We start from the raw sequence: 111,711 nt of genomic DNA, 5'->3' as shown, positions 1-111,711 counted from the left end.
CGCTCTCGCGCCAGTCGTGGGTGTCGCGATGGGCAAGCCGGCCGATGCCGTATTCGAGCAGCATCAGGCCGATCGCCGTCGCCAGGACCATGTACCGGAGCGTTGGGTCGAGCAGGAGAGAAGCATAAGCCACGGTGTCCTCCTATTTCGGGGCGACGCCGGTGGCGACGGCGCTGTCCCTCAGCGCCTGCGCACGGGGCAGGGCTCGTGCGCAGGCCGAGGTGAGCTGGCCGGCGTGAGATTGCAGGCAGGCGAGGATGCGTCCACCACCCGGCGCGACGTCGCTGCAAAGGCGGTCATGGTCGGCGCGGCAGGCCTGCATGACGGTTTGCGCTTCGCTGCGCATCTGCGGCGTGATCTGCGTTTGCAGCTGGCTCTGGGCGAATGCGGACGTCGAAACGCCGAGCGCGACGATGGCCGCAGTTCGCGGCAGGACACGGAAAATCGATGACACGATGCCGTCCTTTCTGGTCTGAAGTGATGGACCGTCGCCGCCCGGGGCTGGGTGCGGCGACGGTCCGGCCCGCTCAGCGCGAGATCGTGCCGGAGCGGGTGTAGGTGTTGCCAGCCGGGCCGGTGCGGGTGACGTTGCGCGTGCAGCTTCCGTTGGCGCAGCCGCCGGTCGCGGTGACGCTGGAGGTGCCGCGCGGCCCGCTCGCCGTTGCCGACCGCGTCCAGGCGTTGGCGTCGGCCGCCGCGGCGACCGACAGGGTGCCGATGACGAGGGAGGTAAGGAAAAGCTTGGTCATGGTCGTCGTCTCCTTCTGGGGGCTGCCGTGAGCGGGAGCCATGAGGAGGAGACTGGTCGTGCCGCGTCTGCGGCGCATTGCCGGAACGAAACGATTGTTATGGCTTTGTCCGACCCGTGTAACACTATGTAACAACGGCGCCCGCGCCCTTGCTTGACGCGAGCCGTTGCCCACAATGCAGTCATGAACGCGCAAGCAGCCACGATTCTCATGGTGGAGGACGATCCCGAGATCAGCCGCCTCGTTGCCGACTTCATGCGGCGCGAGGGGTTCGAGGTCGCTTGCGTCGCCGACGGCAAGGCCATGGATTCGATGCTCCAGCGCCTGCGGCCCGACCTCGTCATCCTCGATTTGATGCTGCCGGGCGAGGACGGGCTTTCGATCTGCCGCCGCTTGCGCGCCGACGATGCCATACCGATCCTGATGCTGACCGCCAAGAGCGACGAGATCGATCGCGTGGTCGGCCTCGAGATGGGCGCAGACGATTACCTGACGAAGCCGTTCGGTCCGCGCGAGCTGCTGGCGCGGGTTCGCGCCATTCTGCGCCGTGCCAACGGGACTCCGGCAAAGCCGCTGGTCCGGCGTTTTGCCTTCGACCGCTTCGTGATCGATCTCGATGCGCGCAGTGTCGAGACGACCGGGGGCGAGGCGCCGGAGCTGCAATTGACCAGCGCCGAGTTCGACCTGCTCGGTTGCTTCGTGCAGCGGCCGCGAAGGGTGCTCACGCGCGACCAGATCCTCGACTGGACCCGCGGACGTTCGGCCGAGCCGTTCGACCGCACCGTCGACATGCTGATCTCGCGGCTGCGCCGCAAGCTCGACGGTGCAAGTCCCGGCTCCAACCTGATCACGACGGTGCGCAACGGCGGCTATCTGTTCACCGCGACCGTCAAGCAGGTGTCGTGATGCTGCGCGTGACGCTCGCCGCGCGGCTCGCCCTGATCGGACTGGTGGGGATTACCCTGGTGACCATCGTGGTCGTCGCGATCTTCTACCGGACGACCCTCCGCGAAAACGAGCTGACACGGCCTTCGCCCGCGCGTCTCGATGCGCTGGCCACGCTCCTGGAGCGAACGGCCGCCGGTTCACGGCAGGCCGTGCTCGATGCGGTGTCTTCGCCGCAGTTCACCGTGCGTATCGTGCCGTCGGGCGCGCCGGTCGGCGGCGAGACGCCGCCGGAGCAGCAGGAACTGCGCGAGACCTATGCGGCCGGCCTTGCGGGCCGCCCCGTTGAGATCGTGCCGCCGTCCGATCATCGGGGCAGCCGGGCGTTTCCCCGCCTCGCGCGGCTGATGGCCAATGCGATCGAATTCCGCATTGGCCTGCGCAGCGGCGAGTTGCTGGTCATCGATGCCTATACCCGCCTGCCGGTGACCCCGTTCGGCCTGCCCGTCGGCTTCGGCGCGGGCCTGTTCGGCTCGATCGTGGCGCTGCTGGCGCTGCTGGTCATGCAGCGCGAGACGCGGCCGCTGGCGCGGCTCGCCGCCGCCGTCGATCGTGTCGACCTGTCGGCCGATCCGCCGCCGCTGCCGGATGCGCGACGCAGCGCGCCGGAGATCCGCGCCGTCATCGCCGCGTTCAACCGCTTGCAGGGGCGGCTTGCCGAGATGCTGCGTGCGCGCATGACGCTGGTTGGCGGCATCGCCCACGACGTCAGGACTTTTGCAACGCGGTTGCGGCTGCGCGTCGAGCACATTCCCGATGATGCCGAGCGGCAGCGGGCGGTCGCCGATATCGACGACATGATCCGCCTGCTCGATGACGCGCTGCTGTCGACGCGGGCGGGTGCCGGCGGACTGTCACAGGAGATGGTCGAGCTCGCCGCGCTGGTGGCCGTCGAGGTGAACGACCGGCATGCTCAGGGCGCGGCGGTCGATCTGGTCACGGACGAGCGTGCGCGCGACGTCGTCGTCCTCGGCGACCGGCTCGCCCTGCGGCGTGTCTTCGCCAACATCATCGACAACGCGCTCGCCTATGGCCATGCCGCGCATGTGCGCACGGCCCTGAAGGACGGTGCCGTCGTCGTGTCGATCGGCGACGAGGGTCCCGGGATTCCCGCCGATCAGCGTCAGACCGTGCTCGAGCCGTTCCACCGGCTGGAGAAGTCGCGCAATCGCGCAACCGGCGGCGCCGGTCTTGGTCTCGCCGTTGTCCGCAGCCTGGTCGAGGCCCATGGCGGGACGATCGCGATCGGCGCGCCCCCGGACGGAGGCACGCGCGTCAGCGTCACCCTTCCGGTGTTTCAGCCGGTCTAAAGCATGATCCGGAAAAGTGTGAAGCGGTTTTCCGAGAAGATCATGCCCAAACAACAACCTAAAGCGCGATGATGAGGCCATCCCGATCTCATCGCGGTTTAGAGCGTTTTCGAGCGAAGTGGATACCGGTTCGCGTGAAGAACACGCGTCAAAGCAATATTCTGGAGCTCCGGTTCTGACGAGATCAGAACCGGAGGTCCAGGCGTCAGGCCGTCACCACCGCGGGAATCGGCAACGCGGTAACGGACTTGATCTTCTCCATCGCGAAGCGCGAGGTCACGTTCTTCAGCGGCACCGCGCTGATCAGCTTCTTGTAGAACACGTCATAGGCCTGCATGTCCGCGACCACGACGCGCAGCATGTAGTCGACGTCGCCGGCCATGCGATAGAACTCCATCACCTCCGGCATGGCGCTGACGGCTTCGGCGAACCGCTTGAGCCAGGCGTCCGAGTGATCGGCGCTCTCGACCGACACGAACACGGAAATGCCGAGTCCGATCTTGTTCTGGTCGACCAGCGCCACGCGCTTGATGATCACGCCGTCGGCCTCCAGGCGCTGGATGCGCTTCCAGCAGGGGGTCGAAGACAGGCCGACGCGGTCGCCGATCTCGGCCACCGAGAGGGAGGCATCCTCCTGAAGGACCATCAGGATCTTGCGGTCGATGGCATCGAGGCGGCGGCTGGTCTCGGGAACCTGAACGGCAACATCAGTCATTTGAAGAACTTTGTTTCATTTATGGGGCTGATTTCCCTGATATAGAGAAAATCTTTCCACGGCAAGCCTATAATCTTCGCGGAGCAGTGGAATTGCTCTAGGGTCGGTCCCGTAAAAAGTCTTCAACTTCAATGCGTTGCGGAGCAGCAAGGCCGGCGCCATGGCGGGTGCATTTCAGCGCTGCGGCGGCCGCAGCGAATCGCAACGGCTCGCGCGCGCCCTCGCGCTTGGCAAGCCGGAGCGTAGAGGCGCCATGGAAGAGAATGCGCGGCGCGATGCCGGCCATCGATGGTCCCGACTCAAGTGCTGCTCTTGTCGTGCACCCAGCGGCCGAGCAGATGATGAGCGATCGCGAAGGGATGCGGGCCGGCGAGCCCGTCGGGATGCGTCCGCGTCAACATCAGGGCCGCCTCCTCGCGCGTGAACCAACGCGCGTCTTCCAGCTCCATGCGATCGACGACGATGTCCTCGTTCAGCGCCCGTGCGCTGCAGCCGATCATCAGCGATGACGGATAGGGCCAAGGCTGGGTCATGTAATATTGCACGTCGGTGCAGCGAATGCCGGACTCTTCCAGGATTTCGCGGCGCACCGCGTCCTCGATGGTCTCGGCCGCCTCGACGAAGCCTGCGAGGCAGGAATACATGCCGGGCGGAAACTGCTTCTGGCGGCCGAGCAGGCACTTGTCGCCGGAGGCGACCAGCATGATCACGACTGGGTCGGTGCGCGGAAAGTGCTCGGCCTTGCAGGCCGGGCAGTCGCGCTTCCAGCCGCCTTCCTTCATCGCGGTACGCGTGCCGCAATTGGCGCAATAGCCGTGGCGCTGATGCCAGCTCACCATCGACTTCGCCATCGCGATCGCCGACAGCTCCTGCGGCGGAAGCGCCCCCTGCATCGCCATGCCGCGCAGCTCGGTTATGGTGTAGTCCTCCCGGCCGACCAGCTTCTCGGCGGCGGCCTGCGAGAGTCCCATCCCGAACACGGCCGCGCCATCGCGCAGCCCCAAGAAGATCGTGCCGGGATTGGCGCCGCACTTCAGCGCCTCGTCGATCGAGAGCAGCGCGCGCACCGTCTCGCCCTCGCGCTTCACCAGCAGCGAGTCGCGATAGATCACATAGGCGCGCGATGACGGCTTCTGCTCCAGCGCGAACAGCTTCTCGTCGTTGCGGCGCAGATGCGCGGCGCGGTCGAGGATGTTGGTGACGAAGGCCGGCTGCCCCAGCGGAAACGCGTCGAATGCTGACATTTCTCGTTCTTTCAACCCAACCAGATCTTGCGGCGGAGCGCGCTGATGAAATTCTGCACCTCGGTGGCGTCATGGGCCAAAGGCTGCATCACGCCCCACACGGGCCGTGGCCAGGCCGCGTCACTGGTCCGGCGTGCGATGATGTGGACGTGAAGCTGCGGCACGAGGTTGCCGAGCGCGGCGATGTTGAGCTTGTCGCATTTGGTGATCTCTTTCAGCGCGCGCGAGACACGGGAGATCTCGGTCATCAGCTGCGCCTGCTGCACCTCGTCGAGATCGATGATCTCGACCGCGTCGGGCCGTCGCGGCACCAGCAGCAGCCAGGGATAATGCGCGTCTTTGATGACCAGCACCTTCGACAGCGGCAGATCGCCGATGTCGATGGTGTCCTCTTTCAGGCGGGAGTGCAGCGACCAGGCGGGTTCGGGCATATGCGTTTCCGGATGGCCCGATGGGAGCGGGCTTGTTGGTCGCGAGCATACGATAGGGAGTCCAATAGGGGAAGGATGGGGCTCCGCAGGGGCCTCATGCTCTGCTGTCGTCCCGGCGAACGCCGGGACCCATAGCCACAGGAAGAAGTTTGGCGAAAGCTCGTCGTGACGGGTCTTTCTGCGGTACGGCCATCTGCGCCTATCGAGAGATCACGCGGTATGAGTCCCGGCGTTCGCCGGGACGACACCAGATCTGTGGCACCCTTCTCACGCCTCCGCCAGCACCTTTGCATTGGCGCGGATCGAGGCCTCGCTGACGCGGATGCCGAGGCCCGGGCCGTCGGGTACCACGACGTGGCCGGCTCGGTTCGCAACGCGCTCTTCCAGCACGTCCTCGGTCAGCACGTGATGTGGCATGTAGAATTCGCAGCCAAGCGAGATGCCGGGTGTGGCCGCGATCAGCTGCGTGCCGGCGGCAAGCCCGATGCCGCCCTCCCACAGCGTGCCGCCATAGCCGGGCAGGCCGGCGATGTCGGCGATCGCCATGATCGCCTGCGCCTCGAACAGGCCGCCAGCCTTCATCAGCTTGATCGAGACCGCGTCCGCCGCCTCGCGCCGTACCACCTCCATCATGTCGCGGCGGTCGAAGCAGCTTTCGTCGGCGAGCACGGGCGTTTCCAGCGCCGCGGTGAGCTGCGCCATCACGTCCAGATATTTGCGCGGCACCGGCTGCTCGATGAAGGTCGGCGCAAATTCCTCGACATCGCGCAGGATCTTGATGGCGCCGAACGGCGCCAGCGCCTGGTTGTAGTCGACCCGCAGGTCGACCTTGTCGCCGAACTCCTTGCGGATCGCATCGAGATGATCGAGGTCTTCACGATGCGGCTTCACGCCGGTCTTGACCTTGTAGATGACATTGCCGTCCGGAACCATTTTCCGCATGCGCTCGAGATCGGCGGCGAAATTCGGATCGGCAATCGAGAAGGAGAGCGGGATCGTGTCGCGCACCCGGCCGCCGAGCAGGTCGGCAACCGAAAGTCCCGACGACTTGCCGACGATGTCGAGCAACGCCATCTCGATTCCGACCTTGGCCTCGGCATGTCCGACCAGTGCGCGATCGAGCTCGGCCATCAGCGCGCGGATGCGGCGGACCGGCTTGCCGAGCAGCGTTGGCCGCAGATAGATGTCGAGCGCAGAGAACGCCGCCTCCGGTGTTCCCGTGAAGACCTCCCACGGCGCCGCTTCGCCCCAGCCGATCACGCCTTCGTTCGACGTCAGCTCGATCAGCACGCGCTTGACCGTGCCCTTGACGTTGCCGACGCCCTGCAGGCGCGTCATCTTGATTGGACTTTCGATCAGGAACAGCCTGAGGCGTTCGACGGTCGCTTCGGTCATGTCAGGCCTCCATTGACGTGCCAGATCTGGCCGGTGACATAGGATGCTTTGGGGGATGCGAGGAACGCGATGATTTCGGCGACTTCCTCCGGACGGCCGCGGCGGCGCATCGGAATCAACGCCTCGGTGGCAGCGATCTGCTCGGGCGAGAGCCTGCTCTCGCTGGGCTTGTCCTTGACGATCAGGCCCGGCGCGACCGCGTTGACGGTGATGCCGTCTTTCGCAAGCTCGATCGCGGTGAGGCGCACCAGCGCTTCCAGCGCGGCTCGGCTCGCGGCGGTCGCGGCGAACGGCGCGAATTCGGGGCGGATCGCATGTGCCACGAAGGAGGAGACTGCAACGATCCGCGCATCACGTCCCGCGCGCAGCAGCTGAAGCGCGGCCTCGACCATCCGCGTGAACGCCAGCGCCGATTCATCCATTGCTTGGCGAAACTGGTCCGCCGGCGTGCCGATCGCGCTGCCGCGGCGGGCATGGCCACCGACGAGGACCAATCCGTCGAGGCGGCCGAAGGCTGTTTGCGCGGCGGCGATGGCGTCGGTGACGGCCGCTTCCTCGGCGAGATCGCCGAGACATTTGGCGACCACAGCGCCGTTCGCTCCGGCTTCCGCCGCGGTGGCGTCCAGGCCTTCTGCGTTGGAGCGCGTGTGCAGCACAAGCCCGGTGCCGGGCGCTGCGAGCAGTCTTGCCGTGGCGCGGCCGATGCCACTGGCGGCACCGGTGACGAGATAGACGCGGTTGATATCAGGCATCACGATGTCGCGTTGGCCGGCGGCAGCGCGCCGGTGCGGTGGAAATGGCTGAGGAAAGCGCGCGTGGCGGCTTCCCTGGGATTGTCGATCACCTGCCGCGCCGGGCCCTCTTCGACCACGACGCCGTCGCGCATGAAGATCAGGCGGTCGGCGACCTCGCGTGCAAAGGCGATCTCGTGGGTCACGATCACCATGGTCATGCCTTCGGACGCCAGTTGCTGGATCACGTTGAGCACCTCGCCGACCAATTCAGGGTCGAGCGCCGAGGTCGCCTCGTCGAACAGCATGACATCAGGCTCCATGGCGAGCGCCCGCGCGATGGCGACGCGCTGCTTCTGGCCGCCGGACAGCGTCGCCGGATATTGATCTGCCTTTTCGGCAAGGCCGACCTTGGCCAGTTGCGCCCGCGCGAGCTTCTCGGCGTCGGCCTTGGCCATGCGCCGCACCGTGACCGGTCCCTCCATGACGTTCTGCAGCGTCGTCATGTGCGGGAACAGGTTGAAATGCTGGAACACCATTCCGGTGGTGGCGCGAAATTTTGCCAGCGTCTTCACGTCGGGCAGTTTCGAACCGTCACCGAACGCGAAGCGGGTGTCGCCGACGCGGACGCTGCCGCCGTCCGGCACGACCAGGAGATTGATGCAGCGGAGCAGCGTCGACTTGCCCGAGCCGGACGGCCCGATCAGCGCGACTACGCCACCCTTGGCGACGTCGAGATTGATGTTCTTCAAGACCTCGTTGCTGCCAAAGCGCTTGCGCAAGGCCCGGATCTCGATTTTCGACGTGCCGCTCATTCGCTCACCGCCAGTCGCTTTTCGCCGCGGCGGACGATGATGGTGAGCGGAATCAGGATCGCGGCATAGGCGACCGCGACCGCGGTGTAGGTCTCCAGCGGCCGATAGCTGTCATGCGCCGCGACCTGGCTCTGGTAGACGAGGTCGGGCACCGCCAGCACCGAGACCAGCGAGGTGTTCTTGAACTGGATGATGGACTGGTTCATCAGCGCCGGGATCATGCGCTTGATCGCCTGCGGCAGCACGATGCGCCGCATGGTCTGGACCGGCGTCATGCCGAGCGCGGCGCCGGCCTCCGACTGGCCCTTGTCGATCGAGATGATGCCGCCGCGGATGATCTCCGAATAGAACGAGCCGCCATAGAGCGAGAGCGCCAGCGCCGAAGCCGTGATCGGCGTCATCTCGACGCCGGCGAGGATCGGCAGCGCGTAATAGAACCAGATCAGCTGCACCAGGATCGGCGTGCAGCGGAACGCCTCGATGAAGGTGAGGGCGAGAAGACGCAACGCCTTGAAGCGCGACAGGCTGCCGAACGCTCCCAACAGGCCGAACAGCAATCCGCATACGACGATGACGATGGTGAAGCCGACGGTGACGCCGAGCCCGTTGAGAAAGAGCCAGCGATAGCTCCAGAGGATGCCGAAGTCCCACTGATACATGCGTGTGTCTTACTCGTCGTGGGTGCCGTTGGCACCGTCATTCCGGGGCGCCCGAAGGGCGAACCCGGAAGCTCGAGATTCCGGGTTCTCGCTGTGCGAGCCCCGGAATGACAGTGGAGAATTACAACGAAACGCCTGGCGGGATGTCCGCCTCGGTCACGCCCACCAGCTCCATGTTGGTGATGATCGCGTTGCGGATGAAGCCGAGGCCCTTGTTGAAGTCGATCCAGGTGTTGACGTAGTCGCGCCAGGTCTTGTCCGTCTCGCGGCGGAAGCCGGCATTCGACGTGGTGGCGAAGATCGGCGTCGGAAGCACGAGCTGGCCGAGCGAGGGATTCTTCTTCAGCACGGTCAGCGACAGCATGGTGATCAGGCACTGCGCGTCGACGCGGCCGGTCTGGAGCGCGGCGGTGGCGTCGTCGGCGGTCTTCAGCCGCGTGATCTGCGCCTTCGGCGTCAGGCGGCTGACCACCTGGTCGTGCGAGGAGCCCTGGTCGACCGCGATCTTGATGTCGGGCGAGTTCAATTCGGCCCAGCTCTTCGGCTTGAAGTCCTTCTTGCAGAGGATGGCGAACGCGTTGTTGAAGACCGGCACCGAGAAGTCCACCACCAGTGCGCGCTTCGGAGTCGGGTTGAGGCCGAAGAAGATGTCGATCTTGTTGGCCTGCAGGTCGAGCACCGAATTGCCCCAAGTGGTCTCGGTGATCTCGAGCTCGGCCTCCATGTCGTCGGCGAGGCCCTTCGCGATGTCGATGTAGAAGCCCTTCCACTGGCCGGAGGCGAGGTCCTTCATGTAATAGGGCGCGCCGCCGCCGACCGCGCCGATCCGCATCTTCTTGGTCCGGCGGATGCGGGCGAAGGTCGATTCGTTCGGATCGGCCGTCTGGGCCACGGCCGGCGAAGCCAGCGCGGCCGCTGTCACCGCGCCCAATCCGACAATCGATGCAACATCACGACGTGTAACCATTAGGATCAATCGCTTTTCTGGTTGGATGGAGTTCCGGGCAGGCGTTCTTAGCAAGGTGGTCCGCACGGTGAAAGCACAGCCTGTCGGCTGGGCAGGCCGGGAATTGCCCGGATACTGGGCAAGCTCGATCTGGTTCAATCCGATACCCGCTTGCTTTCCGCTCCCTTTGGCCCCAAATAGGGACCGGGAGATTGGCGGTGGACGAGCCACTCGCCAACCGGGTCAGGTCCGGAAGGAAGCAGCCCTAACGAGGTCCGGATCGGGTCGCTCGTCAGTCTCCTACCTGTTTTTTCGAGCGAATTGCGCCGGCGGTTGTCCCGCCAGCGCGCTCCTTTCCGCAAGAGCCGGCCGAGAGAGATTTCATTGCGGATCGACCGATGACCGACGCCGGCGCCCCTCCCAATCCCGATAGCGCCAGCCAGGCTGGCTTTGCCCTCGGTGCCCAGCCGGGCACACCCTATCGGGTGCTGGCGCGCAAATACCGCCCTTCCTCATTCGACGATCTGATCGGCCAGGAGGCGGTGGTCCGCACCGTCTCCAATGCGTTCGAGACCGGGCGCATTCCGCAGGCCTGGATCCTCACCGGCGTCCGCGGCGTCGGCAAGACCACCACCGCGCGCATCCTCGCCCGCGCGCTCAACTACGAGATGCCGGATGGTTCGGTGAAGGGTCCGACCATCCACATGCCGACCTTGGGCGTGCACTGCCAGGCGATCATGGAAAGCCGGCACATGGACGTGCTGGAGATGGACGCCGCCTCGCACACCGGCGTCGACGACGTCCGACAGATCAATGACAGCGTGCGCTATGCCCCCGCCAGCGCCCGCTACAAGGTCTACATCATCGACGAAGTCCACATGCTGTCGACAGCGGCGTTCAACGCCTTCCTGAAGACGCTGGAGGAGCCGCCGGAGCACGCCAAGTTCGTGTTCGCGACGACGGAGATCCGCAAGGTTCCGGTCACCGTGCTGTCGCGCTGCCAGCGCTTCGACCTGCGCCGGGTCGAGGCGGACGTGCTGATGAAGCACCTCGCCAACATCGCGGCCAGGGAAAACGTCGAGATCGAGCCGGAGGCACTCGGCATCATCGCGCGCGCCGCCGAAGGCTCCGTGCGCGATTCGCTGTCGCTGCTCGACCAGGCGATCGCCCACGCGGCCGGCACCGTCAAGGCCGATGCCGTCCGGCAGATGCTGGGCCTCGCCGACCGCACCCGCGTCATCGATCTCTTCGACTCGCTGGTGCGTGGCGACATCGCCGCGGCATTCAAGGAGTTCCGCGAGCAGTACGACGTCGGCGCCGATCCCATCGTCGTGCTCTCGGACCTCGCCGAATTCGTCAATTTCGTCACCCGCGTGAAGGTCATCCCGGCGACCGCCGACAACGTCGCCTACGGCGAGACCGAGCGGGTGCGCGCGCGCGACTTTGCGTCCAAGATTTCCATGCGCGTGCTGTCGCGGATGTGGCAGATGCTGCTCAAGGGCATCACCGAGGTGCAGGCCGCGACGCGCCCCGCAGCCGCGGCGGAAATGGTTCTGGTGCGCATTGCCTATGTCGCCGACCTGCCGACACCGGACGAAGCGATCAGGATGCTGGAGCAGAACGGCGGCGGTTCCCCGGTCGTGAGCGGCGGCAGTGCGGCGCGCAGCGCGCCTTCGGCGCCGGTCGCGTCCGCGGCGCCCGTTCGCATGCCGACCTCCTCGCCCTCTTCGTTCGGCGGTGGCGCGGCCCGGCCGCAGATGGCAGCCCCAGTGCCGGATCCGCAAGCCGCGGCACCGCAGCTGCGCATCACCAGCTTCACGCAGCTCGTCGCGCTCGCCGGGCAGAAGCGTGACATCATGACCAAGAGCGCGCTCGAAGGCGACATGCGCCTCGTCCGCTTCGAGGAGGGCCGGCTGGAAGTCGCGCTCGAGCCCAATGCCTCCAAGACCATGATCTCCGAGCTCGCGAGGAAGTTCGAGCTGTGGACCGGCCGCCGCTGGACGGTGATCGTCTCCAACGAGCAGGGCCAGCCGACGCTGCGCTCCGTGAACCAGGCGGCCAAGCAGCAGCATGCCCGTACCGCGGAAGCCGATCCGCGCGTGCAGGAGGTACTGTCGCGCTTCCCCGGAGCAAAGGTCGTCGAGGTTCGCAGGCTTGCCCCCGAGGCGCCGGAAACCGATATTAACGCCGACTATGGCAGTGACGATCCGCCCGACGGTTCCGACGGCGACGATTTCTAGCGCATGATCCGGAAAAGTGCGAAGCGGTTTTCCGATAAGATCATGCGCAAACAATATGCTAAGGCGCGATGATGATTCATAGCGCCTGAGCCTCTTTCAAGGACACCCGACCCATGGCTGATTTTCTCGGCATGATGAAGCAGGCGGCGCAGCTGCAATCCAAGATGCAGGAGATGCAGGAGCAACTCGCCAACGTCGAGGTCGAAGGCATCTCCGGCGGCGGGCTCGTCGCCGTGCGCATGACCGCGAAGATGGACGTGAAGGGCATCAAGATCGATCCCTCGCTGATGAAGGCGGAAGAGCGCGAGGTGCTGGAAGACCTGCTCGTCACCGCGCTCAGTGATGCCCGCCGCAAGGCCGAGACCGCCATGCAGGAGAAGATGCAGGCCCTCACGGGCGGGCTCGGCCTGCCACCGGGGTTGTTCGGCCAGTAAGATGGGCGCGGTTGCAGGTCCTGAGATCGAGCGGCTGGTCCAGCTGCTCGCACGGCTGCCGGGCCTCGGTCCGCGCTCGGCGCGGCGCGCTGCGCTGCATCTGATCAAGAAGCGCGAAGCGCTGATGATGCCGCTGTCTTCGGCCCTCCAGGTCGCGCTGGACAAGGTCCAGGTCTGCAAGACCTGCGGCAACATCGACACGCAAAATCCCTGCACGGTCTGCACCGATTCGAAACGCGATCCCTCCATCATCGTCGTCGTCGCCGACGTCGCCGACCTCTGGGCGCTGGAGCGGGCCAATGCCACCCAGGGGCGCTATCATGTGCTGGGCGCGACATTGTCGCCGCTCGACGGCGTCGGTCCGCAGGATCTCACCATCGATTCGCTGGTGGCGCGCGCGCATGATTCGCAGGTGCACGAGATCATCCTGGCGCTGAATGCGACGGTCGACGGCCAGACCACCGCGCATTACATCACCGACCTGCTTCAGGACGCCAATGTGAAGGTGACGCGGCTCGCCCACGGAGTTCCTGTCGGCGGCGAGCTTGATTATCTCGATGAAGGTACGCTATCGGCTGCGATGCGGCAGCGCACCCTGTTCTAGCCATCCAGACTTCACGGAACGGACGACATGACGAAACTTTTCGCCACACGATCGGCTTTGGTCGCGACGATGATGATGCTGGCGACCCCGGCCATCTCCGCGCAGCAGGGCGACGAGATGCCGCCGCCGTCCAAGCCCGGCAAGCCGATCAACACCGGCGACGTGCTCTCCGGCGAGCTGAACGCGATGAAGGTCCGCGACGTCAAGAACGGCAAGCGCGTCGCGACCTACCAGATCACCTCCGAGCCGCGCCGCCTGCCGCCGCCGAACGGGCTGTGCAATCTCGAGACCGGGCCGGAGACCTTCCAGCTCGTCACCTCCACCGATGCGCAGGCTGCGCAGCTGAAATCGTTCGTCGGCAAGGAGATCTCGGTCAAGGTCGACGAGATCGCCTGCGCCAGCGATGCCGGCCAGATGAGCGAGGCCGTGATCACGAAGTGGAGCCTGATCAAGAAGCAGTAGGGGGCGCGCGACGCTGTCTCCGCCGTCATTGCGAGGAGCCCTTGCGACGAAGCAATCCAGACTGCCGCTGCGGTGACAGTCTGGATTGCTTCGCGGAGCCTGTCATCGGGCCGCGCGTTCGCGCGGACCCGGTGGCTCGCAATGACGAACGAGAGAGGTGAGTTCTACACTCGCACCTGCTCCAACGTGTCGAAATGCCCGCGCTTCTGCAGCCACGCCAGTAGCATCAGGCTCGGAATGGCGACGAGCACGGAGATCGCGAAGAACATCGGCCAGCCCGTCGCCTTCGCCAGATAGCCCGCGCCCGATGACAGGTAGGTGCGTCCCACGGCGGCAAGCGCCGTCAGCAGCGCATATTGGGTCGCGGTGTGCAGCGGGTTCTGGCACAGCGCCGAGAGATAGGCGACGAAGATCACGGTGCCGATGGCGTTGCAGAAATTGTCGGAGGTGATTGCGAGGGTCAGCGCCCATTCATTGACGCCGACGAGCGCCAGCCATGAGAACGACAGGTTGGAGATTGCCTGCACGATGCCGCCGATCCACAGGCTCGTTGCGAGCGAATAACGCCGTGCCACGAACCCGCCGGCAAACCCGCCGGCCAAGGTCGCTGCGATGCCGACGCCCTTCACGATCACCGCGTAGTCGTTCCGCGTGAAGCCGATGTCGATCACGAACGGCACGGTCATGTTGCCGGAAAATGCGTCGGTGAACTTGAACAGCACGACGAAGGCAAGCGCCGCCCACGCTTCCTTTCGCTGCAAGAATTCCGAGAACGCGCCCATCGCGGCATGGAACACCCGCATCAGCGCGTCCTCGTTCTGCGTGGCAGACTCGGCGCGCTTGGATTGTGCGGGCTCGGTGGCGGCCAGCGCCGTCACCGTGCCAATCAGCACCAGAGCCGCCATCACCACATAGCCCCACATCCAGGCGGCGCCACGAGGGACGATCGCCTCGAAGCCGGTGACGATGAACAAGGCGCCCGCGGTCGATACCAGCATGCCGATGCGATAGGCGGCGACATAGGCGGCCATGCCGGCCGCCTGCTCGCTTTCGGGCAGGCTCTCGACGCGGAATGCATCGACGACGATGTCCTGCGTCGAGGACATCGTCGCGACCAGGAGCGCACCAAGCGCGACGAACAGCGGCGAGCGCGCCGGATCGGTCAGCGCCAACAGCAGGATCGCGCCGATCAGCAGCAGCTGCGAAAACACCAGCCACCCACGCCGGCGGCCAAAGGTGCGCGTGAAGAACGGCACATGCAGCGCATCGACCAGCGGCGCCCACAGGAATTTGAGCGTGTACGGCGTTCCAACCAGTGCAAAGAGCCCGATCGTTCCGAGATCGACCCCCGCCTCGGCCATCCACACCAGCAGCGTCGATCCCGACAGCGCCAGCGGCAGCCCCGAGGAGAAGCCGAGGAAGAGCACGATCAGCACCCGCGGCTGCAGGTAAACGGCAAGGCTGTCGCGCCAGGAGGCAGCGGGAGCGCCAGCGGAGGAAGTCGCGTCGGGTGCGGTCATGGGAGAGGTGTTAGCAGATTCTGGGGGCGCTGCCTCTGCTACAGAACTCGTTATGCCCGGGCTTGTCCCGGGCATCCACGTTCTTGGCGCCGCTCAAAGGTCGTGGATGGCCGGGACAAGCCCGGCCATGACGGCGTGGGCTCTACTCTCCCGCCTGAAGTTTCCGCGGGAACAGCTCCGGCGCGGCTGTCGCCACCAGCCGCGGAGCCTCCGGCGCATCGGTCTTGCTGAAATCCAGCTCCTCGATTCGTCCCGCGCGCTTCTCGATCTTGTCGGCGGAGATCAGCACCTGGCGGACGTCCTCGTTCACATCGGCAAAATGCTTTTGCAGCTTCAGCACGCGATCGCGCAGGCGGCCGAGATCGTCGCCGAGCCTGATCACTTCGGTGCGGATCTGGTCGGCGGCGTCGCGCATGCGCGCGTCCTTCATGATCTGCTGCATCACCTGGATCGCGAGCATCAGCAGCGACGGCGACACCAGCACGACGCGGGCGCGATAGGCCTTCTGGATCACGTCGTCGAAACCGTCATGGATCTCGGCGTAGACGGATTCCGACGGCACGAACATCAGCGCCATCTCCTGGGTCTCGCCGGCGACGAGATATTTTTCGGCGATATCGCTGACGTGCTTCATCACGTCGCCGCGCAGTCGTTGCGTGGCGATTCGCCGTTCCTCGTCGGTGCGGGCGTCGTGCAGCGCCGTCATCGCCTCCAGCGGGAATTTGGCGTCGATGCAAAGCGGGCGCTGATCGGGCAGGAACACGACGCAGTCCGGGCGCTTGCCGGTGGAGAGCGTGAACTGGAACTCGTAGGCACCCTTCGGCAGCCCGTCCTGGACGATCGCCTCCATCCGCGCCTGGCCGAAGGCGCCGCGCGACTGCTTGTTGGCGAGCACGTCGCGCAAGGTGGTCACCTGCGTGGTGAGGTCGGTCAGGTTCTTGTGCGCGCTGTCGATGATGCCGAGCCGCTCATGCAGGGCGCGCAGGCTCTCCATCGTGTTGCGGGTGGAGTGTTCCATGGACTGGCCGACGCGGTGGGTCACCGAATCCAGCCGCTCGTTCACCGCCCGCGCCATCTCGGCCTGGCGGCCGGCCAGAGCCTGGGTCATGGCATCGACCCGGCCCGACGACTCGCTCTGCGCCCGCAGCACCTCGCTCAGACGTTCCTCGAGCTCGTCGGCCCGGATGGCGTTGGCCATGGCGAGTTCCGCGCCGCGCCGCCCGGATCGCGCGATCACGACCGCAATCACCACCAGCAGGATGAGAACCAGGGCGCCGAAGCCGATCAGCGCGTCCACGACGCGCACGGGCCACTCGCCGAGCATGAAGATGAGGTCGTTCATGCCGACCCTTCTAGCCGATTCGCCGGGGCGTACGAACGAATAGCGAACATTTATGGTGAATGCTCCGTTAATTTTTATGGTTAACGAAACCTGAAGTTTTATGGTTAGCGGAGGGTTAACGGGGTTCCTGGCCGCATTGACCGCATCCGGCGCGCGGCTTAAATCGCCGCCATGGCCCTACGAGAAATCATCATCCTGCCGGACAAGCAGCTGCGCCTGGTCTCCAAGCCGATCGAGAAGGTCACGTCGGAGATCCGCAAGCTTGCCGACGACATGTTCGAGACCATGTACGACGCGCCCGGCATTGGCCTCGCGGCGATCCAGGTCGCGCAGCCCTTGCGCCTGATCACCATGGACCTTGCCAAGCGCGACGAGAGCGGCGAGACCAAGCGCGAGCCGCGCGTCTTCATCAATCCTGAAATCCTAGCTTCCTCCGAGGAGCTCTCGGTCTACGAGGAAGGCTGCCTCTCGATCCCCGAATATTACGAGGAGGTCGAGCGCCCGGCGAAGGTGCGCGTGCGCTTCACCGATCTCGACGGCAAGGTGCACGAGGAGGACGCTGAAGGCCTCTTCGCCACCTGCATCCAGCACGAGATCGACCATCTCAACGGCGTGCTGTTTGTCGACTATCTCTCCAAGCTCAAGCGCGACCGCGTGATGAAGAAGTTCGAGAAAGCCGCCAAGCGCGCGGTGGAGTAGGCCACGTCCTCCACCGTCATGCCCGGCCTTGTGCCGGGCATCCACGTTCTTTGCCGCCTCGAGCAGGAAGAACGTGGATGGCCGGGACAAGCCCGGCCATGACGAGTACCTTGCTCGTTTCGAGGATTGTCTCGCCACATGCCCCTTCGCCTCATCTTCATGGGCACGCCCGATTTCTCCGTGCCGACGCTGCTCGAGCTGGTCGCACATGGCCACGAGATCGTCGCCGTCTACACCCGTGCGCCGAAGCCGGGCGGACGGCGCGGGCTGCAATTGCAGCCGACCCCGGTCGAGGAGGCCGCGCGAAAACTCGGCATTCCCGTGCTGACGCCGAAGACGCTGAAGACGCCGGAGGCACTGGAAGAGTTTCGCGCGTTCGAGGCCGATGCGGCCGTCGTCGTCGCCTATGGCATGATCCTGCCGCAGGCGATCCTCGATGCGCCAAAGCTCGGCTGCTACAATCTGCACGCTTCGCTGCTGCCGCGCTGGCGCGGCGCCGCGCCCATCAACCGCGCGATCATGGCCGGCGATGCCGAGAGCGGCGTGATGGTCATGAAGATGGACGTCGGCCTCGACACCGGCGACGTCGCCATGGCCGAGCGGCTCGCGATCACGGACAACATGACGGCGGCGGATCTGCACGATCGTCTCTCGCGCCTCGGTGCCGATCTGATGGTGCGGGCGATGGCCGCGCTCGATCGCGGCGGGCTCCAGCTCAAGAAGCAGGGCGAGGACGGCGTCACCTATGCCGCCAAGATCGACAAGGCCGAGGCGCGGATCGACTGGACGAGGCCCGCGCGCGCCGTGCTTCGCCACATCCACGGCCTGTCGCCGTTCCCCGGCGCCTGGACGGAGCTGGAGAGCGCGCGCGTCAAGATCCTGCGCTGTGAGATGGCGAAAGGCGCCGGTGAGCCGGGCGCGGTGCTCGACGATCAACTCACCGTCGCCTGCGGCGACGGCGCGATCCGAATCATCGAGCTCCAGCGTGAGGGTAAGGGCCGGATGCAGGCCGCGGACTTCTTGCGCGGCGTGCCGTTGAAGGCGGGAGCGAGGTTCAACTAGTCAGCGATGCCCCGCTACAAGCTCACCATCGAATATGACGGCGCGCCGTTTTTCGGCTGGCAGGTGCAGGACACGCTGCCCTCGGTGCAGGGCGCGCTGGAAGCGGCCGTGAAGGCGATGACGGGGGCGGATCTGCGGGTGCATGGCGCCGGCCGCACCGATGCCGGCGTGCATGCGCGCGGACAGGTCGCGCATGTCGACGTCGACAAGCCGTTTCCGCCGGGCCGTTTTCGCGACGGGCTCAACGCGCATCTGCGCCCGCATCCGATCGCGGTGCTCGAGGCCGAGATCGTGCCTGATAGTTTCGAGGCGCGCTTCTCGGCGGTCAGGCGCCACTACCGCTATCGCATCGTCAACACCCGCGCCAATCTCGCGCTCGACGCCGGCCACGCCTGGCGCGTGCCGCACCGGCTCGATGCCGACGCGATGCATTCAGCGGCGCAGCGCCTGCTCGGCAAGCACGATTTCACCACCTTCCGCGACACCGAGTGCCAGGCCAAGTCGCCGGAGAAGACGCTCGACCAGCTCGACGTGCTGCGCGACGGCCGCGAGATCACGATTCTCACCTCGGCGCGCTCGTTCCTGCACAGCCAGGTCCGTTCGATGGTGGGATCGCTGGTCTGGGTCGGCGAGGGGCGCTGGACCGCCGACGATCTCTCTGCAGCGCTCGCCGCACGCAACCGCGCCGCCTGCGGCGTCGTCGCCCCGCCGGAGGGACTGTATCTGATGAAGGTGGACTATTAGCGGCTGAAGCCGCCACTGCCGTCATGGCCGGGCTTGTCCCGGCCATCCACGCTCTTTCTTTACAGCGGCGCCGAAGAACGTGGATGCCCGGGACAAGCCCGGGCATGACGGCGGAGGGGGTGGCGGTTCGCGCCTACCCGAAATACCGCGTCAGGATCCCGCGATACACCCGCGTCAGCTTCTCCAGATCCGCCACCGGCACGCGCTCGTCGACCTGATGCATGGTCTGGCCGACCAGGCCGAACTCGATCACCGGGCAATAGCTCGCGATGAAGCGCGCATCCGAGGTCCCGCCGCTCGTCGACAGCTCCGGCTTGCGGCCCGTCACCTCCTCGATCGCGGCGACGGCGAGATCGGTGAAGGGGCCGGGCTTGGTCACGAACACGTTGGAGTTCGACGGCTCCCAGACGATGCGGGCCTTGATACGGTTGCCGCAGGCCTTGGCGAGGCGGGCCTCGACCAGCTCGCGCAGGCTCGCCTGGGTGTGGTTGTCGTTGTAGCGGATGTTGAATCGGGCGCGTGCCTCGCCGGGGATGACGTTGAACGCCTTGTTGCCGACATCGACCGAGACGAATTCGAGATTGGAGGCCTGGAACTGCGCGCTGCCATGGTCGAGCGGCTCGTCCGAGATCGCAACGATCAGCCGCGAAATGTCCGGCACAGGATTGGAGGCGCGATGCGGGTAGGCGACGTGACCCTGCACGCCGTCGACGACGAGCGTGCCGGATTGCGAGCCGCGGCGGCCGACCTTGATGGTGTCGCCGAGCATCTCGACATTGGAGGGCTCGCCGAGCACGCAATGATCGAATTTTTCGCCGCGTTCGGCGGCCCATTTCAACAGCTTGACGGTGCCGTTGATGGAGACGTCTTCCTCATCGCCCGTGATCAGGAACGAGATCGAACCTTTTCCGTCGCTGCGCGGCTTGCCGCCATTGGCCGCGAGATGCTCCAGCACCGCAGCCACCGAGCAGGCGATGCCGCCCTTCATGTCGACGGCGCCGCGGCCGTGCAGGACGCCGTCCTTCACCTCGCCGGAGAATGCGCCGACGCTCCAGGCGCTCTCATCGCCCGGCGGCACCACGTCGGTGTGGCCGGCGAAGGTGATGTGCGGACCTTCCGTGCCGATCCGCGCGTAGAGATTGTCGACGTCGGCGGTGCCGGGTTCGCTGAAGGTCACGCGGTGGCAGGTGAAGCCGGCTGCATTCAGGGCCTTTTCAAGCACCCCGAGCGCGCCGGCATCGGCCGGGGTCACCGAGGGGCAGCGGATGAGATCGCGGGCAATGGAGAGAGCATCGGTCATGCGCGTCGGATCAATCCCGCAGCAGCTCGTTGATGCTGGTCTTGGACCGCGTGCGTTCGTCGACGCGCTTGACGATCACGGCGCATGCGGTGCTCGGGCCGATCTGGCCATTCTTCATCGGCTTGCCGGGCAGCGCGCCGGGCACCACGACGGAATACTCCGGCACTTCGCCCATGAAGACCTCGCCGGTCTCGCGGTCGACGATCTTGGTCGAGGCGCCCAGGAACACGCCCATCGCCAGCACCGCGCCCTTGCGCACGATCACGCCTTCGGCGACCTCGGAGCGCGCGCCGATGAAGCAATCGTCCTCGATGATGACGGGCTCGGCCTGCAGCGGCTCGAGCACGCCGCCGATGCCGGCGCCGCCCGAGATGTGCACGCGCTTGCCGATCTGCGCGCAGGAGCCGACGGTGGCCCAGGTGTCGACCATCGTGCTCTCATCGACGTAAGCGCCGAGATTGACGAAGGACGGCATCAAGACGACGTTCTTGGCGATGAAGGCCGAGCGGCGGACGATGGCGCCCGGCACCGCGCGAAAACCGGCGTCGCGAAAGCGGTTCTCGCCCCAGCCCTCGAACTTCGATGGCACCTTGTCCCACCAGGTCGCCTTGCCGGGGCCGCCGGGAATCACGCCCATGTCGTTGAGGCGGAAGGACAGCAGCACGGCCTTCTTCAGCCACTGATTGACCTTCCACTTGCCGTCGGCGCCGCGCTCGGCAACGCGCGCCTCGCCCTTGTCGAGGATCTCCAGCGACTGGTCCACGGCCTCGCGCACCTCGCCCTTGGTCGTGGTCGAGATGCCGTCGCGCGCCTCGAAGGCGCTGTTGATGGTGGATTCGAGGGCTGCAAGGGACATCGGAATTTCCTCTAGGGAGCGGGAATTTTGGTGGATTGGGGCGCTTTTTCGGGATTTGGAAAGGTCAAGTCAAGCGCACATTCGTGGTTGCCGGGTTTGTCTCGGCCATCCTCCACGGTCATTCCGGGGCGATGCGGAGCATCGAACCCGGAATCTCGAGATTCCGGGTTCGCCCTTCGGGCGCCCCGGAATGACGGTGGCCGCTACCTCACCGCAGCGCCGCCAAGAACCCCGCCAGATCATCCGTGACGTGGTCGACATGGGCGGCATCCCGGCCCTCCAGTTCCCAGTCCTCCCGCACCACCTCCTTGGTGCCGTCAGGCACTACCAGCACCGTGGTCATGCCGAGCTGGTGCGGGACGGTGAGGTTGCGGGCGAGGTCCTCGAACATGGCGGCGCGGGTGGGATCGACCGCATGCTGGCTGAGGAATTTCTGGTAGGTCTGCGGCGAAGGCTTGGGCTCGAATTCGGCGGCGATGATGTCGAATACACCGTCGAAATGCGAGGCGAAGCCGAGCCGCGCCAGCACCGCGTCGACATGGTCGACCGAGCCGTTGGTGAGAATCAGCTTGCGGCCCGGCAGCTTTGCGATGGCAGTGCCGAGCGCCGGATTCGGCTCCAGCGGCGAGTGGTCGATCTTGTGGACGTAGGCGAGATAGTCGTCGGCGGAGACGCCATGCAGGGTCATCATGCCGCGCATCGTGGTGCCGAAGCGCCGGTAATAGTCCTTCTGGATCGCCCGCGCTTCCTCGGGGCCGACATTCAGCCAGTTGCAGACGAACTCCCCGATCCGCGCATCGACCTGCTGCCACAGATTGACGTGATGCGGATAGAGCGTGTTGTCGAGGTCGAACACCCAGGTGTCGACGTGGTCGAAGGCGCGGGGCGGGGTCATTGCAGATCTCTAAGTTTTGCCAGCGGACGTAGCCTCATTCTCCGCTGTCGTCCCGGACAAGCGAACGAAGTGAGCGCCGATCCGGGACCCATAACCCCAGGGAGTTGTTTGGCGAAGGCTGATAACCACCATCTCGTGCCATAACCAAATCCTGTGGTTATGGGTCCCCGCGTTCGCGGGGACGATGGCGAAATGTGAGGCGTCACCATCGTCACCATCACGGCACCGCGAACCGCACCGTCTTGCCGCCGCTCGACATGTCCACGGCGCCAAAGCCCGTCGGCGCAAATCCGCGCGCGCCGCAATCGGTCTGCTCGCTGGTCTCGAACTTGGTCTCGCGCGTGCAGAGCTGCCTGTCGCCGCCCCAGTTCAGCGGCCGATCCTTCAGCTTGACGATGCGGTTGTCGGCGTCGACCGCTTCCGCGAAGCTGAAGATCTGCTTGGGCTGGCCGGTCACATCGGGGTGCAGGCAGGTCTTGGGATCGATGCGATACCAGCCACGGCTCGTCACGGACTTGCCGTCATCGGTCGCGATCGCGGCCATCACCTTGTGCGGCGTGTCGTTGCACCAGGTGAGGCCGGTCGCAGAGGGCGTCTGCACGGCGTCGACCATGGTCTTGAACAGGTTCGGGGAGGCCACGACGTCCGACGACAATCCGCGGCTCTTGAGGAAGGCGGCCAGCGCGGCCTGCGTCTTCGGCCCGTCGACGCCATCGATCGGCGCTGCATCGTAGCCTGCGATCACCAGCAGCCGCTGGATGCCGGCAAGGCGCGCCTGCTCGTCGTCATATTCGGAATCTTCGGCGAGATACGCAACGAGGTTGCCATCCGCTCCTTGCGTCGGAGTCACTTGCGTGAATGCGGCCTGGGTCTGACCGCTCCGGCATTGCCGCGCCGCGGCGATGACGAAATTGTCCTGCGCGACGCACAGCATGTCGCGGCCGCTCTGCGGGATCGGCGAGGCGCCGTAGACGCCGAGCGCGCGGGCATTGAGCAGGATGCGGTCGGCCGTCAACGTGCCCTGCACCACCACGCGGCAGGTGGCGGGATCGATCCTGAACCAGCCGCGCGTCGCGGTCGCCGCCTTGTCGTCGATGCCGATCGCGGCCTCCACGACATAGGACATGCGGTTGCAGATCTTGAGGTCGGCAAGGGCCGGCGCGGAGGAGAACAGGAACGAGACGGCTGCGGCTGGCAGTGTCATCAGGAAGCGCGTCAGGGGTGAGCGGCGGTGTGGCCTCGGCCTTCGTTCGTCATGCCCGGCCTTGTGCCGGGCATCCACGTTCTTGGCGCGGCAGGAAAGATCGTGGATGGCCGGGACAAGCCCGGCCATGACGGCTCCCTTGGTCCGCTCCCGCATCACTTGTGGATCAGCGTGCCTGTGCCCTGGTTGGTGAAGAGCTCGAGCAGCACCGCGTGTGGCATCTTGCCATCGATGATGACGACGCCCTGCACGCCCTGCTCCAGCGCGTAGATGCAGGTCTCCACCTTCGGGATCATGCCGCCCGAAATGGTGCCGTCGGCGATCAGCTTTCGCGCGTCCTTGACCGAGAGCTGCGGGATCAGCTTCTTCGACTTGTCGAGCACCCCCGGCACGTCGGTGAGCAGCAGCAGGCGCTTGGCTTTCAGCGCGCCCGCGACGGCGCCGGCAAAGGTGTCGGCGTTGATGTTCAGCGTCTGGCCGTCCTGCGAGGTCGCGAGCGGCGCCAGCACCGGGATCAGCTCGTAGCCGATCAGCTGGTTGAGCAGCGTGAGGTCGACCTTCTCCGGGTCGCCGACGAAACCGAGGTCGATCGCCTTCTCGATGTTCGAGCCCGGATCGACGATGGTGCGCGTCGTCTTCGACGCCTTCACCATGTTGCCGTCCTTGCCCGACAGCCCGACGGCCTTGCCGCCGGCTTCGTTGATGTAGCCGACGATCTGCTTGTTGACGGAGCCGGCCAGCACCATCTCGACGATCTCGATGGTCGCGGCGTCCGTGATGCGCAGGCCGGCTGCGAATTCCGAGACGATGCCGAGGCGCTTGAGCATGGTCGCGATCTGCGGGCCGCCGCCATGCACCACCACCGGATTGATCGCGGTCTGCTCCAGCAGCACGATGTCGCGGGCAAAGTTCTTCGCGGTTGCTTCGTCGCCCATGGCATGGCCGCCATATTTGATGACGATGGTTTCCTCGTCATACTGCTGCATGTGCGGCAGCGCTTCGGACAGGATGCGGGCCTGGTCGAGCGGAGAGATGTCGGTCATGTCGCGGTCTCGCTGGCGGGACGGTCGGTGCGCGTTCTATCCGATTGCCGGGCGGGGCGCAAAGTGTGGTGTTCTTGCCCTCTCCCCTTGCGGGAGAGGGTGGTCGCCGCGTAGCGGCGAGACGGGTGAGGGGTTTTATCCCCGAGCGCCCTTGTGCAGTGGCGTCTACGGATAGAGACCCCTCATCCGGCGCTTCGCGCCACCTTCTCCCACAAGGGGAGAAGGAAGAAAGTGGCACTATTCTCTGGAAATCGCCACCGCCGCCACGCTCACCGCCAGCCAGCCCGCGATCATCACCATTCCACCCGTCGGCGCCGCGTACGGAAACAGCGCGTGACCCGCATATTGCCGCAAGGTGAGGTCGCCCGCGAACAGCGCGGCGCCGATCACGAAGCCGAACGCCGCAACGAATCCAATTCCGCCGTGCAGAAGGCCGCGCGCGAGCAGGGCTGTGGCGGCAAGTATGGCCGTTGCATGAAACAGCAGCATGGCGCTCGCCGACGCCAGTCGGCTCGCATCGGCGCCGTGGGCGGAGGCCGCGGCCAGCGCGACGCCGGCGGCGCCCATCAATCCGGCAAGCCCGATCAGGAGGCGATGGGCCACCATTACTTGCTCCGCTCTTCCAAGAGCTTCGCCATCGCGGCGCGCAAGCTCTCCATGCCGGTGGAGCTGCGCGAGGAGGTCGCGAGCACGGTCGGAAACGCGGCCGGATGCTTGGCGAGCGCAGCCTCGGTCTCGGCGATGCGCGCTTGCAGCTCGGCGGCCTTCACCTGGTCGGTCTTGGTCAGCACGATCTGGTAGCTGACGGCGGAGCGGTCGAGCGTCCCAAGCACTTCGAGATCGACGTCCTTGAGGCCGTGCCGCGCGTCGACCAGCACGTAGACGCGCGCCAGCGAGGCGCGGCCGAGCAGGAATTTGTGGATCAGCTCGGTCCAGGACGCGACCTGGCTCTTCGGCGCCTTGGCGTAGCCGTAGCCGGGCATGTCGACGAGGCGCAGGTCGCTTTTCCCGGGCACCTCGAAGAAGATCAGCTCCTGGGTGCGGCCCGGCGTATGCGAGGTGCGCGCCAGGCCGTTGTGCCCCGTCAGCGCGTTGATCAGGCTGGACTTGCCGACGTTGGAGCGGCCGGCAAAGGCGATCTCCAGCCCCGCCATCGGCGGCAGCGTGGCGATCGAGGGTGAGGCCCAGATGAACTGCCAGTCGCGGGCAAACAGCTTTCGCCCGGCTTCGATCAGCTTCGCATCTTTGTCGTCGGTCATGCGAAGCCTCTATCCTTTCGTCATGGCCGGGCTCGTCCCGGCCATCCACGTCTTGTTACTGGGCGAGCTTCCAAAACGTGGATGCCCGGGACGAGCCCGGGCATGACGATGTGGAGGCTCTTGCGTCCGCGTGACGGGGCGCGATCGTGAGGGACCTACGTCGCCTTCTTCGCGAACGTCGCCTTGAGATTGTCGAACAGCTCCACCTTCACGCCGTTGCGGCGCATGATGTAGCTCTGCTGGATCACCGAGAGCAGATTGTTCCAGGCCCAGTAGATCACGAGGCCCGCCGGGAAGCCCGCCAGCATGAAGGTGAAGATCAGCGGCATCCAGTTGAAGATGAGCTGCTGCGTCGGATCCGGCGGCGTCGGGTTCAGCTTCATCTGGAACCACATCGTGATGCCCATGATGATCGGCCAGATGCCCAGCGCGAGGTAGTGGCCGAACACCGGGATCGTGGTCGGATCGAACGGGAGCAGCCCGAACAGGTTGAACAAATTGGTCGGATCCGGCGCCGAGAGGTCCTTGATCCAGCCGTAGAACTTCGCGTGCCGCATCTCGATGGTGACGAACAGCACCTTGTAGAGCGAGAAGAACACCGGGATCTGGATCAGCACGGGAAGACAGCCGGCGACCGGATTGATCTTCTCCTTGCGGTAGATCTCCATCATCTCCTGCTGCTGCTTCACCTTGTCGTCGGGATAGCGCTCCTTCAGCGCCAGAAGCTGCGGCTGGATCGACTTCATCTTCGCCATCGAGGCGTAGGATTTGTTCGCCAGCGGGAAGAACAGCAGCTTCACGATCACGGTGACGAGCAGGATCGAGATGCCGAAATTGCCGAAGAAGCGGAAGAAGAAGTCGAGGCCGAGGAACATCGGCTTGGTGAGGAAGTAGAACCAGCCCCAGTCGATCAGCAGATCGAAATGGTTGAGGCCGAGCTCCTTGTTGTAGCCGCCGAGCCCGGCGAACGGGAACACGCCGACGACGCCGGCTTCCTTGGCGCCGGCGAACAGCCGCGCGTTCGCCGTGCCGGTGCCGCCGATCGGGACGGTGACGGGATCGAGCAGGTAGTCGGTCTGGTAGGTGTGGACGTTGCCGACCGGGTTCGACGAGAAGCGCGCCTGGAGCTGGGCATTGGTGTCCGGCAGCAGCGCGGAGGCCCAGTACTTGTCGGTGATGCCGAGCCAGCCATTGGTGGCCTTGAAGTTCACCGCCTTGGCTTCGTCGATCTTCTTGTAGGCGTATTCCTGCAAGCCATGGTCGCCGAGATAGCCGATCAGGCCTTCATGCAGGATGTAATAGCCCGACACCTGCGGCGCGCCGTGCCGCGAGATCAGCGCGAACGGATAGAGCGTGACCGGCGCGTTGCCGACATTGCTCACCTCGTCCTTGATGGTGAAGAGATAATGGTCGTCGACCGCAATGGTGCGGCGGAAGGTGAGGCCCTCGCCATTGTCCCATTTCAGCACCACCGGCGTCGACGGCGTCAGGCTGCCGCTGCCGTCCTGCTGCCAGACGGTCTGGGCATCGGGCATCTTCGCCGTCACGCCAGTCGCCGCCACCCAGCCGAACTCGGCGTAGTAGGGCTCCGCCGTGCCCGAGGGCGAATAGAGGACGATCGGCGGCGACTTCGGGTCGACCGTTTCGCGGAATTGCACCAGAGCGATGTCGTCGATCCGGCCGCCCTTCAGCGAGATGCTGCCGGCGATGCGCGGGGTTTCGATCTTGACGCGCGGGCCGGCTGCAATGGCGGCCTCGCGGGCGACGACCGGCTGGGCCTGCTGGCCCGCGCCCGGCGTCGCCGGCTGGGTCACGCTGCCCGGCTGCGGCGCGGTGCCGGGAGTCGCGGAGGCCGTCGGCTGCGGCGTGGATTTCTGAAGCTCGGTCTGCGCCTGCTGGGCGCGCTGCTTCTCCATCTGCGGCACGTTGTAGAAATACTGCCAGGCGATCAGCACGAGGCCGGACAGAATGACGGCGAGGATGGTATTGCGATTATCGGTCATCTCGAATGTCTCGTCATCAATCCGGTTTGCGGCTGGCAGCGGGAGCGGGGCCGGGCCTCTGGCCGCGCGCTTTGGCCGTATGCCGCGCGGGCTTCGTGAACGCTATGCGCAGATCGTCGAGCATGGTGGCGAAGTCGCGCGACAGCGCGTCCCTTCGTCCGACCAACACATAGTCATGATGAGGCTGCATCGATACCGGATCGAGCCGCTTCACCAATTCGCGAAGCCGGCGCCGGATGCGATTGCGCTCGGGGGCGTTGCCGTTCTTTTTGGTGACGGTGAAGCCGATCCGGATCGGACCAAAGTCATCGCGGCGACGGCTTTGCAGGACGAACGCGGGACTATTCACCCGCGCGCCATTGGCAACGGCGAGGAAATCCGCCCGCTGCCTCAGCCGATCCATGATGAAATCCCAAAAGGGGGTCCGGCTCAGGCGCTCAGACGCTTGCGGCCGCGGGCGCGGCGGGCGGCGAGGACCTTGCGACCGCCGGCAGTGGCGAGGCGGGCGCGGAAGCCGTGACGGCGCTTGCGCACCAGTTTGCTGGGTTGATAAGTCCGCTTCACGGGTTTTTCTCCGCTGACCGGGCAATTTGCCTGTAGAATTGATGGTAAAGTCCGGAAGATGCGGCCCAAAACGGGCCCTTTCCGGCCCTTAGAGAGCCGCTCCCGGTGTCGCACCGGGTCATCGCGGACAATTCGCGCGGCTTATAAGGGAGCGTCTTCTCTTCGTCAACGCCGCACAAGCGCGCGATTCCGGTGAATATCGCTGTTTGTGCGGGGTTTTTAACCCTTGAGGTGGCGACTCGCGATATCAGCACATACATCCCACCTTGGTAGATTAGCGATCCGTAATTTGACCGGACTCCGGGCGGGCCGCATCCTCCATCAGCCAAGGCCAACAGGGGCGAATTTCGTGGTAGCCACAGATCGCCAGCCGATCCAGGATCTGGATCAGCCGGACCAGCCGGCGATGCGCCCCCGCGGGACGCGCGGGCTCGGGCTGTCTGGCAAGCTGCTGCTGCTGACCATTCCCCTGGTGATGATCGCCGCGGTGCTGCTCTACGTGCCGGCCATCGCCAACTTCTGGGTCAACCGGCTGAACGACCGCGTTGCGGCGGCCAATACGGCGGCGCTGGTGCTGGATGCGGCGCCGCTCGGCATGGTTCCCGATTCGCTGTCGCGCCAGATCCTGAAAAGCATCAATGCCCGTGCCGTCGCCATCAAGATGGGCCAGCAGCGCCGTCTGCTCGCCAGCGACAACATCCCGTCCGCCCTCGAGCATGACATCGACCTGCGCGACATGACGGCCTGGGAGGCGATCACCGGCTCGTTCCGGATGATGCTGGAGACCGGAAACCAGGCCATCCGCATCGTCGGACCGGGGGTCGGCAATGCCCAGTTCATCGAGATCGTCACCGACGAGCTGCCGCTGCGGCAGCAGATGTACCGCTTCTCCCGCAACCTCGTGGTGGTCGCGCTGATCATCGCGGTGCTGACGGCGGGCCTCGTCTATCTCGCGCTCCATTATCTCTTCGTGCGGCCGATGCGGCGGCTGACGGCGAGCCTGGTCGGCTTCCATGAGAACCCCGAGAGTTCGGCCGGGATCATCGTGCCGAGCCAGCGCAGCGATGAGATCGGCGTGGCCGAGCGGGAATTGTCGGACATGCAGCGCGATCTGATGTCGATGCTGCATCAGAAGAGCCGGCTCGCCGCCCTCGGTCTCGCGGTCTCCAAGATCAATCACGATCTGCGCAATCTGCTCGCCTCGGCGCAGCTCCTGTCGGACCAGCTCGCCAGCGTGCCGGATCCGCGGGTGCAGCGCTTTGCGCCCAAGCTCGTGCGCTCGCTTGAGCGCGCCATCGCGTTCTGCCAATCGACATTGTCCTACGGCCGCGCCCAGGAGGCCGCGCCCGACCGCCGCATGATCCTGATCGAGCCGGTCGTGCTCGAGGTGCGCGAGACCGCGGGGCTCGCCAACGATGCCTCGATCGCCTGGGTCGCCGCGATCGAGCGCGGGCTGGCGGTCGATGCCGATCCCGACCAGCTGTTCCGGGTATTGCTCAACCTCGTCCGCAACGCCGCCCAGGCGCTCGAAAGCCACGCGTCGGGTGAGGGCCGCGTCCAGCAGATCCGGATCATCGGAAAGCGCGAAGGCGCCGTCGCGATCATCGAGGTCTCCGACACCGGCCCCGGCGTCCCCCAGAAGACCCGGGAGCACCTGTTCGAGGCCTTCCAGACCTCCGGCCGCCCCGGCGGCAGCGGCCTTGGCCTCGCCATCGCGGCCGAGCTGGTGCGCGCCCATGGTGGCGACATCCACCTGGTCGAAGGCACCATCGGCGCCACCTTCCGGATCGTCATCCCCGATCGCCCCGTGGAGCTGCTCTCCATCCGCAACGAGCGGGCCAGGGCGTAGTCGGCCAGCGGCCGAGCGAACCAGTCATTCCGGGGCGGCGCGAAGCGCCGAACCCGGAAGCCGGAGGGTTATGGGGGCGAGATTCCGCATTTCTCGGTGATCGAGCCCGGCATGGGCCGAGCGAAGCCGTCATCGCCCTGCAAAATCTCTCCCTCCCGGACCTTGCCAATCGGGACAAGAGCGGTTAGTCAGAGCGCTCTTTCGCACCCCTCCCGGCCCTCCGGGAGCTGCGTCGCGGGTTACGCCCGCTATCGCTGTTTGCGAAGATGCGCCCGTAGCTCAGCTGGATAGAGCATCAGACTACGAATCTGAGGGTCGGACGTTCGAATCGTTCCGGGCGCGCCATTTTCGGCCATTCAGTGCAGAACAGCGTACAATTCCTCGCGCTGAGCCTTTTGCCCGATTGAGGGCCACAACGTTCAGGGCCCGCGTGCCCGGCCCGACACAGGGGTAGGTTCGCCTCACGCGACGCCGACGGGCTTCTCCAGGTCGGCCCAGATCTTCGCAAAATAATGCTGGAACGCTGTATCGGTGCGCAGCGCGGCGGGATCGCGGCCCTCCCGCGGCAACTCGATCATGTGTAGTGCGCGCACCGTGGCGGGCCGCGCGCTCAGCACCAGCACGCGGTCGGCCATGGCGATGGCTTCGCCGATATCGTGAGTGACGAGGATCGCGCTCTTGCCGCGCTCGGCGATGATGCGGGAGACGTCGGCCTGCATCAGCAGGCGCGTCTGGAAGTCGAGCGCCGAGAACGGCTCGTCGAGCAGGATCACTTCGGGATCGAAGGCGAGCGTGCGCATGATGGCGACGCGTTGGCGCATGCCGCCGGAGAGCGCCGCGGGCTTGGCCTGTTCGAAGCCGGCGAGGCCATAGGCCTTGATCAGCCCCAGTGCGATCTCGCGCGCGCGCGACGTCGGCGTTTTGCGGATCTCCAGCCCGAGCATGACGTTGTCGAGCACGCTGCGCCACGGCAGCAGCAGATCCTTCTGCAGCATGTAGCCGACATGGCCCGCGGCATCGTCGACGCGGCGGCCACCGACCTCGACATGGCCTCGGGTCGGCCGCAGCAGGCCGGCGATGGCGTTGAACAGCGTGGACTTGCCGCAGCCGGAGGGGCCGACGATCGCGAGCGTCTCGCCGCGGCGCAGCTCGAAATCCACCTTGCGGATCGCCTCGACCGGACGGCCTTCGCCTTCGAAGGTGACGCCGACATTCTCGGCGCGCAGCACGATCGGCTCCGAGCCTGCAATATTCTGCGCAAGCGCGTTCATCGGTCCACCTCTCTGCAGAAGTCGAGCAGCGTGTCGTTGAAGATATCCGGTGTGACCACGCTGAAGGCATGCGCCCCCCAACCCACCTCGTGCACGCGCGCGCCGGGAATGGAAGCGGCGAGCTCGCGGGTGAGATAGGCCGGCACCAGCGCGTCGTCCTTTGCGGACGACAGCAGCGTGGGTACGTTGATCTCCTTGAGGCGCCGGCCGCCCTCGAATGCCAGGAACATGTCGATGCGCTGGTTCATCGTCGCGACGGAGGGGAAGTGTTTCAGGATGCGTTCTTCCTCCGCGTCGAGATGGGCGATGTTCTCGGAGATCCATTGCGGCGGATAGAGGAACAGCGGCTGCGCGCGCACATAGGCTTGCGGTCCGGACTGGTTGAGCAGCGCTTTCCGGATCTCGAAGCAGCGCCGCAGGAACGGATCGGCGCGGCCCCAGCCGTTGACGATGGTGAGGCTGCGCAGGCGTTTCGGATGACGCAGCGCCAGCTCCATGCCGACAATGCCGCCGATGGCGTGGCCGACGACATGCGCGGCGTCGACGTTTGCATGGTCGAGCACGCTGGCGATGTCGTCGGCCATGCCGGCGATGCTGCGATCGCTTCGTGCGCTGCGGCCGGTGCCGACGTGATCGTAGAGAATGACCTGATGGCGCTCGGTGAGCGCATCCAGCTGCGGCGCCCAGAACGAGCCGCTGCCGCCCATGCCGGCCGAGAGCAAAACCGGCGTACCGTGCCCGTGAACTTCGTAATAGATCTCGGCATCCTTGCCGCGTGCAAAAGCCATGACGTCCCAGCTATTGAGTGATGAGTTTCGGATCAGGACAGCAGGCGCCGCTCGATCAAGTCGATCGCGGCGTACATCAGCAGCGCCACCGCCATCAGCGCCGCGATGCCCACCCACACCGCGTTGAGGTCGTAGAGCACGCCGGCATAGTAGATCATGTAACCGAGGCCCTCTTTCGAGGCGATGTACTCGCCGACGACGGCGCCGATCAGGGCAAAGCCGACATTGAGGCGGAAGGCCGCGACGATCCACGGCATCGCGCCGGGCACGATCACGGTGCGCCAGGTCTTCCAGCGCGAAGCGCCGAGCGAGCGCAGCAGCTTGACGAGATCGGCGTCGACCTCCTTGGCGCCCTGGAGCGCGGTGATGACCGCGACGATGAAGGTGATGATCGCCGCGATCGCGATCTTCGAGGAGAGGCCGATGCCGAACCAGACGATGATCAGCGGTGCCAGCGCGATTTTCGGTAGGCCGTTGAGCGCGATCAGATACGGCCGCAGCACGGCCGCGCCGGTCGGGAACAGCCATAGCGACAATCCCGCAGCGCTGCCGAGCACCGTGCCGATCAGGAAGCCGGCGATGGCTTCCCATGCGGTGAGCCCGGCGTCGCGGAGCAACTCGCCACTGGCGATGAGCTTGCCCGCTTTCGCGATGATGCCGCTCGGCTGGCCGTAGAGATAGACGGCGATGAAGCCGAGGCGGATCGCAAGCTCCCAGGCCGCCAGCAGTGCGACCAATAGTGCGATCTGGAGCAGCGCAATCCGGGCTGCGGTGGGCAGCTTGAACCGCGCGCCTGTCCTTGCGGCCTGGCCTGCATCGAGCACGGCCACCTCACGCCCTCTTGTGCGCGATCGAGGCGATCTCGACGAGGCAGGCGGGCTTCACGAGGCCGCACTGGATGCAGTACCGCGCCGGCTTCTCGCCGGGAAAATAGTCGGCATAGACCTTGTTGACCGCCGCATAGTTCGCCCAGTCGGTGATGAAGATCGAATTGAAGGTGACGTCGGCAAGGCTCGACCCCGCCGTCTCGAGTACGCGCTTGATGGTCTCGAGGATGTGCCGGGTCTGGCCGGCGGCATCGCCCTCATGCACGACATCGTTGTTGGCATCGAACGCCAGCGTGCCCGAGACGTAGATCACGTTGTCGGCCATCATGCCCGGCGAGTACGGGGCGATGGGAGCCTGAGTCCCGGTTGGGATGATGGCGCGGTCGGTCATGGCGTGTCCTCTTTTGCTGGAACGGCCTCGGTCTGGGCAAAGGCGCGGCGGAAATCGCTCGCGGACGAGACCCAGCCGAAGAATGTCTCGATGTTGAAGATGGAAGCCTTCTGGATGTAGTCGGGACCGGCCTGGTGCGTTGCGTCCTCCAGCATCACGCCGAAATATTCGAGATGGAAGCCGTCGCGCAGGGTCGATTCCACGCAGACATTGGTGGCGATGCCGCAGAACACGAGATTGCGGATGCCGCGGGCGCGCAACATGCTGTCGAACTGGCTGTTGAAAAAGCCGCTATAGCGCGTTTTGGGTACCACGATGTCGCCGGGCTTGGGCTGCAACTCGTCGACCAGCGCATAGTCCCAGCCGCCCTTGGCGAGCAGCCTGCCTTGCAGCTCGGGCCGTTTGCGCATCGTCTTCAGCGCGTTCGACTTGTGCCAGTTCGGCGAGCCCGGCCCACCGGCCTCGACATAGTCGGCGTCCCAGCCGTTCTGGAAGAAGATCACGGGAACGCCGGCGCCCCGCGCGACCGCCACCACGTCCTGGATCGCCGTGATCGCGGCCTTGGCGCCGGAGATGTCGAAGCCGGCGAGGTCGAGATAGCCATTCGGCGAGGCATAGGCGTTCTGCATGTCGACGACGACCACGGCCGTCTCGTCGACCGCGAGCCGGAGCGGCTCGGGCCGCGCCGGGAGCGTGACAAAGCGCTGCTCGCGCGCGTCGGAAGTGTTCACGATCATCACGCGAGACCGAACTGCCTGGTCGCCTGCTCGGCGAAACGGTTATCGACCATCTGCGTATAGGGGAGTGCGGATTGCACTGCGCCGCCGCCTTGTTCGAGCCGCATCGCGCGGTCCCATTCGTCGGCGGAGATGGTCGGGTTGCGCGGGATCGCGGTCTTCGAGCCGAAGAAGTTCTTCGTTGCGCTGGCGACGACAGATGGTGTGACCTTCGGGAAGTATTTTTCGGCGACCTCGGTGAAAACAGCGTTGTTCTCGTGCATCAGCTTCTGCGCTTCTGCGATCGCATTGCAAAAGCCTTGGATGGCGGCCGGGTTGCTCGCGATCGTCTCTTCCGTCGCCATCGCGGTGGTAAAGCAGAGCGATCCCAGCGCATCGGCAAAGGACAGCACCGGCACGAGGCCGAACTGCTCGGCGGCGATGCTGACGTCCCATTCGAAGGCGGTAGCGATGTCGGCGCGGCCGTCCTTCACCGCGGCGGCCTGCGCGCCCGGCGGCAGTTCGAGGAACGTGACGCCGGCCTCCTTCGGATCGAACTTGCCGATGGTCTTGATCGCATAGGTCGGCACCTGGATCGTCGAAGAGGGGAATTTCAGCGTCGCGATGGTCTTGCCGCGGAGATCCTCGATCGTCCTGATCTTGCTGTCGGGTTTCGCAATGCCCCACATCGACACGCCGCCGACGATCTTGGCGATGTTCTTGATCTTGCCGCCCTCGCGCACTGCATTCACCGACATGCCCGGGCTGGTCACCCCGATTTGGCTGCGCCCTGAAAGCAGAATCGGCACCGGCAGCGCGATGCCGCCGGCGGTGGAGAGGTCGGCATCGAGGCCATGCTTGGCGAACAGTCCCTTGTCAGCCGCGACATAAAGCGAGTTGTACATGCCGAGCCGCAGCGCTTCGGCGATTGCCACTTTGCCGGCTGCGAAGGTCGGGGTGGAGAGGCCGGCCAGCGGCGCCGTTGCTGCGCCCAGCAGCGAGTATTTCATGAGGTCGCGTCGGTTGATCACGTCCCAATCCTTTTGCTTGTTGGAACAACGGGTTAGTTCCCGTTGTGCCCAATTTCTGATCGTTCCCGGTCTTCGCACAAAATCCTTGCATTGGAGATTTTCATTAGCAATCGGGAATAGAGAGATATATTTATAAGAAAAGATGATAGATCAGATCGACCTGAAGCAGCTCCGCGTTTTCGTCCGCGTTGTCGAGACCGGCAGCTTCAGTGCCGCGGCACGGTCTCTCGGCATGTCGCAATCCGCTGTCAGCCAGTTGGTGCGCCAGCTAGAAGACGGCCTGCGCGTGCGGCTGCTCGACCGCACCACGCGAAGGCTTCAGCTCAGCAAGGTCGGCGCGGACTTCATGCCGGGCATTCAGCGCCTGCTCGCCGATCTCGATCGACAGCTTCAGGATCTGCGCGATTTGCGCGAACATCGCCGCGGTCACGTCACGGTGGCCTGCGTGCCGTCGGTCGCGCTGCGGCTGATGCCGCGCGTGCTCGCCGCGTTCCAGCGCGAGCATCCGATGGTCGCGGTGACGTTGAAGGAGATCTCGCGGCATCAGATCTTCGCTGCGCTGCGCGGCGGTGACGTCGATCTTGGCATTGCCAACGTCCCGGGCGACGATCCCGAGCTCGATGCTTCACGACTGCTCGTCGACAATTTCGCGCTGGTGATGCGCCGCGACCATCCGCTCGCCGCGCGGGACGCCGTAAGCTGGGCGGAAGCCTCGAAGGCCGGCCTCGTCGTGATGGCATCAGGCACCGGAATCCGGCTCGAGATCGAGCGCGGCGTCGCCGATCTCGGTCAGGGCATGCCGATCCACGAGGCCGAGCATCCGGCGACGCTGCTGGCGCTGGTCGAGGCCGGCGTCGGCGTTGCACCGTTGCCGAGTCTCGCCTGGCCGGAGGCCAGCCATCCCGTGCTCACCTGGCGCAAGCTGGTCGAGCCCGTGATCGAGCGCGAGCTCTATCTGATCTGGCGCATCGGCCGCGATCTCTCGCCTGCCGCGCGCGCGCTCCAGCGCGGCATTCTTTCCGGGGCTCAGGAGATTCGCGAGCGTACGGTCTCGATGACAGTCACGGACAACATCGGTCGGTAACCGTCGAATCCAAAGAGGTTGAAAAGCCGAACGTTTATGTGCTTAGTCCCTTCTGACGGTAACGAGTCGACGCAAAATCAATGGTTTAGCCCTGACTACGAAGCTGAGGGTCGGGCGTTCGAACCGTTCCGGGCGCGCCATTCTTCGACGCAGGTCAGGCAAGGCAGCATCTGGTCGCCAGACCGGGCCGAGACCGGATGGCCACGCCGTGTGAGGAGCTGGATGAGGATATCGCAGGCGTTCAAGTTCGAGGCGGCGCATCGGCTGCCAAACGTGCCCGAGACTCACCGGTGCAGCCGGCTGCATGGTCATTCCTATCGGGTCGAAGTCCAGCTGGACGGTCCGGTAGACCCGCACACCGGCTTCGTTGCGGACTTCTTCGATATCGAAAAGTGCTTCGCCGACATCATGGGCACGCTGGACCACCAGTGCCTGAACGACGTCGAAGGACTCGAGAATCCAACCGCCGAGAACATCGCGGTCTGGATCTGGGATCGGCTAAAGCCGAGCCTTCAGCAACTGTGGGCGGTCCGCGTCTATGAAACAGCGGATTGTTGGGCCGAATATAACGGGCAGTGACGACGGCCCTGCGTTGCATCCGGCAAGTTCGCGTCTCCGAATGGAAACGATGATCGAGAACAGCCGGCACCGGCGTGAGAACCAATGCCGCGCTGCGACTGGCATGTGTAATCGACAGGCCGTTGAGCTTACCCCTGACGGGCTTCATAGAGCGCCACCGCGTCGGCACCGCCCGGAAACTGGAGCCGGTTGGACGTGTCGTGAACGGCCGCCCAGATGGCCTCGGCGACATCGGTTTCCTTTGTCGTCATGGCAGGGTGGGCGAAGGCCTCGAAGATGGGGGCCGCGAAACCAGCATAGGCAGGCGGAATCAGATCCTCGATCCGTACGTCCGTATTCTGCGCGAAGCGGGTCGTCGGGGCATAACCGGGTTCCACCAGCCTGGCGCGGACATTGAAATAGCCAAGCTCATGCGCGAGCGAGCCGGTGAAGCCCTCGATCGCCTGCTTGCTGGCCGTATAGGCGGCCGCTAGCGGCATGGCGGCCAACGTCACGCTTGAGGTCACGTTGACGATCATGCCGGACCGGCGTTCGCGCATCTGCGGAATCACGCCCTGGCACATCGCCATGACGCCGAACGTGTTGGTGGCGAAGACCTTGCGGATATGCGCCATTGGCGTCGCCTCGAATGCGCCGACAACGCCGATGCCGGCATTATTGACCAGCACGTCGATCGGCCCGGCCGCTGCGACGGTTGCCGCGATGCTTTCGTCGCTCGTCACGTCGAGCGGCAGGAGACGCAGCCTCGGTGACGCAGGAAAAAGACTGGCGTCGGGGCGCCGCATCGTGGCGATGACATTCCAGCCCTTGTCGAGGAAATGCAGCGCCGTTTCGAGGCCGTAGCCAGAGGATGTGCCGGTAATCAGGATCGTTTGCATGGGGACCATCATTCATGTCGGATGGTCCTTTGATAGGCTTGGTCTTCGAGACGATCTATAATCTGTGGTCCATTTATATTGTTCAATCGTCCAGATTGGTGCTTTGGTCTCAGGCGTGATCGCTGCTGCCGTTGATCCGGGCAAATTGCCCCGGCGGACAGCCGAGCCGCTTGCGAAAGGCGGTGCTGAAGGCGCTAGCGGATTCGTAGCCGATATCGTCGGCGATCCGGTCGAGCGTCTTTGTCCCGCGCAATAGCGCGTCTTTCGCCAGCGCCATCCGCCATCGGGCGAGATATTCGATCGGGCCGCAGCTGAGCACCGCGCCAAACCGCGCGGCAAAGGCGGAACGCGATTGGCCGGCGATGCGGGCAAGGCTGGCCACCGTCCAGTCGGCGCGCACATCAGCATGCATGGCCGCAAGGACCCGTGCCAAAGCCGGATCTCGCATGCCATGCAGAAGACCGGCGCGGTCCTCATCCATCGTCGTGCCATGCGAGCGAAGGGCCTCGATAAGAAGAACTTCCAACATGCGCTGGAGGATCATGTCCTTGCCGGGCTCATTGCCACGGCATTCCTCTGCGATGAGATTGATCAGCCGGCCGAGCCGCACCGATCGCCCCTCGGGCGGCGGCACATGGATCATGCGCGGCAACAGGGCGAGCAGCAGCGGCGCATTCGCCGTCTCGATGCAAAACGTGCCGCCCAGCGCCTCGAAATCCGCTTCACCCTCCTGCTCGCCATGACGAACAGGTACATCCATCGGATCTCGCGGCGTCCCGGCCATGCCGGGATGACTGCTAAGGGTGAAGGCTGGCGTGGTGGGCAGAAGCAGGAAGGCCCCTGTCTCGAGCTTCAACGGGGGCTCACCGTCAAATGCAGTCCAGCATTCACCTCTCAGAATGATCGTAAAGCCGGGGGCGTCGTGGGCAGCATAGCGCACGGCCCAAGCACCCCGACCAGAGATGGGTTTGGAAATGGCCGTGCTTGGCCGAAGCAGGGCAATCACATCGCTGAGTGGGTCCACTTGGACGATCCATAGATTGTTCGGCTTTCCTATTATCAATCGTCCAGATGATTAAGTACAGTTCTCGAACTGACGACGAAAACGTCCGGCGCGGCGCGCCAATTCGGTAGTAGGTACGTTCCATGCGCACAATCGGCCGCCTGCTCTCCTCCCTCGCCCTCTTCCTTGCCATCGCAGCCGCCCCGGTGCTTCCCGCACGCGGGGCCGAAACCTGCCCGTTCATCAGCGCGAAAGAGCTCGCCGCTGCGATGCCGGCGCTCAAATGGTCGTTGATTTCAAATCAGGACGGCCGCGGCTGCATCTACCAGGCCGGGCGCGGCGACACGATGATGCTGAGCGTGTTTCGCAATCCCGACAAGGACCGCGCCAGGGAATTGTACGCGACCTTCGTCAAGACGCTTGCCGAGCGCATGCCGCTGAACACCGTGACCGGGATCGGCGACGAAGGCCAGGGCGGCACGAGCGCCGCCGGCGCCGAGCGCCAGGAAGCCTCGGTCGTCGCTCTGGCCGGCGACTACATCCTGCAGATCAGCGTCTATCCGAGCGGGCGGCGCGCCGACGATGCGCTGCTCGGACCGATCACCGAGGCCGCACGCATTGCCATCGCCAGCGCGAGCAAAAGCAGCGAGCGGTTCGGCAATTGCGAGTGGCTCACGGCCGCCGATGCAGACGGCTTTCTCGACGCGAGCACGCTGACGGTGCAGCGCACCGGCGCTGGCAGCTGCATGATGTTCGATCGCGAGGCTAACGCCATGACCGTCGCAGTGATCGCGACCTCGCGCGACACCGCCGCCGGCATGATGAAGCGCGCGGGGCCATGCAAGCACGTGGCGATCCCTGAGCTCGGCAGCGAAGCCTTCGGCGAGCATTCCTGCACCAAGGGCAACGGCAACGCCGTCAATATCTATGTCTGGAAGAACGGCAGGCAGGCTTCGATCTTGTTCGCGCCGGTCAAGCCGCATCCGGAGTCCGGCTCGGTCGAGCGCCTGAAGGCGGTCGCAGGGCGGGTGTATGGGAAGCTGTGACGGCGTCGCGCCGATCCCCGAGTGCTTTTTGCTTTGCAGGATCAAAACGTGATCAATCCGGGCTCAGTCCCGGATGTCCTCCGCCTGCACCGCCAGCCCGCAGGCCTGCCGGATCGCGATCTGAACCGGCGAAGGTGGCAACGCGGGATCAAATTCGCCCTTCGGCAACAGCGGAGGCTGTGCCATGAAGCGCGGCCGTTTTCCGCGATGTGGTTGCGCGGCATGAACCAGGAACGGATGGCACAGATAGACGCTGCCTGCCGCGCCGGTCGCCAGTTCAAGCTCGCAATCCGCCGTCGAGGCGTAGTTCTCGGCAGAGAGCTGCCGGAGCGTCGCGCCTGCCTCGCCGTAGGGCAGCAGCTCCCGCGCGACTGCAGCGTGCGAGCCTTTCCGGATCCTCGTGGGTGCATCGTCCGGGCCAACATCCGAGAACAGGAAGAGCATCAGCAATGCGCGTCCGCTGCTCTTCACATTGGCACGCCATTCCATGAAATCCGGATCGGTGGTGCCGAAGCTCATGTCCACGTGCCAGCCATCATCACCAGGGGATTCGGCCGAGGGGAAGCGGATCGGAAAGGTCCCGAGGCCCCTGGGCGCAAGCCAGCGCCCTTCGCCCACGAGTTGATCGTAGGCTCGGTGCAGGGGCGGCGCATTCGCGGCTTCAATGAAGGGGGGCGAAGCCTTGGACCCCACCCGGACGACGGGCTGCGTCCAGCTTTCGGGGTGGTCCGGCGACAGACTAATATCCGCCCACAGCTCGTCCCTGCATTGCTTTGCAAGCTGGGTGCTGAAGGCATTCTCGATCTTGACGAAACCGTCGTTGATGAAGTTCTGGACCTGACGGGGCGTCAGGCCAACCTGTTCGGTCTTGGGCATTGCACATTCTCCGCTCGGCTACCGCATCAAGCGCAGCCGGTTTGATCTGATTGGCGCAGATGCGCCGGAACGACTTTCTGCCGTTCAGATCAGCGGGAAGAATGTGGAGGTGAACATCATGATGGGAACGTATAGCGCGGCGGCGCGCGGAATCAAGACACGTCCGCCGCTTGGCGGGTGCATGCCGAGTATCGGCAGCCTCTCGCTGCGCGATGAGGCTGCCGCAAGCTCATGCGCGCGTCACGGGCAAGGGTGGCGCAGACCGTCGCGGCCCAGATAGGTCCCCGAGCCGGGATCGTAGGAGCGAAAGCGCTGCGCACAGTAGGAGGCGGCATTGGATTGAGCCTGGCTGTTGGCGATTGCGCCGCCGATGATCGCGCCCGCTGCGAGGCCGCCGAGTACGGCTGCGCCGGTGCCGTAATGGCCGTGATGGTGCCTGGGGCCGTAACCACGCCCATGACCGTATCCATGACCGTATCCATGTCCGTACCCATGCCTGTACTGCACCTGCTGCACGCCTGAGTCGGGACCGGGGTTGCCGATCGGCAGCGGCGCCGCGAGCACCGGCGAGGCAGCCGTCGAGAGCATCGCTCCGGCGGCCGCGAGGACGACGAAAGTTTTACGCATTGTCATGTCGCGCTCCATGTTGTCGAGGGTACTGGAGCAACGGCTGGTTGCCCGCTCCGTTCCTTCCGCGCAAGGCGAGCGGCAGAGGGCCGCGGAAAATGAGCTCTCCCGAGGATGCAGGCGGAACAATATGGAGCTTAGCCCTTCACCGCAGGCCCCGCTCGTCGATCAGAACGCGGTGGATCTCGATGCGCTCCGGCAGCTCGATCAGGAATTCCGCGTCGCGCGCGAGATGGTGGACCTTGGTCGGCTCGCCCCTGGTGAAAGCCGTCATCGCCTCGATGTCCGGCCAATAGGAGATGGTCGTGAACCAGGTCTCCTCGGCACGGTCCTCGCGCAATTGCTGCACGCCGAGCGCGGTCTTCAACAGCGGCGGAATGCCCTCGGCCTGCAGATAGGCCTGGTAGGCGTCAGCGAGGTCGCGGCGGGTCCGGCCGCGCCAGATGCGGGCGATGGTCGGTTTGGTCGGCATGGCAGCCTCCCTTGCGGCAATGACAAATGATCTTGAGCGCGGGATCGGCAATCCTTCTCTTCAGCAAGAACGCGATGCTCGCATTGTGGTTGCATGGGCTTCGACGTCATGTTTTCCGGCGGCCGTACCGGGAGCCTGATGCCGGTCGCCCGCGATGTGGCGCAGCCTCTCCGTGTTCGGCGGCGGATCAGCGCCGCTGCCGCGGCATGATTCGCCGGTCATTGATCTGAAGCAATGATGGCGCGCGGGCCAGATGCTAGGGCGAGTCGCAGTTCACGGCGCAAGGCTCCCCAGGCCATACAAGACAATCTCCGCGCGTGACGGAATCCGAGGGCTCGATGGGACGACTACTGAATATTGTGACGCCGCTGCATACGGCGACCAAGCGCGACTACATGGCCCGCATGAACGACGACAAGATCGCCTGCTCGCTGAAAGCGCGGGAATACGAGGCCGATTACTGGGATGGCGACCGCCGCTTCGGCTATGGCGGCTACCGCTTCATCGAGGGGCGCTGGGCGCCGGTCGCCAAGGCGCTGATCGAGGCCTACGGTCTGAAGGATGGGTCGAGCGTGCTCGATGTCGGCTGCGGCAAGGGCTTCCTGCTCTACGAGATGCAGAAGATCCTGCCCGGCTTGAAGGTGGTCGGCTTCGATATCTCCAGGCACGGTCTCGAACATGCGCACGAGCGGGTGAAACCGTACCTCTTCAACTATCGCGCCCAAGACGTCTATCCCTATGGCGACGACAGTTTCGATCTCGTCATCTCGCTCGGCACCCTGCACAATCTCAGGCTGTATGAGCTCGAGGCGGCGGTCAAGGAGATCGAGCGGGTCGGGAAGAACAAGTACATCATGGTCGAGGGTTACCGGACCGTCGCCGAACTGCACAACCTCGAATGCTGGGCGCTGACGGCGGAGTCCATCCTGCATACGTCGGAATGGATCTGGCTGTACGGCAAGCTCGGCTACACCGGCGATTACGAATTCATCTATTTCGAGTGACCGGGCGCTGCTGATGGATATCAAGACTGCCAAGGCGGCAATCCTCGTCGAATCCGGCAAGCCGCTTGTCGTCGACGAGTTCACCCTGCCTGATACGCTCGAACACGGCCAGGTGCTTGCGCATGTGCACACCTCGAGCATCTGCGGCGCGCAGATCAACGAGATCGACGCCGTCAAAGGCGTCGACAAGTTCCTGCCGCATCTGTTGGGGCACGAGGCGCTGGCAACCATCGTCGAAACCGGTCCCGGCGTCGTCTCCTGCAAGCAGGGCGACACCGTCGTCATGCACTGGCGGCCGGGCAAGGGCATCCAGTCCAACACACCGGTCTATTCCTGGCGCGGCAAGCGTCTCAATGCGGGGTGGGTCACCACCTTCAATGAATATGCCGTGGTCTCGGAGAATCGCGTCACGCCCGTTCCCGCTTCGATCGATCGCACCAGCGCGCCGCTGCTCGGCTGCGCGGTCACGACCGCGCTCGGCGTCGTCAACAACGACGCGCAGATCGCCATCGGCGAAGCCGTCGTGGTGTTCGGCGTCGGCGGCGTCGGATTGAACATCGTGCAATTCGCCGCGATGGTCGGCGCCTGGCCCGTGATCGCGATCGACCGCCTCGACAACAAGCTGGCGATGGCGAGGGATTTCGGCGCCACCCACACCCTCAACTCCGAGGCGGTGAAGGATGTGGCCGCCGAGGTTCGCTCCATCACGGGGGCCGACGGACCCGACAAGGTCGTCGAGACCACCGGCGTCAAGAACCTGATCGAGCTCGCCTACGAGATCACGGCCAGGAAAGGCCGCTGCATCCTCGTCGGCGTTCCCCGCGAGAAGGCCGAAATCTATACACTGCCCCTGCACTTCGAGAAGGTGCTGAAGGGCTCCGAAGGCGGTCAATGCCAGCCCGCGCGCGACATCCCGCGCCTGGTTCGCCTGAGCGATGCCGGCAAGGTGAGCTACCGCGGCATCGTGACCCACGAGTTCGCGCTCGATGACATCAACGACGCGCTGGACCTGATGCGCAGCGGCACGTCGGGACGGATCCTGCTGAACATCAGCTGAGCGCCGCGTCCGCCGCGCACGCGCCGGCAGCATGCCGGCGCTGGCGCTCCAGCAGCCAGGCTGCGATCGCCATGTTCACGATATTCCAGGCGATGCCGTTGACCAGCGCGGAAGCGTAGGAGCCGGTCCAGTCGTAGATCGCGCCGGCCATCCAGCTTCCCAGCGCCATGCCGGCGAGAGTGACCGAGATGGCGAGGCTGACGCGAAAGCCGGCCTCCTGCGCCGGGAACAGCTCACGGATGATCGCCGCATAGCTCGGCACGATGCCACCCTGCGCCAGGCCGAAGATGGCGGAAACGACATAAAGTGAGACCAGCCCGTCGAACGGCAGATAGAGCGCGAGTGCCAGGGTCTGCATCGCCGAGCCCAGCAGCAAGGTCGGCAGGCCGCCGATGAGGTTCAACACCCAGCCGAAGATCAGCCGGCTCGCGACGCCAAAGCCGAGCATGACCGCCAGCATCTCGGCGCCGCGCGCAGGGCCGTAGCCGAGGTCGCCGCAATAGGCGACCAGGTGGACCTGCGGCATCGACATGGCGACGCAGCAGCACATCCCGGCAAGGGCGAGCAGACCCTGCGTGGCACCGGGAGACAGGCCTATGGCCTGCATCGTGTCACCGCTGCTCGCCGCTGCGGGCGTCATCTTGTGGAAGACCGGCCGCCGCAGCAGAACCAGGGAGAGCGGCAGCATCGTTGCGAGGCAGAACAGGCCGATGCCGATATGGGTCTGCCGCCAGCCGACCGCCGCGATGGCATGCTGGACGATGGGCGGCCAGACCACTCCGGCCAGGGAGCTGCCGGCCGTCGCCAGGGAAACGGCGAGGCCGCGATGCCTGTCGAACCACAGCGAGGCGTCGGCCACCAGGGGCGCGAAGCTCGCCGCGCCGCCGAGGCCGATCGTGAGGCCGCAGATGGTCGCGAAGATCGACAGGCTCGGAGCAAAGGCCGTGAGCACGTAGCCGAGGCTCATCAGGATCGTGCCGCCGGCCAGGGGCGGGAGGATGCCGAATCGATCCGCCAACCGGCCGACGACGATGCCGCCGATCATGAAGCCGATGATGGTGAGCGTGTAGGGCAAGGTTGCCTCGGCGCGAGGCGCATCGAAATCGGCCTGCACCGCCGGCAAGGCGACGACCAGGGACCACATCCCGACGCAGCCCAATGTGCTGAGGATGATGGAGGCGGCGAGACGAATCCAGGAATAGGAATTTTCGATCGACGGCATGTCAGGCGGCACTGGGGCAGGTTTCCTCGGGCTGCTTGGAGGTTGGCCCCGGGGTATCGCCCGCCGTCAGCGGCGACAAAGCAGGATTTCTCTTTTGTCGCGCGAACGAAACTCATGCATCTTCCCGAACCTTCCTGCATCGTCCGGAGCCGGCCATGACGTATCTGCTGCCGCCACTCAATGCCCTGCGCGCCTTCGAGGCCGCGGCGCGCCATCTCAGCTTCAAGCAGGCCGCTCACGAGCTGCACGTCACGGCCGGCGCCGTCAGCCAGCAAGTCCGCCTGCTGGAGGAGCGGCTGGGCGTGCAGCTGTTCGAGCGACGGACGCGGCAGGTCATCCTGACGTCCGGCGGCGAAACCTATCTGGCGCGGGTGCGTCAGGCGTTTCGCGGCCTCGCCGAGGCCACTGCCGAACTCAAGCCCGAGGGCGTCACGAGCTTGCTCCATATCGGGCTTCACGCGAGCTTTGCCGTCGATGGGTTGCGGGCGCGCCTTTCACGGTTCCGCAGGGCCCAGCCCCAGCTCGCCGTTCGCATCAGCCAGCCGGCCGGGCTGCACGAGCTGCTCGAAGGCAAGGTCGACGTCGTGATCGCCGACCGCGTGCAGCGCCATCCAGGCTACAGGTGTGAGCCTCTGGACAGTGGCTTCCTGATCGGCCCGCTCGGCACCGCCGATTGTCCGGAGATCGAGACCCTGCGGTCCTGCCTGCTTGGCCATGTCGAGCTCGAGCCCCCGGCCGCAGCCAAGCCGCCGTTGCCGCCGGCATGGCCGAGCCGCGTGCCATGACGGCTTCGCGCCGGGCGCCGTAACCGCCGGTTAACCATGGATATTTACGGTGCGGCAAGCCTCTGAGCTATGACTGTCAGTTGATTTCGAGTCCAACCCATGGCGTTCGGTAGCCGCGCATCTCCGCGAAGCATCGCCCCGACGGAGCAAGCGGCTTCGTGGGAAGCGCCGCGGGCTGCGAAGGTGAAGCCTGACGGCACCGGGCCGGCCCTGATCAGGGGATCGCTGACCGTCTTTGGTACCCTCTCCTTCCTGCGCGAGAACGGCCGGCGCATTCTGACGCTGGCCGCGGCGCTGTTCGCCCTCGGCATCGTCGTCCTGGTGGTTCTTCCGGTCCGCTACGCCGCGACGGCCCTGGTGGTGCTCGATCCCCGCGAGCTGCGCGTGACCTCGGATCAGGAGGTGCTGCCGGGCATCGGCCAGGATGCCGCGGCGCTCCAGAGCCAGATCGAGATCGCAAAATCCGACGGCTTTCTCCGTCCCCTGATCGAGCAGCTCAAGATCGCGGACGACGAGGATGTCGCCGGCGGTTATACCGACATGACGCGCCTGCTCGAAAGATTCCGCAACCGCCTCGAGATCACCCGGCGCGGGCTCACTTACGTCATTGCGATTTCCTTCACCTCGAACCGCCCCGAGCGCGCCGCTTACTACGCCAATGCGATCGCCGAGGCATTCGTTGCCAGCCAGGGCCGCGTTCGCACCGAGGCAACCGACGAGGCGGCCGACTGGCTCAAGGACCGGTTGAAGACGCTGAACGAGCGCCTGCGCGCGTCGGAAGATGCCGTTGCCGCCTTCCGGCTCGAGCACAACATCGTCAATGCCGGCAAGGAATCCACCACGCAGCAATTGCGGGTGACCGATCTGTCCCAGCAGGTCTCCGCCGCCCGCGCGCGCACCGAGGAGGCCAAGGCACGCTACGAGCAGGTGCAGCGCGACCTCAAGGCCAATGTCGAAGGGCCGGTGAAGCAGGATCTGCTGAGCATGCTGCGCGCGCAGCGCTCGACCTTGAACGACCAGATCGCGCAGAAGAAGGCGGTGTATGGCGATCGCCATCCCGACCTCGCGATCTCCTACAGCCAGCTCGCCGACATCAACCGGCAGATCGAGATCGAGCGGAAGAAGAACATCGACACGGCCAAGTCCGAATATGAGGCCCAGCGCGAGCAGCAGAACGCGCTGGAGAAGCAGCTCAAGGCCGTCGAGACCAAGATGCTGGTCGACGGCCAGGCGCTCGTGAAGTTGCAGGAGCTGCAGCGCGACGCCGACGCCAACAGGAACATCTACGAGCAGTTCCTGTCGAGGTTCAAGACGACCAACGAGCAGCGTCAGCTGCAGGCGTCCCAGACCAAGGTCGCCTCGATCGCCATTCCGCCGGTGCGCTCGACGCGTCCGCCGCTCGCCTTGCTGCTCGCGGCGCTGGCGATCGGCTCGCTGTTGACGTCGACCGGCGCCGTCGCGGTGATGACGAGCGTGTCCGCCGACGAGCCCGCGTCCGCTCAGGCGCCGGCATCTGTGGATGCGGAGGAGGCGCCCAACCGGCAAGTCCAGCCACCGCCCGCCGGCGTGGCCCGGGCCGAGCCGATGCCCAGCCTTCCCGTCTGGGTCCGCATCCCCGAGCTGTCATCCGGAGCCGGGACCAGCACCGTCTGGCAAAAGCCGGTCGCCACCTCGGCCGAGCTCGATGTCGGCCCCCATCTGCGGCCGCTGCTCGAACGCATCGACCGTGTGCCGGTGCGCGGCTGCAAGGTGGCGCTGGTGTTGTCGGTCGGCAAGAGCGCCGGCGGCAACACTGTTGCGCGCTCCCTCAATCGCGCCGCCGTGAATCGGGGCATGATGAGCGTGCTGATCCGGCTCCAGCCGGAATTCGCAAGTCACCAGCCGCCGGTGACCGAATGGCACGACGGTTCGACCACGGCGGGCCTTCAATCGATCGAGGAGCTGCTGAGCGCCGGCCGCAAGCCCGATGCGCGGCCCGAGGACGACATTCGTTCGGAGTTCGACCTGATCATCGTCCACGCCGGCAATCTCGCCTTGCAGCCCGACGCCATCGCCCTGGCCTCGCATGCGGACCTGATCGTCCTGGTGGCGCGCGCCGGCGAGCTCGGTTCAGCCGCGATGCGCAGGGTGACTGCGGCGCTGTCAAAACATGCGGCGGTGCCGACCGGCCTCGTCGTCAATCATGTGCCCGCCGGTTCAGCGGCGCCTCAGCCCGAGGGCGGCGCATTGGGCCTTGCGGTTTGACGACAAGGCGGTGGCGGTGATGTTGCCGTCGCTCTGACGAGCAGGATCCGCTGCACGATATCCGCAACCTGCCTTACCCGATCAGGGCCGGCGATCCCGCCGATCGGTTGGGCGCCCGCCTGCGAGCGGCCCAAAGCGGAGCCGGCCGGCATTGGCTTGGCGATCATCGCATTGTCATGCTCCGGTCATCTTAGCTGCATCGTCCGTTGCTTTTTTCCCGGCGCGCCAGAGCCTCTTCGGTTCCGATGACATCAGAACGGAGCTCTGGATTGCTGCTTGACGCGTTCTCTTGACGCGAGCCGGACGTCACGTCGCTCGAGAACGCTCTGGGGAGAGCTGACATGCAACTGATCAAGACGATTTCAGCCGACCGCCGGCTCGTCCTCAAGGGCCTCGCGGCAGCAGCCGTGGTGCCGCTTGCGGCACCGGCGATGGCGGCCGAAGGCCTTCCGGCGCAGCCGACCGGCTCCGTGGCCGCTGTCGCCACCGACAAGGCCTATTGGACGGCTGTGAAGGGGCTCTATGCCGTCACGCCTGATGTCGTCAATCTCGAGAACGGCTATTGGGGCATCATGGCCGAGCCCGTCAGGCGCGAGTTCATCCGCCAGTCCGACATGGTCAACTATCAGAACACCTATTACGCGCGGCTGCGCGCGGGTACGGATTTCGAGGCCGTACGCGCCAGGGTGGCGGAGGCGGTCGGCGCGGCACCCGAGGAAATCGCGCTCACCCGCGGCGCGACCGAAGCGCTTCAGCTCCTCATCGGCGGCTACAACAGGCTGAAGCCCGGCGACGGCGTGCTCTATGCCGATCTCGACTATGATTCGATGCAGTATGCGATGAACGCGCTGAAGGCGCGCCGCAGCGTCGATGTGGTCAAGTTCGATGTACCGGAACCCGCCACCCGCCAGGCGGTGCTCGACGCCTATGCCCGCGCCATCGAGACGAACCCGAAGACGAGACTCCTCCTCCTGACCCATGTCGGCCACCGCACCGGCTTCGTCATGCCGGTCGCCGAGATCGCCCGCATGGCGAAGGCCAAGGGCATCGACGTCATCGTCGACGCCGCCCATTCCTGGGGACAGATCGACTTCCGGGTGGGCGAGCTCGAGGCCGATTTCGTCGGGTTCAATCTGCACAAATGGATTGGCGCGCCGGTCGGCGTGGGCTTCCTCTACATCAGGAAGGACCGCCTCGCGGCCATCGATCGCGACATGGGCGACGAGGATTTTCCGGAGAGCGACATCCGCTCGCGGGTGCATACCGGCACGGTCAATTTCGCCACGGTGCTGACGGTGCCCACGGCCGTGGCGCTGCATCAGCAGATCGGCGCGGCGGCCAAGCAAGCCCGTCTGCGTTATTTGCGCGACTACTGGGTGAGCCGCGTCCGCGGATTCAAGGGCATCGAGATTCTGACGCCGGATGAAGCCGGCTCATATGGCGCGATCACGTCCTTCCGCCTCACCGGCAAGACCAGCAAGGTCGACAACGAGGTTATCGTGGCGAAGCTGAGGGACAGCCACAAGATTATGACAGTGCGCCGGGCCGGCGTCGCCAGGGGCCAGTGCATCCGTGTGACGCCCGCCCTCTACACTGACGAGGCCGACCTCGATCGCCTCGTCGAGGCGCTGGCCGTCATCACCGGCACGAAGACGGGGTGAGACTGGGGCGGGCGCACCTCCCCGTTTGTCGCCGAGCGGCGGCAGGCAGTGATCCAACCAAGACAGCAACGCCAGGCTGATACGTCTCGCAGACATGAAATATCGAACGATCGGCATCAGGCGCCATCGGGCAATGAAGCAACTGGACATGCATGACGGGCCGCTCATCCACAGCCCGCACATTCATCTGCCGACGCTGACCCACTCCTGGACCTTCTTCCGCCATTCCTCATCGAATCGGAAGGTGAGTTCGTTGGCAGCGTCCGGTGAGAGAAGCTGGTCAACTGCGGACGCTTGTATCTCGCCGATGTCAGGTATGTCGGTGTACCCGAGGCTCGCCAGCCGCTGGCCAAAAGGCGGATGTGTCGAATCGGGATCGTGCTCGCGGCTCAGACTGGCAACGGCGGCGGTCATGGGTCCGGGCGCTCTTATGGCTGCGATCTGATCTAAGATTCGCGCGAACGGCGGTAATGGCGCCTTGATTGCGCCGAGCACCTCCTTCTGCAGCGGGGCGAATACGAGATCGGTCAGACGTGCTCCACAAACCTCCATCATCACCAGCGCGCGTGCCATCTCCTCGCGTCCAACTTGCTCGGCCGCTTCGAAATCGGCGGCAAGCTCGTTCTCCCGTGACAACGCGCGGTATTCCTTCTCGAGCCTTTCGAGCAGGGAATGGAGGAGGATGCGGACAATATATCCGGTAACGGTGTGCTCCGGATCGGCGTAGAAGAAAACGTTCTCCGCGGCCGCCATGAAATCCGCAAGGTTGGTGCCTCCCGAGGTGTGCCGAAGCCGGGCGTGCGCCACTTCATGAGCGACAACGGCACGAACCGCCCGCTGATCCAGGATCATCAACAATGGCAGACCAACGGTCATCGTGACATGCTGCCCGAACACTCCGGCATACCGGCTTTCTTCCGAGATCGAAGCGTTGAAATCGGTGTTGACGAGCAGAGTGCGGTTCGATCCGACAAAGCCGCGATCGAGCTCCTTCCATACCGCCCAGAGCCCCGGGGCGGTCTCCTCGTCGGCTTCGAAGCTGCGATGCTTGCGCGAAGGCAGGAACAGCAGCCCAATTGCGAGTGCCATCGCGGCCATGAAGATTGTGAACACAATCGGTGCCGTGGCCAGCGCCGCAATCGTGTACCGGTCCATGATCATCAGCCATATGGCGAGAATCGTGCAAGCCAGCGCGACGACGGGAAGGATCGCATAGCGGCCAAGGCGCAAGATGATTTGCAGGATAAGACGTTTCATCCGCGTTTCGGCAGCGAAGCGCCTCAGATCAAGCCTTGCCACATGAGCTGTTGCTCTGATGCAAGCTGGCGACGTCGGCACGGCCCTGGCTCTCGGTGACCTGGATCAACGTGATTGCACCGGGGGTGACGATTCCCATCTGCGGTTGGGCGGAGAGGTAGGTGGTGCTGCCGGCACGCAGATCGAGGCTCACCTTCTCGCTTCCTTGCCCGAACAGGTTGCTGCTCAGCGGAAGATTGTTGACTGCAACCTCGTGGCGGCCCGGAGGCAGCTCGCAGGCGACGAACCCCGCAGCCTGGCTGCCTCCAATGACGCGTCCATCGACCGCATAGCTTGGCTGGACTGCGAAACCCAGGGCGGATGAGCGATAGACCACCAGCCGTGCGGTATTTGCTTTGACGCTATCTGTCAGGGCCGCGCTGCCCATCGGCCCTGACGCACACCCCGCAAGCAAGAAAGCCGCAACGAAGATCCCCGGCCGCAAGCCCATTCCAACCCCCTGATTCAGTCCAACAGTCCCCAGGGGATCCTTGGCGGGGGTGGTGAACGAAGTCAATCGCGACTCCTGGTCGTGCCGCGCCAGTCCATGTCACCGCCACCCCAACGCCGGAGCCACATGCTCCAGGATGGCCTCGATCGCATGTGCACAGTAATCGACACCGAGCTGGTTCGGAATCGTCAGCAGCAGCGTATCCGCTTCCGCGATCGCTTCGTCCTGTCTCAGCTGCTCGATTAGCACGTCGGGCTCCGCCGCATAACTCCGGCCGAAGATGGCCCGGGTCTGCGGGTCGATGAAGCCGATCTGGTCTTCGCCGCCGCGCTCTCCGCCGAAATAGGCGCGGTCGCGATCGTTCATCAGTGCGAAGATACTGCGGCTGACGGACACGCGCGGCTCTCGGGTGTGGCCGGCTTCCTTCCACGCCGCGCGAAAGCTTCGGATTTGCGCGGCCTGCTGCACATGGAAAGCTTCGCCGGTCTCGTCGTTCTTCAGCGTCGAGCTCTGCAGGTTCATGCCGAGCTTCGCCGCCCACACCGCGGTCGCATTCGAGCCGGCACCCCACCAGATCCGTTCGCGCAGGCCCTGCGCATGCGGCTCCAGGCGCAGCAGCCCCGGCGGGTTCGGAAACATCGGCTGCGGATTGGGCTGGGCAAAACCCTCGCCGCGGAGCAGGTCGAGGAAGACCTCGGCATGGCGCCGGCCCATGTCGGCATCGCTCTGGCCTTCGGCCGGCTGATAGCCGAAATAGCGCCAGCCGTCGATCACCTGCTCCGGCGAGCCGCGGCTGATGCCGAGTTGCAGCCGGCCGCCGGCGATGAGATCGGCGCTGCCTGCGTCCTCCACCATGTAGAGCGGGTTCTCATAGCGCATGTCGATCACGGCCGTGCCGATCTCGATCCTGCTGGTCTTGGCGCCGACGGCCGCAAGCAGCGGGAAGGGCGAGGCCAGCTGCCGCGCGAAGTGGTGGACGCGGAAATAGGCGCCGTCTGCCCCTAACTGCTCGGCCGCAACGGCAAGCTCGATCGATTGCAGCAGCGTGTCGCCGGCGGAGCGGGTCTGCGATTGCGGCGAGGGCGTCCAGTGCCCGAAGGAGAGAAATCCGATCTTTTTCATGGGCGTCATTTAATGATGCACGGGACGGCGTCAACCATCTGCACGGATGCCGGTGCTCTGCGGCCAGGACATTGCGAATTGTTCGGCGCGCTCCACGAGGAGATCCAGGAAGGTTCGCGCGCGTGGCGACATCCACTGCGTCTCCGGATAGACCGCATGCAGCGGCAGCGCGGCGATCGTGTAGTCCGGCAGCACATGCTCGAGCTCGCCGCTGCGAAGACCGTCCGCGGCATTCCAGTCGGGCAGGACCGCGATGCCGAGATGATGCATCGTCGCCTCCTGCATCGCGTCGGCATCGTCGACATGAATGGGTCCGTTGATGGACGCGACGTGACGGCCATGCTCGGACTCGAAGGCCCATTGGTGCGCCGGCGACATCCTGGAATAGACGATGCACTGGTGCGCGCCGAGATCGTCGGGCGTCCGCGGCATCGGGCGGCCGTGCAGATAGGTGGGCGTCGCAACCAGGTAGCGCTGCACGGTGCCGAGCCGGCGGGCGACCAGCGTGCTCGCCTCCAGGTTTCCGATCCTCAGGGCAATTTCGATGCCTTCCTCCACCAGATTGACGAACCGCTCGCTGAAGCGGATGTCGACCCGAACCTCAGGATAGTGACGCACATATTCGGCGATGACGGGCATCATGTAGCGCCGTCCGAACGACGAGGGCACGCCGATCCGCAGCGTGCCGGTCGGGCGGGGCGCGGCGTGCTCGACGCTCGACCGCGCCATGTCGAAATTGTCGAGGATCTGGCGCGCGAGATCGTAGATCCGGTGCGCCTCGGCCGTCGGCTTGAGCGTGCGCGTCGTGCGCGAGAACAGCTGCGTGCCGAACTCGCTCTCCAGCATCGCGATGCGCTTGCTGATCGCGGGCTGGCCAATGCCGAGCTCCTTGGCCGCCGCCGAGAAGCTGCCGCCTTCGAGGGTGCGAACGAAAGCACGCAGGCAATCGATCCGGTCCATATTTCATTCCGATCCGGAATAAATGATATCCCATATATTCCGTAGTGCGCAACATGTCGGGCCGCTAGGCTGCCTCAAAACAAGCAATTGGGAGGGAGTCACGTGGCACGCCATATCGGAATTGTCGGCGCCGGCATCGCCGGCCTGCATCTCGCGCTCTACCTGCAAAAGCACGGCGTGAACGCCACGGTGATCACCGACCGGCCGCCCGAGGACTACCGCAACATCCGGCTGCTCAACACCGTCGCGCATCACCACGTCACGATCGCCCGCGAGGACTATCTCGGCGTCAATCACTGGACCGATCCGAAGGATCACTATTATTACCACGACCACGTCTTCAATTTCCCGCAGCCGCTGCGCTTTCGCGGCGACTTCTCCAAGCCGAGCCGCGCCGTCGATTACCGGATCTATCTTCCTGCCCTGATGCAGGACTTCACGACGCGCGGCGGCAGGCTCGAATATCGCCGCATCGAGGAGCGCGACATCCGTCAGCTGGTCGCGCGCTTCGATCTGCTGGTCGTCTCCACCGGCAAGGGGCCGCTGGGCCAGCTCTTCACCTACCGTCCCGAGCACACGCCCTATTCGCAGCCGCAGCGGCGGCTGTGCGTCGGGCTCTACACCGGGGTGCGGCAGCCCGACCCCATGAACGTCACGCTTTCGGTCTCTCCCGGGCATGGTGAGATGATCGTGATCCCGACCATTACCTTCGGCGGGATTGCCAACGCGCTGCTGATGGAGAACGTCCCGGGTGGCGACATGGAGGAGCTGGCGACGCTCGGCTACGACGACAACCCGAAGCACTTCCTGAAGGTATTGCTGGGCAAGCTGGAGAAGCATCACCCGACCACTTACGACCGCATCGATACCGCCCGCTTCGATCTCGCGCAGCCGCAGGATCTGCTGCAAGGCGGTGTCGTCCCGACGGTGCGCAACACGGTGGTCGAGTTCGACGACGGCAAATGCGCGGTCGCGCTCGGCGACGTCCATGCGATCGTGGATCCCATGATGGGCCAGGGCGCCAATGTCGCCTCCTATGCGGCCTTCGTGCTCGGCGAGGAGATCGTCAACGCCGATGCGCTGGACGCGCGCCTCTGCGAGAAGATCGACCTGAAGCGGCAGGACCGCGTGCTGGCAGCCTCGCGCTGGACCAATGTGATGCTGCAGCCGCCGACGGAAGCGCTGGGCATGCTGATCGGCGCGATGAGCCAGAATCCGGGACTGGCGAACGAGTTCACGGAGAATTTCAATTATCCGGACCGCCAGTGGGACCGCATCTCCACGCCGCAGCGCATCCAGGCCTGGATCGAGCGCATGTCGGCGCCGCCTGAGCCCGTCAGGGCGATTGCTTGAAATCGATGCGAGCGGAGACTGAGATGCCTCGCGCCAATCCCGCCTCGTTCCGCGAGGCCGCGTCGCGATTTGCGACTGGCGTCGCCGTGCTGACCGCGTTGGACGAGCACGGTTCTGTCTGTGGCATGACCGCGAACAGTTTCGTCACCGTCAGCCTTTCTCCACCAACCGTGCTGGTTTCCGTCATGCCCGGCCGCATGCTTCGGGCGATCTCGGCGACGGGACGCTACTGCGTCAACGTCCTGCCGGATCACGGCCGGGATCTGTCGCGGCATTTTGCGAGCCAGCCGAACACCGGCGCGGCGCCGCATTACGAGATCGTCGACGGCCTGCCGCGCCTGTCCGGCTGCATGGCCTGGTTCGCCTGCGAGGTCACACGGCACGTCGAGGTCAGCGACCACACGCTGATCATCGCCGAAGTCTCGGGCTGCGACCATCGTGACTCCACGCCGCTGGTGTTCTTTTCAAGTCGGTATCATCTCGGCCCCGGCGTGCCGGTCGATCGGTGACCGAGCCGTGACGCCTCAGGCGTAGGCCACCCAGCCGCGGAAGGCGAAGCCGGCGTAGAACAGGGTGGGGTCGGAGAAGCCGGCCTCGCGCAGAATCGCCTCGTCCTGCGCGGGCGCGAGGATCTGCAGATGGTTGGTGACGGCATCGCGCGCGGCCGCCGCCCGGTCCGGCTCGACGCCGGATGCGGCCAGGAATGCGGAATAGCGCGACAGCCACAGCGGGCGTTCCGCCTCGCCATGGGGCGCGCTCAGGTGCACGACCACGAAAGGTGCGCGCGGCTTGAGCCGGCGGCGCACCTCCGAGGCGATGCGGCGCCGCTCTTCGACGTCGACGAAGTGCAGGGTCAACAGGCAGGTGGCGCCGTCGAACGGCCCCTCCGGGGCATCGTCGACATAGCCGTGATGAAAGCGTGCGCGTGGTGCGAGTTCGCCCAGAGTCTGGCCGGCGAGCGCCAGCATCGCCGCGGACGGGTCGACGCCGTCGAAGCTCCAGGCGGGGTGCGCTTGCGCAAAGGCCTTGAGCTCGAGGCCGCCGCCGGCGCCGAGGACGAGCAACCGCGCATCGCCGGGGACGCGTTCGGCCAGGAGAATCGCCGCCATCGACTGCATGGCGTCGTAGCCCGGTACGAAGCGCCGCGGCCCCTCGGTGTATCTCGCCACGAACTGCGGATCGGAGAATGCGGCTTGAATGTCGGTCATGATGTCGTCCCAGTGAATGGAGTCGTTCACGCGCGATGCGCGCTGATATCGTGGATCTTTCGAGACCCGAGCCGCTTGCGCAGGTCCTCGCCCAACATCGCCAGCGTCACCTCGCCGAGCCGCGACAGCAGCAGTGCCTCGGCATCGCGAAAGGCCTGATCGAGCGCCGCATTGACGGCCTGCTCGACCAGGCAGCCCGGCGCCTCGGTCCGGTTGCCCATGGCCAGCAGCGAGGGACTTCCGAGGGCAATGTAGACGTCGCGAAGCGTCACCTTCGAGAGGTCGCACGCAAGCCGCCAGCCGCCGCCATGCCCCTTCTCGGAGCGGACGTAACCGAGATCGCGAAGCCCCGCCATGATGCGCCGGATCACCACGGGATTCGTGGTCATGGCTTTCGCCAGCGTCTCGGACGTGAACGGCCCGGGCTGCTGCGCCATGTGCAGCAGCACGTGGAGCACACCGGATAGTCGGCTATCGCGTTTCATGTAACTTTATATGTTACATAATCGGCAAAGGTCAAGCCTCCGGCGACGCATGGCGGGCCACGCCGGCGATAGCCGTGCTTGGGCTCGACTTTCGGTGCCTGGGCGGGCCGCTATAGCAGCGCCTTCGGCAACAGCATATGGATGCCCTTGTTGCCGTCGACGAGTTGCGTGACGCGCAGATTGCCGGCGAGCGAACACAACATGTAGGCCTCGTTGCGCGTTCGGTTCGTCCGTGCGCAGACATGCTTGACCATTTCCCGGACCGCTTGCTTGGCGGCATCGTCGAGATCCTCGTCGAGGCCGATCGACATGAGATGCGTCGCGCTCTCGGCAAAGGGCCATTTGATATCCATGTCCTTGCGCACGGTCAGGCGGAATGTCCCGGTCACGCCGGTCTCGAGCGCGGTGATGCAGACTTCGCCGTCGCCCTGCACGCCGTGGCCGTCGCCGGCGAAGAACAATGCGCCCTCGTTGAACACCGGCAGATACAGCGTCGTGCCGGCCCGCAGCTCCTTGTTGTCCATGTTGCCGCCGAACGCGCGCGGAACGGGGGAGCCGCAGCGGCCCCAACTCGGTGGCGGGGCGGTGGCGATGATGCCGAAAAAGGGAGCGAGCGGGATCTCAGTGCCCCACGGCATGATGCAGACCTCGCGCTTGCGGTCGATCCTGGGATGGATCGTTTCATAATCCGTGAACTCGTCCGGCAGCGTTCCGAGCAGAGGAAGGACTGACACGAAGCCCCAGTCCTGGCGCACCTTCACGTCGAGGATGTCGACCTGGAGCGTATCGCCGATATTGGCGCCGCGCACATAGACAGGCCCGGTAATGAAGTGAGGCCCCGGCCCGGGCTGCATGGTATCCAGGGCGAGCAGATAGTCTTCGGGGACCAAAGACCGGTCGTCCGGCAGCGTCTCCTTTCCTCCGGCCGGGAAGCTGTGCAGTGTCACGCTGTCGCCGGAACTGACCTCGAGGACAGGCGGCGTGTTGCAGTCCAAATAGCCCCACACCATGTTTTCGGGCGTGGCGGGTATCTCGTGGCGGCGCTGCATTGGACAACTCCAGGCGTAGCGGTTCGGCATTTTTGGCTCCAAGAGCAATCCGCCCCGGATCGCCACGGCTGCGATCGGCAAAATCGTCCTCGGATATTCTAGGCGCCGGCAATCCTTCGGCTATACTGACCTCAGGCCCAGCGCGGGGCCGGCGTTCGAGCCTCTGCAAATGACGGGCCGATGGAGAGAACGATGAGGCGATCCCGATTCACCGAGAATGAGATCATTCATCTCCTCGCCGAGGCGAGTTCCGGGGTGTCCATTGCAGAAATCTGCAAGGCCGCCGGCATCACAGAACGTACCTTCTACCGGTGGCGTCGCAACTTCGGCACGCTCGATGTTCCCGCCGTCCAGCGGATGAACGATCTGAAATCGGAGAATCTGCGTTTGCGCGGGCTGGTCAATAATCTCTTCGAACTTCTGCGCAAGGCGGATGGCGGCGTCAGGAAGGACGAGGTTCCTTTGCAGTCCCCGGCGCCGCCGCGCGAGCCGACCCGGGCGAGCCGCATCGCGGCCGAAAAATGCGGAGGAGCCTTGACTGGCCGCTTCTCCTCGGTGCGCGTCAATCCGTAGTCGCGTGCGGCCGTCGCGGACGGCGTGGCTATACGCTACGCGGCCTGCAAATCTTTTATGCAGTCAAAATGTCAGAAATGACGAAAACCATTCGCGCGCGGTGCTGAATTCGGCAGCGCGATGATGCGGCGGGCAGCAAAGCCGCGTCTTCAGGCCATGCACCGGCACTCTGCGTCAATGGCGTGACATATTGAGGGGCCGCGCCAAATCGCAAGCAAATCGCGTCGCTTATTTCGGCTTGATGCGGAGCAGTCGGCGCCTAGTCTTTGGGCTGCCCCGCCAGCATTTCCCTGGAGAAGTCAGCGCCATGACCGACCGTGTTCGTCCCGCTCCGCCGAGCAGCCGTGCGCTCAGCCGCCGCACCTTCCTTGCCGCTTCGTCCGTTGTCGCCGCCGCGCCGTTGCTCGGATCCCGCATTGCCTCCGCCGCCGAGCTCAAGACCGTTCGCTTCAGCGAGGCCGTGCACAATCTGGGCTACATCAACCTCTACGTCGGCATGCACGCCGGCATCTTCAAGAAGAACGGTCTCGACATGAAGGTGACCGCCGCCGGCGGCGACACCCAGACCTTTGCGGCCGTGCTCGGCGGCTCCGCGGATTTCGCGATTGGCGATGCGACCATGGCGCAGATCTCCCGCGAGAACGGCGGCCCCGGCGTCGTGGTCGGTACGGTCGTGCAGCGCGCGCACTATTTTGGGGTGTCCAAGACGCTCAAACCGATCACCGACCCGAAGGAGTTCAAGGGTCTCAAGATCGTCACTTCGCCCGAGCCCAACACAAATTTCAGCGTCACCAAGCGGATGCTGGAGAAAGCCGGCCTGAAGCTGGGCACCGACGCTACGATCGTTCCGGTCAATCCCGGCACCGAGATCGCGGCGATGCTGGCCGGGCAGGCCGACATGGCGGTCGCCTATCAGCCGAGCGTCGCCGCCGCGGAGGCTCAAGGCGCCAAGGTCGTGTTCGACTTCTCGAACTATGTCGGGCCGTTCTGCAATACCGGCATCATGGTGCTGCCCTCGACGCTCCAGAAGGACCCTGCAATGGTGCAGGCGCTGGTCACGTCCTTCGAGGAGGCCTCGCGCAAGACCTACGCCGATCCCGCCTTCGCCAAGGAGGTCGCGCGCAAGGAATTCCCCGATCTTCCCGGCGACGTCGTCGACAAGGCGATCGACGCCGAGCTGAAGTATCTCATTCCCGCGCAGTCGGTCATCACCAAGCAGGATCAGTGGAAGAACCTGATGGACATGCAGATCTACCTCGGCAACGCCAAGGGATCAGTCCCGTTCGATCAGATCATCGACAACTCGTTTGCCGAAAAGGCGATTGCCAGCCTGAAATGAGCGTTGAGGCTGCCACACACGCAAGGCCTGGCGAGGGCGAGGCCGTGAACGGCACTGCTCTCCCGCTCGTCGTCGAGCACGTCGCAAAAGGCTACGACCTCAACGGGCAGGTCGTGCCGGTGATTGCCGATCTCAGCCTCACGCTGCGCAAGGGTGAGATCGTCAGCATTGTCGGTCCCTCCGGCTGCGGCAAGACCACATTGCTCAACACGCTCTGTGGTCTGCTGGCGCCCGATGCCGGCCGCATCCGCTGGCACGGTCGGCAGGTCGTTGGTCAGCCTCAGAACGTCGGCTACATGCTTCAGAAGGACCTCCTGTTCCCGTGGCGCACGGCGCTCGCCAACACCATGCTCGGCCTGGAGATCCGGGGTGTTCCTGCTGCCGAGGCCGAAGACCGCAGCCGGGCCATGCTCGACCAGCTTGGACTGCATGGGTTCGCAGACCACTATCCCGCGACGTTGTCGGGCGGTATGCGGCAGCGGGTCGCGTTGGCGCGCACGCTGGTGAATGACCCGGACGTGCTGCTCCTGGACGAGCCGTTCGCCGCACTCGATTTTCAGACCAAGCTGCTCATCGAGAGTGACATGGTCAGTCTGGTCCGCAAAGGCGGGCGCTCGATGTTGCTCATCACCCATGACATTGAGGAGGCGGTTTCGATTGCGGATCGCGTCATCGTGCTGACGCGGCGGCCGACTGCGGTGAAGGCGGCTTATGAGATCGAACTCGGCTCCGATCGCGCCGACGTCATCTCGCTGCGCGAAAACCCGGATTTTAGCCGCTACGTCCGGCGCATCTGGGCCGATCTCGACGTTGCGATCCAATGACGACGGATATCGAGACCAGCATGGTTGACGCGTCGAAGCCTGCCGGAAGCGTTCCGTCGCCGGTGGCACGCGCAAAGTGGAAGCGCTTGCGCTTCGGCATCGCCGTGCTGGCGACTCAAGTTCTCGTTCTGGCCGCTCTTCTTGTCGTATGGGAACGCGCCACGCCGAAGGGCAGCCCGGCCGCCTTCATGTTCGGATCGCCGTCGGCAATCGCGGGTTTTCTGATGCAGATGGCACAGGACGGCAGCCTGTGGCGTGATGCGGCGGTCACCGGCATGGAGACGCTGCTCGGCTTCTTCATGGGCAACCTGGTCGGTACTCTGCTCGGCCTGTCGCTCTGGTATTCGCGTTTCGTGTCCCGGGTCGTCGAACCGTTCGTCATCGCACTCGGCTCGATCCCCATCATCGCGCTCGCGCCCATCGTGATCATCTGGTTCGGCACCGGACTGGTCTCGAAGGTTGCAATGTCGACCCTGTCGGTGGTGATCGTCGCGCTGGTAACGTCCTACAAGGGAGCGGTCGGCGTCGATGGAGACCAGATCAATCTCATGAAGACCCTGGGCGCCTCGAAATTCCAGATCTTCCGGAAGCTCGTGATCCCGGCGTCGCTCACCGATATCTTCGCAGGGCTGAAGCTGACGGTCGGCTTCGCGTTGATCGGCGCCATCGTCGGTGAGTTTATGTCGTCGTCAGAGGGGCTGGGACACGCCATCTTCAAAGCCGGATCACTCTACATCATTCCCAAGGTCTTCGCCGCGCTGGTCGTGACGATCGTGCTTGCGTTGGTTCTTACCTGGCTGGTCGGCAAGATCGAACGGCTACTGATGCCCTGGCGCCGACAGGCATAGTGAAGATCGTCTGCGACTCTCATCCGCTTCGCGCGTCAACCTCATCACATCCGCAAATGTCCATGGAGAGACTATGTCCAAGCGCATCGGCAAGGCCGGTAACATCAAATACGCACTGTCCGGCGACGACAAGTTCATCGCTAGCGTCGAGCCCGGCGAAACCTTCGTGGTGGAATGCGCCATCAATGCCAATGACGGCACCATCCGTCATCTCGGACAGCAATTGACCGAGGCGGACGTGACGATGCCGTTCGTCAACGGTGCCACCGGACCGATCGAGGTGCGCGGCGCAAAGCCGGGCGACATGCTGCGTCTCGATGTCCTGAACATGGAACTCGACAAACTCGGCTTCACGGCGCTCTGGCCGGGCATTGGCATGTTTCCCGATTGGGTCAGGCGCAAGGAATTCGGCATCCAGACACGCGTCGTCGAGGTCAAGGACGGCCACGTGCATTGGAACGAGCATCTCCGCCTGCCGGTCAAACCGATGATCGGCGTGGCCGGTGTCGCCCCTGTGCACGGAGCGGTTCTCACCGTCGACAACGGGACGCATGGCGGCAACATGGACGTCCAGGAAATCACCACGGGCAACAGCATCTTCTTCCGCGTCAACAAGGACGGCGCGCATCTCTTCCTGGGCGACTGTCACGCCATCCAGGGTGACGGCGAATGCAACGGAATGGGCGCGATCGAGATCGCGGCCAATCTCACCGTCAAGGTCTCGCTGGCCAAGGCCCCCGCGAGGTTGAATCATCCGCGCATCGAGACCGCGACCCACATCTGCACGCTGGGATGCGCCCGCCCGCTCGAAGACGCGATGCGCATGGCTTTCGAGGAGATGGTCTACTGGATGGAGGACGACTGGAAGATTCCAGCTGCGGAGGGATACATGCTGCTCGGTCAGATTGCGGAAGCCCGGTGCACGCAGGTGGTCAATCCGAAGTACACCTACATTTGCAAGGTCGAACGAAGCCTGCTCGAGCGGTACTACGGCTGAGCAGTCGTCAGCGGTGTGCGCACCAGTGACTGACGCTCTGAACTGGCCCCAACAACTGCCAGGGTCAACCTAGAAGACCGAAACAAATCTTGCCTTGAATGCCGACTGCGAGCGGACATGGAGTTCGATCGCTGAGGGCCGGCCGAAGTGCGGAAATATGCCACCGGTCGCACATTGCGGTCGGCTCGAAAGGCATCCGGCGCTGCCGGCGCATCGTGTTCAGGGCGGCGGGAGTGCTGCCGCCTTCGCAAGCTCGTCAAGCACGGTTCTGTTGGACCGTACGAATACAATGCGGGAGACTGCGGCTATTTCTGCGTCAGGTCGGCCATCTTGACCAATGAGGATAAGTCCGGCCCCGCCATTTGCCACATTTAGAATGACTGGCTCGCCGCTCCACGTCTTGATTGGTTCCATTCCGATGATGAGAAATTCACCCATGGGTTGGTCCAGATACTGAAGCCTCAATTGTGGACCGACCTCCGCAGCCGCAAGTTCAAAACCGAATCGCTGAGCACGCGCATAGATCGAAGCCAGAGTTGCGACGTCGGTTCGGAAGCCGAGTTCGACCGCCGATACCGCGACGAGCTCCACGTCTGTTCTCGTAGAACCAACGACGAAGGCCGGTCGAGCGAGAATTTCCGCAGCCAGCCCTCCGACGCTGCAGCCTTTCTTGTCCAGCGCGCCACGGAGAGCGAGCGAGTCTGCAAAAGTCCCCAGCGCAATCGTTTTCCACGTTGGGACATCGGTGGCGGATCTGACCGGCACCTGCGGTATGCCAGCCGAAGGAGCTTTCTTGAGCGTCAAATGGTTCTGCAAGACATCTCGTGCGGTGCATTGTGCCCAAGCTTCACTCGCGAGTTGGAACATGCACACCGCGCAGAGCATCGCGCAAACAAGACGGTGGCTGCGATGCCCCCTTGTCGAACGATCATGTCGTACGCGGCAATCAACTTCCTGATGAAGAACTAAGCCCATGGCAGCCTCTCTTCTGCAAGGCGCGCGCTTGTCGACGATCAGAAAACTGCTTCAGTATCGCTCCGCCAGAACAGCTTCGGCCGACAACGACCACCAGGCGTAGGACAGGCTTCGTTTGAAAACGCTATGTCGGTCACATCATGGCCCCGGGGGATGAAACAACGGATCTCGATCCGCGGCGCCTCGCCGATCGTCCAATCGTACAAGCTGCCGCCTTCTGGGCTCTCGAACCAGCCATTGAGCTCGGGGCGGCTCTGATCATGCGCGTGCGCCGCGAGGGACCACCAGCAGCACGATTACCGCCCTGGTGGCGGTCGTCAGAATTGTCTTCGTCACTGCAATCTCCTCAAGCAAGCAAAGAGATTTGCGCCGCGACTTCCGCAATCAGAGTAATCGAACCACCGGGGGCCCTGATATGAACCGCTTCACATGACGCGCCAACTCCAGACCAGCTGGGTGGCTCCTGGAGTCTCCGGCTGCTGCTATGTCTGCGATGCGGAAGCCAAGGTTCAATCATCAGCGACATTGTATCGCTGTCCTGATTCCCCGCCGCGAACGAACCTATATTTCCCCTCCAGGGACGCGATAGTTGCGTCGGGCTGTACGTCTGACGAGGCCGCAGACTTACGGATTGTCGTCGGTTGCAGCTCGAAATCCATCAGCCTTCCCAGGCCCCGCCCGGAGGTGGGTCTCTTTGAGCCCGCTGTCCTGGTTCGCCAGAGTGACTGTCCTAATTCTGAAACCCCTGGCATCCGCAACTGCGAACCGTCTGCTGTAGCAAGCAGACATCGGAAGGTCCGTTGGTGGCACATCAAGAAAAGCTCAACGCAATTCCAGGCCGCTAGACCCCTGTGAGGCGGACCTCAAGGTCGACTCGACCGCCGCGCGGAAACGCGGCGCCTGCCCCCGAACTGACGTCCGTATGGTAGTAGACTGTCGCCCACGACCATCCGGGCACACTCGGTGTCGCGGCGAGATTGCCGAAAAAGCCCGGAACCCAGAAGCTGACGCCGCTTTCATCTGCGAATAAGGGCTCCGGTCGCGCCAGCAAAGCCGCACCCAGGCCAAGCATCGACAGGGTGATGCTCGCGAGCCTTTGATTGCGTTTCCAGCCTTCTTCCATCGAAGGATGGTTGTCGTTGCCGAAATCTACTTGTCGGGTTGGGCTTCCGGAAACTTCCACTTTCCGTTCAAGATCTCCGTCCGCGGCCTGTAAAGCCGGACCATATAGTTCCAGCCCTTCATGATGGGCAGGCAATTGGGACTCTTTCCGTCGCAACCGCCGAATTGCACGGATACCGAATTGTCTTCGTTCTTTCGTGCCGTGATGTTGTTGAGTGAATAGGCGTTGTACTGGTTGGGCTCGAAATAGCCTTCCGCGTTGTACAGGCTTATCGACCAGAACCCGTCGACCGGCACATCCTTCACATTCAGCTTGTAGATCGTTGTGCCATCGTTCCGGCCAGGGACGACGTTGAGGTAGAGTGCCTCCTTTGGAGGATTTGCCCCCCAGCCAAGGGCAGCGCCGATCACGAAGCGGAGGGGATCAACCTCCCCCTTGCGTCCATACATTCGGCTCGTATCGGGAAGTGTGGTTCCCAGCGCCAGCAATGCATCACGCACCTTCTTCTGGCTTGCTTGATCCCAATCGGGAATCTCGAACTTCCCGGCCTGCTTTTGCGACACCTTGATCGCGTCCTGCAGCGCGTGCACCTCCTTGAGGTCCTGAGGATCGGCCGGATCGACGAGCGTTCGAACGGCGGCCAAAGCGTAGCGTGTGCCAACGTCCTTTCGTGTAAGCGTGATGGAGCCGGGCTTGTAGAACACACCAAAGGTGTACTGGTCTTCGTCGATCACCTGTAGCGACATGAATCGCTTGCCAGCGTTCGGCAGCGTTATCGTGGCGGGCCCGGCATCGAGGTCGAACACGGCGGCCGAATAGAGCGTGTCTCGGTTGAGACGGATGATAGTCTGCTTGTCCAGCGGCGCGGGCGAACGGGTATGGTCGAATTTTCCAAAACCACCGTTCTTCACGACGCCCCCGAAATACAGATCCGATTCCGCGCGGGCAAAGTTCTCGGGCGTGACCAGAGCGGGCTTATGTTCTGCGGGGAATCCGCTTTGCGCCATACCGAACTGCACTGACGTGATCATTACTGCAAAGACAGAAACGCGACCGATCTTCATGCCAATCTCCTTACGCTCAGACGACGCGCTGCAACGGGGGCTGCTTCCATTGGCCGTTCAATGCCTCTGCCTTGGGCCAGTATATGCGAAGCGTCGTCCAGAACGGTCCCTCGGGGCAAGGCAGCCAGTTCGACTCGCGATCCGCTCCGGGCGCTTTATTCTGAATGTGGAGTGTGTAACCGCCATCGGGATCGCGCTTGAGGCTATCGAGCATCGTCGAATTGATCAGATAGCGGTTGATCTTGTTGGCGTAGAGCAGGCTCGACGGCAGCTCGTACATCGTGAGGGACCAGAACGCATTGGCTGGCGGCAATTGTCCTGGCTTGAAGCGAAGCACGTAGCGGTTTGCACCGTTGAGCATGCCGCCGTCTGCATCCCGGAAATAGGCCGGGTACATCGCCTCGTCCCTGGTATTGCCGTAGATGCCCAGCACGGCGGATGCCATCCGGGCCATGTAGTCGTTCTTCAGCATGGCCCGCGTACCGAATCCGTCCGCCGCGGTGCGCTTGCCGGTATCAACCTCCTTCGCCTTGAACTCGGCAAACGCCTTCCAGGCGTCTGCCATTCCGTCCGTCACGGCCTTGCGCATTTCGGGCGATAGGCTGCCTGAATCGAAGTTGTTTCCGGCCCCGATGTTCAGTTTCGCAAAGCGAGCCATGAGAGATTTTTCGGATGGATGCGTCGGACAGAACTGCAGCAGGAAGTTCAACAGAACGAAGAACTCGGGCGAGCTCTTTTGCTCGTCTTGCACGAGTGGTGCTGGAAAATGGGTTGCGGACATTGGGGGCGGAGCCGGCTGACCCAGAAAGCTGGATAGCGTCTGGACCTTGTAGCCAGCCTGAACTCGTTTGACACCGTCGAGATCGGATGAGTCGAACAGCTGTGTCCGGTAGAGCACCAGGTTGAGCTCGGTCTCGGAACGGATGACCGCCTTGATGCCTTTCGGCCTCTCGCCTTGCCATCGTGGGCCGGCCAGCAGGAAACTTCCGGGATCATTGCCCGTGGCGCGGCTTCCTACATAGGCGAAGTTGAACGTGTAGAGATCTATGAACTGCAGTGAATAATACCGCCTCTTCTCAACGGCGGGCACTGTCAGCACCAGCGGCTCGGCACGCAGGTCTGCGCCGAGCTGAGAGTATGGGGTGTCGGAATTGGGTGTCTGGATCGCCTTGTCGTCCGGGGTAAAGACGCGCGCGACATTGTTGATTGTATTCCACGGCGCCTTGAACTCGGGATCGTCGCGATCGACGAAGTACGACCTCATGATGCGATAGTTTTCCAGCATCGGTACGCCGTAGATGGTCGCTTCCCTCGCAATAGCTCGCGCATCGCTCGGTGCAAGCGATGTGGCCGCGGCGGCATTCGTGTTCACGCCGACGGATATGGCAGCCGTCCCGAGTACGAAGTCGCGACGGGTCAAAGGCGTTGTCATCACTCGAACCCCTCTCTTCCGAGCTGTAGGCGCGCTTGAGTTTAGCGACCTCAAAATGCAAGATTGTCCGAAATCGGACAAAGGGTGAGCGTTGATGCAAAAAATATCTAAGGTTGAGTCCGAAGAGATCGCAAGCGCGTCGGGCTGGCTCACCCGGGTACCAAGCAGGTTTAGGGCGGACGTGCTGGATCATTCGGTATTGATTCAACTGAAGAAGGGAGAGGCGCTGTTTCACGTCGGCGATCCGCCCGGCGGAATTTACGGGCTCGTGGCCGGCACCATTAGCGTCAGTCTGGCGCCCCTCGATCACGCACCGCGCTTGATGCTGCTCGGTATACCTGGCCACTGGACGGGAGAGGCTTGCTTTCTAACGAGGAAGCCGCGACGAGGAGAGGTGCGAGCTGCCCTTGATACGACGCTGCTGCACGTGCCGCTCGATGCGCTGGACCGAATGGCGGCGAAAGACCCCACGGTGTCGCACCACATCGCGCAGATCCTGATGATGAGCGTCGAAACTTTGCTCGAGGTCGTGCATGACTTGCAGAAGCCCCAGGCGGATCGTCGCATCGCTTCCGTCCTGCAGCGGACGATAAGAATTGGTGAAGTTCCTCTGCCCTTGACTCAAAGCGAGCTGGGCGTCATGGCCAATGCATCACGCAAGCAGGTGAATGCCGCATTGAAGCAGTTCAAGGACGCCGGCTGGCTCACGCACACCTATCGCTCGATCATTGTAAATGACGTCAATGCGCTTCGCCGATATGCCGACGCGGAGAGGGATGATTGAGATTCGCGGCTTGCGCGTGATTTCGCTCTTCGGTGCGTCGGGAGTCGCGAACGGGAGCTGCCGCCCAGTCTCCACGCCTGAGTTGCTTCATGCAATACAAACACGATGATGCATGCTGTCCGTCCTGCCAGAGCCGCGCCGCCAGCCTGCCCTTGTTGCGCAAATCCCGATGCGAATGTCTGACATGAGTTATTGACGCTATGGGCGATGCGTCCGTCATTTCCGGCCAAGCCGTGGTTGCCGTCGTCGGCATGGTCCAATAGCAGGCGCGCCGTCTCGACTTCGCGATTTCCGAGAGGAGCAGTCTGCCGGCCGCGAACGTCTTCCTGGGGTCACATGCGGGCGTAGCGGCAATATCGTCATTGGTCCGTTTGTACCCGCAAGCCGATGTCAGGGCGTAGAGACAGAGAGGCAGCTGGGGGCCAGAAGCTGCCGTAACGTGAGAGTTACCCGGGTAAAGTCACGACGAGTGGTCCGTTCCGCGTTGCGACGACGGTGTGTTCGTATTGCACGGTCGGCGCTCTCGGACTGCTGAAGAGCGTCCACGCATCTCCAGCTTCGCCCCCATCTTCCGCCCACTCGGCGCCCAGCGAAAGAAACGGCTCCACGGTGAAGACGAGGCCTTCATTCATGATCCGCCGCTCGGATTGAACCGGCCAGGTCGCGATCTCCGTAGGCTCCTCATGCAGCGAATGCCCGACGCCGTGGCTGGCAAGATTTTGAACGAGCGTATAGTGGTTTCGGTGAGCGAACGCCCCGATCGCCTTTCCGATGTCGCTGAGCGGCTTGTTCGCGCCAATCTGCCTGATGCCAGTCCACATAGCTCGTCGTCCATCACGGCAAAGCCGCTCGATCGCTTTGGAGACCGGCGGCACGGCGAAAGATGCGCCTGTGTCGGCAAAAACACCATTCTTCTGTGCGGAAACGTCGATATTGACCAGGTCACCCGCAGCAATCCGACGGTTCCCCGGAATGCCGTGAGCGATCTCTTCATTGACACTGATGCAGGTCGCACCCGGAAAGCCGTAGCAAAGCTCGGGAGCAGGCGCGGCCCCTGCTCTTTCCAGAAGACCTCGACCGAACTCATCCAGCTCGCCCGTCGTCATTCCTGGCTCGATGGCCGCTCCCATTGCGGCCAGTGTGTTGGCGACAATGCGGCCGATCTCCTTGAGCCTGTCGAACTCGTCATCATTTGAAATCGTCATTCGCTACCCCGTTCAATGCGTCTAAATTCATACTCACGGGACGAGCTTTTTACAAACACCTCAGCGACGGATCACGCCGGCGGTCTTGCCACGTCCCGCTAAGATCTTCGGTGGAGGGGCGTAGGCGTGCCGCCGATGTCTCTTATGGGGTCAGAAGCAGACGATCAGAGAGGTTGCGGCTCATTTTGATCGAGCAGCGCCAGGGTGATCCAGTGTGCCTCGATGGCAGGTCTGACCGCGCCTTCAACCTCAATGATGGTATCCCATGCAGATTGGATCGATACCGCGCGCTCTGTCAGTGCTATCAGTCGAAACTTTCCTCGCACCCGAGCTCCAGACTTAACCGGGCTGAGGAAGCGGACCCGCTCGAACCCGTAATTCATACCTATCCGCGTCCCCTCGACCGCGGGCATCGCATCGAAGGCGAGAGTTGAAAGAAGCGATAGCGTAAGAAAACCGTGCGCAATCGTGCCTCCAAATGGCGTCTCCTTCTCGGCGCGTTGCCGGTCTGTGTGAACAAACTGATGATCATGTGTTGCATCGGCGAACGTATCGATCATCGATTGGTCAACCGTCTGCCAGCTAGATATCAGCTCCCGCCCGTCAAGAAGCTGACGATATGAGGCTCGTGGAATCAGCTTTCCTCGCAAGGAGTCTGGGCTAATGGTTCGTTCGACGTCGTTCACTTGGGGCTCCGATCCATGATAGGGCTCTCGCTTAAGCGAAATGTCTAAGACAGTTGGCAAGCTGGGGGTACAGTGAACTTAGCCAACGCATTGATCCTGGTCGGGGCAGGCATCCCGGCGATGCTCTTGACCGGCTTGCCCCCGTCGTCGCCACTGCATCAAACGCTCTCGCGGTCACTCCAGGTCATACCATGGCTGCTTTCGCGGATCGGACGATGGTGCCGCGGGACCGGTCGGGAAACTGCCTTGGAAACCCGACCTCCATGAGCATAGCGAACCAGGATAGGAGAGCACTTTGAGCGCGGTGCGGGCGAGGCAAGGGCTGGTGCGGTTGTCTCGCAGTCGTTGCTGGGGCTGTCAGGTGCGCCGGCGATCAGAACGCGATCCCCTGCAGCGGGTCGAACAGGCGAGGAACAGTTGCGCGGGGGACGCGGTGTGCGCTCGAGGATGTCGATACGGAGTGGCGGAGGGGCGCGTCCTATCCACGTTCGGCGATGATGCCATGATGCGCCTGTTTTGCCCGACGGAGCAACGGATTTCTGCCCGACGGGTCAATCGTCTCAGCAATCCCGCTAAGCCATTGATCCCGCTAGGGGCGGCTACTGTGCCATGGGGTTGTTTTTGCGTTTTTGTTTGAGCAGCCGATTTGTCACGGTGACGCCGCCGCGCGCGGGGACGACAATCCGTCGGGGCGACCCGCGTGGACTTTTCGTCCTGACCTTGCGCGGCGCCCATTTTCATCCATCCATTTTTTCAGGAGGCCCACCATGCAGGTTTACAATGTGGTGAAGTTCAAGGTGAAGCCCGGCGCGGAAGCCGCCTTCCTCGACGCGCACCGAGACGGGAAGGCCAGATGGCCGGGCCTGGAGCATGGCGTCATCATCAAGACCGGCGAACAGAGCTTCTGCCTCATCGGCACCTGGTCCAGCCAGGAGGCGATGGTCGCGGCGCGCGCCGCGATGATCAAGACGCTCGACAGTTTCAGGTCCGTGCTCGAGGACCAGGGCAACGGCCGTGGCGTCACGGATGCCGTGTCGGGAGAGGTGGTGCTGGCGCTGTAGGCGGGCGAGCGGCCCCGCGATGGCGAAACCCATCATGCCTCGCCACAGGCGGAGGGTTGATGGGTTCGCTGGCGCTCTACCGATCTACGAGCCAAAGGCAAAGCAGGCGTGGCGCTGCCGAGGACGGAATCATGGGTTTGCCGCCGCAGCGGCAGTCGCCACATATTTCGTGTAGAATTCGGCGACCCGGCCGCGCCACATGCCGACGAACGCCTCTGACGTCACGTTGTCGACCGATTTCCAGGTGCGCTTGAAGGCTGGAAGTGCATTGCCCCAAATCGCGCGCTTGCACCACCTCTCACCTTTCTCCCTGCCTTCGCTGGTGGCGCACATTGATTTCCATGCGAGGCGCGCGGGCTTGCTGATGTGCTCGGCGGCGCCTTCCCAGCCCTGCTGATGGATCAGGTAGAGGTCGCTCATATCAGGCTTGCGGTGCGTGATCCATTGGAACAGGACGCCTTCGGTGATGACCTTGTAGGCGGCCGCAACGGCGTTATCCCGCGGACTGCGAATCTCGCCGAAGCCGAACTTCCCGAACTCGTAATGGCTCAGCTGAAACAGCCCGATATACGAGCCGGTGCGTTGATTGGGGTTGAAACCGGATTCGATCTTGGCAACCGCCATCATGAAATTGAAATCGAGACCAAACGCGTCGGCAGCGCGCTTGATCTCCTCAGTCGGCGTCCCCAGCGGAATGTCCTTGAACGCACGCAAGGCGATCTCCGCCGGTTTCTCGGCGGGCGGCAATTCGGACCAGACGTAGTAGACCAGATGACGGAAATCCTGCGTCGACGCCGCTTTCGGAGCACCGTTGGTCGCATCGCGTTCCGGCGGCAGCGAGTGGACGACATCCTGTCCCAACGACGCCAATTTCGGCGCGGCGGGTTCATCGACAATCTCGGCTTCGGTACGTAGCGGCCCGGAACCGGCCGACGTCGCCGCGCCGAGCTCTGCTCTTTCCGCCCGAAGAGCTGCCGCGAGTCTGGCGGATGCGTCTGCGTACGCGGCCGGCGTCACCAGGTTCGCAGGAGCCGCCATGCGCGCCGCAGCCGGTATGCTCGCTGTCGCTTCCGACATGAGATCCGGCATAGTCGCGGCCGGTCTTTTGGCGGCGGTCAGAAAGAGTCCCACGGATGCGAGAACAACCACGATGCAGCTGGTCTGCCAGGCCTTCATTGCCCGAAGTCCACGGATGGCTTCTGTACGAAGGCTGTTCGCATAGTCCTGCGGCCTGTGGGGTGAGTACTCTTCGTAGAATCTTAAGGTTTAAATGTGGTGAACGAGAGCTTTTTGCCTCGCAACCCGATGTGTCCCCTTTGGGGCGCGTGCGGGCTCCTGGCGGAAGACGCTCATGGGGTCGGTCATAGGTCAAAGGCCGGCTTGTCCCGCTCACATGCTCTGTTCAGGTCATCTACGGAAAGCGGACGTTGCGGCGCTTCGGGCTGGCGACAGTCAAGGGCCGATAACGGACTGAGCATCCGTTCGCAGGCGACGGTGCGTCAGCCAATAGTCGATTTGCCAATCCTCGTAGCCAAGTAGTTCGCCGAAGCGCCGTTCGCGGCCATCGGACCAGGCTTCAGGTTCCTTCAGGAGTGCAAGCATGGCATCAACCCGCCACTCGTGGCCCGGCAAGCTGTAGAACAGCATCCGATATTCGAGCTGCGGCAGGTCAGGGCACGGTTCAATTACTTCGCGCCTTATCAGGCGACCTAGATCAACATGCCTATCGAACATCCGCCAATACCGAACGCAGACGTCTGGCTCACGACCGACGATGTCCATAAAGTAAGCAAGGGGCTTTGCACCCCTCAGCATGAGGCCGAGTTCTCTGTTGGTGTGGACCAAATAGGGAAGCTGACGAAGCCATTCGGGGTGCATGTCCAGCATCTTGACTGCACAACATTAATTTCCGCTAAGGGTCAAGATGCGAAGAACTCAACCTGAGCAAATCTGGTTCGCAATGCCTCACTGAGCGGACCTCAATGGGCTGCGCCGCTACTTCGCTGATGGGCCAACAGGGGACATTGAGCCGTTCCCGACAATCTAAGCTGCTGCTATAATTCCGGTCGGCCAGAAAGTCCCGGCAAGCGTGGGGGGTCGTCAATGCAGCCAGACACCCGATACGCCAAGAGCGGCGACGTTCACATCGCCTATCAGGTGTTCGGCGAGGGCGCGCTCAACGTTGTCTTCGCTCCACCGGCCTTTACTAACGTCGAGCACTGGTGGGACGAACCGGAGGTGAGCCGTTGGCTGCTGCGCTTGGCGAGTTACGCCCGGGTGGTGATGTTCGACAAGCGCGGTACGGGCTTGTCGGATCGGGTCGCTGATTCCCTGGGCCTAGACCAGCGAATGGACGACCTGCGGGCGGTCATGGACGCCACCGGCATAGAACAGGCGGCGCTTCTCGGCATTTCTGAAGGCGGCACGATGTCGGCGCTGTTCGCCGCGACCTATCCCAGTCGCTGCCGCGCGCTGGTGCTCTGCAACGCCTATCCGGCATCGAGATTTGCTCAGTCGACGCTGGAGCAAGCTCTCGACTATATCGAGCGCGACTGGGGTAGCGGCGGCAGCGTGGCAATGTATGCGCCCTCCCGCATGACCGACTCGGCGTTCAAACGCTGGTGGGGCAAGAACGAGCGGGTATCCAATAGCCCCGCTGGCGTTGCCGCGTACGCGCGCATGAACCATCTGATTGACATAAGCGACATCATCCCGACGATCCGGGTCCCGACCCTCGTCATCAACCGGACGGAAGACAGGGTCGTCAGCGTCGAGGGCGGCCGGTTTCTCGCCAAGCAAATTCCAGGCTCGCGCCATCTCGAATTCCCTGGGGTCGACCACCTTCCCTTCGTCGGCGACAATGCCGGCGATATCGCCGATGCGATAGAGGAGTTCCTGACCGGCTCGCGTCCGCCCGTTGCGGTCGACCGCGTGCTTGCCACGGTGCTCTTCACCGACATCGTCGGCTCGACCGAGAAAGCCGCCACACTCGGAGACCATCGCTGGCGCGACCTCCTAGAGATTCATCACACTGCGATACGGCGCACCCTTTCACGTTTCCGCGGCCACGAAATCAAGACGATCGGCGATGGCGTTCTCGCTACTTTCGACGGTCCCGCACGCGCCGTGCGCTGCGCTTGCGCCATCGCCGAAGAAATCAGGCCGTTGGGCATTGAAGTCCGTGCCGGGCTTCACACCGGCGAGTGCGAAGTGATCGGCAATGATATCGGCGGCATTGCCGTTCACATCGGAGCGCGCGTGGCGGCGCTCGCCGGCGCGAGCGAGGTGTTGGTATCGAGCACGGTCAGGGACCTAGTGGCGGGTTCCGGCTTGCGTTTTGGTGATCGCGGCAATCATTCGCTCAAGGGTATCCCGGGAGATTGGCGCATCTTTGCAGTCGAACGGTGAATGCGCCGCTCTAACCAATTCTGGATTGACACTCCTCGGCTTTTTTCTCTCTCGCCAAATGTCTCTTGTGGGTCAAAAGCGGCCCTGAGCCGGCATCGCCGTAAAGGTCAGCTACGGGCCACTAGCAGACTTGAGCCGAAGTCACCTCAAGGTTCCGCTAACCGTTCATGAAACGCATCTCGTTTTCAGGTGAACAAGAAGTCGTTTGCTGTGAGCGAACCTCCGAAGTTGTGGAGATTCACTTGATCCGCTCCTGCGGTTATGAGGGTGTCAGTTCCCGATTGGGCGATGACAAGATCGTTGAATGACTGCACGCCTGCCACATTGCTGAACTCAATCTGATCATGTTGGCTTTGGCTAAAGTCTTCGATGGTGTTCTGGGTCCCGACTGTCATCGGGCCCTCGTCCTTGAACACGAACAGATCTTTGCCGCCACGAGCGCCGCCAAGCAATAACCCGTCGCCCCACATGACGTTGCTGACCGTCCCGCCCGGCGCTGCGGCTCCGGCGGACAAGGTATCGTCGCCGCCCCTGGCGGAGCCGGACAGGGATTGTGCGTCACCGAAAAGAATGTTGCTCGTCGAGCCGATGCCGGAGTTGCTGCCGCCCGTGAAGATGTCGTTGCCGCCCTTGGCGGACCCAGACATGGATTGTGCGTCACCGAAAAGAATGTTGCTCCTCGAGCCTGTGCCGGAGCTGTTGCCGCCCGTGAAGGTGTCGTTGCCGCCCTGAGCATGGCCGGACATGTTGCCGCCCGCATCACCGGAGAAAGTAGTCGAGTCAGCAAAGAGGACGCTGTTGCCGCCCGTGAAGGTGTCGTTGCCGCCCTGAGCATGACCGGACATGTTGCCGCCCGCATCACCGTAGAAAGTGTTGGTGGCGTCGTTACCTCCGCTGAAAATGTCGTTGCCGCCCTGAGCATGACCGGACATGTTGCCGCCCGCATCACCATAGAAAGTGTGAGAGGTGAAAACGCCGCCCTCGAAGGTGTCGTTGCCGCCCTGGGCATGGCCGGACATGTTACCGCCCGCATCGCCATAGAAAGTGTTGGTAGCCTCGCTGGAGCCCGTGAAGGCATCGTCGCCGCCCTGGGCACGGTCGGAAATGTCGCCGCCCGCATCACCATAGAAAGTGTTGGAGGCGGGGGCAGGAAGGAAGCTGCCCGTAAAGATATCGTCGCCGCCCTGAGCGTGGCCGGTCATGTCGCCGCCCGCGTCGCCATAGAAAATGTTGAAGGTGAAGGAGCCGCCCGTGAAAGTGTCGTTGCCGCCCTGAGCACGGCCGGACATGTTGCCTCCCGCATCACCGTAGAAAATATTGGAGGGGGAGAAGGAGAAGGAGCCGCCCGTGAAGGTGTCGTTGCCGCCCCGAGCATGGCCGGACATGTCGCCGCCCGCATCGCCATAGAAAGTGTTGGGGGGGCCTCCACTGCCGCCCGTGAAGGTGTCGTTGCCGCCCTGAGCATGGCCGGACATGTTGCCGCCCGCATCACCGTAGAAAGTATTGGTAGCGGTGTTAGCTCCGCTGAAAATGTCGTTGCCGCCCCTACTGTGACCGAACATATCGCCGCCCACGTCACCGTAAGCGGTGTTGCTCAGGGAGGCGAACGTGAAGGTATCGTCGCCGCCCCTGGAAAAGTCGAACATGCTGCCGGCCGCGTCACCGTAGAAAGTGTAGTGAATGGGGGCGTCCTCCGTAAACGCGGGCCCCGTAAAGGTGTCGTTGCCGCCCCTGGAAAAATCGAACATGCTGCCGCCAGCATCTCCGATCAAAATAGTTCTGTTTGGATCACCTGCGAGGATGTCATCAGTGCCCCGTTGATGGTCGGTTAGATCCCCAAGGGTAAATGGAACGCGCTTAAACTTAAACATGGCGAGCTCCTCGCAATTCGAATTACACGCCAAAAAAACATCATACTCTCAAATCGCAGCGGGATTATTGATAAGGATCAACTCGCGAGGGCACCAAACCCGGTCGGCCGCCAAGCGAACATGGCCTGACTGATTGGAATCAGGGGCTCTGTCCAGCGCTTTCTGAGATAGCGAAGTGGGTGACATCTCGTGAAGAATTCATGGATGGTTCCGGCGGGGAAGCTTGGAGTTTCCGTTGGTCTGTTAAGGGTCAAAATCCGAAGAACTAAGGTTTAGCAAATCTGATCCGCTCTGCCGCGATGAGCGGACCTCCGCCAGACCCCACACAACTTCGTAGATGGGTCACCAGCGGCGAGCACCTTAAGCGCCGTGCAGCTAGGGCAAAGCCAGCAGCGGGTATCGCAGGCTTTTGCTGGACTGCAAGGTGATCATGCGATCAGGAGCGCCATCCCCTGCAGTGCGTCGATCCGCGGAGCGGATTGCGCGCGTGACGCGGTCGTGATCTCGACGACGCTGGCACTGAGCAACGGAAGGGGCGTCCTGACCCGGTCCTTCCGATGCTGCCATTCTGCTCCTGATTTGCCCGACGGCGCAGTGTATTCGTAAAATCAGCAATGCGTAACGGTCGTTCGACGAGATCGCGCTCGATCGGGCAGGGCGTGGCGACGACCAGGTGCGGTTAGCCCTCGATCGCCCACGTTCCGCGATGGTGGCATCATACGCCTGTTTTGCCCGACGATCAAGCAAATTTCGTAAAAACGGAAATTGACCGTTTCCCGGGGGAGATCCTGCCTCGATTTGCGCTCGGCGACCGCGCCGATCTCATCGCGCCCGCAAGCCGTTGATCTTGCTGCCCCCGGCTACTGTGCATGGGGTTGTTTTCGAACTTTTGTTTTGGAAGGTGCGAAAGCGCCGCCGAACCGGGCCAAACCCGGCTCTCGCGCGCTACTTCATCACCCGCAGGCCCTTGGTCGTGAACCGCTGCGTCTTGCCGCCGGGACGGACCGGTCGCCGCGTGCCGGCGGCCTTGCCGGTGCCGGGCGGCTGGTGCGCGGGGACGAGCTGGTGCGGCTGCGAGCCGATCAGGTCGCGGCGGCCCATCTCGATCAAGGCTTCGCGCAGCACCGGCCAGTTGTCGGGGTCGTGATAGCGCAGGAAGGCCTTGTGCAGGCGGCGCTGGCGCAATCCCTTGATCGCCTCGACCTTGTCGCTGCCGCCGTGGCGCACGCCGCGCAGCGGATTGACTCCGGTGTGGTACATCGCGGTCGCGGTCGCCATCGGCGAGGGCAGGAAGGTCTGCACCTGGTCGGCGCGGTAGCGGTTCTTCTTCAGCCAGAGCGCGAGGTTCATCATGTCCTCGTCGGTCGTGCCCGGATGCGCCGCGATGAAATAGGGGATCAGGTAATATTTCTTGCCGGCCTGCTCGGCGGCGGCGTCGAACATCCGCTTGAACTTGTCGTAGGCGCCGATGCCCGGCTTCATCATCTTGTCGAGCGGCCCGCGCTCGGTATGCTCGGGCGCGATCTTGAGATAGCCGCCGACGTGATGGGTGACGAGCTCCTTGATGTATTCGGGACTCTCCACCGCGAGGTCGTAGCGCACGCCGGAGGCGACCATGACCTTCTTGATGCCCTTGGTCTCGCGCACCTTGCGATAGAGCCGGATCAGGTCGTCATGCGAGGTGTTGAGGTTGGGGCAGATCTCGGGGAAGACGCAGGACGGCCGCCGGCACGCCGCCTCGACCTTCGGGTCCTTGCAGGCCATCCGGTACATGTTGGCGGTGGGGCCGCCGATGTCGGAGATGACGCCGGTGAAGCCGGGCGTCCGGTCGCGGATCTGCTCGATCTCGCGCAGGATCGAGCCCTCCGAGCGGTTCTGGATGATGCGGCCCTCGTGCTCGGTGATCGAGCAGAAGGTGCAGCCGCCGAAGCAGCCGCGCATGATCGTCACCGAGAACCTGATCATCTCCCAGGCGGGGATTCGCGCATCGCCATAGGACGGATGCGGGGCGCGCGCGTAAGGCAGATCGTAGACCGCATCCATCTCCTCGGTAGTGAGCGGGATCGGCGGCGGGTTGAGCCAGAGATCGCGGTCGCCATGGCGCTGCACCAGCGGCCGTGCATTGCCGGGATTGCTCTCCCGGTGCAGCACGCGCGAGGCGCGCGCATAGGCCTCGCGGTCCTGCTCGACCTGCTCCAGCGCCGGCAGGCGGATCACGGTCGGCCCGCGTTGACGCGATGCGCCCTCGTCGGCGGAATCGAGATCGTCGGCGTGCAGCTCGGTGTAGTCGCTAGGGACCTTGCGGAACAGCGCGACGCCCCTGATGTCGTCGAGCTCGCGCGGTGCTTCGCCGGCGGCGAGCCGCTGCGCGACTTCGACCACGGCGCGCTCGGCATTGCCGTAGAGCAGGAGATCGGCCTTGGCGTCGGCCAGCACCGAGCGGCGCACCTTGTCGGACCAGTAGTCGTAATGCGCGATCCGGCGCAGCGACGCCTCGATGCCGCCGAGCACGATCGGTACGTCCTTGAACGCCTCGCGGCAGCGCTGGGCGTAAACGATGGTGCAGCGGTCCGGCCGCTTGCCGCCTTCGCCGCCGGCTGTATAGGCGTCGTCGCTGCGGATGCGGCGGTCCGCGGTGTAGCGGTTCACCATCGAGTCCATGTTGCCGCCGGTGACGCCGAAGAACACCTTTGGCCTGCCGAGTGCCTTGAACGGCTCGGCCGAGTGCCAGTCCGGCTGGGCGATGATGCCGACCCGGAAGCCCTGCGCCTCCAGCAGCCGGCCGATGATCGCCATGCCGAAGCTCGGATGGTCGACATAGGCGTCCCCGGTCACCAGCACGATGTCGCAGGCGTCCCAGCCGAGCGCATCCATCTCGGCGCGGCTCATGGGCAGGAACGGTGCCGGCTTGCGCGGTTGCGCCCGGGCCATCAGCGGCTTTTCGGCGGTGATCATCTGGGTGTCCATGGCGCCTACGCATAGGACTCCGTGCGGGCGAATTCAACCGATCGGTGTGCCGCCACCGCCGATTGTGATGCCGTGCGGGACCGTGATCCATGGTTCTGGCGTCGCGATGTGGTGGCCGGAGGTTCCATCCTCGTAACGGCGCCGATCGAATCTCGGCCATAGGAACCAACCGCGCCCGCGAACATTCTGTTGAGGGTTCGGCGCGGGCCCGGGTTGGGCGCGTCTGGATCATTCTGGCGTCCGCTGACGTCGCCTCTGGCGATGGGGGAGTTGTGAGCACGGTCATAGAGAACTTGCTGTTGCGGAAGCAGAAGCTCGTGGAACAGCTGGAGAAGGCGCCATCGGTCGAGGACCGCGATAGAATCGAGCACCAGCTCGAGCAGATCAACACCGCGCTGGATTTTCTGGACAGGCCGGAAGCGAAGGAAGGGCGGTAGACGCGCTCAATCCACTTTAAGCGCTTTTGCGTAGACGATTCCCGAATTGGTGATGTGCGTCGTCATCAGGCCGTCGAAGGCGGCGAACTCGCCGCGTGTGAAGAAATCGAGCAGCTTGCGATGCTCGTCGAAGGACGTGCGGGTACGCACGTCGATCGGCGAGGTCAGATTGGTGCGGAGCGCGGCGACGCGGCCGGAGACGAGCTGATAGGATTCGGCGAGGTAGCGGTTGCCGCAATGGGCGAACAGCGCCTCGTGGAAGGCGGCATCGGCGCGCCCATAGGCGATGTTGTCCTTCGCCGTGACCGCCGGCTCCATCGCCGCGATCGCCGCGCTCATGGCCGCAATCGCACCGTCGCGATCGTGGCGGAAGGCAAGCTCGGCCGCCCTGGGCTCCAGCGCGATGCGGAAGGTGCAGAGCGCATTGATGTCCTCGGCGCTCGGCGTGAACACGAAGCTGCCGACCTGCGGCCGGATCACCACCAGGCCTTGCGCCTGCAACTGGCCCATGGCTTCACGCACCGGCGTGCGGCTGACGCCGAAGGAATTGGCCACCATCTCCTCGGAGATGGCAGCGCCCAGCGCGAACTCGCCGTCGATGATCGCCTGGCGCAGCCGCAGCATCACGCGCTGCGACAGCGATTTCGGCGTATCGAGCTTGAGCGATCGCATGGCGCGCTCAGATCACCTTGCCGGGATTGAGCAATTGTTCGGGATCGAGCGCAGCCTTCAGCGTCCGCATCAGCGCGATCTCGGCATCGCTCCTGGCATGGCCCAGCCACTGCTTCTTCAGCGTGCCGATGCCGTGCTCGGCGGAGACGCTGCCGCCCATCTCGCGGACGAGACCGTAGATGATGGCGTCCATCGCGTCCTTCGGCTGCTGCGCGACCGAGAGGCCGGCGACCCAGGAGACGAGATGCAGATTGCCGTCGCCGATATGACCGTAATAGACGCTCTCGCAGCCCTTGATGCCGGAAGCGAGTGCGGCCTTGCAGCGCGTGACGAACTCGTCCATCCGCGCCACCGCAAGGCCGATGTCGTAGGAGATGTGCGGCCCCAGCACCTGGCCGAACTCGGCGCAGATGTCGCGCACGCGCCAGAAGGCCTGCGTCTGCGCCAGCGATTGCGCCACGGCGGCATCGGCGAGCAGCCCACGTTCCATCAGCTCTTCGAGCCAGTTCTGGAAACGCGGTGCGTCCAGGCTCTCATCGGTGCCCTGCGCCTCCACCAGCACGTAAAGGCCGTGACCTGGCGCGACCGGCGGCTTCACCCCGGCGCGATTCGTGATCACGTCCCAATAATCCGGCCACATCACCTCGAACGCCGACAGCAGCGGACCGAGCCCGCTGCGCGCCGCATCCAGCAGCGCGACCACCGCGGCATAGTCCTTCAGTGCACAGAGCGCCGCCATGGTCGAGCGCGGCTTCGGAAACAGCCTGAGCACCACGCGGGTGATGATGCCGAGCGTGCCTTCCGAGCCGATGAACAGATGCTTCAGGTCGTAGCCGGCATTGTTCTTCATCAGCTTGTTGAGGCTGGTGATGATGGTGCCGTCGGGCAGCACGACCTCCAGGCCGAGCACCAGCTCGCGCGTCATGCCGTAGCGGATCACGCGGTTGCCGCCGGCATTGGTCGAGAGATTGCCGCCGATGGCGCAGGAGCCGCGCGAGCCGAGATCGAGCGGAAAGAAGAAGCCGGCTTCGTCGGCAGCCTTCTGGATCGTCTCCAGCGGCGTGCCCGCCTTCACCGTCATCGTCGCGGAGGCGCGATCGATCTCCTCGATGCCGGTCATGCGCTCCAGCGAGATCGCCACCCAGCCGGCTTCGGGTGAGGCGCCGCGGCACAGCCCGGTCAGTCCGCCCTGCGGCACGAAGGGAAGCCGCGCCTGCCGGCAGGTCGCGATCGCATCGGCCACGCCTTTCGCATCGAGCGGCCGGATCACGGCGAGCGGCGCTTGCGGCAGGCTCGCGCTCCAGTCGTTGCAATTGCGGGCGGGCACCTCGCTGCCGGTCAGCACCGCGGCCGCGCCGAGCCTGTCGCGCAACGCGCCGAGCAGCTGGTCGGGGCGTCCGGCGGGGGTCACCATGTCCATGCGAGACCTCCTCAATATTTCCGCTGCGCCCCAGGGCGCCGGGGATTTGCATCGTTCTTGTATGTAAGGTACAAGGTGGAAAGTAAAGTAAAAACAGGATCCCGGTAAGCGCGGAAGATCATTGGAGATCAGCGGCTTAGTTTGGGGCGGCAGCAAAGGGCGGTGTCATGACGGAGGCAATTCGCGGGTTCTGGGTGGCGTCGGCGACGCCGCTGGCGGCCGATGGCAGCGTGGATCACGCCCGACTCGCCGGCCATGCCAAGCAACTCTTCAGCAAGGGCGTCGACGGCGTCGTCCTGTTCGGCACCACCGGCGAAGGCACCTCATTCAATGTCAGCGAACGCGTCGCGACGATCGAAGCCATGCTCAAGGCCGGCGTCGCGCCGGAGCGCATCGCAATCGGCGGCGGCTTTCCCGCCATCACCGACAGTATCGCACTGACGCGTGGCGTGCTCGGGCTCGGCTTGCGCCACGTGCTGCTGCTGCCGCCCTATTTCGACCGCAGCGTCACGCCCGAGGGTATCGAGGATGCCTTTGCCGCGATCATCGATGGCGTCGCCGACGATCGGCTGCGCGCCTCGCTCTATCACATCCCGCAGGTGTCGGGCGTCGCGATCCCGACGACGGTCGCGGCGAACTTGCGGAAGCGCTACGGCAAGCAGGTCGCCGGCTTGAAAGACTCCAGCGGCGACTTCAATCAGTTCCAGGCATTCCGCGCGGCCGCGCCCGAGCTCGCCATCACCGTCGGCAACGAGCCCGACATCGCCCGCGCGATCGCCGCGGGCGGCGCCGGCACCATTTGCGGCATGGCCAACGTCGCACCGGAGCTGGTCAAGGGCATGATTGACGGCAAGGATGTCGAGGCGCGCATGCAGGCAGCGGCAGATGCCGTGGTGAAGACGCCGTCCCTGGTCGCGACGTTGAAGGCTATCCTCGCGGCGCAGACGGGTGATGCAGGCTGGCTGCGCGTGCGCCCCCCGCTCCGCGCGTTGTCCGACGGCACCGCGCTCAAGCGGAAGCTCGACGCGTTGATGGCGCCTGCGATGGCGTGAGCCCGCGCAAGATCGCGACGCGCCGCCGCGAATTCGCGTGCTGCGTGCCGTGCTCGGCGAGACGGCTATTAGAGATTGCCGTTCAGCGCCGATCCTTTCTTAGAACCATTCAATACTAGAGCGATTCAAGTCCGCTTACGGTTCCGCTCGAGCTCCGTGCCTGTTAGACGCGCCAGCTTCAATGCTGCGTCTGACTTGGAAGTGAATCGAACGTGCGTGCTTATCTGGATGGCCAATGCGCCAGCGGCCATCGTCATCGCGCCGGCAAGCGCCACGCCGGTCTTCTCATCACAGCGGCTGTGCTGCTCGCCGAATGCCCCTCCAACATGACGACCGCCCAGGCGCAATCGGCGCTGCCGCCGGTGACGGTGGAGGCCTCAACACCGCGGTCGAAGCCGGCCCGCGCATCCGGGCAGCCGACGCGCCGCACGCAAACGACAGCTCGCCGCCAGCCAAATCGCAATTCCGCACCTGCGGTGCCGACGCTCTCGGAGCGCGCGGCCGCGGATGCCGCCGCGCAACAGGCCGCAAAGCTGGGCTATCGCGCGATGCCGAGTTCGACCACGCTGCGCAGCGGCGCATCGCCGCTTGATACTTCGCAGACCGTCAACGTCGTGCCCGCGCAGGTGCTGAAGGACCAGCTGCCGCGCAACATCGACGATGCGCTGGTCAACATCAGCGGGGTCACGCAGACCAACACGCTCGCCGGCACTCAGGACGCCGTGATCCGCCGCGGCTTCGGCGACAATCGCGACGGCTCGATCATGCGCAACGGCATGCCGCTGGTGCAGGGCCGCAGCCTCAATGCCGCGGTCGAAAGCGTCGAGGTGCTGAAAGGGCCGGCCTCGCTGCTCTACGGCATCATGGATCCCGGCGGCATCGTCAACACCATCAGCAAGCGTCCGGAGCTCTATCAGCACGGTTCGGTCACGCTGCTCGGTTCGACCTATGCGAACAACCGCAGCGGCGCCGACGGCACGCTCGACATCACCGGTCCGATCGGCGACGGCGGTCTTGCCTATCGCTTCATCGGCTATGGCGTCAGCGAGGATTATTGGCGCAATTTCGGCCGCCACCGCGAAATGCTGGCGAACCCGTCGCTGGCCTGGTACGGCGACACAACGACGGTGCAGCTCACTTATGAGCACCGCGAATTCATCTATCCGTACGACCGCGGCACGGCCTTCGTCAAAGGCGCTCCGCTGGCGATCCCGAAGACGCGCCGGCTCGACGAGCCCTTCAACAACATGTGGGGCACCTCCGACCTGGTGCAGGCTTCCGTCGAGCAGAAGCTCGACGACAATTGGAAGGTCACGGCGGCCTACAGCTACAACACCGAGACTTTCAGCGCGAACCAGCTTCGTATCACCAGCGTCAACGCCACGACCGGCGTTGAAACCCGCAGCAACGACGGTACGCGCAACTCGCTGAGCAACGCCAGCTACGGCACCTCCTATCTGCAAGGCGACGTCTGGGTGGGCGGTTTCCGCAACGAGATCCTGTTCGGCGGCGAGGCGCTCTATCGTACGATCGATCGCCACGATCTGATTCGCCAGGCGACGCCGAGCTTCAATTTCTATAACCCAGTCTACGGACTGGTCGTGCCGGGCACGACCGTTTCGGCAACCGACAGCGAGCAGACCGACAAGCTCGGCACCCGCAGCTTCTTTGCGCAGGACACGTTCCACCTGACCAACTGGCTGTCCGTGGTCGGCGGTGTTCGCTGGATGGAATATGAGCAACTCGCGGGAAAAGGGCGGCCCCTCTTCGTCACCGCCACCAATCTGGCGGGCGACAAGGTTCTGCCGCTCGGCGGCGTCATCTTCAAGCTCAGCGACCAGCTCTCCTATTACGTGAGCTATACGCAGTCGCTGAAGCCGACCTCGACCATCCCGCCGTTCACGGCCGGCTTCGTCGTCGATTCCACCGTTGCGCCCGAAGAGGGAACGCAGTGGGAGACCGGTCTGAAATTCGACGTCAACAAGCGGCTGTCGGGCACTCTGGCGATCTACGACATCCAGAAGAAGAATGTGCTGGTGCTGGACGACATCGGCGGCGGCAAGTCGGCGGCGCGCACGTCCGGTGCGGCCAGGTCTCGCGGCGTCGAACTGGACGTGACCGGCAGGCTGACCGACGAATGGAGCATGATCGGAAGTTACGGCTATACCGACGCACGGCTGATCAATGATCCCGTTGTCGGCAATGCCAAGCTGTTCAACGCTCCAATGAACACGGCTTCGCTTTATCTTGTCTACGATTTCGGCGACAGGCTCCCCGGACGCCTGCGGCTGGGCGGCGGCGCGCATTATGTCGGCGATCGGGCGGGCGACTCTGCCAACACGTTCTTCATGCCGGCCTATACCGTGGCGGACATTTTTGCGACGTACGACACGAAGATCGATAATCTGCCCGTGACGTATCAGTTCAACGTCAAGAATCTGTTCGACAAGCTCTACTATACATCCAGCACCGGGAATGCCTTGAACGTCGCCATCGGCGATGCGCGGCGGTTCTCGCTGTCGGCAACGGTGAAGTTCTAGCGATGACGGTGCGGATCGGGCATACGGTCAAGGCCGTCCTGTTCCAGGTCCATTCCATCGCGGGCCTCGTCCTCGCGCTGCTGGTGTCCCTGATCGCGCTGACCGGCGCGATCATGAGTTTCGAGGACGAGATCGTCGACCATCTCAACGTCGGGATCATGCAGGTCGCGCCGCGTCAGACACGGGCGCTGATGCCGGATGCGCTGATCGCCCGCCTGAAAGCGGCTGAGGATGTCGGCAAGGTCTCGGCCGTCACGCTGTCGAGCGATCCGGCGGCGGCGGTCCATATCCGCTTCGCGCGCGACGACCAGGGCAGCCGGCCAGGCTCGCTCTATGTCGACCCCTATGACGCGCGCGTGCTGGGCTCGCCCCGCGGCGAGGCGTTCTTCGCGACGGTGCGCAAGCTGCACCGTTGGCTGCTGATCCCAGGCGACGCCAAGGGCTGGGGGCGTCCGATCACCGGCACCATTGCGCTCGGTCTGATCGTCATGCTGATTTCGGGCCTCGTGCTGCGCTGGCCGCGGCGCGCGAGCAGCGTGAAGACGTGGCTGAAGCCGAATCTCGCGCTGAGCGGCCGCGGACTGCACCGGTCGCTGCATGCGGTGATCGGCACCTGGGTGTTTCCGGTCTATCTGGTGATGACGCTCACCGGGCTGTGGTTCTCTTTCGAATGGTACAAGGACGGCGTGACCTGGCTGTTGGCACGTCCTCACGTCACCGCAGCGAAGATGCCCGCAAAGTCGCCGCGGGCGGTCGACCGTTCCGGGACCGCGCAACCGATCGGATTCGATCAGGCATGGACGACGTTCCAGCGCGAGGAAGGCGGCCGCTTCTCCAGGGCCCTGCTGACGCTGCCGGCCGGCGCGGCCACAGTCATACGGATACGGTCGTGGAGGAAGGATAGGACCCTCGAAACCACACGCGATGAATTTCGCATTGACGCGGTCACCGGGCAGATGGTCTCCGCTGAGCGCTATGACGACAAGACATTCGGCGAGAAGATCATCGCGGCCATCTACGACATCCATCGCGGCGCGATCCTGGGATGGCCGGGCAAGCTCGCCTTCATGATTGCCGCGGTCCTCATGCCCCTGTTCTCGGTTACGGGAATCCTGCTCTATCTCTCGCGCCGCAAGCTGCGGCGCCCGGCGCAGCTGCCGGTCGGGCGGCTCGTTCCCGGCGAGTGAGCGGACTTGTCCCGCCGTCCAGCGGCCCCGAACAGCCCGCCGCACGGCACAGCGACCCCCGAGTTTCGCAGAGAACGCGGCAGCACTTGTCTGCGGCTTCCCGAGATGGCATCGATGCACGCGAAGGTCGCGGGAGGGCTTGATGGCACGGTCGGAACGAGACGAGATTGAGGAAACGGCGCTCCCCGCGGTGCTCGTCCGACGTAGCGATCTGCCCGTGCCCCTTGCCCATCCTGCGCGGAGCTTCTTCGGCGGTCTTCCCAAGCTGCCTCCGCAATTCGAATGGCCGACGGGGCAAGTCAGAGCAAACGAAACTCTTGAAACGGTTGGGCTGACCTTCGTGGCTCAGATTGATCTGGCCGAGATGCCTGGTTCGGGTTGGTCGCCGCTTCCGGATCGAGGAACGCTCTACTTCTTCTGCAGCTCGGTATTCGTCGGCGAAGGGCGTCCACCTTGCCGTGTACTCTATAGCCCCACCGACGGCAGTGCCTATCCTGACCGTGCTCCGCCGCCAAATCTGATGCCGCTGGCAGGCGCCCACGGCGATGCCCAGGTCAAGTGGCTCGATCCGGCGCTCGATTTTCATTCCAAGGTCGAGTTCAAGTACCCGCTTTCGTTCCGGCTGTTCCGCGACTTTTATTTCCACTCCGACACCGTCGGAGGTGAGCTCATGATCAAGGAATTGTGCAAGGCACTCGGTCCGGGGCAGCCGCCGGAGGACGATCTGCTTCAATTTCGAGGTTCGGCCGGATACGCGAAGGACGAGGATTGGCCCTTCAACTGGCTCTTGATCACCTATGTGGTTCGGTCGGTATTGTCGCACGTCCAACGCGACCTGAGGGGTGGATATCATGACAAGCCGCACACCGACGATGTAACTGCGGAATTGAAGCGCCTTCGTGCCGGTGCGATCGGCTGGCTTGAGCGGTGTCGGGCGCTGACGCCGATGGATGGCGTCGATCCGGACACAAAAGCGGCCTTCAGGTTCTGGTGGTTCGACGTCGTGCGAGCCCACGAGAAGCTGGACGGGCAGGTGCGCACATATACGAGCGAACTCCCGGCGGACCTGGGTAATGCCATCAACCACACGATTCGTTGCATGGCGACTCAACATGCTGATGCCTGCGATGATGCCCCTCTCAGCCATGTTGCGAATCTCGCGCGGCAGAATCATTGGAAGACGCCGACTGTGGAAGATGGGCGGCGCCGCCGCTTCAGCACGGCGCTTCACCAGATGCTGGGATACGGCAGCGGCCCGCAGGATGCGACCGAGGTGCATCTTGAGGACATGTTATTGCTCCAGATACAAGGCGATCCTGCGTTCTTCAATTGGCACTCCGACGTCGGCGGTGTGCTGCATTTTTGGATTGATCGGGATGCTCTCGACCGGCGTGACTTTTCGCAAGTCGTTGCCACATACGAATGCGACTGATCTGATGTTTGTGCGGAGACTTCGCGATTGTCCTGTTCTCCGATATAGCTAGCCAACTCCGTCGCAATGGTTCAAAAGCTCCTGGCCCTGTTCCCAAAGGTCCTCGCCATGAAGCTTCCCACCGTTACGCCCGCCGACATCCGCCGCGCGCTGCTGCTGCGCGAGGAGATCGCATTGCTTGACCTTAGATACGAGGCCGCCTTCGCGACCGGACATCCGCTGTTCGCCGCCAACATGGCCGTGGATCGGATTGCAGTCGAGGCCGAGGTCAGGCTGCCGCGCAAGGATGTGGCGATCGTGCTCTATGATGGCGGTGATGGGCTGGTCGGGCCCGGCGCCGAACGTCTCGCCGCGCTCGGCTACACCAACATCAGCGCGCTCGAGGGCGGGCTGACGGCTTGGCGCGCGGCGGGCTTTGAGGTGTTCGAGGACGTCAATTCCTACTCGAAGGCGTTCGGCGAACTGGTCGAGTCGCGACGCCATACGCCCTCGCTCAGCGCCGACGAGGTGGCCAAACTCATCGCCGACAAGGCCAACATCGCCATCCTCGACGTCCGCCGTTTCGACGAATATGCGACCATGAACATTCCGGGCTCGGTCAGCGTGCCCGGCGCGGAGCTGGTGTTGCGGGCAGGGCAAGCCGCACCCGATCCCGAGACGACGATCATCGTCAACTGCGCCGGCCGCACCCGCTCGATCATCGGCACCCAGTCACTGATCAATGCCGGCGTGCCCAACAGGGTGCGCGCGCTGCGCAACGGCACCATCGGCTGGACGCTGGCGCGGCATCAGCTCGATCACGGCGCTGACAGGCGCGGCACAATCGGCCCGTTCGAGGGCGGACCGGCCAATGCCCGCGATGTCGCCTACCGCGCAGGTGTTCGCCATATCGGTGCGAACGAGATTTCGGCGCTTGCCGCGCAGACCCATCGTACGCTCTATCGCTTCGACGTGCGCGACGCTGAGGAATATGCGGCCGGCCATCTCCCCGGTTTCCGGCATTATCCCGGCGGCCAGCTCGTCCAGGAGACCGACATGGCCGCGCCCGTGCGCGGCGCACGCATTCTCCTGACCGACGACAAGCGCGTTCGTGCCGACATGACGGCGTCCTGGCTGGCGCAGATGGGCTGGGAAGTCTATGTGCTCGAGGGCGGCTATGACGGTGCGCTCGAGGTCGGCCCGCCGCAGATCCTGCCGAAGCCGGATCCGGCACACCGCTACCGCCGGCCCTATGAAGGCACTGATGTGGCCGAAGCTGCGATGCAGGCCTATCTCGACTGGGAATACGGCCTCGTCGAGCAGCTCCGCCGCGACGGCACGCATGGGTTCTACGTGATCTGATGGCGACGACGGGCGCGAACCCGTCTCCGTCCCCCTGAGGTGTCAGCTCCTTTAGTGGTACTTGAAGGGCGACGGCCCGGCTGCCAGCTCGGCCGTGGATCCTTCGAGGCTCGCCCCGCGGTGCTTTCGCACCACAGGGCTCAGCCTCACATGGCGGAGTTGCCGACGCAGGCGTGACGGGCTCCCGCCATCTTCTTCCCCTATGCAAGCCCTATTGTGCCGTGCGCCGTCCGCGGTCTAAGAGCTGCGGCAAAAGCTGTGACTTACGGAGATTCCATGCCAGCCTCAGCCCCAAGCCAAAGCCCTGAGCGAAGCGCCAAGGCGCTGCTGCTCGAAGGCGTCAATGACAGCGCCGTGGACCTGTTCAGGAGCGCGGGTTTCACCAACGTCGAGCGGCTGACCAAGGCGCTGGACGGTGAGGATCTGCGGCGGGCGATCAAGGGCGTATCGCTGCTCGGCATCCGCTCGCGGACTCAGATCACCGATGAGGTGCTCGCGGCATCGGACCAGCTTCTCGCCGTCGGCTGCTTCAGCGTCGGCACCAACCAGGTCGATCTCCTGGCTGCGCGCAAGCGTGGTGTTCCCGTGTTCAATGCCCCGTTCTCCAATACGCGCAGCGTCGCCGAACTCGTGATTGGCGAGATCGTGATGCTGCTGCGGCGGATCTTTCCGCGCTCGGTGTCGGCCCATCAGGGAGGCTGGGACAAGTCGGCGACCGGCAGCCGCGAGGTGCGCGGCCGCACGCTGGGCATCGTCGGCTACGGCAATATCGGCTCGCAGCTCTCGACGCTGGCCGAAGCCATGGGCATGCGCGTGATCTACTTCGACCGCACCGACAAGCTTCGTCACGGCAATACCGAGCCCGTTGAGAAGCTGAGTGAGCTTCTGGCGCAGAGCGACGTCGTCAGTCTGCACGTGCCCGAGACGCCGGAAACGGCCGGCATGATCGGCGAGAAAGAGCTGCGGACAATGAAGCCCGGCTCGTTCCTGATCAACAACAGCCGCGGCACCGTGGTTGACCTCGATGCACTTGCCGCCGCATTGCGAGAGGGGCATCTCGCCGGCGCGGCCATTGACGTGTTTCCGGTCGAGCCCTCCTCCAACGCGGATCGCTTCAAGAGTCCGGTCCAGGGCCTGGAGAACGTCATCCTCACCCCGCATATCGGCGGTTCGACCGAAGAGGCCCAGGAGCGCATCGGCGGCGAGGTCGCTCGCAAGCTGGTCGACTATTTCATCACCGGCTCGACCATGGGCGCCGTGAACTTCCCCGAAGTGCAGTTGCATCTTCGCCCCTCCGGCGCTCGCTTCAGCCATGTCCATCGCAACGTGCCGGGCATGCTGCGGCGGCTGAACGAGGTCTTCCTCCAGCGCGACATCAACATCGCCGCGCAATATCTGGAGACCGCCGGCGACCTCGGCTATGTCGTGCTCGACGCCGATCTCGGCGGCCAGGACTCCGGCGAGCTGCTCCAGCAGATCCGCGCCCTCGACGGCACCATCGGCGCGCGGCTGGTGTTCGAGCACTAAAGCGTCTTGGAGCGAAGTGGATACAAAGAAAACGCGTCAACCAGAATCTAGAGCCATTTCCGTTCCGATCGCATCAGAACGGAAAATAGCTCCAGATCATCCCACGTTCCGGTTGCAACTTGTAGCAACTACTCCCACACTGTCGTCGAATTCGGCCCGGTCAAAAATCGCGTCGAATTTGAGCTTCAGTTGCGTGAGTGTCCGCCATGGAACGGGACGCCGTACTGATTGATCTCGCGCTTCAGGGCGGCGGTTCGCACGGCGCCTTCTCCTGGGGTGTGCTCGACCGTCTTCTGGAAGAGAAATGGTTGGAGATCGCCGCAATCTCCGGAACCTCCGCCGGCGCGATGAATGCGGCGGTTCTGGCGGACGGCTGGACAGCCGGCGGCGCCGAGGGCGCGCGAGAGGCGCTCGACCGATACTGGCGCCGTGTCTCGAAGGCCGCGACCTTCAGCCCGCTACAACGCTCTCCGCTCGACCGCTTGATGGGGCGCTGGACCCTCGATACGTCGCCCTTCTACGTCCTCACCGATTTGATGTCGCGCGTGCTGTCGCCCTACGACCTCAATCCGACCGGTTACAATCCGCTGCGCGCGGTGCTGGCCGAGAGTATCGATTTCGAACGCCTCGGGCGCTCGCCGATCCGGCTGTTCATCACCGCGACTCGGGTGCGCACCGGGCGCGGCCGTATCTTCCGCAACGCGGAGATCACGGCGGATGTGCTGCTGGCATCGGCCTGCCTGCCGACCATGTTCCGCGCGATCGAGATCGACGGCGAGCCCTATTGGGACGGCGGCTTTGCCGGCAACCCGACGATCACGCCGCTGGTGCGCGAAAGCGACGCGCATGACACCATTCTCGTCCAGATCAATCCGACCGAGCGGCTGGAGGAACCGCGGACGGCTGCGGAAATCCTCAACCGGCTCAACGAAATCTCATTCAATTCGCCGCTGATGAAGGAGCTGCGCATGATCGCGCTGCTGCGACAGGCGGCGGACCCCGGCAGCGGCGAGGGCGCGCGCTGGGCGAAGATGCGGATACACCGGATCAAGAGCGACATGCTGGCGAAGTTCGGGGCTTCCTCGAAGCTCAACGCGGAGTGGGAGTTCGTCTCGATGCTGCGCGCCGAGGGACGCATGGCCGCGGACGACTTCCTCGCCGAGCACGGCGCGGATATCGGCCGTCGTTCGACCGCCGATCTCGACGTCCTGCTGTCGGAGTGCTGAGGCATGGGTCTCCTCGGCCTCCTCGTCGGGCTCGGCCTGCTCGTCCTGTTCGCCTTCCGCGGCTGGAGCGTCCTGCTGCTCGCGCCGTTCGCCGCACTCGTTGCCGCGCTGTTCGGCGGTGAGCCGCTGCTCGCGAACCTGACCCAGGTGTTCATGGTGAACGCGGCGGGATTTCTGGCGCAGTTCTTCCCGATCTTTCTGCTTGGCGCCGTCTTCGGCAAGTTGATGGATGACAGCGGCGCGGTGACGTCGGTCGCCGGCTTCATGGCGGAGCGTCTCGGCGAACGGCGCGTGATCCTGGCGGTCGTGCTTGCCGGCGCGTTGGTCACCTATGGGGGTGTCAGCCTGTTCGTTGCGTTCTTTGTCATCGTTCCCATGGCACGCTCGCTGTTTCGTGCCGCTTCGATTCCGCGTCGTCTGATCCCGGCCGCGATCGTGCTGGGAACGTCGACCTTCACCATGTCGGCCCTGCCTGGCACGCCGTCGATCCAGAATGCGATCCCGATGCCGTTCTTCGGCACGACGCCGTTTGCCGCGCCGGGCCTCGGCATCGTCGCCTCGCTCATCATGCTCGGCACCGGATTGTGGTGGCTGCATCGCGCTGAAGCTGCGGCGCGCCGCGCCGCAGAAGGCTATGGCGACGATGCCGAGGGCGCGATCGAGCAGGCCGCTGCCGACGAGCTCGTGCGCGAGCGCGCGACGACTGCCAGCGAGTTCGATCCGGCGGAGCTACAGCACGGTCATCGCAGCGAGCGGCCATCGCCTGTGCTGAACGCCATGGCGCCGCTCGTCGTCGTCGTGACCGTCAATCTGGTGATGTCGCTGGTGGTGCTGCCGCGGCTCGATGTCAGCTATCTCGCCGAGCCGCGCTTTGGTGACACGACGCTTGCGGCCGTCGCAGGCGTGTGGTCGGTCGCGGTGGCGCTGGCTGCCGCCATCGTTACGACCATCGCGCTGAACTGGGCGCGCCTGCCGGCGCTACGCCGGACGATGGACGCCGGGGCCAATGCGTCGGTCCTGCCTGCGTTCAGCGTCGCCAGCCTCGTCGGCTTCGGCGCCGTCGTGGCCTCGCTGCCGGCGTTCACGATCGTGCGCGACTGGGTGCTGGCGATCGAAGGGGGACCGCTGGTCTCGCTCGCCGTCGCGACCAACATCCTGGCCGCACTGACAGGGTCGGCATCGGGCGGCCTGACCATCGCCCTCGACGCCCTCGGCCCGACCTACGTCGAGCTTGCCGCGCGGACCGGCATCGACCTTGCGCTGATGCATCGCGTGGCGGTGATCGGCGCGGGCACGCTGGACATCCTGCCACACAACGGTGCGGTGGTCAGCCTGCTCGCGATCTGCGGCCTGACCCATCGCGACAGCTATTTCGACATCGTCATGGTGGGCATCGTGACCTCGCTCCTGGCGCTGGTGGCGGTGATCGCCCTGGGCACTGCGCTGGGCTCGTTCTGACGGAAAGCCGGCGTCAGCGATTGACGGACGGGCGAAGGTTGCATTGAATCCGGCCAACTTCCGAACGCAACAGAACAAGCCGGCTGGAAACGATGAAGCGAAACAGAGCGAATCTGTGTGCATGGTTCGTGGGTACTGCGGCCGCAATGAGCGCGAGCGGTGCGTTGGCGGAGGATGCCGAGACGGTCTGCAAGGGGCTGGTCGGCGGCACCGATGCCGTGAAGATCGATGCCGCGACGTTTCAGTCGCCATCGACTCCCGCTGTTGCCGAACGTGGGCCGACCCCGTCCGGGCGCATCACGCCGGCCAATCCGCGCTTCTGCAAGGTGCTCGGCCATATCGACCCCACCGATCCCAAGGCGCCGCCGATCAGATTCCAGGTCAACCTCCCCGTCGAATGGAACGGCCGCTCGCTGCAATATGGCGGAGGCGGTTTCAATGGCGTGCTGATCACCGGCCTTGCGCTGCCGCCGGCCTATCCCTTCGACAAGCCGTCGCCGCTCGCGCGCGGCTTCGTCACCTACGGCACGGACTCCGGCCACGAATCCAGGCCGGGCGAGCCGCCGCAGTTGTTTGCGTTGAACGACGAGGCCTTCGAGAACTTCGCCCATCGCGCCTACAAGAAGGTGCGCGACGTGGCCGTGGTCCTGATGCAGCGCGCCTACGGCAAGAAGCCGGACAAGATGTACTTCATGGGTTCGTCCGAAGGCGGCCGCGAAGGCCTGACCATGGCGTAGCGCTACCCCGATGATTTCGACGGGATCTTCGCGCGGGTGCCTGTCATCAACTGGGTCGGCCTGCAGCATGCCGGAACGCGCTCGGGCCTGGTGACCATGGGGGAGGGCTGGATCAATCCGGCGCAGGTGAAGCTGGTCGGCGATGCCGTGCGGGCGGCCTGCGACAAGGCCGACGGCTCCGACGATGCGCTGGTGCAGGATCCGGTCGCCTGCAAGGCGGCATTCAAGGTCGAGACTCTGCGCTGCGCGGCGGGCCAGGGCGGCGATCAGTGCCTCACCGATCCCCAGATCAAGGCGATCAACACGCTGCATGCGACCTACAAATTCCCGTTCGCGCTCGCCAATGGCCTCGACGACTATCCGTGCTGGGGCGTCTCGGGCGAGGACACGCCAGCGATCGGGCCGACCGGCGGCTGGGTCGCGTGGTGGCTCGGCACCGCGCCGCCGGCGCAGCCGCCTGCGCCCAACAACGGCATCGCCTGGATCTACGGAGCCGGCGGCATTCAATATGTCTTCGCGCGCGATCCGAAGCTCGATGTCACCACCTACAACGTGGAGCACTACAAGGCGCGGCTGCTCGAGGTCTCGAAGCTGATGGATTCGACCGATCCCGACCTCAGCCGCTTCCGGATAGGCGGCGGCCGTCTGATCATGCTCGAGCACATGGCCGACTATGCGCAGAGCCCCTATGCCGGCATCCGCTATTTCGAGAGCGTCGAACGCAGGATGGGCAAGGCCGAGACGGCGGAATTCGCGCGGCTCTACACCGCGCCCGGTGTCGACCATGTCGGCTCCGGCGCGCCGGCCAATGTCGACATGCTGAGCGTGCTGGTCGACTGGGTCGAGAACGGCAAGGCGCCCGGCGATCTCGAAGTCAGCGAGCAGAAGGTCGAGGCGCCGTCGTTCGCGACGCTGCGCGCACTGCCGCTGTGCCGTTGGCCGGCCTGGCCGCACTACAAGGCGGGTGCGGTGAAGGAGGCGTTCCTGTGCGCCATAGCGAAACGGCCGGTTTGACAATCGCCCCGTGTCCGGCTATATACTTCGCATGCGAAATAATGAGGCCGCAGCGAAGCATCATCGGCTGATCTACCTGCTGAGCGTCGCGCACCGGCGCCTGCAGCGCTGGATGGCGGCGCAGCCGCAGAGTACGGTGACGCCGGCGCAGGCCGGGCTGCTGTTCATCCTCGGCAAGCAGGACGGCGTCCTGATCGGCGAGGCGGGCGCGGCGCTCGATATGGGGCCGGCCGGCATTTCCGGCCTGGTCGACCGCACCGCTGCCGCAAGACTGATCGAGCGCCGCGCCGATCGCGAGGATGGCCGCGCCTGGCGCATCTGGCTGACGCCCAAGGGGCGCAGCGCGCTGGCGCAGGCGAAGACCTCGGCGGCGGAGGTCAACGCGACGCTGACGGAGGGATTTACGGCCGCGGAGATCGACATCGTCGCACGCTGGCTGACGAGCATTCAGGACAAGTTTCCAAGAGGAGCAGACGAATGACCGAGCACGTCCGAATCGAGAGCAACGGCGGAATTCTCACCCTGACATTGGCGCGTCCCGACAAGAAGAACGCGCTGACCGATGCGATGTACGGCAAGCTGGCGGACACAATCGAATCCGCCGAGTTCGATCCGTCCGCTCGCGTGATCCTGATTCGCGGCGAGGGCGACATGTTCACCGCCGGCAACGACGTCGGCGAATTCGCCGCGGTCGCAGCCGGCAAGTCCGAAGGCAGCCGCAACGTCGTGCGCTTCATCCAGTCACTGGCGCGCTGCACCCGGCCGCTGGTCGCAGCCGTGCAGGGTCGTGCCGTCGGCGTCGGCACCACGATGCTGCTGCATTGCGATCTCGTCGTGCTCGCCGACAACGCGCAATTGTCGACGCCGTTCGTCAGCCTTGCCCTGGTGCCGGAGGCCGCCTCCAGCCTGCTGATGCCGGCGCGCATCGGCTATGCGCGCGCCTATGAGATGTTCGCGCTTGGCGAGACCGTGCCCGCCAAGTCGGCGCTGGAATGGGGCCTTGCCAACCGTGTGGTACCGCTCGACAAGCTCGATGCCGAGGCGCTCGCCCTCGCGCAGCGTCTCGCCCGTCAGCCGCTCGGCGCGCTCACGGCCACCAAGAAGCTGATGCGCAACGGCGAGGCGCTGGTCGCCCAGATGCAGGCCGAAGGCGAGCAGTTCGCGCAGCGCCTGCGCACCGCCGAAGCACGCGAGGCGTTCACGGCGTTCGCCGAGCGCCGCCCGCCGGATTTCACGAAGGTGGCGTGAGGCGATCTCCCGACAGAGTGGCCGAGGTCCATATCATTTGAAATAAACCTTAACGAAACTTTGGCATGTCCCCGTGCAGGATGACCGCTCGTGGCGAGTAGGTCTTTTGCTCCATGTCAATTTTTAAGAAATCGGTAAGCACGCTCCTCCTGGTTCTGATGGCGCTACTGGCCGTCGGTGCGCTGACCAGCACGGCCATTCAGATGGGTGGGGCCTTCAGCCGCTACAGCGAAAGCCTGGAGACCGAGCGGCTCGCTAATGCCGACAAGGCGATCTTCCAAGGCGTGTTGGCCTTGCGCAACAACCGCGGCGATGCCCAGAGCGCGCTGCTGGGCGAGGACGATCCGCGCGCCAAGCTCGGCGCCGCCGAGAAGGCCGAGCAGGCCGGTTTCGACGCCATCGCCGCCGCGCTCTCGACCGTCGAATTCGCGCGGCGCGACGAACTCGCCGGCACGCTGAAGCAGCGCTGGAGCGAGGCCGCGCCGAAGTTCCAGCTGTTCTACGACGAAGCCAGGTTGCCGCGCGCGGAACGCAAGGTCGAGCGCACCGCACCCTGGTACGATTCCGTCACCAAGGTGATCGAGACCGCGAACCTCGCGTCCACCGCGGTGTCGAACCGCGCCTGGATGAACGATCCCTTCATTGCCCGCATGATCCAGGCCCGCCGGCTCGCCTGGCAGGTGCGTGATCGCTACGGCATCCAGTGCTCGACCCTGCGCCCGAACGTCAACGGCTCAAAGCCGCTCGACGAGACCCAGAAGCAGACCGTGGCCGGATGGAATGGCACCATCACTGCCGGATGGGCGGGCATGGAAGAACTGCTGGCTGCGCCTGATGTGACGGCGGATCTCGTCAACACGGCCAGAGAGGCCCGCGCCAGGACCGACGGGGTTCTCAAGCAGATCGGCGAACTGACCGGGAACTTCGACGGCAGCGGCCGTCCCGCGATGCCCGCCTCGGAATGGAATGCGCTGTGCCAGTCGCCCTTCGCGTCCATCGTCGCGGTCGCCAACAAGGCGCTCGACCTGTCGATCGCGCGCGCGGAGGCGGTTCAGGCGAAAGCGCTCACCAACCTCATCGTGCAGTCGTTCGCATTCCTGCTCGCGCTGGCCGTGACCGTGGCCGGCGTGTTCGTGGTGCGCCATCGCCTCATGCGTCCGGTGCGCGCCATCCTCGATGCCATCGCGCGCATCGGCGCGCGCGATTATGCGACGCCGGTTCCGCAATCCCGCCACCCCGACGAGTTCGGCACCATGGCCGCCGCGCTCGAGAGCCTGCGCGAGAGCGCGGCGACCGCGGAACGGCTGGGCCGGGAACGTGAATCGCAACAGGCGCTTCAGCTCGCCCGGTCAGGCACCGTCGATGCCGCCTGCCGCAGTTTCGACGACACGGTGCAGGCGGTCATCCAGAGCGTCGTGGCCTCGACGCGGGAGCTCGACGCCACCGCGACCGGTGTGCGCTCGCTGGTCTCGGACTCCAGCAGCCAGACCGCCGCGGTCTCGTCCGCCGCCGAGCAGGCCACCAACAATCTCGAGACCATCGCGGCCGCGACCGAGGAGCTCTCCGCATCCGTCGGCGAAATCTCCGCACAGGTGCAGTCGAGCGCCCGCGAGGCCCGCGAGGCCGTGGCGCAGGCCGAGCAGACCAACGCGACGGTCGAGATCCTCGACCAGACCGCGAGCCGCATCGGCGAGGTCGTGAAGATGATCAACGCGATTGCGGCCCAGACCAACCTCCTGGCGCTGAACGCCACCATCGAAGCCGCGCGTGCGGGCGAGGCCGGCCGCGGCTTTGCCGTCGTCGCGGGCGAGGTCAAGAGCCTCGCGTCCCAGACCGCGGCAGCGACGGAAGAGATCTCGCGCCAGGTCGAGGAGATCCAGGGCGCCACCGGCCAGGCCGTCGCCGCGATCCGCTCGATCGGCGGCGCCATCGGCGGCATCGACGAGAAGATGACGGCAATTGCGGCTGCGGTCGAGCAGCAGCGGGCGGCGACCACGGAGATCTCGCGCAACTTCCAGCAGGCCGCCCAAGGCACCCGTGAGGTGACCGACACCATCGGCAGCGTCGCGAGGCTCAACCAGGAGACTGGCAACGCCGGCACGGTGCTGTCGGAGTCCGTCAAGAAGATGTCGGCCGACGCCGATCGCCTGCGCGTGGCGGTCGAGGGCTTCCTGGGAGCCGTGAAGACCGCGTAGTTTCGTTCTCTCACCATCCAACGTCGCGCGGGCATTGCCGTCGGTCCGCGTGGCGGGTACATCTGTGGCGCCTCGCTCCGCGGGTGCTGAGAAAGACGTAAGACATATCAGGGATGGAGAGTTCGATGCCGGTCGCGCCACAACACAAGGCCCAGCGCCCCTATCGCGGTGTGTTCCCGGTCGCGCCCACCATCTTCGACGAGCGCGGCGAGCTCGATCTCGAGGGCCAGCGCCGCTGCATCGATTTCATGATCGATGCCGGCTCACACGGCATCTGCATCCTCGCCAATTTCTCCGAGCAGTTCGTGCTCACCGACGCCGAGCGCGAGGCCGTGATGCATGCGGTGCTGGAACATGTGGCTGGCCGGGTTCCCGTGATCGTGACCACCACGCATTTCAGCTCGGCCGTGTGCGCGGCGCGCAGCAAGCAGGCCGAGGCGGCCGGCGCCGCCATGGTGATGGTGATGCCGCCCTATCACGGCGCGACTTTCCGTGTCCCCGAGAAGGGCATCGTCGAATTCTTCAAGGTGCTCTCGGGCGCGATCGACATCCCCATCATGATCCAGGACGCGCCTGTGGCCGGCACGCCGCTCTCGGTCGAGCTGCTGGCGCGGCTGGCGCGCGAATTCGCCAACATCCGCTATTTCAAGATCGAGGTAGCAGGCGCGGCTTCGAAGCTCCGCAGCCTGATCGAGGCGGGCGGCAGCGATATCGAAGGCCCCTGGGACGGCGAGGAGGCGATCACGCTGCTGGCCGATCTCGACGCCGGCGCCACCGGCGCCATGACCGGCGGCGGCTATCCCGACGGCATCCGCCAGATCATCGATCCCTATTTCGCCGGTAAGCGCGAGGAAGCGAAGGCCGCCTATGAGCGCTGGCTGCCGCTGATCAACTACGAGAACCGCCAATGCGGCCTGATCGCCTGCAAGGTCATGATGCAGGCCGGCGGTGTGATCAAGTCGGAAGCCGTGCGGCATCCGCTCCAGCCGCTGCATCCGGCAACGCGCGCGGGATTGCTGGAACTCGCCAGGGAGCGCGATGCACTGGCGCTGCGGTGGGGGAGGTAACCTTCTCCCGCCGAAATTCAGCCTTTCCGTCGTCATTGCGAGGAGCGAAGCGACCAGACCGGTTCCGCGGAGACGGTCTGGATTGTCTCGCTGCGCCCGCAATGATGGGGCCGGCCATTTCGGCTAGAGGTTTCGAATTGACGCAATTCCGCCAGTTCCCCCGGACCCCGCGATCAAGTATCGTGCGCTGACCAACCAGACTCTGCGGAGCAGTCGAGACCTCGCGCAATACCTCTTCACGATGCCGTTATCCCAGGTCAGGTTGGCGCAAACCGACAGAACAGGGAGGCAGTGCCATGACGATGAGGCCGGATCCCACCTTTCACGCATCGCCCAGGCTTGCGATGGAAGCACCTGCGGAGAACTTTGCCTACACGTTGCTGCTCAGTCCGGACTTCTCAAAGCCGGATGCTCTCGCGGTCATCGACGTCAAGCCGGGATCGCCGACCTATAGCCAGATCGTCCACACCGTGACGATGCCCAACAAGGGCGATGAGTTTCATCATTTCGGCTGGAATGCGTGCTCCTCCGCCTTGTCGCCGCTCGCCGGACACGCCTTCATCGAGCGGCGCTATCTCATCATTCCCGGGCTGCGCTCGTCGCGCATCTACATCATCGATACCAAGCCCGACCCGACCAAAGCCAAGATCCACAAGATCATCGAGCCAGAGGAAGTCTTCAAGAAGACCGGCTACTCGCGGCCACACACGATCCATTGCGGGCCGGACGGCATCTACGTGAGCACGCTCGGCGGCGGCGGCAAGGACGGTACCGACGGCCCTCCCGGCATTTTCATCATGGATTGCGAGACCTTCGAGGTCCTCGGACGATGGGAGATCGACCGCGGTCCACAGACGCTGCATTATGATTTCTGGTGGAATCTGCCGCGCGACTACATGGTGACGAGCGAATGGGCCTTGCCGCCGCAGTTCGAGAACGGGATCGTCCCGGAAGATCTGCTCGCGAACAAATACGGACATCGTCTCCACTTCTGGGATCTTCGCGCACGTCGCAACGTCCAGACCATCGACCTCGGCGCCAATCACCAAATGGCGCTGGAGGTACGACCGGCGCACGATCCGGTTCGCGAGTACGGCTTCGTCGGCGTCGTGGTCGACACCACGAATCTCGAAGCATCGATCTGGACGTGGTGGCGAGAAGGCGGGAAATTCCATGCGGAGAAGACCGCGACGATCCCACCCGAGCCCGCGCCAAAGGAGAAACTCCCGCCGCTGCTCCAGGGATTTGGCGCCGTGCCGCCGCTGGTGTCCGACATCGACCTGTCGATGGATGACCGGTTTCTCTATGTCTCGTGCTGGGGCACGGGTGAAATGCGCCAGTACGACGTCAGTGATCCGCGCAAGCCGAAGCTTGCGGGCTCGGTCCACATCGGCGGTATCGCGCGCCGCACGCCTCATCCGAACGGCAAGGCATTTGCGGCGGGTCCGCAGATGGTCGAGATCAGCCGCGACGGCAGGCGCGTTTACTGGACCAACTCGCTCTATTCCACCTGGGATGACCAGTTCTATCCTGATGGAGTTCCGGGCGTGGAGGTCATGGCCAATGTCGGTCGCAATGGCGGCCTTGAGCTCGACAAGGATTATTTCGTGAGCTTCCCCGACGGATATCGTGCGCACCAGATCAGGCTCGAGGGCGGCGATTGTTCGACGGATTCCTTTTGCTATCCGTCGGTCTAGATTGGGAGCACGCGAGCCCGGCACTCGGCTGGCTGTGGCTCGCGCTTGTTGCGAGCGGTCTCTACCACGGGGTCAATCCGGGCATGGGCTGGCCGCTCGCCGTTTCGGCCGGGCTCATGGACAAGAGCCCGCGTGCGCTTTTCCGCGCCTTGTGGGCCCTGTCCGCCGGGCATCTGCTCGCAACGTTTCTCGTGCTGCTGCCATTCGCGTTCCTGCTCGTGCTGGCGGAGTGGCAGCGTCCGATCCAGCTAGTCGCGAGCCTTCTCGTCATCGGCTTCGGCGTCTATCGGTTGATCGTTCGGCGCCATCCCCGCGCGCTGGCACGAATTCCGCCGACGCAATTGGTGCTCTGGTCGTTTGCCGTCGCCATTGCGCACGGCGCCGCCTTGATGCTCGTGCCGATCTATCTTGGGCTTTGCCAGGCCTTCGAGCTCGATGCCGGACATGAGGCGGCGGGCGAGTTGATGAAGGCAAGCGTCGGGATGGCGGCGCTGGTGTCCCTGGTGCACGTTGCCGCCATGGTCAGCGCCGGCGGGTGTCTGGCCTGGCTGGTCTACCGTTATCTGGGGTTGAGGTTCGTCTCGCGAAGCTGGTTCAATCTGGATGCGGTCTGGGCGACCAGCCTCGTCCTGGTCGGCGCCGTGGCGCTCGCCTTCAATCTTGCGAGCTGACTGTGAGGCCTATCGCGTCAGCGCCCACTCGCCGACGATGCGGAAACGACCCTTCGCCTCGTCCTGCTTGAACAGTGCGAGGCGGTCGATCGCCAGCGCGCCGAGACGAAGCGACGCAAACCGGGCCCGTAACATCTCCAGAATCGGCCCGCGGCGCTCTGCATCCAGCCGGCCGGTGAGCGTCATGTGGAAGCGGAATTCCTCCATCACGTAAGGGTAGCCCCAACGGTCGAGATAATCGCGCTGCCGCTCGGTGAGTTTTTCGGGCTTGCGCCGCGCACGATCTTCCGCGGTGAGAACCGCGCGGAAGGAGTCGAATTCACGGACGCAATCGGCGGCAAATTGCTGAATCTCGTCAACCGGCTCGGCGGGAATGACGGCAATGAAGCCGCTGATGGTATCGACGACGGGCCGGATCACTGGAATTGTCCGCGATTGGCCGGCGAACGTCGCGCAGGCCGCCATGAGCTCGGCCTCGGTCCTGCCCGATGCCAGCGCCATCGGCGCCTTCAGCGTGGCGTGAAAGCCGTATTTGCGGGGATCGGCGGTGATGTCGCGCCAGTCCGGAGCAATCTGCAGCGCCTCGGGCGGAAACGGCACCTCGTCGCCCGTGTGGGCGTCATAGCCGAGCAGCTCGGCGCCGAAGCGGGAGAGGGCGCCGTCGGCGCCGGCGGCAAAATAGATCGCGTAGCGGGGGAAACCTGTCATCACCTCAGCATAGCCAATTTAAGCCGCGGCGACAGCCTCGCGCGGCGCCGCCACAGCAGTGAGCAGCCTTGTCGCGTCGGTGAGATGCACGAGCTTGCCGCCTGAGATCACCGCGATCAGCCGCGGCCGCAGCTTCACGCTGTCGTCGACGAGGAGAATGTCGGCGCGGCGTCCCTCCGCGAGCATGCCGCGATCGGCAAGGCCGGTCGCGCGCGCCGGGCCGGCGGAGACCAGATCCCAGGCCTGTGCCAGCGGCACCACGCCATCGGCGGCGAGCCGGAACGCGGCGAGCAGCTGCGCGGGATAATAATAATCCGAGGCCAGCACCGAGCAGAGCCCCTTGGCGATCATGTCGGAGGCCTTGGTCCAGCCGGTGTGGCTGCCGCCGCGCACGACGTTCGGCGCGCCATAGACGATGGCATCGCCGTGGCTTGCCGCCGCCCGGGCCGTCTCCTCGTTGATCGGAAACTCCGCGATGTCAGCGCCGAGCTCGCGAAATTCCCGGCGCATCGCCGGCGTCGCGTCGTCGTGCGAGAGCATCCGCACCTCGGCCGCGCGGGCAGAAGCGGCGAGGCGCGACACCGAAGCGGGCACCTCATCGGCGCGCGAAACCACGCGCTCGACCAGCCGGTCGAATTCCTCGCTCGAAAGGCCAGTGCGCTCCACCATGCGGTTGCGCTTGCGCGGCTTGGACATGTCGGCGACGGTGCCGTCCATGTGGTCGTTGAAGGCGAACAGGTCGACGCGGCCCTCGGCGAGCCACTGGGCGATCTCGGCCTCGGCGTCGAGATTGTAGGTCTCGTGCCGCAGATGGAAGCGGGTGTCGGCGGCGAATTGCGGACGCTGCCGCTCGATCGCCTCCATCAGGCCGCGCGCATTGTCGGCGCTGCGCAGGCCCGGCTCCCAGGAGCAGGTCGTGGCGTGAAAGACGGTGGTGATGCCGTTGCCGATCGCCTGGCGGTCGCTGTCGGCGAGCGCGACGTCGATCGGAAAATCGACGCCGGCGCGCGGCATCATCTGTCGCTCGAAGGCATCGCCATGCAAATCGACGATGCCGGGCAGCACCAGCAGGTCGCGGGCATCGATCGCCAGCCGCGAACGGCCGCGCGAAGCATCGACCTGTGCAATATCCGTTCCGGACACGAGAAGCGAGGTTTCGGCGAATTCGGCGCCGATCAGGGCCCGGCCGCCTTCGAGGAATATGTCTGTCACGCGATCGCGCTTCGTTTGCTGGCAGGGGGATTGGTGAGAGAGCTCGCCCGTGCTTCGTATGTCGAAAGAAAATGTTCAATCCCGAGCTTGCGGAAATCGGGCAGCGCCTCGCGCAATTTGTCGTGATCCCAGTCCCACCAGGCGAGCTTCGCAAGGCGCCCGGCGATCTCCTCCGAGAACCGTCGCCGCACGATACGGGCCGGATTGCCGGCGACGATGGTGTAGGCCGGCACGTCCTTGGTGACGATGGCGCCGGCGGCGATCACCGCGCCGGTGCCGATGTTGCGACCCGGCAACACGATCGCGCCATGGCCGATCCAGACGTCGTGGCCGATATGGATATGATGCTGGCGCCGCCAGTCGAAGAACTCGGCATCGTCGCTCTCACCCTCGAAATAGGCGCTGGAGCGGTAGGTGAAGTGCGCCTGTGTCGTGCGGTGCATCGGATGGTTGCCGGGATTGATGCGCGTCATCGCCGCGATCGAGCAGAACTTTCCGATGGTGGTGTAGGTGATCTGCGAATCGTTGACGACATAGGAGTAATCGCCCATCGCCACTTCATGCAGGATCGTGCGCGCGCCAACCTCGGTATAGGCGCCGAGCCGGGTCTCATGCAGTTTGGCCGAGGGGTCGATGGTCGGCTGAACCGAAAGAGCTTTGGCGGCCATGTTGCATCCGAGCTGCGAGGGCGGGCGTTCCTCTTCGAGCGGCTTGATGACGGTGTCATGACGGCGAGATGACAGGGGATGAAGCGCGCAGGATCGCCGCACTGCAACGGCGCTGTCACACAAGTGTTAAGCATGGACGTTAGCGGTTGCCTCCAGCTACTCTGGAGCCCTGCATGCTGGTGGTCGATGGTCTGACGTGTCGCTTCGGCGTGAAAGCCGCGGTGGACGACGCTTCGTTTGAGGTTTCCCCCGGCGGCTTCGTCGGTGTAATCGGGCGCTCGGGCGCCGGCAAGTCGACATTGTTGCGGACGATCAACCGCCTTGCGACACCGTCGCAGGGCCGCATCCTGTTCGACGGCCTCGACGTCACCGCGTTGCGCGGCAAGGAGCTGCGGCAGTGGCGTGCCCGTTCGGCCATGATCTTCCAGCAGTTCAACCTGGTCGGCCGGCTCGACGTGCTCACCAATGTGCTGATGGGACGCCTCGCGACGATGCCGGCCTGGCGCTCGCTGCTGCAGGCCTGGCCCGAGCAGGACAAGGCGCTGGCGATGTCCGCACTGGAACAGTTCGACATCGCCTCGCTCGCCGCCCAGCGCGCCGATCAGCTCTCGGGCGGCCAGCAGCAGCGCGTGGCGATCGCCCGCGCATTGGTGCAGCAGCCCGATATTATTCTGGCCGACGAGCCGATCGCCTCGCTCGACCCGCGCAACACCAAGATCGTGATGGATGCGCTGCTGCGCATCAACAAGCATTTCGGCATCACCGTGCTCTGCAACCTGCATTCGCTCGATCTCGCCCGCAGCTATTGCGACCGCCTGATCGGCATGGCCGCGGGCCGCGTGGTGTTCGACGGCGCGCCGTCCGCGCTGACCGACCAGGTTGCGCGCGAGCTCTACGATCTCGAGGCCAACGAGGCCATGGGTGGCATGCCTGTGCCCGCGTCCGCCGGCGTCCCGGCGCTCGGAACGGCCGCTGCGGCCTGAGCCGCGGCGCATCCTTTGAATTGCAAGTTCTTGCGTCAACCGACCCCAACCGATGAAGAGGGTATCATGATCACTCGCAGACTAGTCCTTGCCGGCGCCGCCGCGCTCGCGTTCACGGCCTCCGCCTCGGCGAGCGACTGGAAGACCAAATATCCCGAGCTGACCTTCGCGGTCGTGCCGGCCGAGAACGCCTCGGGCGTCACCGAGCGCTGGGCGCCGTTCATGACCTATCTCTCCAAGGAACTGGGCGTGAAGGTCACGCTGCGCATCGCCAACGACTACGCCGCCGTGATCGAAGGCCAGCGCGCCGGCAACATCCATATTGCGAGCTACGGCTCGGCTTCGTTCGCCCGCGCCCGCCTCACCGGCGTCAAGACCGACGCTTTCGCCAACGACATCAACGCCGACGGCTCCACCGGCTATTATTCGGTGTTCTTCGTCAAGGCGAACAGCGCCTACAAGAAGATCGACGACCTCAAGGGCAAGAACCTCGGCCTGGTCGATCCGAACTCGACGTCGGGCAACAACGTGCCGCGCTTCGAGCTCGACAAGATGGGCATCCACGACGCCGACACCTATTTCAGCAAGGTCGTCTTCACCGGCAGCCACGAGAACGCGATGCTGGCGCTGGCGCAGGGAACGGTCGACGTCGCGGCCAACCAGTGGACCACCGACGACGATTCGACGCTGGCCCAAATGCTGACCAAGGGCATGCTGAAGAATGCCGACGGCTCGGCGATGAAGAAGGACGACTTCCGCATCGTCCACAAGTCGGCACCGATCATCAACGGTCCCTACGCCTACAACTCCGACTTGCCGGACGACGCCAAGGCGGCCATCGCGAAGGCCTTCTTCGACGCGCCGGCGAAGGATAAGGCGGCGTTCGATCGCCTCCAGGACGGCCAGAAGAAGGGTTTCAATCACGCCACCACCAAGGATTGGGACGGCACGATCGAGCTGATCAAGTTCGTCGATGCGCTGCGTAAAAAGAAGGCGTCCTGAGTTTTTGGGACGATGCACCTGAGCCGGGTCCCAAGGACCCGGCTCTTTCTTTGACCGGACCTGTTTCGACAGATGACGACAGCGGTTTCGATCCTCCCCGAGCAGCAGCTCGCCGTGCTCAATGGCGCCTATCGCCAGGCGGTTGCGCGCAGGCGGCTCCGCCTGTTGCTGGGCGCCGTCATCTTCGCCGCCGCGCTCTTTCTCGCCGCAATCGGCGCGGAAGTGAATTTGCGCACGCTGTTCACCTATTTCGGCAACTTCCTCAGCTATTTCGACCGCATCCTCACGCTCGACAACGGCCAGCGGGTCTGGACCGATGTCGGCGAGTGGTTCTGGGGCTGGCGCAAATGGCTGAAGATGCTGGGCGAGACGCTGCTGATCTCCTATGTCGGCACGCTGATCGGCGCGACTCTCGCCTTCTGCCTGAACTTCTTCGCGGCTGAAAACACCTCGCCCGCGCCCTGGCTGCGCTTCGTCGTGCGGCGGCTGCTCGAGTTCGCCCGCACGGTGCCCGGGATCGTGTTCGCACTGGTCTTCGTCATCGCCTTCGGGCTCGGTCCGATGGCGGGCGTGCTGGCGATCGCGATCCACTCCACCGGCGCGCTCGGAAAGCTGTTCTCGGAGATCGTCGAGAACGCCGACATGAAGCCGGTCGAGGGTATCCGCTCGACCGGCGCGAGCTGGCTGTCCTGCATGCGCTTTGCCGTGGTGCCGCAGGTGACCGCGGGCTATGCCAGCTACGCGCTGCTGCGTTTCGAGATCAACGTCCGCGAGGCCTCCGTGATGGGCTTTGTCGGCGCCGGTGGCATCGGCCAGGAACTCGTCGTCGCCATCCGCAAATTCTACTACTCCGACGTCAGCGCGATCCTGCTCACCATCGTCGTCACGGTCTTCATCATCGACATCGCCACCGGCTGGCTGCGCGGCCACCTGTTCGGCAAGGAGGCGCGGACGTGACGAAGCCGCAGGAGGTCGATGCCGCGCAGATGCGTGCGCGGTATCCCGAGGTGTTCGAGCGGCCGGCCTCGGCGCGGCTCGCGACGCCCGCCATGATCGTCCTGGCGTTCGCGATCCTCACTTACGGCCTCGTCGATCTCGACTTCTCGCCGTCGCGCTTCTTCGCCGGCCTCAGCCAGCTCGGCTGGATCAGCCTGATGATGATCCCGCCCGATCCCGGCTCGTCTCTGCCCATTTATCTGAAGGCGCTCGGCGAGACGCTGTCGATCGCGTTGCTCGGCACCACGCTGGGGGCGCTGTTTGCCTTGCCGGTGAGCCTGCTGGCGGCGCGCAACATCGTGCCGTCGAGCATTCTGCGCTTTCCCGTCCGCCGGTTCCTGGATTCGATTCGCGGCGTCGATACGCTGATCTGGGCGCTGGTGTGGATCAACGTGGTCGGGCTCGGCCCGTTCGCCGGCGTGCTCGCCATCGCGGTGTCGGATTTCGGCGCCTTCGGAAAGCTGTTCTCGGAGGCGTTCGAGGGCGCCGACCGGAAGCAGGTCGAGGGCATCCGCGCCTCCGGCGGCAGCGCGCTGCACGAGATCCGCTTCGGCCTGTTGCCGCAGGTCCTGCCCGTCATCGCCGGCCAGGTGCTCTACTTCATCGAATCGAACACCCGCTCGGCCACCATCATCGGCATCGTCGGCGCCGGCGGCATCGGCCTCCAGCTCGCCGAGCAGATCCGCGTGCTGGAATGGCAGAAGGTCTCGTTCCTGATCCTGATGATTTTGGTTGCGGTGGCCGCGATCGATTTCATCTCGGGCAAGCTGCGCTTTGCGATCATCGGCAGGCGGGCTGTGGCGTGATCGGCGATGCCGTAGGGTGGGCAAGGCGCAGCGTGCCCACCCTTTCTACCGAGAACAGGATAGAGGGTGGGCACGGCGCAAGTGCGCCTTTGCCCATCCTACGGCACTCTCCCACAAGGGGAGAGGGAAGAGCTACGACTCCACCAGAAATTCCACCCGTTCCGCCGCGAAGCGCGAGTGCTTTGTCAGCAGCGGCTTGCCCGTGAGATCGTTGTCGGTGGCATCGACCACCAGGATCGGCCGGCCCAGCGCCAGATCGAGCCGTGAGGCATCGGTCGCATCGACGATGCCGGCCGTGATTCGGGTCGCGCCGCGGCGATAGTCGCGCACGCCGTAATGCGCGAGAAGCTTGGTCATCGAGCGCGTCGCCGCGAACACGGCGCCGGCGTCCGGAAACCGTTCCGCCGACAGCCAGGTGGTGGACACGCAGATCGGCGTGCGGTCGGCGAGGCGGATCGCCTCGATCCGCATCAAAGGCGCGCCGGTCTTCAGTCCCAGCTCCCGCGCGAGCTCGCGCGTCGCGACATCGTCGGTCGCATCGATCAGCCGCCCATGCGGTTCCCGGCCGCCCGCACCGACGATCTCGGAAAAACGCGTGCGCGAGCGCAGCGGATAGGCGAGCTTCTGCGCCTCGACATAGGTTCCGCTGCCGCGCTCGGCCCGCACCAGGCCGCGCTCGGCGAGCGCAGCCAGCGCACGCCGCACGGTGTGGCGGTTGACGCGATAGGTTTCGGCGATCTCCATCTCGCCCGGCAGCTTGTCGCCGGCCGCAAAGCGGCCGTCGGCGATGCCGCGCTCGATGCCGTCGGCAACGAGGCGCCATAGCGCGACGCCCGAGGAGGCTGTGTCCTGCATGCTCATGTCGCGGGAAACCTACCCCAGAAATCACATCATTGTCACGAAACAGTCATGGCGTATCCGTATGAAGTTGTCTATTATCATAGACAACTTCGATGCGGCAAGTTCGGTGGACCAGGTGACGCAGCACAACAATCAGCAAGCCCAGCGCAGAGCCGCGATGGCGGTGCTGGCGCAAGCGGAGGCGGGCGAGATCGCCGCTCGCCTCCGCAACTTGGCCCTTCCGGCCCATCAGGATCTGCGGGCGCCCGAAAACGGCCTCGTCATGCTGCGCGGCCGGGTCGGCGGCGACGGCGCGCCGTTCAATCTCGGCGAGGCGACGGTGTCGCGTGCCGCGGTGCGGCTTGCGAGCGGCGAGGTCGGGTTCGGCTACACGCTCGGCCGTGACGGAGACAAGGCGCGGCTGATCGCGTTGTGCGATGCGCTGGTCCAGTCCCGTGATTACGGCGGCGCGGTGGAGCGGGGTGTCATCGCGCCCTTGCGAGAGCAGCTTATGATTCGGCGCAAGCAGGCGGCGGCCGAGACCGCCGCGACGAAGGTTGATTTCTACACCATGGTGCGCGGTGAGGGCTGAGATCATGACCACGATTGCGGAACTGCCGCCGGGTTTTGCCGACAAGGTGCTGTCGGCACAATCGACCTTTCGCTCCGTTATGGACGCCATGGCGCGGCCGGGCTCGGTTCAGCGCATCGTGCCGATGGCGGGGGCGCCGGGGCCGATGATGCGCGGCACCGCCGCAATCGCGCTCACGCTGTTCGACCACGACACGCCGCTCTGGCTCGATGCGCGGATGGTGGAGAGCTCCGACCTGGTGAAATGGCTGAAATTTCATACCGGCGCGCCGGTGGTGCGGGATTGTTCGATCGCGAGCTTTGCGCTGATCAGCGACGGCACGGCGCTTCCGCCGTTCGACCGGTTTGCGCTCGGGACGAGCGAATATCCGGATCGTTCGACGACGGTGATCATTCAGGTCGACAGCCTTGCCTCCGGGCGCAGCTTCGAGCTGCGCGGCCCCGGCATCGACGGGGTCGCGACGCTGCAGGCGTCGATCAGGCCTTTCGACCTGTTCGAGCGCCTGCGGATCAACGAGGCGCTGTTTCCGCGGGGCATCGACGTGGTGCTGGTCGCCGATGACGCCGTGGTTGCGATCCCGCGCACCACGCGCGTCGTGAACAAGGGAAGCTGAAGCATGTATGTCGCAGTCAAGGGCGGCGAACGCGCCATCGAGAACGCCCATCGCCTGCTCGCGCATAAGCGGCGCGGCGACCAGAGCGTTCCGGAGGTCACGCTCGACCAGATCTCCGAGCAGCTCGGCCTCGCCGTCGACCGCGTCATGAGCGAAGGCTCGCTCTACGATCGCGAGCTCGCGGCGCTCGCAATCAAGCAGGCGCGCGGCGATCTGATCGAGGCGATCTTCCTGGTCCGCGCCTTCCGCGCCACCCTGCCGCGCTTCGGCACCAGCGAGCCGGTCGACACCGGCGCCATGCGGGTGCAGCGGCGCGTGTCCTCGACCTTCAAGGACATTCCCGGCGGGCAGATCCTCGGGCCGACCTTCGACTATACCCATCGCCTGCTCGACCCCTCGCTCGCCGAAGGCTTCGTTCCCGACGCGCCAGCGACGGCTGAAGCGCCCACCGCGCCAACGCCGCGCGTGACCGACATTCTCGGACGCGACGGGCTGATCGAATCCTCGCCCCAAGCCGAGGACGGCGCCAGCGTCGGCGATCTTACCCGTGAGCCGCTGAACTTCCCGGCGGATCGCGACCTGCGCCTGCAGAACCTTGCGCGCGGCGACGAAGGCTTCCTGCTGGCGATGGGCTATTCCACCCAGCGCGGCTATGGCCGCAACCACCCCTTCGCGGGCGAGATCCGCTTCGGCGAGGTCGAGGTCGAATTCATCGCGGAAGACGCCGGCTTCGCCGTGCCGCTCGGCTCGATCGAACTGACCGAGTGCCAGATGGTCAACCAGTTCAAGGGTTCTGCGACGGAAGCGCCGTGCTTCACTCGCGGCTACGGTCTTGCCTTCGGCCAGAGCGAGCGCAAGACCATGTCGATGGCGCTGGTCGATCGCGCATTGCGGGCCCGCGAGCTCGGCGAGGAGGCACTCGCCCCTGCGCAAGACGAAGAATTCGTGATGTCGCATTCGGACAACGTCCAGGCGACCGGTTTCGTCGAGCATCTGAAGCTGCCGCACTATGTCGACTTCCAGTCCGAGCTCGGCTTGTTGCGCAAGCTGCGGCAGGAGTTCGCGGATGCCAATGCGCCTGATGCCATGAAGGAAGCCGCGGAATGAACGCGCCCGCCTACAACTTCGCCTATCTCGACGAGCAGACCAAGCGGATGATCCGCCGTGCGATCCTGAAGGCGATCGCCATTCCCGGCTATCAGGTGCCGTTCGCCAGCCGCGAAATGCCGATGCCCTATGGCTGGGGCACCGGCGGCGTGCAGGTCACCGCCGCGATCCTCGGTCCCCAGGACGTGCTGAAGGTGATCGACCAGGGCTCCGACGACACCACCAACGCGATCTCGATCCGAAAGTTCTTCGCCAAGACCGCGGGCGTTGCGACGACGACCGCGACGGCGGAGGCGACGGTGATCCAGACTCGTCACCGCATCCCGGAGATGGCGCTGAGGGAAAACCAGGTGCTGGTCTATCAGGTGCCGATCCCCGAGCCGTTGCGTTTCCTCGAGCCGCGCGAGACCGAGACGCGGCGCATGCACGCGCTCGCCGAGTACGGCCTGATGCACGTGAAGCTCTACGAGGACATCGCCCGCTTCGGCCACATCGCGACCGCCTACGCCTATCCGGTGAAGGTGAACGCGCGCTACGTGATGGATCCGTCCCCGACGCCGAAATTCGACAATCCCAAGATGGACAATTCTCCCGCGCTGC

The 111,711-nt window shown here is 64.6% G+C and carries 108 protein-coding genes, 1 tRNA gene, 1 other RNA gene and 2 pseudogenes (2 of these 112 cut by a window edge); 54 read left to right on the top strand and 58 right to left on the bottom strand.

Features of this window, described 5'->3' with window-relative positions; all coding sequences use genetic code 11:
* The 3 genes from FJV43_RS14320 to FJV43_RS14310 all read right to left on the bottom strand — a co-directional run.
* Window positions 1-133: the start of a sterol desaturase family protein gene (locus FJV43_RS14320; protein ID WP_239627867.1), read on the bottom strand. 707 nt of this gene lie to the left of the window's left edge; the window shows 133 of its 840 coding nt (coding positions 1-133); the start codon lies at window positions 131-133; its stop codon lies beyond the left edge, outside the window.
* Between the two features lie 9 nt (window positions 134-142).
* A complete protein-coding gene (locus FJV43_RS14315) occupies window positions 143-454 on the bottom strand; it encodes a cysteine rich repeat-containing protein (RefSeq protein ID WP_239627865.1) in 312 nt (103 codons plus the stop codon).
* Between the two features lie 73 nt (window positions 455-527).
* Window positions 528-749, bottom strand: a complete 222-nt coding sequence (locus FJV43_RS14310; RefSeq protein ID WP_131871821.1) for a hypothetical protein — start codon at window positions 747-749, stop codon at window positions 528-530.
* A 183-nt stretch (window positions 750-932) separates the two neighbouring features.
* On the opposite strand from FJV43_RS14310, the gene FJV43_RS14305 reads away from it, so the two are divergent.
* The gene (locus FJV43_RS14305; RefSeq protein ID WP_239627864.1) at window positions 933-1,655 is read left to right on the top strand and encodes a response regulator transcription factor; all 723 of its coding nucleotides are present in this window, start codon (window positions 933-935) and stop codon (window positions 1,653-1,655) included.
* A complete protein-coding gene (locus FJV43_RS14300) occupies window positions 1,655-3,004 on the top strand; it encodes a HAMP domain-containing sensor histidine kinase (protein WP_239627862.1) in 1,350 nt (449 codons plus the stop codon). Before FJV43_RS14305 ends, FJV43_RS14300 begins: the two co-directional genes overlap by 1 nt.
* 205 nt (window positions 3,005-3,209) lie before the next feature.
* On the opposite strand, the gene FJV43_RS14295 is transcribed toward FJV43_RS14300, so the two are convergent.
* From FJV43_RS14295 to FJV43_RS14255, 9 genes and pseudogenes are all read right to left on the bottom strand, one after another.
* Window positions 3,210-3,719, bottom strand: a complete 510-nt coding sequence (locus FJV43_RS14295; protein ID WP_197966480.1) for an Lrp/AsnC family transcriptional regulator — start codon at window positions 3,717-3,719, stop codon at window positions 3,210-3,212.
* Window positions 3,720-3,816: 97 nt separating this feature from the next.
* Window positions 3,817-3,978, bottom strand: a pseudogene (locus FJV43_RS14290) (sugar kinase); the annotation flags it as partial.
* Between the two features lie 40 nt (window positions 3,979-4,018).
* Complete coding sequence (nudC, locus tag FJV43_RS14285) at window positions 4,019-4,963, bottom strand: NAD(+) diphosphatase (RefSeq protein WP_239627860.1); 945 nt, start codon at window positions 4,961-4,963, stop codon at window positions 4,019-4,021.
* A gap of 11 nt (window positions 4,964-4,974) precedes the next feature.
* Window positions 4,975-5,394, bottom strand: a complete 420-nt coding sequence (locus FJV43_RS14280) for an HIT family protein (RefSeq protein WP_239627857.1) — start codon at window positions 5,392-5,394, stop codon at window positions 4,975-4,977.
* Window positions 5,395-5,661: 267 nt separating this feature from the next.
* Window positions 5,662-6,789, bottom strand: a complete 1,128-nt coding sequence (locus tag FJV43_RS14275) for a muconate cycloisomerase family protein (protein WP_239627855.1) — start codon at window positions 6,787-6,789, stop codon at window positions 5,662-5,664.
* The gene (locus tag FJV43_RS14270; RefSeq protein ID WP_239627854.1) at window positions 6,786-7,541 is read right to left on the bottom strand and encodes an SDR family oxidoreductase; all 756 of its coding nucleotides are present in this window, start codon (window positions 7,539-7,541) and stop codon (window positions 6,786-6,788) included. The genes FJV43_RS14275 and FJV43_RS14270 overlap by 4 nt, the downstream gene beginning before the upstream one ends.
* Entirely contained in the window at window positions 7,541-8,335 is a 795-nt protein-coding gene (locus tag FJV43_RS14265) for an amino acid ABC transporter ATP-binding protein (protein WP_239627852.1), read from the bottom strand. Before FJV43_RS14265 ends, FJV43_RS14270 begins: the two co-directional genes overlap by 1 nt.
* Window positions 8,332-8,994 carry an amino acid ABC transporter permease gene (locus tag FJV43_RS14260; protein ID WP_239627850.1) on the bottom strand — a complete coding sequence of 221 codons (663 nt, stop codon included), beginning with the start codon at window positions 8,992-8,994 and terminating at the stop codon, window positions 8,332-8,334. Before FJV43_RS14260 ends, FJV43_RS14265 begins: the two co-directional genes overlap by 4 nt.
* A gap of 121 nt (window positions 8,995-9,115) precedes the next feature.
* Window positions 9,116-9,961, bottom strand: coding sequence for a transporter substrate-binding domain-containing protein (locus FJV43_RS14255; RefSeq protein ID WP_131871811.1), 846 nt, complete (start codon window positions 9,959-9,961; stop codon window positions 9,116-9,118).
* A 186-nt stretch (window positions 9,962-10,147) separates the two neighbouring features.
* On the opposite strand from FJV43_RS14255, the gene ffs reads away from it, so the two are divergent.
* The 5 genes from ffs (at window position 10,148) to FJV43_RS14230 (ending at window position 13,680) form a co-directional block, all read left to right on the top strand.
* Window positions 10,148-10,244, top strand: an RNA gene (ffs, locus tag FJV43_RS14250) — signal recognition particle sRNA small type.
* Window positions 10,245-10,338: 94 nt separating this feature from the next.
* Window positions 10,339-12,180 (top strand): DNA polymerase III subunit gamma/tau, encoded by a 1,842-nt coding sequence (locus tag FJV43_RS14245; protein ID WP_239627848.1) that lies wholly within the window; start codon window positions 10,339-10,341, stop codon window positions 12,178-12,180.
* Window positions 12,181-12,293: 113 nt separating this feature from the next.
* Window positions 12,294-12,614: a YbaB/EbfC family nucleoid-associated protein gene (locus FJV43_RS14240; protein WP_028176358.1), complete on the top strand. Its 321-nt coding sequence runs from the start codon at window positions 12,294-12,296 to the stop codon at window positions 12,612-12,614.
* A gap of 1 nt (window position 12,615) precedes the next feature.
* Window positions 12,616-13,218 carry a recombination mediator RecR gene (gene recR / locus FJV43_RS14235; RefSeq protein ID WP_239627846.1) on the top strand — a complete coding sequence of 201 codons (603 nt, stop codon included), beginning with the start codon at window positions 12,616-12,618 and terminating at the stop codon, window positions 13,216-13,218.
* Window positions 13,219-13,245: 27 nt separating this feature from the next.
* On the top strand, window positions 13,246-13,680 hold the full coding sequence (locus FJV43_RS14230) for a hypothetical protein (protein WP_239627844.1): 435 nt from the start codon (window positions 13,246-13,248) through the stop codon (window positions 13,678-13,680).
* Window positions 13,681-13,844: 164 nt separating this feature from the next.
* Here FJV43_RS14230 and FJV43_RS14225 read toward each other — a convergent pair whose 3' ends face one another.
* Complete coding sequence (locus FJV43_RS14225; RefSeq protein WP_239627842.1) at window positions 13,845-15,200, bottom strand: MFS transporter; 1,356 nt, start codon at window positions 15,198-15,200, stop codon at window positions 13,845-13,847.
* Between the two features lie 142 nt (window positions 15,201-15,342).
* Complete coding sequence (gene rmuC / locus FJV43_RS14220) at window positions 15,343-16,542, bottom strand: DNA recombination protein RmuC (protein WP_239627840.1); 1,200 nt, start codon at window positions 16,540-16,542, stop codon at window positions 15,343-15,345.
* Between the two features lie 171 nt (window positions 16,543-16,713).
* Between rmuC and def the strand changes: the two genes are divergently transcribed.
* The 3 genes from def to truA all read left to right on the top strand — a co-directional run bounded on the left by def (window position 16,714) and on the right by truA (window position 19,047).
* A complete protein-coding gene (def, locus tag FJV43_RS14215; RefSeq protein WP_239627838.1) occupies window positions 16,714-17,241 on the top strand; it encodes a peptide deformylase in 528 nt (175 codons plus the stop codon).
* A gap of 138 nt (window positions 17,242-17,379) precedes the next feature.
* Window positions 17,380-18,303, top strand: a complete 924-nt coding sequence (fmt, locus tag FJV43_RS14210) for a methionyl-tRNA formyltransferase (protein ID WP_239627836.1) — start codon at window positions 17,380-17,382, stop codon at window positions 18,301-18,303.
* Between the two features lie 6 nt (window positions 18,304-18,309).
* A complete protein-coding gene (gene truA / locus FJV43_RS14205) occupies window positions 18,310-19,047 on the top strand; it encodes a tRNA pseudouridine(38-40) synthase TruA (protein ID WP_239627834.1) in 738 nt (245 codons plus the stop codon).
* Window positions 19,048-19,180: 133 nt separating this feature from the next.
* Here the strand turns inward: truA and dapE are convergent, their stop codons facing one another.
* The 10 genes from dapE to rpmH form a co-directional block, all read right to left on the bottom strand.
* Entirely contained in the window at window positions 19,181-20,347 is a 1,167-nt protein-coding gene (dapE, locus tag FJV43_RS14200; RefSeq protein ID WP_239627832.1) for a succinyl-diaminopimelate desuccinylase, read from the bottom strand.
* Window positions 20,348-20,357: 10 nt separating this feature from the next.
* Window positions 20,358-21,203, bottom strand: coding sequence for a 2,3,4,5-tetrahydropyridine-2,6-dicarboxylate N-succinyltransferase (dapD, locus tag FJV43_RS14195; protein WP_035669192.1), 846 nt, complete (start codon window positions 21,201-21,203; stop codon window positions 20,358-20,360).
* Between the two features lie 208 nt (window positions 21,204-21,411).
* Window positions 21,412-22,098 (bottom strand): pyrimidine 5'-nucleotidase, encoded by a 687-nt coding sequence (locus FJV43_RS14190; RefSeq protein WP_239627830.1) that lies wholly within the window; start codon window positions 22,096-22,098, stop codon window positions 21,412-21,414.
* A 217-nt stretch (window positions 22,099-22,315) separates the two neighbouring features.
* A complete protein-coding gene (locus FJV43_RS14185) occupies window positions 22,316-23,302 on the bottom strand; it encodes a DUF1036 domain-containing protein (protein ID WP_239629424.1) in 987 nt (328 codons plus the stop codon).
* Window positions 23,303-23,457: 155 nt separating this feature from the next.
* Window positions 23,458-24,345, bottom strand: coding sequence for an acetylglutamate kinase (argB, locus tag FJV43_RS14180; RefSeq protein ID WP_028176345.1), 888 nt, complete (start codon window positions 24,343-24,345; stop codon window positions 23,458-23,460).
* Window positions 24,346-24,582: 237 nt separating this feature from the next.
* On the bottom strand, window positions 24,583-24,951 hold the full coding sequence (locus FJV43_RS14175) for a DUF423 domain-containing protein (RefSeq protein WP_239627828.1): 369 nt from the start codon (window positions 24,949-24,951) through the stop codon (window positions 24,583-24,585).
* On the bottom strand, window positions 24,951-25,604 hold the full coding sequence (gene yihA / locus FJV43_RS14170; protein WP_239627827.1) for a ribosome biogenesis GTP-binding protein YihA/YsxC: 654 nt from the start codon (window positions 25,602-25,604) through the stop codon (window positions 24,951-24,953). Before yihA ends, FJV43_RS14175 begins: the two co-directional genes overlap by 1 nt.
* A gap of 155 nt (window positions 25,605-25,759) precedes the next feature.
* Entirely contained in the window at window positions 25,760-27,607 is a 1,848-nt protein-coding gene (gene yidC / locus FJV43_RS14165) for a membrane protein insertase YidC (RefSeq protein ID WP_239627825.1), read from the bottom strand.
* Window positions 27,608-27,623: 16 nt separating this feature from the next.
* The gene (rnpA, locus tag FJV43_RS14160) at window positions 27,624-28,010 is read right to left on the bottom strand and encodes a ribonuclease P protein component (RefSeq protein ID WP_061879588.1); all 387 of its coding nucleotides are present in this window, start codon (window positions 28,008-28,010) and stop codon (window positions 27,624-27,626) included.
* A 26-nt stretch (window positions 28,011-28,036) separates the two neighbouring features.
* Entirely contained in the window at window positions 28,037-28,171 is a 135-nt protein-coding gene (rpmH, locus tag FJV43_RS14155) for a 50S ribosomal protein L34 (protein WP_008542748.1), read from the bottom strand.
* A gap of 349 nt (window positions 28,172-28,520) precedes the next feature.
* Here rpmH and FJV43_RS14150 point away from each other — a divergent pair, with 349 nt between their 5' ends.
* Both FJV43_RS14150 and FJV43_RS14145 read left to right on the top strand, forming a co-directional pair.
* Window positions 28,521-30,020 (top strand): HAMP domain-containing sensor histidine kinase, encoded by a 1,500-nt coding sequence (locus FJV43_RS14150; RefSeq protein ID WP_239627823.1) that lies wholly within the window; start codon window positions 28,521-28,523, stop codon window positions 30,018-30,020.
* A gap of 268 nt (window positions 30,021-30,288) precedes the next feature.
* A tRNA-Arg gene (locus tag FJV43_RS14145) sits at window positions 30,289-30,365 on the top strand.
* A gap of 116 nt (window positions 30,366-30,481) precedes the next feature.
* On the opposite strand, the gene FJV43_RS14140 is transcribed toward FJV43_RS14145, so the two are convergent.
* Genes FJV43_RS14140 through FJV43_RS14115 form a run of 6 tightly spaced genes read right to left on the bottom strand, consistent with a single transcriptional unit; the run spans window position 30,482 to window position 35,044 of the window.
* Window positions 30,482-31,291 (bottom strand): ABC transporter ATP-binding protein, encoded by an 810-nt coding sequence (locus FJV43_RS14140; protein WP_239627822.1) that lies wholly within the window; start codon window positions 31,289-31,291, stop codon window positions 30,482-30,484.
* Window positions 31,288-32,079, bottom strand: coding sequence for a pyrimidine utilization protein D (rutD, locus tag FJV43_RS14135; protein ID WP_239627820.1), 792 nt, complete (start codon window positions 32,077-32,079; stop codon window positions 31,288-31,290). The genes FJV43_RS14140 and rutD overlap by 4 nt, the downstream gene beginning before the upstream one ends.
* A 32-nt stretch (window positions 32,080-32,111) precedes the next feature.
* Entirely contained in the window at window positions 32,112-32,909 is a 798-nt protein-coding gene (locus FJV43_RS14130) for an ABC transporter permease (protein WP_239627818.1), read from the bottom strand.
* A gap of 1 nt (window position 32,910) precedes the next feature.
* On the bottom strand, window positions 32,911-33,297 hold the full coding sequence (gene rutC, locus FJV43_RS14125) for a pyrimidine utilization protein C (protein ID WP_239627817.1): 387 nt from the start codon (window positions 33,295-33,297) through the stop codon (window positions 32,911-32,913).
* Window positions 33,294-34,028: a pyrimidine utilization protein B gene (rutB, locus tag FJV43_RS14120; protein WP_239627815.1), complete on the bottom strand. Its 735-nt coding sequence runs from the start codon at window positions 34,026-34,028 to the stop codon at window positions 33,294-33,296. The genes rutC and rutB overlap by 4 nt, the downstream gene beginning before the upstream one ends.
* Before the next feature lie 5 nt (window positions 34,029-34,033).
* On the bottom strand, window positions 34,034-35,044 hold the full coding sequence (locus FJV43_RS14115) for an ABC transporter substrate-binding protein (RefSeq protein WP_135164680.1): 1,011 nt from the start codon (window positions 35,042-35,044) through the stop codon (window positions 34,034-34,036).
* A 142-nt stretch (window positions 35,045-35,186) separates the two neighbouring features.
* Between FJV43_RS14115 and FJV43_RS14110 the strand changes: the two genes are divergently transcribed.
* Together FJV43_RS14110 and queD are read left to right on the top strand one after the other, a co-directional pair.
* Complete coding sequence (locus FJV43_RS14110; protein ID WP_239627813.1) at window positions 35,187-36,128, top strand: LysR family transcriptional regulator; 942 nt, start codon at window positions 35,187-35,189, stop codon at window positions 36,126-36,128.
* 222 nt (window positions 36,129-36,350) lie between these two features.
* Window positions 36,351-36,707: a 6-carboxytetrahydropterin synthase QueD gene (queD, locus tag FJV43_RS14105; protein WP_239627812.1), complete on the top strand. Its 357-nt coding sequence runs from the start codon at window positions 36,351-36,353 to the stop codon at window positions 36,705-36,707.
* A gap of 128 nt (window positions 36,708-36,835) precedes the next feature.
* On the opposite strand, the gene FJV43_RS14100 is transcribed toward queD, so the two are convergent.
* Together FJV43_RS14100 and FJV43_RS14095 are read right to left on the bottom strand one after the other, a co-directional pair.
* Complete coding sequence (locus FJV43_RS14100) at window positions 36,836-37,585, bottom strand: SDR family oxidoreductase (RefSeq protein WP_239627810.1); 750 nt, start codon at window positions 37,583-37,585, stop codon at window positions 36,836-36,838.
* A 109-nt stretch (window positions 37,586-37,694) separates the two neighbouring features.
* Entirely contained in the window at window positions 37,695-38,609 is a 915-nt protein-coding gene (locus tag FJV43_RS14095) for an AraC family transcriptional regulator (protein WP_239627808.1), read from the bottom strand.
* A gap of 122 nt (window positions 38,610-38,731) precedes the next feature.
* On the opposite strand from FJV43_RS14095, the gene FJV43_RS14090 reads away from it, so the two are divergent.
* Complete coding sequence (locus FJV43_RS14090; RefSeq protein ID WP_239627807.1) at window positions 38,732-39,634, top strand: hypothetical protein; 903 nt, start codon at window positions 38,732-38,734, stop codon at window positions 39,632-39,634.
* Between the two features lie 63 nt (window positions 39,635-39,697).
* On the opposite strand, the gene FJV43_RS14085 is transcribed toward FJV43_RS14090, so the two are convergent.
* The 3 genes from FJV43_RS14085 to FJV43_RS14075 all read right to left on the bottom strand — a co-directional run bounded on the left by FJV43_RS14085 (window position 39,698) and on the right by FJV43_RS14075 (window position 41,609).
* Window positions 39,698-40,510, bottom strand: a complete 813-nt coding sequence (locus FJV43_RS14085) for a phytanoyl-CoA dioxygenase family protein (protein ID WP_239627805.1) — start codon at window positions 40,508-40,510, stop codon at window positions 39,698-39,700.
* A 240-nt stretch (window positions 40,511-40,750) separates the two neighbouring features.
* The gene (locus FJV43_RS14080; protein ID WP_239627804.1) at window positions 40,751-41,143 is read right to left on the bottom strand and encodes a BA14K family protein; all 393 of its coding nucleotides are present in this window, start codon (window positions 41,141-41,143) and stop codon (window positions 40,751-40,753) included.
* Window positions 41,144-41,282: 139 nt separating this feature from the next.
* The gene (locus FJV43_RS14075) at window positions 41,283-41,609 is read right to left on the bottom strand and encodes a hypothetical protein (protein ID WP_239627802.1); all 327 of its coding nucleotides are present in this window, start codon (window positions 41,607-41,609) and stop codon (window positions 41,283-41,285) included.
* A 338-nt stretch (window positions 41,610-41,947) separates the two neighbouring features.
* Here FJV43_RS14075 and FJV43_RS14070 point away from each other — a divergent pair, with 338 nt between their 5' ends.
* Both FJV43_RS14070 and FJV43_RS14065 read left to right on the top strand, forming a co-directional pair.
* On the top strand, window positions 41,948-42,613 hold the full coding sequence (locus FJV43_RS14070; protein WP_239627800.1) for a class I SAM-dependent methyltransferase: 666 nt from the start codon (window positions 41,948-41,950) through the stop codon (window positions 42,611-42,613).
* A gap of 13 nt (window positions 42,614-42,626) precedes the next feature.
* On the top strand, window positions 42,627-43,670 hold the full coding sequence (locus tag FJV43_RS14065) for a zinc-binding dehydrogenase (protein WP_239627799.1): 1,044 nt from the start codon (window positions 42,627-42,629) through the stop codon (window positions 43,668-43,670).
* On the opposite strand, the gene FJV43_RS14060 is transcribed toward FJV43_RS14065, so the two are convergent.
* Window positions 43,663-44,892 (bottom strand): MFS transporter, encoded by a 1,230-nt coding sequence (locus FJV43_RS14060; protein ID WP_239629423.1) that lies wholly within the window; start codon window positions 44,890-44,892, stop codon window positions 43,663-43,665. The genes FJV43_RS14065 and FJV43_RS14060 overlap by 8 nt on opposite strands.
* 155 nt (window positions 44,893-45,047) lie before the next feature.
* Between FJV43_RS14060 and FJV43_RS14055 the strand changes: the two genes are divergently transcribed.
* From FJV43_RS14055 to FJV43_RS14045, 3 genes are all read left to right on the top strand, one after another.
* Window positions 45,048-45,677 carry a LysR family transcriptional regulator gene (locus FJV43_RS14055; RefSeq protein ID WP_239627797.1) on the top strand — a complete coding sequence of 210 codons (630 nt, stop codon included), beginning with the start codon at window positions 45,048-45,050 and terminating at the stop codon, window positions 45,675-45,677.
* A gap of 99 nt (window positions 45,678-45,776) precedes the next feature.
* The gene (locus FJV43_RS14050; protein ID WP_239627795.1) at window positions 45,777-47,921 is read left to right on the top strand and encodes an exopolysaccharide transport family protein; all 2,145 of its coding nucleotides are present in this window, start codon (window positions 45,777-45,779) and stop codon (window positions 47,919-47,921) included.
* A 341-nt stretch (window positions 47,922-48,262) separates the two neighbouring features.
* Entirely contained in the window at window positions 48,263-49,582 is a 1,320-nt protein-coding gene (locus FJV43_RS14045; protein WP_239627793.1) for an aminotransferase class V-fold PLP-dependent enzyme, read from the top strand.
* A 183-nt stretch (window positions 49,583-49,765) separates the two neighbouring features.
* Here the strand turns inward: FJV43_RS14045 and FJV43_RS14040 are convergent, their stop codons facing one another.
* The 4 genes from FJV43_RS14040 to FJV43_RS14025 are packed head-to-tail and all read right to left on the bottom strand — an operon-like array spanning window position 49,766 to window position 53,411.
* The gene (locus FJV43_RS14040) at window positions 49,766-50,839 is read right to left on the bottom strand and encodes a M48 family metallopeptidase (protein WP_239627791.1); all 1,074 of its coding nucleotides are present in this window, start codon (window positions 50,837-50,839) and stop codon (window positions 49,766-49,768) included.
* 28 nt (window positions 50,840-50,867) lie between these two features.
* Window positions 50,868-51,395, bottom strand: a complete 528-nt coding sequence (locus FJV43_RS14035) for a DUF2846 domain-containing protein (protein WP_239627789.1) — start codon at window positions 51,393-51,395, stop codon at window positions 50,868-50,870.
* A 33-nt stretch (window positions 51,396-51,428) separates the two neighbouring features.
* Window positions 51,429-52,451: an LLM class flavin-dependent oxidoreductase gene (locus tag FJV43_RS14030; protein ID WP_239629422.1), complete on the bottom strand. Its 1,023-nt coding sequence runs from the start codon at window positions 52,449-52,451 to the stop codon at window positions 51,429-51,431.
* A 30-nt stretch (window positions 52,452-52,481) separates the two neighbouring features.
* Complete coding sequence (locus tag FJV43_RS14025; RefSeq protein WP_239627788.1) at window positions 52,482-53,411, bottom strand: LysR family transcriptional regulator; 930 nt, start codon at window positions 53,409-53,411, stop codon at window positions 52,482-52,484.
* A gap of 102 nt (window positions 53,412-53,513) precedes the next feature.
* Between FJV43_RS14025 and styA the strand changes: the two genes are divergently transcribed.
* Together styA and styB are read left to right on the top strand one after the other, a co-directional pair.
* Window positions 53,514-54,764, top strand: coding sequence for a styrene monooxygenase subunit StyA (gene styA, locus FJV43_RS14020; RefSeq protein ID WP_239627787.1), 1,251 nt, complete (start codon window positions 53,514-53,516; stop codon window positions 54,762-54,764).
* A 23-nt stretch (window positions 54,765-54,787) separates the two neighbouring features.
* Complete coding sequence (gene styB / locus FJV43_RS14015; RefSeq protein WP_239627786.1) at window positions 54,788-55,273, top strand: styrene monooxygenase NADH-dependent flavin reductase subunit StyB; 486 nt, start codon at window positions 54,788-54,790, stop codon at window positions 55,271-55,273.
* A gap of 15 nt (window positions 55,274-55,288) precedes the next feature.
* On the opposite strand, the gene FJV43_RS14010 is transcribed toward styB, so the two are convergent.
* The 3 genes from FJV43_RS14010 to FJV43_RS14000 form a co-directional block, all read right to left on the bottom strand.
* On the bottom strand, window positions 55,289-55,972 hold the full coding sequence (locus FJV43_RS14010) for a class I SAM-dependent methyltransferase (protein ID WP_239627785.1): 684 nt from the start codon (window positions 55,970-55,972) through the stop codon (window positions 55,289-55,291).
* Between the two features lie 26 nt (window positions 55,973-55,998).
* Window positions 55,999-56,457, bottom strand: a complete 459-nt coding sequence (locus FJV43_RS14005) for an Rrf2 family transcriptional regulator (protein ID WP_239627784.1) — start codon at window positions 56,455-56,457, stop codon at window positions 55,999-56,001.
* Window positions 56,458-56,567: 110 nt separating this feature from the next.
* Window positions 56,568-57,506: an acetamidase/formamidase family protein gene (locus FJV43_RS14000; protein WP_239627783.1), complete on the bottom strand. Its 939-nt coding sequence runs from the start codon at window positions 57,504-57,506 to the stop codon at window positions 56,568-56,570.
* 180 nt (window positions 57,507-57,686) lie between these two features.
* Here FJV43_RS14000 and FJV43_RS13995 point away from each other — a divergent pair, with 180 nt between their 5' ends.
* From FJV43_RS13995 to FJV43_RS13975, 5 genes are all read left to right on the top strand, one after another.
* On the top strand, window positions 57,687-58,079 hold the full coding sequence (locus FJV43_RS13995; RefSeq protein WP_239627781.1) for a transposase: 393 nt from the start codon (window positions 57,687-57,689) through the stop codon (window positions 58,077-58,079).
* Between the two features lie 307 nt (window positions 58,080-58,386).
* Window positions 58,387-59,418: an ABC transporter substrate-binding protein gene (locus FJV43_RS13990; RefSeq protein ID WP_239627779.1), complete on the top strand. Its 1,032-nt coding sequence runs from the start codon at window positions 58,387-58,389 to the stop codon at window positions 59,416-59,418.
* The gene (locus FJV43_RS13985) at window positions 59,415-60,242 is read left to right on the top strand and encodes an ABC transporter ATP-binding protein (protein WP_239627777.1); all 828 of its coding nucleotides are present in this window, start codon (window positions 59,415-59,417) and stop codon (window positions 60,240-60,242) included. Before FJV43_RS13990 ends, FJV43_RS13985 begins: the two co-directional genes overlap by 4 nt.
* A 20-nt stretch (window positions 60,243-60,262) precedes the next feature.
* Window positions 60,263-61,090, top strand: coding sequence for an ABC transporter permease (locus FJV43_RS13980; RefSeq protein ID WP_239627776.1), 828 nt, complete (start codon window positions 60,263-60,265; stop codon window positions 61,088-61,090).
* 73 nt (window positions 61,091-61,163) lie between these two features.
* Window positions 61,164-62,087: an acetamidase/formamidase family protein gene (locus FJV43_RS13975; protein WP_239627775.1), complete on the top strand. Its 924-nt coding sequence runs from the start codon at window positions 61,164-61,166 to the stop codon at window positions 62,085-62,087.
* Window positions 62,088-62,306: 219 nt separating this feature from the next.
* Here FJV43_RS13975 and FJV43_RS13970 read toward each other — a convergent pair whose 3' ends face one another.
* The 3 genes from FJV43_RS13970 to FJV43_RS13960 form a co-directional block, all read right to left on the bottom strand.
* Window positions 62,307-62,972, bottom strand: coding sequence for a hypothetical protein (locus FJV43_RS13970; RefSeq protein ID WP_239629421.1), 666 nt, complete (start codon window positions 62,970-62,972; stop codon window positions 62,307-62,309).
* Between the two features lie 1,239 nt (window positions 62,973-64,211).
* On the bottom strand, window positions 64,212-65,192 hold the full coding sequence (locus FJV43_RS13965; RefSeq protein ID WP_239629420.1) for a DUF1254 domain-containing protein: 981 nt from the start codon (window positions 65,190-65,192) through the stop codon (window positions 64,212-64,214).
* Window positions 65,193-65,265: 73 nt separating this feature from the next.
* Window positions 65,266-66,681, bottom strand: a complete 1,416-nt coding sequence (locus tag FJV43_RS13960) for a DUF1254 domain-containing protein (protein ID WP_239627772.1) — start codon at window positions 66,679-66,681, stop codon at window positions 65,266-65,268.
* A 94-nt stretch (window positions 66,682-66,775) separates the two neighbouring features.
* On the opposite strand from FJV43_RS13960, the gene FJV43_RS13955 reads away from it, so the two are divergent.
* Window positions 66,776-67,465 (top strand): Crp/Fnr family transcriptional regulator, encoded by a 690-nt coding sequence (locus tag FJV43_RS13955; protein ID WP_239627771.1) that lies wholly within the window; start codon window positions 66,776-66,778, stop codon window positions 67,463-67,465.
* 446 nt (window positions 67,466-67,911) lie between these two features.
* Here FJV43_RS13955 and map read toward each other — a convergent pair whose 3' ends face one another.
* Complete coding sequence (map, locus tag FJV43_RS13950; protein ID WP_239627768.1) at window positions 67,912-68,670, bottom strand: type I methionyl aminopeptidase; 759 nt, start codon at window positions 68,668-68,670, stop codon at window positions 67,912-67,914.
* 164 nt (window positions 68,671-68,834) lie between these two features.
* Window positions 68,835-69,356: a MaoC family dehydratase gene (locus FJV43_RS13945; RefSeq protein ID WP_275973714.1), complete on the bottom strand. Its 522-nt coding sequence runs from the start codon at window positions 69,354-69,356 to the stop codon at window positions 68,835-68,837.
* 767 nt (window positions 69,357-70,123) lie between these two features.
* Here FJV43_RS13945 and FJV43_RS13940 point away from each other — a divergent pair.
* Window positions 70,124-70,417 (top strand): antibiotic biosynthesis monooxygenase, encoded by a 294-nt coding sequence (locus FJV43_RS13940; protein WP_239627767.1) that lies wholly within the window; start codon window positions 70,124-70,126, stop codon window positions 70,415-70,417.
* A 129-nt stretch (window positions 70,418-70,546) separates the two neighbouring features.
* Here the strand turns inward: FJV43_RS13940 and FJV43_RS13935 are convergent, their stop codons facing one another.
* Both FJV43_RS13935 and FJV43_RS13930 read right to left on the bottom strand, forming a co-directional pair.
* Window positions 70,547-71,593, bottom strand: a complete 1,047-nt coding sequence (locus FJV43_RS13935) for a lytic transglycosylase domain-containing protein (RefSeq protein WP_239627765.1) — start codon at window positions 71,591-71,593, stop codon at window positions 70,547-70,549.
* A gap of 276 nt (window positions 71,594-71,869) precedes the next feature.
* Window positions 71,870-72,304 (bottom strand): hypothetical protein, encoded by a 435-nt coding sequence (locus FJV43_RS13930; RefSeq protein WP_239627763.1) that lies wholly within the window; start codon window positions 72,302-72,304, stop codon window positions 71,870-71,872.
* Between the two features lie 216 nt (window positions 72,305-72,520).
* Here FJV43_RS13930 and FJV43_RS13925 point away from each other — a divergent pair, with 216 nt between their 5' ends.
* Window positions 72,521-73,825: an adenylate/guanylate cyclase domain-containing protein gene (locus tag FJV43_RS13925; protein WP_239627762.1), complete on the top strand. Its 1,305-nt coding sequence runs from the start codon at window positions 72,521-72,523 to the stop codon at window positions 73,823-73,825.
* A gap of 185 nt (window positions 73,826-74,010) precedes the next feature.
* Here FJV43_RS13925 and FJV43_RS13920 read toward each other — a convergent pair whose 3' ends face one another.
* Both FJV43_RS13920 and FJV43_RS13915 read right to left on the bottom strand, forming a co-directional pair.
* Entirely contained in the window at window positions 74,011-75,696 is a 1,686-nt protein-coding gene (locus FJV43_RS13920) for a hypothetical protein (protein WP_239627760.1), read from the bottom strand.
* A 945-nt stretch (window positions 75,697-76,641) separates the two neighbouring features.
* Window positions 76,642-78,663, bottom strand: coding sequence for a YgiQ family radical SAM protein (locus FJV43_RS13915; RefSeq protein WP_239627759.1), 2,022 nt, complete (start codon window positions 78,661-78,663; stop codon window positions 76,642-76,644).
* 299 nt (window positions 78,664-78,962) lie between these two features.
* Here FJV43_RS13915 and FJV43_RS13910 point away from each other — a divergent pair, with 299 nt between their 5' ends.
* Window positions 78,963-79,100, top strand: a complete 138-nt coding sequence (locus FJV43_RS13910; protein WP_239627756.1) for a hypothetical protein — start codon at window positions 78,963-78,965, stop codon at window positions 79,098-79,100.
* 6 nt (window positions 79,101-79,106) lie between these two features.
* On the opposite strand, the gene FJV43_RS13905 is transcribed toward FJV43_RS13910, so the two are convergent.
* Together FJV43_RS13905 and FJV43_RS13900 are read right to left on the bottom strand one after the other, a co-directional pair.
* Window positions 79,107-79,772 carry a GntR family transcriptional regulator gene (locus FJV43_RS13905; RefSeq protein WP_239627754.1) on the bottom strand — a complete coding sequence of 222 codons (666 nt, stop codon included), beginning with the start codon at window positions 79,770-79,772 and terminating at the stop codon, window positions 79,107-79,109.
* A 7-nt stretch (window positions 79,773-79,779) separates the two neighbouring features.
* Window positions 79,780-81,192 carry an FAD-binding oxidoreductase gene (locus FJV43_RS13900; protein WP_239627753.1) on the bottom strand — a complete coding sequence of 471 codons (1,413 nt, stop codon included), beginning with the start codon at window positions 81,190-81,192 and terminating at the stop codon, window positions 79,780-79,782.
* A 167-nt stretch (window positions 81,193-81,359) separates the two neighbouring features.
* Here FJV43_RS13900 and FJV43_RS13895 point away from each other — a divergent pair, with 167 nt between their 5' ends.
* From FJV43_RS13895 to FJV43_RS13825, 15 genes and pseudogenes are all read left to right on the top strand, one after another.
* Window positions 81,360-82,244 (top strand): dihydrodipicolinate synthase family protein, encoded by an 885-nt coding sequence (locus tag FJV43_RS13895; protein ID WP_239627751.1) that lies wholly within the window; start codon window positions 81,360-81,362, stop codon window positions 82,242-82,244.
* A gap of 212 nt (window positions 82,245-82,456) precedes the next feature.
* Window positions 82,457-84,784 (top strand): TonB-dependent siderophore receptor, encoded by a 2,328-nt coding sequence (locus FJV43_RS13890; protein WP_239627749.1) that lies wholly within the window; start codon window positions 82,457-82,459, stop codon window positions 84,782-84,784.
* 2 nt (window positions 84,785-84,786) lie between these two features.
* Window positions 84,787-85,971: a PepSY-associated TM helix domain-containing protein gene (locus tag FJV43_RS13885; protein ID WP_239627747.1), complete on the top strand. Its 1,185-nt coding sequence runs from the start codon at window positions 84,787-84,789 to the stop codon at window positions 85,969-85,971.
* A gap of 142 nt (window positions 85,972-86,113) precedes the next feature.
* Window positions 86,114-87,403, top strand: a complete 1,290-nt coding sequence (locus tag FJV43_RS13880) for a DUF1963 domain-containing protein (RefSeq protein ID WP_239627745.1) — start codon at window positions 86,114-86,116, stop codon at window positions 87,401-87,403.
* Window positions 87,404-87,511: 108 nt separating this feature from the next.
* Complete coding sequence (locus tag FJV43_RS13875) at window positions 87,512-88,744, top strand: rhodanese-like domain-containing protein (RefSeq protein ID WP_239627743.1); 1,233 nt, start codon at window positions 87,512-87,514, stop codon at window positions 88,742-88,744.
* A 276-nt stretch (window positions 88,745-89,020) separates the two neighbouring features.
* Entirely contained in the window at window positions 89,021-90,271 is a 1,251-nt protein-coding gene (gene serA / locus FJV43_RS13870) for a phosphoglycerate dehydrogenase (RefSeq protein ID WP_239627742.1), read from the top strand.
* A 206-nt stretch (window positions 90,272-90,477) separates the two neighbouring features.
* Window positions 90,478-91,497: a patatin-like phospholipase family protein gene (locus tag FJV43_RS13865; protein WP_239627741.1), complete on the top strand. Its 1,020-nt coding sequence runs from the start codon at window positions 90,478-90,480 to the stop codon at window positions 91,495-91,497.
* A 3-nt stretch (window positions 91,498-91,500) separates the two neighbouring features.
* Entirely contained in the window at window positions 91,501-92,955 is a 1,455-nt protein-coding gene (locus FJV43_RS13860) for a GntP family permease (RefSeq protein WP_239627739.1), read from the top strand.
* Window positions 92,956-93,047: 92 nt separating this feature from the next.
* Window positions 93,048-94,706: pseudogene (locus tag FJV43_RS13855) on the top strand (tannase/feruloyl esterase family alpha/beta hydrolase).
* A gap of 31 nt (window positions 94,707-94,737) precedes the next feature.
* Window positions 94,738-95,187, top strand: a complete 450-nt coding sequence (locus FJV43_RS13850; protein ID WP_239627738.1) for a MarR family winged helix-turn-helix transcriptional regulator — start codon at window positions 94,738-94,740, stop codon at window positions 95,185-95,187.
* The gene (locus FJV43_RS13845; protein ID WP_239627736.1) at window positions 95,184-95,954 is read left to right on the top strand and encodes an enoyl-CoA hydratase; all 771 of its coding nucleotides are present in this window, start codon (window positions 95,184-95,186) and stop codon (window positions 95,952-95,954) included. Before FJV43_RS13850 ends, FJV43_RS13845 begins: the two co-directional genes overlap by 4 nt.
* A gap of 113 nt (window positions 95,955-96,067) precedes the next feature.
* Window positions 96,068-98,149, top strand: a complete 2,082-nt coding sequence (locus tag FJV43_RS13840) for a methyl-accepting chemotaxis protein (RefSeq protein ID WP_239627735.1) — start codon at window positions 96,068-96,070, stop codon at window positions 98,147-98,149.
* A 125-nt stretch (window positions 98,150-98,274) separates the two neighbouring features.
* Window positions 98,275-99,216 (top strand): dihydrodipicolinate synthase family protein, encoded by a 942-nt coding sequence (locus FJV43_RS13835; RefSeq protein ID WP_239627733.1) that lies wholly within the window; start codon window positions 98,275-98,277, stop codon window positions 99,214-99,216.
* Window positions 99,217-99,512: 296 nt separating this feature from the next.
* Entirely contained in the window at window positions 99,513-100,913 is a 1,401-nt protein-coding gene (locus tag FJV43_RS13830) for a selenium-binding family protein (protein ID WP_239627732.1), read from the top strand.
* Window positions 100,914-100,996: 83 nt separating this feature from the next.
* On the top strand, window positions 100,997-101,584 hold the full coding sequence (locus tag FJV43_RS13825) for a hypothetical protein (RefSeq protein WP_239629418.1): 588 nt from the start codon (window positions 100,997-100,999) through the stop codon (window positions 101,582-101,584).
* 9 nt (window positions 101,585-101,593) lie between these two features.
* Here the strand turns inward: FJV43_RS13825 and FJV43_RS13820 are convergent, their stop codons facing one another.
* The 3 genes from FJV43_RS13820 to FJV43_RS13810 are packed head-to-tail and all read right to left on the bottom strand — an operon-like array spanning window position 101,594 to window position 104,172.
* Window positions 101,594-102,292 (bottom strand): DUF1045 domain-containing protein, encoded by a 699-nt coding sequence (locus FJV43_RS13820; protein WP_239627730.1) that lies wholly within the window; start codon window positions 102,290-102,292, stop codon window positions 101,594-101,596.
* Between the two features lie 18 nt (window positions 102,293-102,310).
* Window positions 102,311-103,504 carry an alpha-D-ribose 1-methylphosphonate 5-triphosphate diphosphatase gene (locus tag FJV43_RS13815; protein WP_239627728.1) on the bottom strand — a complete coding sequence of 398 codons (1,194 nt, stop codon included), beginning with the start codon at window positions 103,502-103,504 and terminating at the stop codon, window positions 102,311-102,313.
* A complete protein-coding gene (locus tag FJV43_RS13810) occupies window positions 103,501-104,172 on the bottom strand; it encodes a chloramphenicol acetyltransferase (protein WP_239627727.1) in 672 nt (223 codons plus the stop codon). The genes FJV43_RS13815 and FJV43_RS13810 overlap by 4 nt, the downstream gene beginning before the upstream one ends.
* Before the next feature lie 173 nt (window positions 104,173-104,345).
* Between FJV43_RS13810 and phnC the strand changes: the two genes are divergently transcribed.
* From phnC to phnE (FJV43_RS13790), 4 genes are all read left to right on the top strand, one after another.
* Complete coding sequence (gene phnC / locus FJV43_RS13805) at window positions 104,346-105,155, top strand: phosphonate ABC transporter ATP-binding protein (RefSeq protein ID WP_239627725.1); 810 nt, start codon at window positions 104,346-104,348, stop codon at window positions 105,153-105,155.
* Window positions 105,156-105,221: 66 nt separating this feature from the next.
* Entirely contained in the window at window positions 105,222-106,157 is a 936-nt protein-coding gene (gene phnD, locus FJV43_RS13800; protein ID WP_061881189.1) for a phosphonate ABC transporter substrate-binding protein, read from the top strand.
* Between the two features lie 72 nt (window positions 106,158-106,229).
* Window positions 106,230-107,114, top strand: a complete 885-nt coding sequence (gene phnE / locus FJV43_RS13795) for a phosphonate ABC transporter, permease protein PhnE (RefSeq protein WP_239627723.1) — start codon at window positions 106,230-106,232, stop codon at window positions 107,112-107,114.
* Window positions 107,111-107,959, top strand: coding sequence for a phosphonate ABC transporter, permease protein PhnE (phnE, locus tag FJV43_RS13790; protein WP_239627722.1), 849 nt, complete (start codon window positions 107,111-107,113; stop codon window positions 107,957-107,959). The genes phnE (FJV43_RS13795) and phnE (FJV43_RS13790) overlap by 4 nt, the downstream gene beginning before the upstream one ends.
* A 132-nt stretch (window positions 107,960-108,091) precedes the next feature.
* Here phnE (FJV43_RS13790) and phnF read toward each other — a convergent pair whose 3' ends face one another.
* Window positions 108,092-108,820 (bottom strand): phosphonate metabolism transcriptional regulator PhnF, encoded by a 729-nt coding sequence (gene phnF / locus FJV43_RS13785; RefSeq protein ID WP_239627720.1) that lies wholly within the window; start codon window positions 108,818-108,820, stop codon window positions 108,092-108,094.
* A gap of 106 nt (window positions 108,821-108,926) precedes the next feature.
* On the opposite strand from phnF, the gene phnG reads away from it, so the two are divergent.
* The 4 genes in view from phnG to FJV43_RS13765 are tightly spaced (at most 4 nt apart) and all read left to right on the top strand, a layout consistent with a single transcriptional unit that may run on beyond the window.
* Window positions 108,927-109,391, top strand: coding sequence for a phosphonate C-P lyase system protein PhnG (phnG, locus tag FJV43_RS13780; RefSeq protein WP_239629416.1), 465 nt, complete (start codon window positions 108,927-108,929; stop codon window positions 109,389-109,391).
* A gap of 4 nt (window positions 109,392-109,395) precedes the next feature.
* The gene (gene phnH / locus FJV43_RS13775) at window positions 109,396-110,004 is read left to right on the top strand and encodes a phosphonate C-P lyase system protein PhnH (protein WP_239627719.1); all 609 of its coding nucleotides are present in this window, start codon (window positions 109,396-109,398) and stop codon (window positions 110,002-110,004) included.
* 3 nt (window positions 110,005-110,007) lie between these two features.
* Window positions 110,008-111,111 (top strand): carbon-phosphorus lyase complex subunit PhnI, encoded by a 1,104-nt coding sequence (locus FJV43_RS13770; protein ID WP_239627717.1) that lies wholly within the window; start codon window positions 110,008-110,010, stop codon window positions 111,109-111,111.
* A protein-coding gene (locus FJV43_RS13765) for an alpha-D-ribose 1-methylphosphonate 5-phosphate C-P-lyase PhnJ (RefSeq protein ID WP_239627715.1) crosses the window boundary here: on the top strand, window positions 111,108-111,711 show its 5' portion. Its footprint extends 287 nt past the window's final position; only the first 604 of its 891 coding nucleotides appear in the window; it begins with the start codon at window positions 111,108-111,110; its stop codon lies beyond the right edge, outside the window. The genes FJV43_RS13770 and FJV43_RS13765 overlap by 4 nt, the downstream gene beginning before the upstream one ends.

Origin of the sequence: Bradyrhizobium sp. I71 (genome assembly GCF_022354745.1) — a bacterium.
Classification (GTDB): domain Bacteria; phylum Pseudomonadota; class Alphaproteobacteria; order Rhizobiales; family Xanthobacteraceae; genus Bradyrhizobium; species Bradyrhizobium liaoningense.
The sequence above is the reverse complement of the archived record's forward strand: the minus strand, read 5'-3'. Positions and strand labels throughout refer to the sequence as shown.

What these genes read in the sequence shown, in the direction of transcription:
- FJV43_RS14175 (WP_239627828.1), bottom strand. Translation starts at nt 24,951, where the DNA reads ATGGTGGCCCATCGCCTCCTGATCGGGCTTGCCGGATTGATGGGCGCC.
- FJV43_RS14245 (WP_239627848.1), top strand. Translation starts at nt 10,339, where the DNA reads ATGACCGACGCCGGCGCCCCTCCCAATCCCGATAGCGCCAGCCAGGCT.
- FJV43_RS14055 (WP_239627797.1), top strand. Translation starts at nt 45,048, where the DNA reads ATGACGTATCTGCTGCCGCCACTCAATGCCCTGCGCGCCTTCGAGGCC.
- phnD (WP_061881189.1), top strand. Translation starts at nt 105,222, where the DNA reads ATGATCACTCGCAGACTAGTCCTTGCCGGCGCCGCCGCGCTCGCGTTC.
- FJV43_RS14240 (WP_028176358.1), top strand. Translation starts at nt 12,294, where the DNA reads ATGGCTGATTTTCTCGGCATGATGAAGCAGGCGGCGCAGCTGCAATCC.
- FJV43_RS14230 (WP_239627844.1), top strand. Translation starts at nt 13,246, where the DNA reads ATGACGAAACTTTTCGCCACACGATCGGCTTTGGTCGCGACGATGATG.
- serA (WP_239627742.1), top strand. Translation starts at nt 89,021, where the DNA reads ATGCCAGCCTCAGCCCCAAGCCAAAGCCCTGAGCGAAGCGCCAAGGCG.
- rmuC (WP_239627840.1), bottom strand. Translation starts at nt 16,542, where the DNA reads ATGAACGACCTCATCTTCATGCTCGGCGAGTGGCCCGTGCGCGTCGTG.
- FJV43_RS14080 (WP_239627804.1), bottom strand. Translation starts at nt 41,143, where the DNA reads ATGACAATGCGTAAAACTTTCGTCGTCCTCGCGGCCGCCGGAGCGATG.
- FJV43_RS14040 (WP_239627791.1), bottom strand. Translation starts at nt 50,839, where the DNA reads ATGAAACGTCTTATCCTGCAAATCATCTTGCGCCTTGGCCGCTATGCG.
- phnF (WP_239627720.1), bottom strand. Translation starts at nt 108,820, where the DNA reads ATGAGCATGCAGGACACAGCCTCCTCGGGCGTCGCGCTATGGCGCCTC.
- FJV43_RS13900 (WP_239627753.1), bottom strand. Translation starts at nt 81,192, where the DNA reads ATGGACATGGTGACCCCCGCCGGACGCCCCGACCAGCTGCTCGGCGCG.
- FJV43_RS14110 (WP_239627813.1), top strand. Translation starts at nt 35,187, where the DNA reads ATGATAGATCAGATCGACCTGAAGCAGCTCCGCGTTTTCGTCCGCGTT.
- FJV43_RS14005 (WP_239627784.1), bottom strand. Translation starts at nt 56,457, where the DNA reads ATGAAACGCGATAGCCGACTATCCGGTGTGCTCCACGTGCTGCTGCAC.
- yidC (WP_239627825.1), bottom strand. Translation starts at nt 27,607, where the DNA reads ATGACCGATAATCGCAATACCATCCTCGCCGTCATTCTGTCCGGCCTC.
- truA (WP_239627834.1), top strand. Translation starts at nt 18,310, where the DNA reads ATGCCCCGCTACAAGCTCACCATCGAATATGACGGCGCGCCGTTTTTC.
- dapE (WP_239627832.1), bottom strand. Translation starts at nt 20,347, where the DNA reads ATGACCGATGCTCTCTCCATTGCCCGCGATCTCATCCGCTGCCCCTCG.
- FJV43_RS13875 (WP_239627743.1), top strand. Translation starts at nt 87,512, where the DNA reads ATGAAGCTTCCCACCGTTACGCCCGCCGACATCCGCCGCGCGCTGCTG.
- FJV43_RS14050 (WP_239627795.1), top strand. Translation starts at nt 45,777, where the DNA reads ATGGCGTTCGGTAGCCGCGCATCTCCGCGAAGCATCGCCCCGACGGAG.
- FJV43_RS13960 (WP_239627772.1), bottom strand. Translation starts at nt 66,681, where the DNA reads ATGACAACGCCTTTGACCCGTCGCGACTTCGTACTCGGGACGGCTGCC.
- FJV43_RS13905 (WP_239627754.1), bottom strand. Translation starts at nt 79,772, where the DNA reads ATGCGATCGCTCAAGCTCGATACGCCGAAATCGCTGTCGCAGCGCGTG.
- FJV43_RS13970 (WP_239629421.1), bottom strand. Translation starts at nt 62,972, where the DNA reads ATGCTCTGCGCGGTGTGCATGTTCCAACTCGCGAGTGAAGCTTGGGCA.
- FJV43_RS13925 (WP_239627762.1), top strand. Translation starts at nt 72,521, where the DNA reads ATGCAGCCAGACACCCGATACGCCAAGAGCGGCGACGTTCACATCGCC.
- FJV43_RS14190 (WP_239627830.1), bottom strand. Translation starts at nt 22,098, where the DNA reads ATGACCCCGCCCCGCGCCTTCGACCACGTCGACACCTGGGTGTTCGAC.
- FJV43_RS13885 (WP_239627747.1), top strand. Translation starts at nt 84,787, where the DNA reads ATGACGGTGCGGATCGGGCATACGGTCAAGGCCGTCCTGTTCCAGGTC.
- FJV43_RS14225 (WP_239627842.1), bottom strand. Translation starts at nt 15,200, where the DNA reads ATGACCGCACCCGACGCGACTTCCTCCGCTGGCGCTCCCGCTGCCTCC.
- FJV43_RS14275 (WP_239627855.1), bottom strand. Translation starts at nt 6,789, where the DNA reads ATGACCGAAGCGACCGTCGAACGCCTCAGGCTGTTCCTGATCGAAAGT.
- FJV43_RS13830 (WP_239627732.1), top strand. Translation starts at nt 99,513, where the DNA reads ATGACGATGAGGCCGGATCCCACCTTTCACGCATCGCCCAGGCTTGCG.
- rutC (WP_239627817.1), bottom strand. Translation starts at nt 33,297, where the DNA reads ATGACCGACCGCGCCATCATCCCAACCGGGACTCAGGCTCCCATCGCC.
- FJV43_RS14075 (WP_239627802.1), bottom strand. Translation starts at nt 41,609, where the DNA reads ATGCCGACCAAACCGACCATCGCCCGCATCTGGCGCGGCCGGACCCGC.
- FJV43_RS13965 (WP_239629420.1), bottom strand. Translation starts at nt 65,192, where the DNA reads ATGGCGCAAAGCGGATTCCCCGCAGAACATAAGCCCGCTCTGGTCACG.
- FJV43_RS13895 (WP_239627751.1), top strand. Translation starts at nt 81,360, where the DNA reads ATGACGGAGGCAATTCGCGGGTTCTGGGTGGCGTCGGCGACGCCGCTG.
- FJV43_RS13880 (WP_239627745.1), top strand. Translation starts at nt 86,114, where the DNA reads ATGGCACGGTCGGAACGAGACGAGATTGAGGAAACGGCGCTCCCCGCG.
- FJV43_RS14010 (WP_239627785.1), bottom strand. Translation starts at nt 55,972, where the DNA reads ATGACCGACATTCAAGCCGCATTCTCCGATCCGCAGTTCGTGGCGAGA.
- FJV43_RS13985 (WP_239627777.1), top strand. Translation starts at nt 59,415, where the DNA reads ATGAGCGTTGAGGCTGCCACACACGCAAGGCCTGGCGAGGGCGAGGCC.
- FJV43_RS13975 (WP_239627775.1), top strand. Translation starts at nt 61,164, where the DNA reads ATGTCCAAGCGCATCGGCAAGGCCGGTAACATCAAATACGCACTGTCC.
- def (WP_239627838.1), top strand. Translation starts at nt 16,714, where the DNA reads ATGGCCCTACGAGAAATCATCATCCTGCCGGACAAGCAGCTGCGCCTG.
- FJV43_RS14280 (WP_239627857.1), bottom strand. Translation starts at nt 5,394, where the DNA reads ATGCCCGAACCCGCCTGGTCGCTGCACTCCCGCCTGAAAGAGGACACC.
- FJV43_RS14255 (WP_131871811.1), bottom strand. Translation starts at nt 9,961, where the DNA reads ATGGTTACACGTCGTGATGTTGCATCGATTGTCGGATTGGGCGCGGTG.
- FJV43_RS13995 (WP_239627781.1), top strand. Translation starts at nt 57,687, where the DNA reads ATGGAGAGAACGATGAGGCGATCCCGATTCACCGAGAATGAGATCATT.
- FJV43_RS14260 (WP_239627850.1), bottom strand. Translation starts at nt 8,994, where the DNA reads ATGTATCAGTGGGACTTCGGCATCCTCTGGAGCTATCGCTGGCTCTTT.
- FJV43_RS13850 (WP_239627738.1), top strand. Translation starts at nt 94,738, where the DNA reads ATGCGAAATAATGAGGCCGCAGCGAAGCATCATCGGCTGATCTACCTG.
- FJV43_RS14065 (WP_239627799.1), top strand. Translation starts at nt 42,627, where the DNA reads ATGGATATCAAGACTGCCAAGGCGGCAATCCTCGTCGAATCCGGCAAG.
- FJV43_RS13835 (WP_239627733.1), top strand. Translation starts at nt 98,275, where the DNA reads ATGCCGGTCGCGCCACAACACAAGGCCCAGCGCCCCTATCGCGGTGTG.
- FJV43_RS14030 (WP_239629422.1), bottom strand. Translation starts at nt 52,451, where the DNA reads ATGAAAAAGATCGGATTTCTCTCCTTCGGGCACTGGACGCCCTCGCCG.
- FJV43_RS14300 (WP_239627862.1), top strand. Translation starts at nt 1,655, where the DNA reads ATGCTGCGCGTGACGCTCGCCGCGCGGCTCGCCCTGATCGGACTGGTG.
- queD (WP_239627812.1), top strand. Translation starts at nt 36,351, where the DNA reads ATGAGGATATCGCAGGCGTTCAAGTTCGAGGCGGCGCATCGGCTGCCA.
- FJV43_RS13820 (WP_239627730.1), bottom strand. Translation starts at nt 102,292, where the DNA reads ATGACAGGTTTCCCCCGCTACGCGATCTATTTTGCCGCCGGCGCCGAC.
- FJV43_RS13930 (WP_239627763.1), bottom strand. Translation starts at nt 72,304, where the DNA reads ATGCTGGACATGCACCCCGAATGGCTTCGTCAGCTTCCCTATTTGGTC.
- FJV43_RS13980 (WP_239627776.1), top strand. Translation starts at nt 60,263, where the DNA reads ATGGTTGACGCGTCGAAGCCTGCCGGAAGCGTTCCGTCGCCGGTGGCA.
- FJV43_RS14305 (WP_239627864.1), top strand. Translation starts at nt 933, where the DNA reads ATGAACGCGCAAGCAGCCACGATTCTCATGGTGGAGGACGATCCCGAG.
- yihA (WP_239627827.1), bottom strand. Translation starts at nt 25,604, where the DNA reads ATGACCGACGACAAAGATGCGAAGCTGATCGAAGCCGGGCGAAAGCTG.
- FJV43_RS13935 (WP_239627765.1), bottom strand. Translation starts at nt 71,593, where the DNA reads ATGAAGGCCTGGCAGACCAGCTGCATCGTGGTTGTTCTCGCATCCGTG.
- phnH (WP_239627719.1), top strand. Translation starts at nt 109,396, where the DNA reads ATGACCACGATTGCGGAACTGCCGCCGGGTTTTGCCGACAAGGTGCTG.
- FJV43_RS13770 (WP_239627717.1), top strand. Translation starts at nt 110,008, where the DNA reads ATGTATGTCGCAGTCAAGGGCGGCGAACGCGCCATCGAGAACGCCCAT.
- phnC (WP_239627725.1), top strand. Translation starts at nt 104,346, where the DNA reads ATGCTGGTGGTCGATGGTCTGACGTGTCGCTTCGGCGTGAAAGCCGCG.
- recR (WP_239627846.1), top strand. Translation starts at nt 12,616, where the DNA reads ATGGGCGCGGTTGCAGGTCCTGAGATCGAGCGGCTGGTCCAGCTGCTC.
- FJV43_RS13915 (WP_239627759.1), bottom strand. Translation starts at nt 78,663, where the DNA reads ATGGACACCCAGATGATCACCGCCGAAAAGCCGCTGATGGCCCGGGCG.
- FJV43_RS14310 (WP_131871821.1), bottom strand. Translation starts at nt 749, where the DNA reads ATGACCAAGCTTTTCCTTACCTCCCTCGTCATCGGCACCCTGTCGGTC.
- FJV43_RS14100 (WP_239627810.1), bottom strand. Translation starts at nt 37,585, where the DNA reads ATGCAAACGATCCTGATTACCGGCACATCCTCTGGCTACGGCCTCGAA.
- FJV43_RS14090 (WP_239627807.1), top strand. Translation starts at nt 38,732, where the DNA reads ATGCGCACAATCGGCCGCCTGCTCTCCTCCCTCGCCCTCTTCCTTGCC.
- FJV43_RS14000 (WP_239627783.1), bottom strand. Translation starts at nt 57,506, where the DNA reads ATGCAGCGCCGCCACGAGATACCCGCCACGCCCGAAAACATGGTGTGG.
- FJV43_RS14140 (WP_239627822.1), bottom strand. Translation starts at nt 31,291, where the DNA reads ATGAACGCGCTTGCGCAGAATATTGCAGGCTCGGAGCCGATCGTGCTG.
- phnE (WP_239627723.1), top strand. Translation starts at nt 106,230, where the DNA reads ATGACGACAGCGGTTTCGATCCTCCCCGAGCAGCAGCTCGCCGTGCTC.
- FJV43_RS14295 (WP_197966480.1), bottom strand. Translation starts at nt 3,719, where the DNA reads ATGACTGATGTTGCCGTTCAGGTTCCCGAGACCAGCCGCCGCCTCGAT.
- FJV43_RS14025 (WP_239627788.1), bottom strand. Translation starts at nt 53,411, where the DNA reads ATGGACCGGATCGATTGCCTGCGTGCTTTCGTTCGCACCCTCGAAGGC.
- FJV43_RS13825 (WP_239629418.1), top strand. Translation starts at nt 100,997, where the DNA reads ATGGGCTGGCCGCTCGCCGTTTCGGCCGGGCTCATGGACAAGAGCCCG.
- FJV43_RS14070 (WP_239627800.1), top strand. Translation starts at nt 41,948, where the DNA reads ATGGGACGACTACTGAATATTGTGACGCCGCTGCATACGGCGACCAAG.
- map (WP_239627768.1), bottom strand. Translation starts at nt 68,670, where the DNA reads ATGACGATTTCAAATGATGACGAGTTCGACAGGCTCAAGGAGATCGGC.
- FJV43_RS13990 (WP_239627779.1), top strand. Translation starts at nt 58,387, where the DNA reads ATGACCGACCGTGTTCGTCCCGCTCCGCCGAGCAGCCGTGCGCTCAGC.
- FJV43_RS14060 (WP_239629423.1), bottom strand. Translation starts at nt 44,892, where the DNA reads ATGCCGTCGATCGAAAATTCCTATTCCTGGATTCGTCTCGCCGCCTCC.
- FJV43_RS14185 (WP_239629424.1), bottom strand. Translation starts at nt 23,302, where the DNA reads ATGACACTGCCAGCCGCAGCCGTCTCGTTCCTGTTCTCCTCCGCGCCG.
- FJV43_RS13955 (WP_239627771.1), top strand. Translation starts at nt 66,776, where the DNA reads ATGCAAAAAATATCTAAGGTTGAGTCCGAAGAGATCGCAAGCGCGTCG.
- FJV43_RS14270 (WP_239627854.1), bottom strand. Translation starts at nt 7,541, where the DNA reads ATGCCTGATATCAACCGCGTCTATCTCGTCACCGGTGCCGCCAGTGGC.
- FJV43_RS13840 (WP_239627735.1), top strand. Translation starts at nt 96,068, where the DNA reads ATGTCAATTTTTAAGAAATCGGTAAGCACGCTCCTCCTGGTTCTGATG.
- argB (WP_028176345.1), bottom strand. Translation starts at nt 24,345, where the DNA reads ATGACCGACATCTCTCCGCTCGACCAGGCCCGCATCCTGTCCGAAGCG.
- nudC (WP_239627860.1), bottom strand. Translation starts at nt 4,963, where the DNA reads ATGTCAGCATTCGACGCGTTTCCGCTGGGGCAGCCGGCCTTCGTCACC.
- FJV43_RS13845 (WP_239627736.1), top strand. Translation starts at nt 95,184, where the DNA reads ATGACCGAGCACGTCCGAATCGAGAGCAACGGCGGAATTCTCACCCTG.
- FJV43_RS13920 (WP_239627760.1), bottom strand. Translation starts at nt 75,696, where the DNA reads ATGTTTAAGTTTAAGCGCGTTCCATTTACCCTTGGGGATCTAACCGAC.
- rutD (WP_239627820.1), bottom strand. Translation starts at nt 32,079, where the DNA reads ATGGCTTTTGCACGCGGCAAGGATGCCGAGATCTATTACGAAGTTCAC.
- styB (WP_239627786.1), top strand. Translation starts at nt 54,788, where the DNA reads ATGCCTCGCGCCAATCCCGCCTCGTTCCGCGAGGCCGCGTCGCGATTT.
- FJV43_RS13810 (WP_239627727.1), bottom strand. Translation starts at nt 104,172, where the DNA reads ATGGCCGCCAAAGCTCTTTCGGTTCAGCCGACCATCGACCCCTCGGCC.
- FJV43_RS13865 (WP_239627741.1), top strand. Translation starts at nt 90,478, where the DNA reads ATGGAACGGGACGCCGTACTGATTGATCTCGCGCTTCAGGGCGGCGGT.
- FJV43_RS14045 (WP_239627793.1), top strand. Translation starts at nt 48,263, where the DNA reads ATGCAACTGATCAAGACGATTTCAGCCGACCGCCGGCTCGTCCTCAAG.
- rnpA (WP_061879588.1), bottom strand. Translation starts at nt 28,010, where the DNA reads ATGGATCGGCTGAGGCAGCGGGCGGATTTCCTCGCCGTTGCCAATGGC.
- FJV43_RS14085 (WP_239627805.1), bottom strand. Translation starts at nt 40,510, where the DNA reads ATGCCCAAGACCGAACAGGTTGGCCTGACGCCCCGTCAGGTCCAGAAC.
- FJV43_RS13860 (WP_239627739.1), top strand. Translation starts at nt 91,501, where the DNA reads ATGGGTCTCCTCGGCCTCCTCGTCGGGCTCGGCCTGCTCGTCCTGTTC.
- FJV43_RS14265 (WP_239627852.1), bottom strand. Translation starts at nt 8,335, where the DNA reads ATGAGCGGCACGTCGAAAATCGAGATCCGGGCCTTGCGCAAGCGCTTT.
- dapD (WP_035669192.1), bottom strand. Translation starts at nt 21,203, where the DNA reads ATGTCCCTTGCAGCCCTCGAATCCACCATCAACAGCGCCTTCGAGGCG.
- FJV43_RS13940 (WP_239627767.1), top strand. Translation starts at nt 70,124, where the DNA reads ATGCAGGTTTACAATGTGGTGAAGTTCAAGGTGAAGCCCGGCGCGGAA.
- fmt (WP_239627836.1), top strand. Translation starts at nt 17,380, where the DNA reads ATGCCCCTTCGCCTCATCTTCATGGGCACGCCCGATTTCTCCGTGCCG.